The 96,726-nt window shown below is 48.8% G+C and carries 89 protein-coding genes and 1 pseudogene; 39 read left to right on the forward strand and 51 right to left on the reverse strand.

Annotated features, from left to right (window positions below; all coding sequences use genetic code 11):
• Window positions 1-397: 397 nt before the first annotated feature.
• The 4 genes from RN22_RS08585 to RN22_RS08600 all read left to right on the forward strand — a co-directional run bounded on the left by RN22_RS08585 (window position 398) and on the right by RN22_RS08600 (window position 5,410).
• Complete coding sequence (locus tag RN22_RS08585) at window positions 398-961, forward strand: GNAT family N-acetyltransferase (RefSeq protein ID WP_046303930.1); 564 nt, start codon at window positions 398-400, stop codon at window positions 959-961.
• Window positions 962-976: 15 nt separating this feature from the next.
• Window positions 977-1,744, forward strand: coding sequence for an alpha/beta fold hydrolase (locus tag RN22_RS08590; RefSeq protein WP_046303931.1), 768 nt, complete (start codon window positions 977-979; stop codon window positions 1,742-1,744).
• Window positions 1,745-1,906: 162 nt separating this feature from the next.
• On the forward strand, window positions 1,907-2,746 hold the full coding sequence (locus RN22_RS08595) for an isopenicillin N synthase family oxygenase (protein ID WP_046303932.1): 840 nt from the start codon (window positions 1,907-1,909) through the stop codon (window positions 2,744-2,746).
• A gap of 231 nt (window positions 2,747-2,977) precedes the next feature.
• A complete protein-coding gene (locus tag RN22_RS08600) occupies window positions 2,978-5,410 on the forward strand; it encodes a methyl-accepting chemotaxis protein (RefSeq protein WP_046303933.1) in 2,433 nt (810 codons plus the stop codon).
• 112 nt (window positions 5,411-5,522) lie between these two features.
• Here RN22_RS08600 and RN22_RS08605 read toward each other — a convergent pair whose 3' ends face one another.
• The 3 genes from RN22_RS08605 to RN22_RS08615 all read right to left on the reverse strand — a co-directional run bounded on the left by RN22_RS08605 (window position 5,523) and on the right by RN22_RS08615 (window position 10,207).
• Complete coding sequence (locus tag RN22_RS08605) at window positions 5,523-8,504, reverse strand: methyl-accepting chemotaxis protein (protein WP_046303934.1); 2,982 nt, start codon at window positions 8,502-8,504, stop codon at window positions 5,523-5,525.
• Window positions 8,505-8,510: 6 nt separating this feature from the next.
• The gene (locus RN22_RS08610; RefSeq protein WP_156168190.1) at window positions 8,511-9,128 is read right to left on the reverse strand and encodes a hypothetical protein; all 618 of its coding nucleotides are present in this window, start codon (window positions 9,126-9,128) and stop codon (window positions 8,511-8,513) included.
• A 188-nt stretch (window positions 9,129-9,316) separates the two neighbouring features.
• Window positions 9,317-10,207, reverse strand: a complete 891-nt coding sequence (locus RN22_RS08615; protein WP_046303935.1) for a LysR substrate-binding domain-containing protein — start codon at window positions 10,205-10,207, stop codon at window positions 9,317-9,319.
• A 116-nt stretch (window positions 10,208-10,323) separates the two neighbouring features.
• Here RN22_RS08615 and RN22_RS08620 point away from each other — a divergent pair, with 116 nt between their 5' ends.
• The gene (locus tag RN22_RS08620; protein ID WP_046303936.1) at window positions 10,324-11,235 is read left to right on the forward strand and encodes a DMT family transporter; all 912 of its coding nucleotides are present in this window, start codon (window positions 10,324-10,326) and stop codon (window positions 11,233-11,235) included.
• Between the two features lie 228 nt (window positions 11,236-11,463).
• Complete coding sequence (locus RN22_RS08625; protein ID WP_046303937.1) at window positions 11,464-12,090, forward strand: hypothetical protein; 627 nt, start codon at window positions 11,464-11,466, stop codon at window positions 12,088-12,090.
• Here RN22_RS08625 and RN22_RS08630 read toward each other — a convergent pair.
• On the reverse strand, window positions 12,087-13,007 hold the full coding sequence (locus RN22_RS08630; RefSeq protein WP_046303938.1) for a LysR family transcriptional regulator: 921 nt from the start codon (window positions 13,005-13,007) through the stop codon (window positions 12,087-12,089). The two genes, RN22_RS08625 and RN22_RS08630, sit on opposite strands and share 4 nt — an antisense overlap.
• 100 nt (window positions 13,008-13,107) lie before the next feature.
• Between RN22_RS08630 and RN22_RS08635 the strand changes: the two genes are divergently transcribed.
• The 3 genes from RN22_RS08635 (at window position 13,108) to RN22_RS08645 (ending at window position 16,876) form a co-directional block, all read left to right on the forward strand.
• Entirely contained in the window at window positions 13,108-13,827 is a 720-nt protein-coding gene (locus RN22_RS08635) for an SDR family oxidoreductase (RefSeq protein WP_002540605.1), read from the forward strand.
• Between the two features lie 589 nt (window positions 13,828-14,416).
• Window positions 14,417-16,207, forward strand: coding sequence for an amidohydrolase (locus tag RN22_RS08640; RefSeq protein ID WP_052737510.1), 1,791 nt, complete (start codon window positions 14,417-14,419; stop codon window positions 16,205-16,207).
• A gap of 54 nt (window positions 16,208-16,261) precedes the next feature.
• Window positions 16,262-16,876, forward strand: coding sequence for an RICIN domain-containing protein (locus tag RN22_RS08645; RefSeq protein WP_052737511.1), 615 nt, complete (start codon window positions 16,262-16,264; stop codon window positions 16,874-16,876).
• Between the two features lie 356 nt (window positions 16,877-17,232).
• Here the strand turns inward: RN22_RS08645 and RN22_RS08650 are convergent, their stop codons facing one another.
• The 12 genes from RN22_RS08650 to torT all read right to left on the reverse strand — a co-directional run bounded on the left by RN22_RS08650 (window position 17,233) and on the right by torT (window position 30,601).
• A complete protein-coding gene (locus RN22_RS08650) occupies window positions 17,233-19,101 on the reverse strand; it encodes a P-loop NTPase fold protein (RefSeq protein WP_046303939.1) in 1,869 nt (622 codons plus the stop codon).
• A 133-nt stretch (window positions 19,102-19,234) separates the two neighbouring features.
• Complete coding sequence (locus RN22_RS08655; protein ID WP_231590871.1) at window positions 19,235-19,489, reverse strand: hypothetical protein; 255 nt, start codon at window positions 19,487-19,489, stop codon at window positions 19,235-19,237.
• A 379-nt stretch (window positions 19,490-19,868) separates the two neighbouring features.
• On the reverse strand, window positions 19,869-21,137 hold the full coding sequence (gabT, locus tag RN22_RS08660) for a 4-aminobutyrate--2-oxoglutarate transaminase (RefSeq protein ID WP_046303940.1): 1,269 nt from the start codon (window positions 21,135-21,137) through the stop codon (window positions 19,869-19,871).
• A gap of 23 nt (window positions 21,138-21,160) precedes the next feature.
• Window positions 21,161-22,603: an NAD-dependent succinate-semialdehyde dehydrogenase gene (locus tag RN22_RS08665; RefSeq protein ID WP_046303941.1), complete on the reverse strand. Its 1,443-nt coding sequence runs from the start codon at window positions 22,601-22,603 to the stop codon at window positions 21,161-21,163.
• Window positions 22,600-23,583, reverse strand: coding sequence for a biotin-dependent carboxyltransferase family protein (locus RN22_RS08670; protein WP_046303942.1), 984 nt, complete (start codon window positions 23,581-23,583; stop codon window positions 22,600-22,602). The genes RN22_RS08665 and RN22_RS08670 overlap by 4 nt, the downstream gene beginning before the upstream one ends.
• The gene (locus tag RN22_RS08675; protein ID WP_046303943.1) at window positions 23,573-24,448 is read right to left on the reverse strand and encodes an allophanate hydrolase subunit 1; all 876 of its coding nucleotides are present in this window, start codon (window positions 24,446-24,448) and stop codon (window positions 23,573-23,575) included. Before RN22_RS08675 ends, RN22_RS08670 begins: the two co-directional genes overlap by 11 nt.
• Window positions 24,449-24,457: 9 nt before the next feature.
• Window positions 24,458-25,870: an acetyl-CoA carboxylase biotin carboxylase subunit gene (locus RN22_RS08680; protein ID WP_046303944.1), complete on the reverse strand. Its 1,413-nt coding sequence runs from the start codon at window positions 25,868-25,870 to the stop codon at window positions 24,458-24,460.
• Window positions 25,871-25,898: 28 nt separating this feature from the next.
• The gene (locus RN22_RS08685; RefSeq protein ID WP_046303945.1) at window positions 25,899-26,138 is read right to left on the reverse strand and encodes an acetyl-CoA carboxylase; all 240 of its coding nucleotides are present in this window, start codon (window positions 26,136-26,138) and stop codon (window positions 25,899-25,901) included.
• 19 nt (window positions 26,139-26,157) lie between these two features.
• A complete protein-coding gene (pxpA, locus tag RN22_RS08690; RefSeq protein WP_046304003.1) occupies window positions 26,158-26,913 on the reverse strand; it encodes a 5-oxoprolinase subunit PxpA in 756 nt (251 codons plus the stop codon).
• A 40-nt stretch (window positions 26,914-26,953) separates the two neighbouring features.
• Window positions 26,954-28,006 (reverse strand): ABC transporter permease, encoded by a 1,053-nt coding sequence (locus RN22_RS08695; protein ID WP_197076272.1) that lies wholly within the window; start codon window positions 28,004-28,006, stop codon window positions 26,954-26,956.
• Complete coding sequence (locus RN22_RS08700) at window positions 27,996-29,513, reverse strand: sugar ABC transporter ATP-binding protein (RefSeq protein ID WP_046303946.1); 1,518 nt, start codon at window positions 29,511-29,513, stop codon at window positions 27,996-27,998. The genes RN22_RS08695 and RN22_RS08700 overlap by 11 nt, the downstream gene beginning before the upstream one ends.
• On the reverse strand, window positions 29,513-30,601 hold the full coding sequence (gene torT, locus RN22_RS08705; protein ID WP_046303947.1) for a TMAO reductase system periplasmic protein TorT: 1,089 nt from the start codon (window positions 30,599-30,601) through the stop codon (window positions 29,513-29,515). Before torT ends, RN22_RS08700 begins: the two co-directional genes overlap by 1 nt.
• 299 nt (window positions 30,602-30,900) lie before the next feature.
• Between torT and RN22_RS08710 the strand changes: the two genes are divergently transcribed.
• From RN22_RS08710 to RN22_RS08810, 20 genes are all read left to right on the forward strand, one after another.
• On the forward strand, window positions 30,901-31,824 hold the full coding sequence (locus RN22_RS08710) for a LysR substrate-binding domain-containing protein (protein WP_046303948.1): 924 nt from the start codon (window positions 30,901-30,903) through the stop codon (window positions 31,822-31,824).
• 208 nt (window positions 31,825-32,032) lie between these two features.
• On the forward strand, window positions 32,033-32,713 hold the full coding sequence (locus RN22_RS08715) for a HupE/UreJ family protein (protein ID WP_231590876.1): 681 nt from the start codon (window positions 32,033-32,035) through the stop codon (window positions 32,711-32,713).
• A gap of 15 nt (window positions 32,714-32,728) precedes the next feature.
• Entirely contained in the window at window positions 32,729-33,343 is a 615-nt protein-coding gene (locus RN22_RS08720) for a hypothetical protein (RefSeq protein WP_046303950.1), read from the forward strand.
• Between the two features lie 95 nt (window positions 33,344-33,438).
• Window positions 33,439-33,798 carry a YciI family protein gene (locus RN22_RS08725; RefSeq protein WP_046303951.1) on the forward strand — a complete coding sequence of 120 codons (360 nt, stop codon included), beginning with the start codon at window positions 33,439-33,441 and terminating at the stop codon, window positions 33,796-33,798.
• 3 nt (window positions 33,799-33,801) lie between these two features.
• Window positions 33,802-35,046: an RNA polymerase sigma factor gene (locus tag RN22_RS08730; RefSeq protein WP_046303952.1), complete on the forward strand. Its 1,245-nt coding sequence runs from the start codon at window positions 33,802-33,804 to the stop codon at window positions 35,044-35,046.
• 106 nt (window positions 35,047-35,152) lie between these two features.
• Window positions 35,153-35,536 carry a DUF2541 family protein gene (locus RN22_RS08735; RefSeq protein WP_046303953.1) on the forward strand — a complete coding sequence of 128 codons (384 nt, stop codon included), beginning with the start codon at window positions 35,153-35,155 and terminating at the stop codon, window positions 35,534-35,536.
• Window positions 35,537-35,648: 112 nt separating this feature from the next.
• Window positions 35,649-35,864, forward strand: a complete 216-nt coding sequence (locus tag RN22_RS08740) for a hypothetical protein (RefSeq protein ID WP_002540677.1) — start codon at window positions 35,649-35,651, stop codon at window positions 35,862-35,864.
• A 515-nt stretch (window positions 35,865-36,379) separates the two neighbouring features.
• Window positions 36,380-36,736, forward strand: coding sequence for a hypothetical protein (locus RN22_RS08745; RefSeq protein ID WP_046303954.1), 357 nt, complete (start codon window positions 36,380-36,382; stop codon window positions 36,734-36,736).
• 26 nt (window positions 36,737-36,762) lie between these two features.
• Entirely contained in the window at window positions 36,763-37,185 is a 423-nt protein-coding gene (locus RN22_RS08750; RefSeq protein WP_046303955.1) for a GNAT family N-acetyltransferase, read from the forward strand.
• A 3-nt stretch (window positions 37,186-37,188) separates the two neighbouring features.
• Window positions 37,189-37,587, forward strand: a complete 399-nt coding sequence (gene fos, locus RN22_RS08755; RefSeq protein WP_046303956.1) for a fosfomycin resistance glutathione transferase — start codon at window positions 37,189-37,191, stop codon at window positions 37,585-37,587.
• A gap of 336 nt (window positions 37,588-37,923) precedes the next feature.
• Entirely contained in the window at window positions 37,924-38,445 is a 522-nt protein-coding gene (locus RN22_RS08760) for a transcription termination/antitermination NusG family protein (RefSeq protein ID WP_046303957.1), read from the forward strand.
• Window positions 38,446-38,604: 159 nt separating this feature from the next.
• Window positions 38,605-38,916 (forward strand): cupin domain-containing protein, encoded by a 312-nt coding sequence (locus tag RN22_RS08765; RefSeq protein ID WP_002540686.1) that lies wholly within the window; start codon window positions 38,605-38,607, stop codon window positions 38,914-38,916.
• Between the two features lie 179 nt (window positions 38,917-39,095).
• Complete coding sequence (locus tag RN22_RS08770; protein ID WP_046303958.1) at window positions 39,096-39,569, forward strand: 2TM domain-containing protein; 474 nt, start codon at window positions 39,096-39,098, stop codon at window positions 39,567-39,569.
• Window positions 39,570-39,754: 185 nt separating this feature from the next.
• The gene (locus RN22_RS08775) at window positions 39,755-40,819 is read left to right on the forward strand and encodes a LacI family DNA-binding transcriptional regulator (protein WP_046303959.1); all 1,065 of its coding nucleotides are present in this window, start codon (window positions 39,755-39,757) and stop codon (window positions 40,817-40,819) included.
• A gap of 82 nt (window positions 40,820-40,901) precedes the next feature.
• Window positions 40,902-42,260 carry an ABC transporter substrate-binding protein gene (locus tag RN22_RS08780; protein WP_046303960.1) on the forward strand — a complete coding sequence of 453 codons (1,359 nt, stop codon included), beginning with the start codon at window positions 40,902-40,904 and terminating at the stop codon, window positions 42,258-42,260.
• Between the two features lie 85 nt (window positions 42,261-42,345).
• On the forward strand, window positions 42,346-43,608 hold the full coding sequence (locus RN22_RS08785) for a carbohydrate ABC transporter permease (protein ID WP_046303961.1): 1,263 nt from the start codon (window positions 42,346-42,348) through the stop codon (window positions 43,606-43,608).
• Window positions 43,605-44,849: a carbohydrate ABC transporter permease gene (locus tag RN22_RS08790; protein ID WP_046303962.1), complete on the forward strand. Its 1,245-nt coding sequence runs from the start codon at window positions 43,605-43,607 to the stop codon at window positions 44,847-44,849. Before RN22_RS08785 ends, RN22_RS08790 begins: the two co-directional genes overlap by 4 nt.
• 74 nt (window positions 44,850-44,923) lie before the next feature.
• Window positions 44,924-46,171, forward strand: a complete 1,248-nt coding sequence (locus RN22_RS08795) for a hypothetical protein (RefSeq protein WP_046303963.1) — start codon at window positions 44,924-44,926, stop codon at window positions 46,169-46,171.
• A 1-nt stretch (window position 46,172) separates the two neighbouring features.
• On the forward strand, window positions 46,173-47,228 hold the full coding sequence (locus RN22_RS08800; RefSeq protein ID WP_046303964.1) for an ABC transporter ATP-binding protein: 1,056 nt from the start codon (window positions 46,173-46,175) through the stop codon (window positions 47,226-47,228).
• A gap of 262 nt (window positions 47,229-47,490) precedes the next feature.
• The gene (locus tag RN22_RS08810; RefSeq protein ID WP_046303966.1) at window positions 47,491-49,275 is read left to right on the forward strand and encodes a zinc-dependent metalloprotease family protein; all 1,785 of its coding nucleotides are present in this window, start codon (window positions 47,491-47,493) and stop codon (window positions 49,273-49,275) included.
• A gap of 54 nt (window positions 49,276-49,329) precedes the next feature.
• Here RN22_RS08810 and RN22_RS08815 read toward each other — a convergent pair whose 3' ends face one another.
• The 9 genes from RN22_RS08815 to murQ all read right to left on the reverse strand — a co-directional run bounded on the left by RN22_RS08815 (window position 49,330) and on the right by murQ (window position 57,910).
• The gene (locus RN22_RS08815; protein WP_046303967.1) at window positions 49,330-50,625 is read right to left on the reverse strand and encodes a hemolysin family protein; all 1,296 of its coding nucleotides are present in this window, start codon (window positions 50,623-50,625) and stop codon (window positions 49,330-49,332) included.
• Window positions 50,626-50,747: 122 nt separating this feature from the next.
• On the reverse strand, window positions 50,748-51,518 hold the full coding sequence (locus tag RN22_RS08820) for a hypothetical protein (protein ID WP_046303968.1): 771 nt from the start codon (window positions 51,516-51,518) through the stop codon (window positions 50,748-50,750).
• Window positions 51,506-52,042: an RNA polymerase sigma factor gene (locus RN22_RS08825; RefSeq protein WP_046303969.1), complete on the reverse strand. Its 537-nt coding sequence runs from the start codon at window positions 52,040-52,042 to the stop codon at window positions 51,506-51,508. The genes RN22_RS08820 and RN22_RS08825 overlap by 13 nt, the downstream gene beginning before the upstream one ends.
• Window positions 52,043-52,050: 8 nt before the next feature.
• Window positions 52,051-52,755, reverse strand: a complete 705-nt coding sequence (locus RN22_RS08830) for a hypothetical protein (protein WP_231590872.1) — start codon at window positions 52,753-52,755, stop codon at window positions 52,051-52,053.
• Between the two features lie 83 nt (window positions 52,756-52,838).
• Window positions 52,839-53,384 carry a nucleotidyltransferase family protein gene (locus RN22_RS08835; protein ID WP_046303970.1) on the reverse strand — a complete coding sequence of 182 codons (546 nt, stop codon included), beginning with the start codon at window positions 53,382-53,384 and terminating at the stop codon, window positions 52,839-52,841.
• 711 nt (window positions 53,385-54,095) lie between these two features.
• Window positions 54,096-54,326 (reverse strand): hypothetical protein, encoded by a 231-nt coding sequence (locus RN22_RS08845; RefSeq protein WP_039850304.1) that lies wholly within the window; start codon window positions 54,324-54,326, stop codon window positions 54,096-54,098.
• Window positions 54,327-54,688: 362 nt separating this feature from the next.
• Window positions 54,689-55,897: an ammonium transporter gene (locus RN22_RS08850; RefSeq protein ID WP_002540709.1), complete on the reverse strand. Its 1,209-nt coding sequence runs from the start codon at window positions 55,895-55,897 to the stop codon at window positions 54,689-54,691.
• Window positions 55,898-56,213: 316 nt separating this feature from the next.
• Complete coding sequence (locus RN22_RS08855) at window positions 56,214-56,453, reverse strand: hypothetical protein (protein ID WP_046303972.1); 240 nt, start codon at window positions 56,451-56,453, stop codon at window positions 56,214-56,216.
• A gap of 542 nt (window positions 56,454-56,995) precedes the next feature.
• Window positions 56,996-57,910: an N-acetylmuramic acid 6-phosphate etherase gene (gene murQ, locus RN22_RS08860; RefSeq protein WP_046304006.1), complete on the reverse strand. Its 915-nt coding sequence runs from the start codon at window positions 57,908-57,910 to the stop codon at window positions 56,996-56,998.
• 217 nt (window positions 57,911-58,127) lie between these two features.
• Between murQ and rlmC the strand changes: the two genes are divergently transcribed.
• The 6 genes from rlmC to RN22_RS08890 all read left to right on the forward strand — a co-directional run bounded on the left by rlmC (window position 58,128) and on the right by RN22_RS08890 (window position 65,420).
• Window positions 58,128-59,264, forward strand: a complete 1,137-nt coding sequence (gene rlmC, locus RN22_RS08865) for a 23S rRNA (uracil(747)-C(5))-methyltransferase RlmC (RefSeq protein WP_046303973.1) — start codon at window positions 58,128-58,130, stop codon at window positions 59,262-59,264.
• A gap of 496 nt (window positions 59,265-59,760) precedes the next feature.
• Complete coding sequence (locus tag RN22_RS08870) at window positions 59,761-61,620, forward strand: S8 family serine peptidase (protein WP_046303974.1); 1,860 nt, start codon at window positions 59,761-59,763, stop codon at window positions 61,618-61,620.
• Window positions 61,621-61,633: 13 nt separating this feature from the next.
• Entirely contained in the window at window positions 61,634-62,086 is a 453-nt protein-coding gene (locus tag RN22_RS08875; RefSeq protein WP_046303975.1) for a hypothetical protein, read from the forward strand.
• A gap of 156 nt (window positions 62,087-62,242) precedes the next feature.
• Window positions 62,243-63,232, forward strand: a complete 990-nt coding sequence (locus RN22_RS08880; protein WP_046303976.1) for a glutathione S-transferase family protein — start codon at window positions 62,243-62,245, stop codon at window positions 63,230-63,232.
• A gap of 11 nt (window positions 63,233-63,243) precedes the next feature.
• Window positions 63,244-64,221, forward strand: a complete 978-nt coding sequence (locus RN22_RS08885; protein ID WP_046303977.1) for a glutathione S-transferase family protein — start codon at window positions 63,244-63,246, stop codon at window positions 64,219-64,221.
• A 32-nt stretch (window positions 64,222-64,253) separates the two neighbouring features.
• Window positions 64,254-65,420 (forward strand): questin oxidase family protein, encoded by a 1,167-nt coding sequence (locus RN22_RS08890; RefSeq protein ID WP_046303978.1) that lies wholly within the window; start codon window positions 64,254-64,256, stop codon window positions 65,418-65,420.
• A 78-nt stretch (window positions 65,421-65,498) separates the two neighbouring features.
• On the opposite strand, the gene RN22_RS08895 is transcribed toward RN22_RS08890, so the two are convergent.
• From RN22_RS08895 to RN22_RS24670, 5 genes are all read right to left on the reverse strand, one after another.
• On the reverse strand, window positions 65,499-67,124 hold the full coding sequence (locus tag RN22_RS08895) for a M48 family metalloprotease (RefSeq protein WP_046303979.1): 1,626 nt from the start codon (window positions 67,122-67,124) through the stop codon (window positions 65,499-65,501).
• Window positions 67,125-67,127: 3 nt separating this feature from the next.
• The gene (locus RN22_RS08900) at window positions 67,128-67,499 is read right to left on the reverse strand and encodes a hypothetical protein (RefSeq protein WP_046303980.1); all 372 of its coding nucleotides are present in this window, start codon (window positions 67,497-67,499) and stop codon (window positions 67,128-67,130) included.
• The gene (locus tag RN22_RS08905; RefSeq protein ID WP_046303981.1) at window positions 67,496-68,923 is read right to left on the reverse strand and encodes a CHASE2 domain-containing protein; all 1,428 of its coding nucleotides are present in this window, start codon (window positions 68,921-68,923) and stop codon (window positions 67,496-67,498) included. The genes RN22_RS08900 and RN22_RS08905 overlap by 4 nt, the downstream gene beginning before the upstream one ends.
• A 245-nt stretch (window positions 68,924-69,168) precedes the next feature.
• A complete protein-coding gene (locus RN22_RS08910) occupies window positions 69,169-69,564 on the reverse strand; it encodes a DUF2750 domain-containing protein (RefSeq protein ID WP_002540717.1) in 396 nt (131 codons plus the stop codon).
• 81 nt (window positions 69,565-69,645) lie between these two features.
• Window positions 69,646-71,019, reverse strand: a complete 1,374-nt coding sequence (locus RN22_RS24670; RefSeq protein ID WP_046303982.1) for a PAS domain S-box protein — start codon at window positions 71,017-71,019, stop codon at window positions 69,646-69,648.
• A gap of 203 nt (window positions 71,020-71,222) precedes the next feature.
• On the opposite strand from RN22_RS24670, the gene RN22_RS08920 reads away from it, so the two are divergent.
• The gene (locus tag RN22_RS08920; protein ID WP_231590873.1) at window positions 71,223-71,651 is read left to right on the forward strand and encodes an ethanolamine utilization protein; all 429 of its coding nucleotides are present in this window, start codon (window positions 71,223-71,225) and stop codon (window positions 71,649-71,651) included.
• Between the two features lie 48 nt (window positions 71,652-71,699).
• A complete protein-coding gene (locus RN22_RS08925; RefSeq protein WP_002540720.1) occupies window positions 71,700-73,220 on the forward strand; it encodes a hypothetical protein in 1,521 nt (506 codons plus the stop codon).
• A gap of 52 nt (window positions 73,221-73,272) precedes the next feature.
• Here RN22_RS08925 and RN22_RS08930 read toward each other — a convergent pair whose 3' ends face one another.
• The 9 genes from RN22_RS08930 to RN22_RS08970 all read right to left on the reverse strand — a co-directional run bounded on the left by RN22_RS08930 (window position 73,273) and on the right by RN22_RS08970 (window position 82,476).
• Window positions 73,273-74,022: an ABC transporter ATP-binding protein gene (locus tag RN22_RS08930; RefSeq protein WP_046303983.1), complete on the reverse strand. Its 750-nt coding sequence runs from the start codon at window positions 74,020-74,022 to the stop codon at window positions 73,273-73,275.
• Complete coding sequence (locus tag RN22_RS08935) at window positions 74,019-74,762, reverse strand: ABC transporter permease (protein ID WP_046303984.1); 744 nt, start codon at window positions 74,760-74,762, stop codon at window positions 74,019-74,021. The genes RN22_RS08930 and RN22_RS08935 overlap by 4 nt, the downstream gene beginning before the upstream one ends.
• Window positions 74,763-74,790: 28 nt before the next feature.
• On the reverse strand, window positions 74,791-75,783 hold the full coding sequence (locus RN22_RS08940) for an ABC transporter substrate-binding protein (protein ID WP_039850307.1): 993 nt from the start codon (window positions 75,781-75,783) through the stop codon (window positions 74,791-74,793).
• Between the two features lie 252 nt (window positions 75,784-76,035).
• Entirely contained in the window at window positions 76,036-77,460 is a 1,425-nt protein-coding gene (locus RN22_RS08945; protein ID WP_046303985.1) for a gamma-aminobutyraldehyde dehydrogenase, read from the reverse strand.
• A 9-nt stretch (window positions 77,461-77,469) separates the two neighbouring features.
• On the reverse strand, window positions 77,470-78,285 hold the full coding sequence (locus tag RN22_RS08950; protein ID WP_002540725.1) for an ABC transporter permease: 816 nt from the start codon (window positions 78,283-78,285) through the stop codon (window positions 77,470-77,472).
• Window positions 78,275-79,231, reverse strand: coding sequence for an ABC transporter permease (locus RN22_RS08955; protein WP_046303986.1), 957 nt, complete (start codon window positions 79,229-79,231; stop codon window positions 78,275-78,277). The genes RN22_RS08950 and RN22_RS08955 overlap by 11 nt, the downstream gene beginning before the upstream one ends.
• Window positions 79,228-80,214: an ABC transporter ATP-binding protein gene (locus tag RN22_RS08960; RefSeq protein WP_046303987.1), complete on the reverse strand. Its 987-nt coding sequence runs from the start codon at window positions 80,212-80,214 to the stop codon at window positions 79,228-79,230. The genes RN22_RS08955 and RN22_RS08960 overlap by 4 nt, the downstream gene beginning before the upstream one ends.
• Window positions 80,215-80,253: 39 nt before the next feature.
• On the reverse strand, window positions 80,254-81,414 hold the full coding sequence (locus RN22_RS08965; RefSeq protein ID WP_046303988.1) for an ABC transporter substrate-binding protein: 1,161 nt from the start codon (window positions 81,412-81,414) through the stop codon (window positions 80,254-80,256).
• 153 nt (window positions 81,415-81,567) lie between these two features.
• On the reverse strand, window positions 81,568-82,476 hold the full coding sequence (locus RN22_RS08970) for a LysR family transcriptional regulator (RefSeq protein WP_039850308.1): 909 nt from the start codon (window positions 82,474-82,476) through the stop codon (window positions 81,568-81,570).
• Window positions 82,477-82,591: 115 nt separating this feature from the next.
• On the opposite strand from RN22_RS08970, the gene RN22_RS08975 reads away from it, so the two are divergent.
• Window positions 82,592-82,915 carry an antibiotic biosynthesis monooxygenase gene (locus RN22_RS08975; protein ID WP_046303989.1) on the forward strand — a complete coding sequence of 108 codons (324 nt, stop codon included), beginning with the start codon at window positions 82,592-82,594 and terminating at the stop codon, window positions 82,913-82,915.
• A 342-nt stretch (window positions 82,916-83,257) separates the two neighbouring features.
• Here RN22_RS08975 and RN22_RS08980 read toward each other — a convergent pair whose 3' ends face one another.
• From RN22_RS08980 to RN22_RS08990, 4 genes are all read right to left on the reverse strand, one after another.
• Entirely contained in the window at window positions 83,258-84,532 is a 1,275-nt protein-coding gene (locus tag RN22_RS08980; RefSeq protein ID WP_046303990.1) for a dicarboxylate/amino acid:cation symporter, read from the reverse strand.
• Between the two features lie 120 nt (window positions 84,533-84,652).
• Window positions 84,653-85,885, reverse strand: coding sequence for an NAD(P)/FAD-dependent oxidoreductase (locus RN22_RS08985; RefSeq protein ID WP_046303991.1), 1,233 nt, complete (start codon window positions 85,883-85,885; stop codon window positions 84,653-84,655).
• 174 nt (window positions 85,886-86,059) lie between these two features.
• Window positions 86,060-86,278, reverse strand: a complete 219-nt coding sequence (locus RN22_RS24675; RefSeq protein WP_082111386.1) for a DUF1289 domain-containing protein — start codon at window positions 86,276-86,278, stop codon at window positions 86,060-86,062.
• A gap of 13 nt (window positions 86,279-86,291) precedes the next feature.
• Entirely contained in the window at window positions 86,292-86,729 is a 438-nt protein-coding gene (locus tag RN22_RS08990; RefSeq protein ID WP_046303992.1) for a hypothetical protein, read from the reverse strand.
• A 313-nt stretch (window positions 86,730-87,042) separates the two neighbouring features.
• On the opposite strand from RN22_RS08990, the gene RN22_RS08995 reads away from it, so the two are divergent.
• Window positions 87,043-87,942, forward strand: coding sequence for a Gfo/Idh/MocA family protein (locus RN22_RS08995; RefSeq protein WP_046303993.1), 900 nt, complete (start codon window positions 87,043-87,045; stop codon window positions 87,940-87,942).
• Window positions 87,943-88,015: 73 nt separating this feature from the next.
• Here RN22_RS08995 and RN22_RS09000 read toward each other — a convergent pair whose 3' ends face one another.
• From RN22_RS09000 to RN22_RS25110, 8 genes and pseudogenes are all read right to left on the reverse strand, one after another.
• On the reverse strand, window positions 88,016-88,456 hold the full coding sequence (locus RN22_RS09000; protein WP_046303994.1) for a hypothetical protein: 441 nt from the start codon (window positions 88,454-88,456) through the stop codon (window positions 88,016-88,018).
• A 562-nt stretch (window positions 88,457-89,018) separates the two neighbouring features.
• Window positions 89,019-89,270, reverse strand: coding sequence for a hypothetical protein (locus RN22_RS09010; RefSeq protein WP_052737512.1), 252 nt, complete (start codon window positions 89,268-89,270; stop codon window positions 89,019-89,021).
• Window positions 89,271-89,333: 63 nt separating this feature from the next.
• Window positions 89,334-90,125 carry a hypothetical protein gene (locus tag RN22_RS09015; protein ID WP_046303996.1) on the reverse strand — a complete coding sequence of 264 codons (792 nt, stop codon included), beginning with the start codon at window positions 90,123-90,125 and terminating at the stop codon, window positions 89,334-89,336.
• A 267-nt stretch (window positions 90,126-90,392) separates the two neighbouring features.
• Window positions 90,393-90,803, reverse strand: a complete 411-nt coding sequence (locus RN22_RS09020; protein ID WP_046303997.1) for a hypothetical protein — start codon at window positions 90,801-90,803, stop codon at window positions 90,393-90,395.
• A 3-nt stretch (window positions 90,804-90,806) separates the two neighbouring features.
• Window positions 90,807-94,589 carry an RHS repeat-associated core domain-containing protein gene (locus RN22_RS09025; protein ID WP_231590874.1) on the reverse strand — a complete coding sequence of 1,261 codons (3,783 nt, stop codon included), beginning with the start codon at window positions 94,587-94,589 and terminating at the stop codon, window positions 90,807-90,809.
• Entirely contained in the window at window positions 94,590-95,585 is a 996-nt protein-coding gene (locus RN22_RS09030; protein ID WP_231590875.1) for a Rhs family protein, read from the reverse strand.
• Window positions 95,582-96,301, reverse strand: coding sequence for a DUF4123 domain-containing protein (locus tag RN22_RS09035; protein WP_002540741.1), 720 nt, complete (start codon window positions 96,299-96,301; stop codon window positions 95,582-95,584). Before RN22_RS09035 ends, RN22_RS09030 begins: the two co-directional genes overlap by 4 nt.
• Window positions 96,289-96,726: pseudogene (locus RN22_RS25110) on the reverse strand (type VI secretion system tip protein VgrG); the annotation flags it as partial. The pseudogene RN22_RS25110 and the gene RN22_RS09035, both read right to left, overlap by 13 nt.

Raw genomic sequence — 96,726 nt, forward strand, 5'->3', positions numbered from 1 at the left:
CCCTAAGCGTTTTATGCTTTGTTGAGGTGTATTTGCTTAGAATGACTAGGCGGCACACACCTCGCCGCGCCTAAAACGCTTATGGCGAGAACAAAATTTAACTACCAAAGGTCAACAGACCCTTGGACCTTTAATGGTGATGGTGCATTTTTTATGGATCTTTATTCATATAAACAAGCGTAGAAAAACCTGCTCACATGTCCAATTGATAGCTGGCTCAATGCATCAGATTGCCAACAAAATGAAATACGATGCGTATTTGGGGAAGGAAACACAGTTTAAAGCTGATAATAATCAATAATAACGTTTTCTGTTGGCTATCCTTTTAGGGCTGCGGTAGCTTGATAATGGAGAAAGAAAAGACTGCGTAAACGCGGCGACATGAAAAAGGAGAGACATGTTAAAGCTTGATGATATTTGCTTGCGACCCGCCCGGAATGATGAACGTGATCATTTGTGGCATTTCATATATGTGCAAAACGAGTGGAAGGCACACGATGCCCCCTATTTTCCGCTCGAGCATCAATCCCGCTTTCAATTCCGACGTCATCTGTTTAAACGCCTGAAAGAAGCGCAAACTGCCATGGTGATTGACTACAACGGAGAGGCCATTGGTTACCTTTCCTGCTATTGGGAAGATCAGTCGACCCGTTGGTTGGAAGTAGGTATTACGCTTTTCACTTCCCAATACTGGGGAAAACAACTCGGACGTAAAGCGCTGACCCTTTGGATCACCCATCTTTTTGAGCGTTATGACGTCGCCCGTATCGGCCTGACAACGTGGTCGGGTAACCCGCGCATGATGAAATGTGCCGAAGCGCTTGGCCTTCAGGAAGAAGGGCGGATAAGACGGGTTCGCTACTTTGAAGGTAAGTACTACGATTCGCTCCGTTATGGTGTGCTTCGCGAAGAGTGGCAGGCGCAAAGTAAAGGCGATGATACACTTCGCTGTGTTGGATAGCTTTACACTGTAAACATGGAATCTCATATTCACTATTTGCGCAAAGGGCAGGGGCGACCGCTCCTGCTTCTTCATGGCTTGGGTTCGAGCAGCGAAGATTGGCAGTATCAAATCGACGCATTCAGCGACCGGTTTGATGTCATTGCGCCTGACTTCCCGCTGCACGGTGCCTCACCCGGCGACATTGATACCTTCAGTTTGCCGCAGTGTGCGGTCATCATTGCTTCACTGATTGAGATGCTGGAACTTCGCGACGTGCTGGTGGTTGGGGTTTCAATGGGCGGCATGGTCGGTATTGAGTTAGCCACCCGTTTTCCTAAGCACGTTGCGGGGCTATGTGTAGTGAATGCGCTCGCGGAGTGTCGCCCGAGAAAGCTCAATGAGTGGTGGATGCTGGCTTCAAGGCGCTTTTTACTTAAGTTTGTTAGCGTCGAAACCATTGCCAAACTGATGGCAAAGCAACTCCTACCGGGAGATGGTCACGCCCAAACCCGGGATGAGGTGATCAGTCGCTGGTCGAAAAACCACAGGGAAAGCTACATTGCGGCCTTTAATGCCGTGGTGAACTGGGACGCTTTGAACAAACTTTCCAAGCTGAAATGTCCGCTGTTTATGCTGACCTCAGAGTTTGATTACACGCCCGTCGCGTCGAAAAAAGTACTCGCTTATCTCTATCCTGATGGGCAATTCGCTTGTCTTCCCAATGCCAGACATCTTGTTCCGATTGAAAAGCCGACTGAGTTCAATGAAGTGCTCAATCATTGGCTGGTTGAACGAACCTAGCGCACCTTTCTCATCCCTTTGGATTGTTCTGCTTCACTCAACTGCTAGAATTCTCGCAACGCATTTCAAAGAAAGTGCGATATATATCCAAACGACCTGAATGTTGCATCTTCAAGTTGTTTGGGTATCTACCCAAACAAAAAAGAAACCAAGAGAGTCACCATGAAATTGGAAGCAGTCGACTTCAACGCGCCAGACGCGGCTGAACGTTTTGTTGAATCCCTACGCTCAACAGGATTTGGCGTTCTGAAAAATCACCCAATCAGCCAGGATCTGGTGTCGTCAGTGTATGAAAACTGGCAAGGCTTTTTCGATAGCGAAGAGAAAATGCAATATCGATTCAAGCCAGAAACGCAGGACGGATTGTTCCCGGCAGAGGTGTCTGAGGTGGCAAAAGGCCACAAGAAAAGAGACATCAAAGAATTTTTCCATTACTACCCTTGGGGTCAGTGTCCGGATGACCTGAGAGAACAACTGCAAGGCTACTACGACGAAGCGAACGGTCTGGCGAAAATCCTGCTGGGCTGGGTAGAAGAGCACTCGCCGGAAAATGTATCTTCACTTTACTCGCAATCCCTCTCGAGCATGGTGGATGGCAGCGAGCAGACTTTGCTTCGCGTACTGCACTACCCGCCAATGAAAGGTGATGAAGACCCAGGTGCTATCCGTGCTGCCGCCCATGAAGACATCAATCTGCTGACTATCCTTCCTGCGGCCAATGAGCCAGGCCTGCAAGTATTGGGTAAAGACGGCGAGTGGTTGGATGTGCCTTGTGATTTTGGCTATCTGATTGTTAACATCGGCGACATGTTGCAAGAGGCATCTGGCGGCTACTTCCCGTCAACCACACACCGCGTGGTCAATCCAGAAGGGGCTGACATGACTAAGTCCCGCATTTCCTTGCCTTTGTTCCTGCATCCAAAGCCAGAAGTGGTGCTGTCTGACCGCTATACGGCCAACAGCTATCTGATGGAACGTCTGCGCGAGTTGGGCCTGATCTAACGCTTCAATTCCAAGCTAGATTTATATACCCAAACTCGCTGAATCCTGCATCTTCAGGTTGTTTGGGTATAAGCCGGTGACACGATTCGTGCACCGGCTTTTTTGTTGCTCCAGATCGGGCTGCTTTCTCCCAGAAACCATTAAGTTAGCTTTTTCGCTCAATTGCGTGCCTCAAGAGGAATAATGGGATTTTTCAACTAGTATTCTATGAGAGGAACAGGAGTCTCAAAAATGCAAAACTCTTTCATGTCACCACTGAAACGAGCCATAAGCAGTATTTTTGGCTTCGATGCAGAACTCGAGTCGGAGGCGAACGCCAAGATCGCCGCCTTGGATAAGTCTCTCGCCATCATCGAATTTGATACCAAAGGGAATATTCTCTCGGCCAACGAGAATTTTCTGAAAGTCATGGGTTATACCCCGGACGAAATCATCGGAAAGCATCATTCCATGTTTGTGGAAAAGGCATTTGCCAGCTCCAGTGAGTACAGGGATTTTTGGCAAAGACTGTCAAACGGTAAGTCAGTGTCCGGTGAGTTCAAGCGAATTGGCAAAAACGGTATCGATGTCTGGATTCAGGCAACTTATAACCCTGTTTATTCGCCTAAAGGAGGTGTCGTGAAAGTGGTGAAATTCGCGACCGATATTACTCAGGAAAAAAATAAGAATCTCGATACCTTGGGGCAGATTAAAGCCATTAACCGCAGTCAGGCGGTGATCGAGTTTGACCTCAAAGGCAATATCCTGCGTGCCAACGAAAACTTCCTGGGTGCCATGGGGTACACCGAAAAAGAGGTGGTGGGCAAACACCATTCCATTTTCGTGGAACCTGCGACGGCACAGTCTGGAGAATACAAAGGCTTTTGGGCAAAACTGGCCAAAGGTGAATACCAAAGTGCCGTATACAAGCGTGTTGCCAAAGGCGGTAGAGAAGTTTGGATCAGTGCTTCGTACAACCCAATTTTCGATGACAATGGCAAACCATTCAAAGTGGTGAAGTTCGCGACAGATGTGACCGAACAGAAGATGCGTAATGCTGACTTCTCAGGTCAAATCCGAGCTATTGGGAAATCGCAGGCTGTGATCGAATTTGAACTGGACGGCACCATTCGCACCGCCAACGAAAACTTCCTTAACACTGTCGGCTACACACTGGAAGAAGTGCAGGGTAAACACCACTCGATGTTTGCTCCCCCAGGATTGAAAAACTCCCGGGAGTACAAAGAATTCTGGAAATCGCTTGCGGCGGGTGAATTCTTTTCCGGGGAATTCGAGCGCGTCGGAAAAGGCGGCCGCCAAATCTGGATTCAGGCTTCTTATAACCCGATTTTTGACCTAAACGGTAAGCCATTCAAAGTCGTGAAGTATGCGTCTGACATTACCGATCAAAAACTGAAAAATGCCGATTACGAAGGCCAGATTGAAGCGATTGGCAAATCTCAGGCAGTGATTGAATTCAACATGGATGGCACCATTCGCCACGCTAACGAGAACTTCTTGGCAGCGATGGGATACTCCCTGAGCGAAGTGAAAGGGCGTCACCACTCTATGTTTGTTGACCCTGAATACAAAAACTCAGCCGAGTACAAAGCCTTCTGGGACAAACTCAACCGCGGTGAGTATGAGTCTGCCGAGTTCCAGCGCTTTGCCAAAGGCGGCAGGGAAATTTGGATTCAGGCTTCATACAACCCCATCTACGACGCCAGTGGCAAGCCATTCAAAGTGGTGAAATATGCCACAGACATTACCGCTAAAAAGCGGGCTGTGGCAAAAATCAGCGCGTGTTTGGTGTCTCTGTCGAAAGGGGATTTGAGCGTATCTATTCCTTCAAAATTGGATGAAGAGTTTGAACCTGTCAGGGAAGCACTGAATTCTACCATCGAGCGATTGAACGAGCTGGTGGTGGATATCAACCGCACGGCGACGTCTGTCAGTAACGCTGCCCGTGAAATCAAGGTGGGTACCACAGACCTGAGCGATCGCACCGAGTCACAGGCTAGTAGCCTCGAAGAAACTGCCGCCAGTATGCAGGAAATGACCTCTACGGTGCAGCAAAATGCAGATACCTCGCAAAGCGCCGTTAAGCAGGCCAGTGAAGCCACCAAAAAGGCTGAGCGTGGTGGCTCGGTGGTGGAAGATGCGGTCAACGCCATGGCTGAAATTGAAAACTCCAGTAAGCAGATTTCAGACATCATTGGCGTTATCAACGAGATTGCTTTCCAGACTAACCTGTTAGCACTGAACGCCGCGGTTGAGGCAGCACGCGCTGGTGAGCAAGGCCGTGGTTTCGCGGTGGTGGCTGGTGAGGTGCGTAACCTTGCCCAGCGAAGTGCCAAAGCCTCGGTGGAGATCAAAGACCTTATTAATGCCAGCGTCAACAAGGTCAAAGACGGTACCCAACTGGTGCGTGAGTCGGGTGAGAACTTGGTAGAAATTGTGGATGCTATTCGCAGTGTATCTTCCATGATCGACAACATGAGCACGGCAACACAAGAACAGTCTCAGGGGATCGGTGAAATTAACCGAGCGGTTACAGAAATGGATAACATGACGCAGCAAAACGCCGGGCTTGCTGAAGAAGCAACCGCGGCGAGTGAAAACATGCTGGTAGAAGCAGAAAACTTGCAGGAGCTTGTCAGGTTCTTTAAAACCCGCAGCGCCTGATCTTTCGCGGATAACTAAATAAGCCGGACTCATGTCCGGCTTATTTATTTGTTGCGTATCTTATTGACGAGCTCAGTTTGTGGAAGCTCTCTGCATCTCGTCGTCTCAACGTCTATTTGTCGTTATCGCCGTCATAGAACTCGAATTCAATGTCGTCGTCATCGTCTTCCACATCGTCTTTTGCCTTCGATGCGAACTGGAATTTTGGTTTTGAGGGTGGGCTTTGCACCTCGATATCGTCATCCAGTTCGCGATAGCTGTCATCACTGAATTCGAGGAAGCCATCATCCTCGTCGTCAAGCTCCTCTTCAAGAAGGGAAGCGTCTTGCTCTTCTGGCAGGTCAAAGAAGGCGACCATTTCCGTCATGTCTTGTGAAAGGCTCCACATGCCTTCACTGGCGGTGGTGACTTGCTCGACCAGCGCTGCGTTCTTCTGGGTGACGCTGTCCATTTTGGTGATCGAGAGATTCACTTGCTCTATGCCAACACTTTGCTCTTGGGCAGCGTCAGAGATTTCTGCCATTTTGCCGCCCATCTCTTCCACCATAGAAACGATTTCTGCCAGAGTCTTTCCTGAGTTGCTGACGTATTCTGCCCCGACTTCCACTTTCTTGTTGCTGGCTTCAATCAGCTCTTTAATCTCTTTGGCTGCGCTGGCAGAGCGTTGAGCTAAGTTTCTGACCTCACCGGCCACCACGGCAAAACCACGGCCTTGTTCACCTGCTCGTGCCGCCTCAACAGCAGCATTGAGCGCTAGCAGATTTGTCTGGAAAGCGATCTCATCAATCACGCCAATAATCTCCCCAATTTCGCTACTGGCTGTACTGATATCTTCCATGGCGTTGATAGTGCGGGTAATGGCTTGACCGCCTTCTCGGGCTTTAGCCCGTGCTTTCATGCTGACCAGTTTGGTGGAAAGTGCGTTTTCAGCGCTCTGTTTCACTGTGCTGGTCATTTCTTCCATGCTGCTCGATGTTGCCTGCAGTGAGGTTGCCTGTTCGTCTGTGCGAAGGCTCAGATCCTGATTCCCTGCCACAATTTCCCGTGATGACACAGAAACCGTCCCTGCTGTTTCACGGATACGACGGATCACATCGGTGAGCTTGTCGATGGTCTGGTTGGTGTCTTTCTTGAGTTGGCCGAGTCGACCTGTGTAGTTTTTATCCATGCGCTCTGTCAGGTTACCCTGCGCCATCGCCGCCAGTATGCGCTGCATGTCTGCCAAGGAGTCATCGATGTTTTTAGTCAGGGTGTTGAGCCCTTCAGCGAGGTTGTAGAAAAACCCCTGTTTTCCGGTCATCTCAATGCGGGCACTGAAATCGCCACGCGCTGCTGCGGAAATCACATTGTCGATTTCCCGTTCAATAGCCACTTCGCTGGTGCGGTCAGTCCATTCGATCACTGTGCCTATGCGTTCACCCTCGTCGTCAAACATCGGCTGGGCACTGATAGCCATCACTTTGGTGCCGACAAAGAATTCACTGGTGAAGGTTTCTGAGACGTTTTCCAACACTTGTCGCTGGTGGTGTGGGTCCTTGTGGAACAGGTCGATGGATTGACCGACCACCGAATCAGGGTCGAAGTCTGGAAGTTCTTGCCTGAAATCGTCCGCGGCAGTTTGCAGCATCTCTTTCGCGGCGTTATTCAGGTAGATGACCTGGTGTTCACTGTCAGACATCATGATGTTGTTCGAAACGCAATCCAGCGCTTGTCTGACTCTGGCGTTCTCTTCGGCAATGGTTCGTGCTTCCTGCTCAAAAGCCTGTTTAACAAACTCTGCCCTCTCGGCGTTTTCCAATGACGCGTTGGTGGCCTCTTTGATTGAATGCAAATCGCCTTTGTAGTCGCCGTTGATGCGAAGGCTCAAGTCGCCTTCCGCAATGCGTTCCATGACCCTGTTTATCTCGCTGAGCGCGTTTTGGGTTTCTGTCATTAGCGTATTGAATGCTTTGGCGGATTGGCACACTTCATCTGAGCCCCTGACGGGCAGACGGATGGAGTAGTCGCCTTCCCTTGAAACGGCTTTCAAGCTTCGGGTCATGTTGATGATAGGGCGCGTCACTGATCGGGTAATGGTCAGGGCGATGATTGCCCCCACGACGACGCCAATAATACCGGTAAGCTTTAAAACCTGTGTGATGGAGGCGTTCATTTCCGCCAGCTGCGCGACTTCTTTATTAAGCTGTGCCCGTTGCAGGGCATCCAGGTCTTGCACCAGTTGTTGTGAAAGTACAGAGAGGGGAGAGGCTTTGGTTCCCAGCAGATACTGCGACATGTTCCAGCGTTTGGACTCACGTAATTGATACATTTTGTCTACGTCATCGGCAAAGCGGTCACGCAGCGGTGAATAGCTGTCAAAGAGCTCCCGTTGCTCTCGGGTTAGCAGGTAGCGCTTACTTTCAATGTCATAGAAAGCGTTACTGTTCGCGGTCCAATGCTGGAAATAGGTGGCTTTGTAGTTCTGATTGCCACTGATGAGGTATGAGCGGGCGGAGGCAAAAGCGAGAGAAAGCGAGGCACTTGAGTGGGCAAAGACACCGAGCAACTTCTTTCTCTCAGGTGTAGACGGTAGAGATTGTTCCAGTTGGGCGAGTTGATTGATGTCATCAAGCATTCTCATCGCGACGGGAGAAATATCCAATTTGAACATCTTCATCGCGGGTTGCTCATCTTCGGTATGGGCAATTTGTTCTGCTTCGTCCTGAGCACTTCGGTACTGTTTCAGGCTGACTTCAAGCGCGGACAGTTTTTCGGCATAGCCCACGATATGTTGATTGTTTAACGTATTTTCTTTGAGGACAGCCATTTGCTGGTCAATGCTGTCCCAAACTTCCTGACGCTGTGTTTTCAGCTTTTCATCGCCCAGCACCAGATATCCGCGCAAAATGGCAAGAGATTTATTGATTTCCCCTACCAGACCGCTGGCAGCCAATGTGCTGGGAAATGTTGAATTGACCAGCTCATTTTCCAATACCTGCAGGTTTCGTAATCTGTCATTTGAGATGACCACTGCTGTGACAAGAATGGCCAGGATTAATCCAAAGCCAAATGCCAAGCGTTTACCTATCGTGATGCGGAATATTTTATGGTTCATCTTTGCTCACTCTGTCTGCTGCTTTTGCTCGCTAAGGAGAACAATCAGTTTGCGGTCGATAAGGTCGACCATGGCATAAACATCTGACGGTGTTTTTGGGCGCTGATAAGTCCGGTTGCTGTAGAAGTCACCAAAGCTGTTTTCGGGTTCCATGACGGAAAGGGTGGCGGCAATGGTGTCAAGGCAGGATCCGGCCAACAGAAAAACTTCAGCGGGGATGGCTTGCGCTTTTTCGCGGGTGACACGTTCAACAAGATCGATGCCGTAGTCGTCGGCGAGTTGGTCGATGCGGTTGGCTAGTTGGCTTAGGGCGACGAAGACCTGCTCGGGCGTGTAGCCCTGCACGGGAATGATTTTTCTTGGCAGTGAAGAGGCGAGCTCAGGTTTGTACCGGTAGGCATAGTGCATCACGATGGCATCAACATTTTTGACCAGCGAGAACACCTCGGTAGGGGTCAGCTCCCCGTAACGGTCCGAATAACCATAGGCCTTGGTGTCATGTGTATTCGCAAAGGCTGGGCACGCCATAAAAATCACAAGACTTAGATAGCAGGCTGTAACCCACCTGCCGAAACACGGCATCTGACAAAGCATCTGGTTCTTTAATTGCAGCACTTCTTTCATCACCACATTTGCCATTTCTGAGATTGATACGATTGAATCAATAACGTGACTTTGGTTCACATTTAAGTCTAGACCGATATGGCAAAACGTGTGCTAGCAGGCTTTCCTCTAACTGCCTGTTTATGAAAGAGTCTCCCGGGTGTTGAAGGATGAGTGAAGAGTGGGAGTTTGAAAAACAAAAAGCCGCATTAAAAAGCGGCTTCGTCGGCAGCGGCAATTTGCTGTAGCCAGCGCCCCAGTTTCAAGATTTCTGGTTGCCTTGCGCGGTGCTTTTTGTACACGAAATAGAGACTGTCTCCGGTAGGAATTTCATGCAGGGGAATGCGTACCAGCTGTTCGCGATCTATCTCGTTCATAAAGTAGTGGTTGAGCAGGGTGACGCCATGGGAATAGCGCGCCGCTTCTGTCGCGAGCAACATATGGCTGAAGGTGTGAATTTTTACGTCTCTTGGCAGTGAGTACCCTCCGACCTTACACCACTCTTTCCAGTCGTTTTCCATCAAAGATCTTACAGACAACAAAGGATATTCCCAAAGCGCATCAGGCAGGGGTTTGTCTTTGATTTGTTGCCAGATTTTGGTGCTGCACACAGGGTAAATGTATTCGGTATACAAAAGCTCGTATTCGTAGTTTTTACCGGGCGCAAAGTCGGTGATAAAGCAGTCGCCCATTTTGTCTGAGAGATCCGGGCGATGAGCGTACATCTCAAGGGAAAGATCGATTTCAGGGTGCTTGGTGCGAAAATCTGAAAGCTGGGGCATGAGCCATTTCACCGCGAGCGAGCTAAACACTGCCAGACGAAGATTGCCAGAAACCCCCTCACGAACCTGAAGACTGGCGCGGGCAATGGCCTGGAGTGGGTCGCCAATATCGTCATAGTAACGTTGCCCCACCGGGGTTAAATGCAAGTTCCGCCCCTGGCGTTCAAACAGGGATTCTCCCAGAAAATCTTCCAGTAAACGGATTTGGTGGCTGACAGCACTTTGGGTCACGTTCAGAGATTCTGCTGCGCGCGAGAAGCTGTTTAAGCGGGCAGTGGCTTCGAAATATTGAACGGCTCGGAGCGGAGGAAGTTTCATTATCTAAAAAATTCATAGAACCTGAATAATCATCATTATACGTCATGAAAAAGTGCCGCTACTATGAGGATTCTGTGAGCTATGTTGCTTTTTCTCGCTTAAAGGAGGTATTAGGTATGCGCAATATCTCAGTAGGTTTCGCCATGACGTTGTTGGTGATAGGAAACCTCAGCGCAACGTTTTCCGATGCGCTGGTCAAAACCATGGAAGGAGGGCCAGACGGTGCCATCTTCCAGTTCGCGCTGTTTCGTCAGGTATCTGCCGTGCTCATTTTGCTGCCTTTCTGTTTGACGGCACCTGTGAAGAATTTGACGTTGGGACTGAAATGGCACGCACTGCGCGCGCACATTTGGTTGCTTGGTGTGTTTTTCTCGGTGATCGCGTTGACCACAATGCCGTTGGCAACTGCGAATGCGATTTTCTATGCGGCACCCTTGATCATGCTTCCGCTTGCAGCGATCTTTCTGCGTGAGAAACTCTCGGTAGCATCGATCATTGCTGCGGTAGTGGGCTTTATTGGTGTATTGATTTTGGTGCGTCCGACCGAGTTTAGCTGGGCGGCGATGTCGGCACTGATTGTGGCGGTGACGCTGGCCATCAACAACCTGTTGATCCCGAAAATTCCGCGCGTTCAGACAGTGCCACAAACTCTGCTGCTGCATAACTTGATTGGTATTCCAGTCGCGTTTGCATTGGCACTTTATGAAGGCATGCCGTTCAGTCTGGACTTGTTCTGGCGTGCTGCTGGCTCGACCGCATTCATTCTGGTCTACGCTGCAACCTGTGTGATTGCGTATCGCGCAGCGGAAAGCAACAAGATTGCCAGCGCCGAATACAGCGGCTTGGTGTGTGCTGTTGGTGTGGGTTTGGTTTTCTTCGGTGAAGTGCCAGACATGCTGATGGTGGTGGGTACGACCCTGATTGTTGTACCTCTGCTGTGGCTGGCAGGACGTGAGAAACGAAAGTCCCGCAAAGCCAAAGCGGCTGCAATGGCAAAAGCGCCAGAAGAGATTGCTGAGCCAGCATAACTGAACGAAGAACAGAGAACCTAAAACGCTCCTCCGCTTGCAAAACCGGGGGAGCGTTTTTTATGCCCAGCCGCAAAACGAAATGCATTTTTCTTAATTTGAATACTGGAAGGTGAAATGCCGGGCAGATTGGTTGAACTGCCAGAAGACAGTCAATAAAGTGAGGTAAAACAAAAGAAAAGTGAGGGTAGGGATAACTCCTTCACACGGTTGGCAAAGGAATCTCTCATGTATAAATACGTCTTCGCAGCGTTATTGCCAGTGATCTTGGCTGGCTGCTCGTCTTCAGAAAAACCGACCTTTGATATCGCGGCTCAGCAGGAGAAAGAGCAGGACGCCGCGAAAAAAGGAGAAGTGCTACCGGAGCCGGCTTCTCTGTATTTTGTCAGTAGCAACGACTCACAAGACTACGATCCCGAGTGGGACGATACTCAAAAAACTAACCAACAGAAGCTGCTCATTGCCAACGGCGACCATGAGGTCACTCTCTTCACGGATCATCTGGAATGCAAAGACCCGATGGGGCTGAACATGGAAAGTCTGGGCACCAAGAGCATGACCATGCCGCGGGGCGAGAAAGTAACGTTGAATGTGTCATTCCACGCCAACAGTTTTGCCGCGGGTGGTGCGTCTTGTGTGAACACCTTTACCTTCAACGTGGATGAAGGGAAAAGCTACACAGTGAACCATAAATTCAGCATGGAAGACGGCCTATGCACTGTGTCGGTGTTTGACGATGAAGCCAAAGCCGCGATTGATGTGTTTGCCCGCAAAGGCCCTTACCTTTGTACCCCGGAAGATCTGAATGAAGACAACGCAGCCCAACGTATTGAGTTGAGCGCAGGCCGCTTCTAATCCTTTAATTTCGCCGGAATGTTAGCGACCAAGTAACTGATAAGCGCTTTCAATCTGGCGGGTTGGTGCCGATCTCTGTGATACAGCAAATAGAGCGGCACCTTATCCACCTTCCATTCTGTAAACACCGATTCAAGCTTTCCTTCCGTTTCATAAGACGTGCAATACAGCGCGGGCAAGCGACATATCCCATTCCCCTGAAGCGCCGCGTTCAAAAGCACATGACCGTTTTTACATTGTAAATGGCCGTGAACTTCCACATCGGTATGCTGTGCTGGGTCGTCGGATTTCACATATCGCCACTTGGTCACAGACCCAGTCAGGCAGTCATGCTGTTGCAATTCTTTTGGGTGTGATGGCCTTCCTTTGCGCGCGAAATAGTCTGGTGAAGCGTAGGTGCCTATCTTGATTTCTCCGAGCTCACGGCCAATCAGAAGGGAATCCGCCAGCGCCCCCATTCGAAGTACTAAATCAAAACGGGACTGCACCAGATCAACCCGTTCTGAGCTGAAATCAAGCTCGATACTGATCTCCGGGTTTTCGGCGCAGAAGGCGTGTATCACATCGCCAATCAAAGACTCTCCCAAAATACCGCCGACACAATTCACCGCAATATGGCCACGCATCTGATCAGCATCACTGCTGGCGAGAGTTATTGCTTCATCCAGTTGTGACAGTGCAGCCCGGCAGCGGCTAAAGAAGGTTTCTCCTGCCGCGGTTAAGCGCTGAGATCGGGTCGTACGGATGATCAGCTGTACACCCAACCTGGCTTCCAATTGGCTTAACTGGCGAGACATATGAGCGCGGGAAGCATTCAGCGATTCTGCGGCTTTAGAGAAGCTGCCAGTTTCTGCAATAGCAACAAAGGCGCGGATGTCACTCAGGCTTTCGCCGAGGATTTCTTTATTGGTGTTCATTTGGTAACACTGAGTTTTATTGTGACATATATATCAACAATGATGACTTATTTAGAATGCAGCCTCAACCAAAACAACAAGGTCTTTGAGGAAGAACATCATGAAAAAGTTGGCTGTTATAACAGGTGCAAGTTCAGGTATCGGCGAAGCGATTGCAAAACAACTGTCTGCACTGGGGCATCCACTGCTGCTGGTGGCGCGCCGTGTTGAGCGTTTAGAAGCGTTGAACCTGCCAAACACTCTTTGCCGTAAAGTCGATGTGACTGACAAAGCGGCATTTGAAGCAGCAATTAAGGAAGCCGAAGCGGAATACGGTGAGGTAGACCTGCTGGTCAACAATGCAGGTGTGATGCTGCTGGGTGATGTGGCAACACAAAATGCCGCAGAGTGGCAAACCATGTTCAACGTGAACGTGGTTGGCTTGCTGAATGGTATGCAGGCCGTGCTTGAACCGATGAAAGCGCGCAACGGCGGCACCATTGTAAACATCAGCTCAGTGGCTGGCCGCAAAACCTTCCCGAATCATGCGGCTTACTGCGGCACTAAATTTGCGGTTCACGCGATTTCTGAAAACGTGCGTGAAGAGGTGGCGGATGCCAATGTTCGTGTCATCACCATTGCTCCTGGCGCGGTAGAAACCGAGCTGCTTTCCCATACCACCAGTGATGAAATCAAAGCAGGTTACGACAGCTGGAAAGACGAAATGGGCGGCGTTCTGGCTGCAGATGATATCGCCAGCACTGTTTGCTATGCGTATTCCTTCCCACAAAACGTGTGTGTGCGTGAGATTGTGATCACCGCTACACGTCAGCAGCCTTAAGTAACAGAAATGGCTAACAGCTAAAAAAAGCCACCCTTGCGGCTGTCTCTCATACACAAATCCCTGAGCAATGCTCAGGGATTTTTTTTGGACTCATTTTGCATGCTGTGAGCAGACCGTTTAGGACAAATTATTTGAGGCGATAATGATGATGAATCCAGAGTCCGTTGGCGAAATGTCAATTTGGGCAAGCAAACCTCAACGACCCAAGACGCACGCAAAGAACCTTTGTCATCCTGCCTCTTTTATCAACCCCTTCGCCAAATCTTTGGGCGTGATGCCGGGGTTCTTAGAGTGCCTGCCCCCGCTGAGTCACGAAAGCGGACATATCTTCAAGATGACCTATTCGACGATTGTTCTTCTTTGGAGAACAAATAGTTCTTAATTTGTGTGTTGATGTGTTTTTTTGCAACCACTAAATTCAGGACAGATGATGAGGCCTCAAGGGGCCTCAACGATGAGTCGATTGATTGAATAGATCTGGAAGGATAGCTAGTCCGATACGAAATCCAGCAAAGGAGCATCGCCCCATCACCGAGACCGCTTCCATGAAACCATCTAAGAACAATAATGAGTCCAGGAGATCAGAATGAGACGGATACTCGCATTAACAGCTCTTATCGGTACCATAGCCTTAGGCAGCCACCATGCTTTCGGACAGACCCAGTTTGCGGACTTGGTCGTCAAGAACGCAAAAATCACCACGCAGAGCCATTTGCAGCATTCAGCTTCGGCGTTAGCGGTTCGCGATGGGCGTTTTGCCAAGGTCGGATCGATTGGTGACATCACCCCCCTCATCGGGCCAAAAACGCAGGTTATCGATGCCGACGGCCGCCGCATTGTGCCCGGCTTGATCGACTCGCACTCACATTTCCTACGATCCGGCCTGACCTATACACGAGAACTCAGGTGGGATGGCGTACCAACCTTGAAGCAGGCATTGGCGATGCTAAGCGAACAGGCCAAGCGAACACCAGAGGGTGAGTGGGTGCGCGTCATCGGTGGTTGGACGCCATGGCAATTTAAGGAGCAGCGACTCCCGACCGTTGCAGAGATCAACGAAGCGGCGCCGAACACACCGGTTTATATTCAGTATTTCTACAGCGTCGGACTCGTGAACCGAGTAGCGATGGCACGCCTTGGGATCAACCAGCAAAGCGAGGATCCGAAAGGTGGGCGATTTGTTCGAGACAGCTCCGGGAATCCGACAGGTTTAATGATTGCTGACCCGCATCCGGGAATTTTCTACGGCAAGATCGCAGCTCTGCCTAACGCCACGCCAGAAGTCGAAGCCAACTCAACGATGCACATGTTCTTTGAGCTGGCACGCTGGGGCATTACGGGCGTAATCGACGCGGGCGGTGGTGGATTCCGTTTTCCGGAGCACTATTCTACGGCTCAGAAGCTCGCAGCATCGGGAAAACTTCCTATTCGGGCAAGCTTCTTTCTGTTTGCGCAACGTCCGGGCAAAGAAGCCGAGGACTTTTCCAATTGGACAGATAAATACACCGCTGGTTGGAATTTTGACCCAGTCAAGCCGAACGGGTTTCAACTTGGTGGTGGCGGCGAATATATTCTTTGGGATGCAGCAGATTTCGAGAACTTCCGCTCGCCACGCCCCGATTTACCGGCAGGCATGGAGGAGCGCCTCGCTTTAGTTCTGAAAACTCTGATCAAGAAACGCTGGTTCTTTCGAATTCACGCGACCTATGATGAATCGATTTCACGTATTCTCGATGTCATCGAAGCTGTCAATAAAGAGACACCGCTAAACGGCCTACGCTGGTCCATCGAGCATGGCGAAACCATTTCGGAGAAATCAGTGCTGAGAATACGTGCGCTTGGCGGCGGTCTGGCCATTCAGAACCGAATGATCTTTCTTGGTGATGATTTTGTCTTGCGCTACGGAGCCGAAAAAGCCAAGGCAACACCACCGCTGCGTACCATACTCGACAGTGGCATTCCGGTTGGCATGGGGACTGATGCAACACGTGGTTCGACCTTCAACCCGTGGATCTCGCTCCATTATCTTGTGAGTGGCGAAACTGCCAGTGGCCGGAAGCTTTACGATGCTGAAAACCTGATGACCCGCGCCGAGGCGCTGCACGTGCACACCATAGGCAGTGCCTGGTTTTCCGGTGAGGAAGACATCAAAGGGCGCATCGCGCCGGGTCAATTGGCGGATTTTGCAATCCTGAACAAGGACTACTTCGAGGTGCCGGTCAACGAGATCAAGACGATCAAGTCGGACGCCACGGTCGTTGGCGGCAAGGTCATGTATGGGACAGGGCCGTTTAAAGCGCTGTCGCCGGAGTTGCCGCCCATTCTGCCGGAATGGTCACCGCTCAAGCATTACGGCGCATACTGGTCCGGTCGCTAAGGCTCGCGACTTAAATTTGAACAACAGAAGGGCCTCGGCCTTGAGGGCATGAAGATGACAGCGATGAAGAACACCTACAACCTTGCAGCTTGGATACTGCCACAGACACTTGCCGTCATTTTCTGCCTGGCATCGGCCCCGGCGTTCGCGGACTGGCGCAAAGGGGCGGGATACATGGAATTAGCGGATCGGCTGGACCGCTCCCAAGACGGGTATTGTTTCGACCTGCCTGGCGCGGGTGAATGGGTCGACACCTCCGCTCCGGTCAACGCCCACAACTGCAAAGTTCCCGGCTTCTATCCGGACGGCGCCGTGACTTTTGCCAGTCCGGGGCAGATCCGCTTCCCTGCATACGGCCTCTGCCTGACGGCAACCGGCCTCAATGGGCGCTCACTGCCGGGGGCTGCGCTGCTCGTCCGGCACTGCGCCGACCAAGCGGGACAATCGAATAGCTTTCTCGCAAGTGAAAGCGGATTGCAGATATTTGTTCATCGTGATGACGGGCGTATCGAGCTTGGACGGTCCGGGTTGTGCATTGCCGTCGGCAACCGCTCGGACAGTACCTACAGTTCATCTCATCGGTGGCGGCCATTGTTTCTGGCCGAGTGCAAGACTATCAATGCGGGCCGTTCTGTATGGAAACCATTCCAGCCGAAGAGCGATCGCTGAGAAAAAACGGGGACAGGCGCTTTTAGGAAATCAGAATAAAACTTGCATTTCGTAAGCTGATAAAGCAAACGATTAAGCGGCAGTTACCCACAGATTCTGTGAATAAAAAATGAGCAGAACGCGATGCCATGGACGACGCACCGCCTTTGAAACAGCACAAAGGCCGTGCGGGCGGGTAAGGTGGTCTAGCGTATAATTGGACAGAATTGGCTTAGAGCTAGTGATCTAAGCCAGTTGGTTAGTATAAGGTGAGCTTGGGTAAAAGAAGAAGTGTGCCACTACTTCTAATTCTGCCTGTCTTTTTTACTCTATCAAACAATAAAGCCCCTATCGTTCATTTCTCCCTATCAAGTGGTTCACTCACTAGGGTTGGCCGGCACATTTCTATTTTGTCTATTTTCAATGGTAGCTACAGCATTATTAAGTTCAGCTATTAGCTCTTTAAGAACACCTTTTTGTAGTCTCCCTTTCATATGTTCTCGCTTCAACGCTAATCCTTGAGCTAACTCTTTTAATACTGGTAGTTCAAGTTGGTCTTTTTCAGGATGGTTAACTATGAGATACCTTTTTTTCATAAATCCTGTGAATTCTGCTAGTTCCATTGCGGTCCATTGTGAAATAGCTTCAGTTAGTTTTGTTTGATCGATGCTATGGAAAAATGGCTGGTGTTCAATATTGCTTTGAGGGTTGCAAATTGTTTGTCGCCAATCTTTTAAGAAGCAATTTGTAATAGTTTCTTGGTATTTAGCTTTAGAGCGCTGGTCTATTTCATTAATTGCTCTTTCAAAACTATTTGTTCTGATTTCATTTGATGAGTACCCTCTCATTCCTAGGCGGGAATGGTTCACTGTGTCTAGGTCTATAGTGCCTTCTTCTAAAAGTCGTCCTTTAAGAATCTTGGCAAGTTTAGGTATATCTTCGCCCTCAAAATACCCTCGTTCATGCATAAACAAGTATGTATCACAACATATGATCCAATCTGACCAGCTCACATTGGTCATCGTAAAGAGTAGCTGTTCCAGCTGTTCTACCCCTTCCTCAAACTCTTCTTCTGAAGCAAAACTATAAAATGTGTGAGTTTTGAAAATATCTATAGGATTCGCTAGTCTAGGTAATTGGAGTTTCTCAATGAACTCATCATTACTAAGATCAGGGACGAGATTAGTTAAGCAATATTCTGCTAAGGCATCAATGCCAGATAAGCCGTTTAGTAATGAGTTCAGTTGTTCGAACAAAGCTTTTTTCCTGAGATCATCCTCGGAAAGCTTCTCAGTTTTGGCCTGATCAGCATTACGATTGGCTATTGCTTCAGCCAATTGGTGGGTACGCCATTTTTCAGCACTTTTGAGTATTGATGTAAATTCATCCATATCCAATTCATTAACGTAAATATATAGTGTCAGAAGCACGATATTTTTAGTTAGTCTTTCGGTACTTCGCTTTTTATCGATTCCTTCTATAAGGTTTAGTTTTTCCATTAGTTTGAGTATTCGGTTTACTGCTCGCTGAAGCACCCGTAAATTATTAATTTCCAAGTTATTAATTTGAGCATGCTTAATGGCTTGAAAAAAATTTTCCTGTAACTCGCCATCCATACTTCCATCGTAAATATCAACAATAATGGTAAGCAGTTCTTCAGTCGTGCGAGTTAGTTTGATTACATCACTAAATGACTTTTCAACTTTGGTTTTATCCTTAAATGCTGTTGCGTTTGCGATAGCAATAACTTTGATTTTGTTGTGCTCTGCAAATCGTAAGCAGGTCCCCATTATGTCTGCTATTAGCTTTTCATCTGCCAACCGCTCCAAGTCATCGACTACAAGAGTTATATCTTTCATGTTTTGGATTGCTTTTTGGCGAATGAATCCAGTAGTGCCTGATATGACTCCTTGAATAACTCCCGCTTCACTAACATCAGCTCCACACATTCGAGCGAGCTTGCTACTGAGGCTAGTTAAACCATTTAGATACGTTGAGCTTTCTTTTTGGTTGGATATGTAAAGAGAAACGATTTGATCTTGGAACTCCGTTACGTTTTTTATGCCGAAGGCTGAAACGTAGTGATAGTCCCCAAACTCTTGAGGAGCGGATTCAATCAATGGCCTTAGTTCATTATCAATTAAGTGAGTTTTACCGATTCCCCAAGCCCCATCAAGTAGAACAATTGGAGGGTGACTAGAGTCCTTTAGTTGCTCGAGAATTTGTCTTGTTGCTTTGCTTGTCATGGTTACTCACAGTAAGTTGGATTATATTTCGTGTACTTTTGCTAATGTAATTTATGTGTTTGAAAAGAATCGTTTTTTAGTGAATGTACTGACTAGGGCGTCATATATAAAAATCAACGATTTCTGTCTGAAATCAGTTAGCCAAAATTCTACACACCTGTAGCTGGCTATAGCCAGCCGCTTCTGCAATTTCTCTCAGGCTGAGTCCTTTCTCTCTGTAGCTTCTAACTTTCTGATGCCGTTCGATGTCGGGCTGCTTGCCTTTGTATTTACCGTTGGCTTTGGCGGTTTCTATGCCCTGGCGTTGGCGTTCTCTTCGTGTTTCGTAGTCCTTTCTGGCCATAGCGGCCATCAGTTCTATCAGCATGTTGTTAATGGAATCGAGCACGGCTTTAATTATGGGGTCGTTGTGGGTGAGGGAGTTGTTGTCAAGTGTTGTCCCCGAAGCTACCTCTCTTTACTCATCGGTTCGCAACAAGCAATCACTGTTTAAATTATCCAGTGGGAGTGCACTATAAAGTGCAAAAGACGATAGTTGACTTTGATCGCACGGAAAACTGATTGGTTATTGAGCAATCGGCTAGTAATGACCAACATTTTCAGGGGAGGGTTACAGCTAAAAGTTTAGTTTAAGTAAGGGAAAGTTTGTGTTCTGCTAGATAAGTAAAAAAACGTACGCAATTGGAAATAGAGCAAAAACATGTTAGCTATCGATGGCATTTAGCATTCTAAAAAGCCACCCTGCTGGGTGGCTTTTCTGTTTTCCGTTAGCGCAAAGAGAGCAACGCCTTCCTCATAATGTCTATCGCTTCTTCGACGATATGGTTTTCGACAGTGAGTGGCGGCAGCAATCGGATTGCGTTGCCGAACTGACCACAAGGCAGCAAGATAAGCCCCTTGCTCCGGCAGGCTTTGATAAAAGGCTGCACATGGCGGGGTTCCGGTTGTCCATCACAGACGAAATCAAACGCAATCATGGCACCTTTGTGGCGGATATGATCAATAGGCAGTTCAGGATTCAGTTCTTTTATCTCAGAAAAAGCCTGATGCAGGCGGCTTCCCACAGCCTCGGCACGGTCATTAAGGCATTTGGATTCCAATTCATCCAGCACCGCTAACGCGGCAGCGCATCCCACTGGGCTACCACCATAGGTACCACCAAGGCCGCCCGGCGTTGGGCTGTCCATGATGTCGCGTTTACCGATAATGCCAGAAAGTGGATAGCCACCTGCCAGCGCTTTTGCCACTGTGATCAAATCGGGCTGCACATCAAAATGCTCGCTCGCGAGGGTTTTCCCTGTGCGGCCAAAGCCTGTTTGCACTTCGTCGAATATCAGCACAATGCCGTGTTCATCGCAAAGGGCGCGAAGGTGTTCCATCAGCGCATTTGGCGCGGCATAAAACCCGCCTTCCCCTTGAACAGGTTCCAGCACAATGGCGGCAACGGAAGAGGGAGCAATGTCCGTCTTGAACAGTTTCTCCAGTTGTTGCAGCGAATAGGCGGTATCAATGCCCTGATAAGGAACCGGGAAGGGAATGTGGTAAATGTCATTCGGGAACGGACCGAAGCCTTCTTTATAAGGGGCAATTTTTCCGGTCATGCCCATGGTTAAAAGCGTGCGACCATGAAACCCACCATGAAAGGCGATAACACCACTTCGTTTGGTGTAATGACGGGCGATTTTTACCGCATTTTCCAATGCCTCAGCACCTGTGGTCATTAAGATGGTTTTAGCATCATCAATCGGGGCGATGGCATTTAAACGTTCGGCTAACTCAATGTAATTCTCGTAGCCTGCGACCTGAAAAGCCGTGTGGCTGAATTTCTCGATTTGCTCAGTGACTGCCTGTGTGACAGCGCGGTTATTGTGACCGGTATTAACGACTGCAATTCCCGCCGCGAAGTCGATATAACGGTTGTCTTCCACATCCCAAAATTCTGCATTTTTGGCACGTTTTACAAACAGAGGGGTAGCCGAAGCCACGCCTCTGGGGACCGCCGCATTGCGGCGATCCATCAGTGACTGGTTGTTCATTGTTGGTTCCTGATACTGGTGAGTTACAAGAGTCCGCCAAAGCAGACGTATTTGGTTTCGAGGTACTCTTCGATGCCTTGTCGCGATCCTTCCCGCCCTAAACCGGAGGCTTTCACACCGCCAAAGGGGGCGACTTCATTGGAAATCACGCCTTCGTTCACGCCGACCATGCCGTATTCCAACGCTTCGCTGACACGCAGACAGCGCTGGATATCCCGCGAATAGAAATAGGCAGCGAGGCCATATTCCGTGTCGTTGGCCATCGCAACGGCTTGCGCTTCATCTTCAAAGCGGAAAAGGGGAGCGACGGGGCCAAAGGTCTCTTCAGAAGCAATCCGCATGGCAGGGGTAACATCGGCCAATACGGTAGGTTGATAGAAGAGGCCACCCAGCGAATGGCTGGCTCCGCCGGTTAGCCGCCGTGCTCCCAAAACCAGTGCATCGCGTATGTGTGATTCGACTTTATCGAGTGCAGAGCGGTTGATGAGTGGGCCAATCTGGTTTCTGGGCTCTAGCCCTGCGCCGACTTTGAGGTTGCTGACGGCATTGGCAAACTTTTCTGCAAAGGTGTCATAGATGCCGGACTGCACCAAGATGCGGTTAGCGCACACGCAGGTTTGCCCTGCATTTCGGAACTTGGAGGCCAGAGCCCCTTCGACGGCAGCATCGATATCTGCATCATCAAAGACGATAAAGGGTGCGTTGCCGCCGAGCTCCATCGATACCCGTTTAACGGTATCGGCACATTGCTTGATCAGCGTTTTGCCAACCGCAGTTGAGCCTGTGAAGGAAAGCTTGCGAACATCCGCGCTGTCGCAGAGCACTTTACCCACCTCGGCGCCGTGGGAAGCGGTCACCACATTAATGACACCATCCGGTATACCGGCTTCCTGCGCCAATGACGCCAGCGCCAGCGCGGAAAGGGGTGTCGCTTCTGCCGGTTTGACGACGATGGTGCATCCTGCTGCAAGGGCGGGGGCGACTTTGCGGGTGATCATCGCGATGGGGAAATTCCATGGCGTGATAGCCGCGCAGACACCGACAGGTTGCTTGATGGTTTGCAATCGCCTGTCGATCGCGGTTGTCGGAATAACATCACCATAAGTGCGTTTCCCCTCTTCCGCGAACCATTGGATGAATGAAGCGCCGTAGCCAACTTCACCGATGGACTCAGCCAAAGGCTTGCCCGATTCCTGTGTAATGAGCGCTGCCAAATCCGATTGGTTTTCCATAATGAGGTTAAACCAATTCATCAGCTTTTCTGACCGCTGCTTAGCCGTGGTTGTTCGCCAGCTGCCGAATGCCTTTTGGGCTGCATCAATCGCGGCTTGGGTGTCGCTTTCACCCATCTCAGGAACATGGGCGATGATGTTGGTGTAGGCCGGGTCGAAAACGGGGTAGGTTTTCCCGCTTTCACTGTCGACCCAATCGCCACCAATGAATGCCTTATCTCGAATCAACGTCATCGTGCAGCCCCGCTCTTCTCGATATGCTGTTTGGCATATTTCAACAGCGCGTCATATTCCTTACGGGCTTTCAGCGCATCTTCCAGCGAGATTTGCACAAACTGGGTCTGTGAATTGGGCTGCATCTGTCCGATAAGATCCATGTCCACCGACACCACGGTGCCAATCATGAAGTAGCCTCCGCCTGAAACGGCGTCTCGGTGCAACACAATGGGTTCTTTCCCTGCTGGCACCTGAATTGAGCCATAGGGATAACAGCCGTCGACAATATTGGAAGGGTCGGATCCGGCGCCAAACGGCTGCTCGCGCTCGACAAACTCTAATGGCGTGCCGTTTTTGAACCGGTAGCCAATGCGGTCTGCTTCTGGCGCTACCTGCCAGGTATCGTTGAAAAACTGCTCGCCAGCCGCTTTGGTGATCCGGTGCCAGTAAAGGCCGGGAACCACCCGCAACTGATTCAACCTTGGTCTGCGTAGAAAGTCGGGTAAATAGCGTTCTTCAAACGGCGCTTCATCGCTGCCGACAGGCAGTTCGTCCCCGGCTTGTAGCAATCTGCCTTCAAATCCGCCCAGCGCCCCGAGCGTATAGGTCGAACGGCTTCCCAGCACCTCAGGCACATCAATGCCTCCAGCAATGGCGATATAAATTCGCGCGCCGCCTGTCAGATGTGAGAAGGAAAGGGTCTGACCGGCTTTCACTGCAAAGCTTGCCCAATTGACCTGCTCTTCCCCATCAAGGATGGGGGTCATATCTGCTCCTGTAACGGCCACGGTGGCGTCCTGATTGAACGTCAGTTTGGGCCCCATAAACACCGCTTCCAACACTGCCGCGTTTTCGTCGTTACCAACCAGCCAGTTGGCGCAACGACAGGCGAATCTGTCCATCGCACCTGAGACCGGAATGCCAAGATGAAAATACCCTTTGCGGCCCAAATCCTGCACAGAGGTGGCGAGCCCGGGGTGGATAACATTAATGCTCATACAGCGCCTCCTGCATTGCTGCGTTATAGCCCGCCATGTCTTTTTCAAACTCAGACAGTGAGAACCGAACCGATTTTGTGCGAGGTTGGTAGGTACCGTCTTCGACCTGTTTGACGATCTCGTGATACTCATTTTCTGAGATAGGTTTGAACTTCACGATGTCGCCCGGTTGGAAGAACACCAGAAAGTCCTTCAGGTGTGCCGCGTTTTGAGCCGGGTCGTAAATAGGGACAGGGGTGACACCGAACATCTGGTAGCCACCGGCGCCCCGCACGGAGTAAATACAGGAGAAACAGCCGCCGTAGCCGACCGTCAGCTTGGGTGTGTCGGTTCTGGGTCTGACGTATTTCGGTACCTGTATTTGCTTGTCGCGTTCAACCATTTGGAACATGAACGGCAGACCGGAAACGAACCCCACCATGGTGACAAACCAAGGAGAGCCGGAATGCGCCTCAATAAAGGCTTCAATAGAGTCATAGCCGTTGATTCTGGCTGCGTAAGAGAGATCGGTGCCTTCTGGATCCTGATGGCGATCGCGAAACCGCATCAGGGTTTCATGGGTCCAGGGGTCTTGGTAGAAAACCGGCACCTCAACGATGCGGGTATCGATTTCTGCCTTTCCTGAAGCTTGCGCTTTTTCGATGTCCTGAATCGCGGCGAGCATGGTTTCAGGCGCGCAAACGTCGGGATTGTACTTCACCTGAAATGAGGCGTTTGCCGGGCAGATTTCCTCAACACCGGGCAGGTTCGCGTCACGGATGGCCTGGGTGATCGACAAGCTTTTGAAAAAGGCAGCGAGCGACATTTCTTCGCTGACTTCGACGAAAATATGCTCGTCGCCGCCGTAAGAGTAGCGTGTTTTCATTGTCCTTCCTTAGCTTGCTTGTGGCAGCGAGCAATCCTTTTTGTTGTCAGACTGACCTTGTTCAGGCTTTGGGGCGTCGAGTGTCTCCAGCCATTGTTCAAGCCACGCTGTGTGGAAATTGCCGTTAATCACATCAGGCGCCTCACACAGCTTTTGAAACAGCGGTTGTGTGGTTTTCACCCCTTCAATCGACAGTTCGTCCAGTGCCCTTGCCATGCGGTGAATTGCGCTTTCCCTGTCCTCATCCCAGACAATCAGCTTGCCGAGTAATGAGTCGTAATAAGGGGGAATGGCGAAGCCGGAGTAGATGAGCCCGTCAAAACGCACACCGCTGCCCATTGGTGGGGTGAAAGATTTGATGACGCCGGGGAAAGGGAGGAAGCCGTTGAAGGGATCTTCCGCATTCAGGCGAATTTCAATGGCATGGCCGCGACGCTGAATGTCCTCTTGTTTGAGAGAAAGGTGCTGACCTGACGCGATCTGAATCATCTCCCGAATCAGGTCAACACCTGTGATGGCTTCGGTGATCGGGTGTTCGACCTGAATGCGGGTATTCATCTCGATGAAATAGAAAGACTCAGATTCATCATCGTAGAGAAACTCAATGGTGCCCGCGCCTTTGTAGTTGACGCTTTTTGCCAGAGAGACCGCAGACTGACACATGGCTTCACGCACCAAATCCGGCAAGACGGCGCAGGGCGCTTCTTCCCAGACTTTCTGGCGGCGTCGTTGCAGCGAGCACTCTCGCTCGAACAGGTGCACCGCATTCAGGCCATCCGCAAGAATTTGTACTTCCACATGGCGGGATTGGCGAATGAATTTTTCGAGATAAAGCGTGCCGTCACCAAACGCCGACTGTGCTTCAGCAGATGCCTGATGGTACTGGGTCAGGAACTCGCTTTCGTCTTCAATCACACGAATACCACGCCCACCACCGCCTGCTGACGCTTTGATCATCACTGGAAAACCGATGAGTTTGGCCTGCTCCAGTGCCGCTTCCGGGTTATCAGAGGGGGCACTTCCGGGTACCACGGGTACACCGGCTGCCATCGCGGTTTCACGTGCACGGGCTTTATCTGCCATCTTGGTCATGGTTTGGCCGGACGGGCCGACAAAGATGATGCCTGCCTTACGCACGTCATCTGAGAAGCTGGCATTTTCGGAGAGAAAGCCATAGCCGGGATGGATAGCATCCGCACCAGACTGCTCTGCCGCCTTAATGACTTTGTCACCGCAAAGGTAAGATTGGTTCGCCATCGGGGCACCGATACAAATGGCTTCATCAGCCAGTTTTACCGCAAGGGACTCTTTGTCCGCCTCGCTGTATACCTGCACGGTATGGATCCCCATTTCCTTGGCCGCGCGGATAATGCGCACGGCTATCTCACCGCGATTGGCGATGAGCAATTTTTCGATTGTCATACTGACTCCTTGTGTGCATTCAGAGCGCTTACTTCAGGCGGACAATAGGTTGTCCTGCGTTGACTGGGCTTTCGTTTTCAATCAAAAAGTCGTCAATCACACCGGAAGTTTCCGCTTTAATTTCATGGAAGGATTTCATCACTTCCACCAGTCCAATCACGTCACCCGGTTCGATAGCGTCTCCCGGATCTTTGTATCGGGGCTGATCGGGAGAAGCCGAGCGGTAAAAGATGCCAGGTAACGGGCAGATAATTTCTTTGTCAGACATGGTTCACTCCTTCGAACGTCTATTCTTTTTCGGCGGTGCAGACATCGCTTTGGCGGGAAAGGTGAGGCTGTAACACCTCATTGACCGCTTTGGCGATATCCACCGCATTCGGGGTATCTGAATGCACACAGATGGTTTGGGCGACAACCGGGATCTCTTGACCGTTGTTGGCCGTGACCTTGCCGTGTTCCACCGCCTTCAGAACGCGCTTGGCGGCATAGACAGGATCAGTGGCGTCGTGGGTTTGAGTGATCACCAGATGCCCATCTTGATCGTAGTCGAGGTCGGTAAAAAACTCGGGGATGAAGCCTGCACCGTGTGCGCTGTAAATGGTTTCATGGCAGGTGCCTGACAGCCCAAACACTGGCACCTGATAGTGGTGTGCGATCCGGGCAATCGTTTCAGCGATGTCCGGATCAGAGGCTGCCATGCCGTAGAGCGCGCCATGCGGTTTGAGATGGTTCAGCGGCATATCGAGCATATCGAGGAAGCCTTTCAGCGCGCCGATCTGGTACACAATCATATTGTGCAGCTCGCCTTGGCTGAGATGCATTTTACGGCGTCCAAAACCCTGCAAATCAGGTAGCGAGAAATGCGCCCCGACTTTCACGCCGTATTGCTTGGCAAGCTCTACGGTACGTTTCATGTGGTTGGGGTCTGAGGCATGAAACCCGCAGGCGACATTGGCTTCAGTGATGTAAGGCATCAGCGCTTCATCGTCACTGAGTTTGTAGATGCCAAAGCCTTCACCCATGTCGCTGTTGATGTTGATCATAGTGAGACCTTCCTTTTGAAATGTGTTGGTAAGGCGCATATCAGTGGGCTCCCAGCTTGGCGCGCAATCGAATACGAATTTGGTCGACGATGACGGCAAAAATCAGCAGCGCACCGATCACCACGGTTTGCAGGTAAGATTCCACGCGGGTTAGGTTCATGCCGTTTTGCACCAGACTGATAAACACCGCGCCCAAGACGACATGTTCCACTCGCCCGATCCCACCGCGAAGACTGACACCGGCGATGACGCAGGCTGCAATGGACTCGAGGGGCATGGCTGCGCCTATGTTGGCCTCGCCAGTGTCAAGACGGGCAGTGATCAACATCCCTGCCATGGCTGCGAAGGACGCGCAGAGCAGGTACGCCAGAATCAGCGTTTTGTGGGTGTTGATCCCTGAGAGACGGGCGGCATTGATGTTTCCTCCTACTGCATAGAAATAGCGGCCCAGACGGGTACGGTTGACGATGACCATGGCAAAAATCGTCATCAGCAAGGCAACCAGAATCGGTGTGGGTAAGCCCAAAATGTTGCCAAAGCCAAAGGTGTTGCCGAACTCCATCGGCATGCCATACACCGGCGATCCGCCTGTCATATAAAGGGCGATACCAAAACCAATGGAGGAGATGCCCAGCGTCATCACAAACGGAGAAACCTGAAAATGCGCGACGCCGATGCCATTGATAAATCCGACGACCAAGCCAACGGCAACACCGGCAGCCATCCCTACAAGAATGGCGAGATACACAGATTCCGGGAAAGCGGCATAGGTTGCTGCCATGGTGGTGGCCCCGACCACGGACGAGAGAGCGATAATGGTGCCGACGGAAAGATCAAACCCTGCGGTTAACAGCACAAACATCTGTCCGATGGAGACCATCACCAGATACGAAGACTGGCGAAGCAGGTTCAGCAGGTTGCGCGCTGTCAGGAAGTTTTCTGATGCCGATGCAAAGATAGCGACGGCGATCACCACCAGGATAGGCAGGACACCCACCTTCACAAATAACCGTGTCATCCGGTTGGCAAATTGCCCTTTGGGAGCGCCCAGATCGGCGCCTTGGGAACTGGCCTTCACTGGCTCACTGTTCATTTTCATACTCCATTGATTCAAAAAAGTGGCTGAGCGCCTTGGTTTCCGTTATCTCTGCTCCCTGAAGGTGAGCGGCGATTTGTCCTTCACGCATCACGTAGAGACGGTGGGAGAGGTGCACGACCTCGGGCAGATCGGAAGAAATGATGACGACCGCTGCCCCTTGCTCGCACAAACCGGCAATAAAGCGATAGATTTCCGCGCGTGTCCCGACATCCACCCCCACGGTGGGTTCGTCGAACACATACAGCGAGACATCGCGGGTCAGGCATTTCGCCAACAGCACTTTCTGTTGATTACCACCGCTGAACTGGCCGACATCGCGCTCGGTTTGCATCGGGTAGAGCTTGAGCCTTGTTGCAAGGCTTTGGGTTTGCTTGCGTTCGTGGGCAAGATTCAGTGCGCCATGGCGATGGGAAAGGGGATGAGAACCCAGAGAAGGCAAACTGATGTTTTCCCGGCAACTGCGGTTGAGCACCAAACCTTCGTCTTTGCGGTCACGGGAGTTATAGAAAAAGCCACGGTCCAGCATCTCGCGGATGCTAAGCCCTGTGACATTTTCACCGTTAAACACCACGCAACCGGCAGTGACCTTCTCTGCACCAAAACAGGCTCTGAGCGCCTCGGATTTGCCGCAGCCAACCAACCCGGCAAAGCCGACAATCTCCCCGGCTCTGACGTGGAAAGAAAGGTCTTCGACGAGTCGGTTGTCGGTGGTTAGGGATTGCACGTCCAACACGGTTTCAGTGGGTAAAAAGGGCACGTGCGGATAGACGTTGTCGATTTCCCTGCCCGTCATCATAGTGATGAGGTCTTGCTCTTCGACAGTATCAACCTCGCGGGTGCCGATGTATTTTCCATCCCGCAGCACGGTAATCCGGTCCGCAATCTGGCGGATCTCGCCCATACGGTGAGAGATATAGATGATGCCGACGTCTTGTGCTTTTAGCTGATCAATCAGTGAAAATAACTGCTCGGTTTCCTGATGCGTCAGGGACGCTGTTGGCTCATCAAGGATCAGTACAGACAATTCGCCACGGAGCGCTTTAGCAATTTCCACCATTTGCTTTTCAGCACGGGAAAGCTCGCTGACGGGCAGGTGTGCATCAAGATCAAACCCCATTTTCTCGAGCAGTGCCTGCGCTTCGGTGTGCAGGGTGGCATTATCGAGAAAACGTCCGGTCAATGGCTCTTCGCCCAGAAACAGGTTTTGGGCAATGGAGAGAGTGTCGACCAGAGAAAACTCCTGAAACACCGCACTGATGCCTTTTTGCCTTGCGTCGTAAACGCTTTTGAAGCGCACGGTGTCTTCGAAAAAGCGCATCTCTCCTACTGTTGGCTGGTTGGCGCCGGAGATAATGGAAATCAGCGTTGATTTCCCCGCGCCATTCTCGCCAAACAACACGTGAACTTCGCCGGGCTCAAGGGTGAAGTCCACCCCGTCGAGCGCTTTTACACCGGGATACTGTTTGTGTATCCCGTGTAGGCTGAGAATCGGTGCGTCCATCACTGCGGCTTCACTGTAAACGTCGGTTTAAAGTTCGCTGGTGCGAGGGAGCTGTTACGATCAAAGCTGTTGATGTTGGTGTCATCGATGACATAAAGCTGCGGTCCCACATGTTTGGTGTAGGGTTTGCCTTCGAGGATACGGATAGCTTGATCAATCGCGACACGACCTTGGATAACCGCTGAATCGGTTGGCGCTGCAACGATAAGGTTACGTTTGATCCCCTGATAAACGCCGGGGGTGAAGTAGTAAGAAAGGACGCCGATTTGGTCAGTGAGACCACGGGCGCGGAGCAGGCTGGTGGCGGCTTCTGCGGTCACTGCGGTACCGACAATGTAATCCAGGTCCGGATGTGCTTCGAGGGTGTCTTCCACCAGTTTGAGCTGCACTTCCTTACCGGTATCGCCGTATTTGGTTTCTACTACGTCAATGTTTGAGCCTTCTACGGCAGATTGAAAACCCTTGTTTCCGGCTTCAACCCAACCTGCGCCAGGAGGTCCCGGAAACCAGCCGACTTTCACTTTCTCTTTATCGTTCTGGTGGCGCTCCGCCAGATACTGGCCAATCTTTGCGCCCATCTCACCAAATGAGACCAGAGACTTCGCTGAGATATCTGGCGATGACATGCCGTTGACGATGTCAATAACCGGCACACCGGATTGGGCGATATTCTTCACCAGATTATTGAGACCATCGTAAGAAATGGCGCCCACTATCACGGCGTCTGCACCGGAAGCCACACAGTCTTCAATCTGTGAAAGCTGAGTATTGAGGTTGGTGTAACCGCCAGCCTCCACCAATTGCATTTCGACACCGGCGCGTTTTGCTTCATCCACAACGCCGTAGTTCACTGCGGTCCAATAGGCATCTTTGAGGTGCGGGAAGGAGACGCAGATGTCCCACGCCTTGCTGGCCTTTTCAACGGGCTGATATTGCATCACGTCGCGGGCACTGCTCATGTCAAACGGTGTAGTCCAGACATCAACCGTGTACGGGTACCAGTTTTCACTGTTTGCAGTGCTGCTTTGAGCCAGCGCCATTGCACCGACCAAGGTTAACCATGGGACAGCAGAAGGTTTGCCGTTCATGTTTCTTCTCCCTGTTACTTCAACCAATGTTTGCAATGGTCATGGCGAGAAACGCCGGATTTGACTATTGCTCGATGTGTTAATAACAGGTTAAATTTGCATCACTGGTATGTAAATTACAGAGTTTTGTCTAGTGTTATTAGAAAAACAGATAACAAAAAGTGCTGTGATATCACCTAATGAAACTGAGTTATTTTATTGATATTTAAAAGTTAAATGGATTTTTAATGTCGATTTTCAAACCTGTCGACAGGTCTGGATATCAGAAGAATGGATATAAGGCTTAAGGAAAACAGAACATGCTTCCAACCATGAAACAGATTCGCTATTTCATCGCGACGGCGGACTCCGGGCAGGTCTCTCAAGCGGCCAATGCCATGCACGTTTCCCAGTCAGCGATTACCACCGCCATCAAGCAGTTGGAAGAGATGCTTAATGTGAACCTGTTTGTGCGTCAGCCTCATGGCATGTTACTGACTTATGAAGGGAACCAGTTTTACCAACATGCTACGCACATCGTGAAGGAGCTGGAAGAAGCCATGTTGCTTTCGCACCGCTCCGCCAATCAGGTGGAAGGCACCATTACTGTGGCCATGTCCTACACGGTGGCGGGATACTTTGTACCGCCCTATCTGACAAGGTTTCAGCGCAGCTATCCCAATGTGAACCTGAAGCTGGTGGAAGCCACCCGGGGGGATATCGAAGAAGGCGTGGTGTCAGGGGAATTTGATGTTGCCTTTATGCTGACGTCCAACCTGATTAACCAGGAAGACATCAGCTTCCAAACCCTGTTGAGCTCGCAGCGTCGATTGTGGCTCAGCTCCAGTCATCCTCTGCTGGAAAACAAAATGGTGACCTTTCACGATGTGGCTCAATATCCCTACATTATGCTGACGGTCGATGAGGCAAGTAACACCGCTCTGCGCTATTGGAACCAAACGCCTTATCAGCCCAATACCATTTTCCGCACCTCTTCCGTGGAATCCGTGCGCAGTCTCGTCGCCAATGATTACGGCATCACCATTCTGTCAGACATGGTTTACCGCCCTTGGTCTTTGGAAGGGAGAAGGGTGGAAGTGCGTCCACTCGCTGATCATGTGCCACCGATGGATGTGGGTTTGGTGTGGTCCCGAAAGCGTGAGCGTAGTGATGCAGTCACTGCATTCTGTGAGTTTATGGAACTTTCAGTGACACCGGATAGTGGCTCGGTGCAGCGGTTCTGATCTTCTTTGAGTCCGCGCTGATTGCGTTTGAAAACCTCAAAACGGGATCCGGAATAATCTCAGTGTTTTGGTGTTTTCTTGAACATTTCTCGAGTAAAAACGCTAAGCTTTTCGGTTTAGATGGCATCTCGTAGAGGCAGCAAAGGACGTGTTGCTTTTTCAACGGAACAATCACGGAAGAACTATGCAAAGAAAAACGCGCTCAACCATGCTCAGCACAGTTGTGCTGTTTTTGGCTGCTATCAGCAGCTCAGAGGCGTTTGCGCACGCTGTCGCGGAAGGCGACAAAGGTTATATTCAGGAAATCACAGGCACACATATCATCGCTTTTATGTACCTTGGTGCAAAGCATATGATGACGGGTTACGACCACATCCTCTTCCTGTTAGGCGTTATCTTCTTTCTCTACAGACCAAAGCACATAGCGCTTTATGTCAGCCTGTTTGCCTTGGGGCATTCAACGACAATGCTACTGGGCGTCTATTTCAACATTGGTATCAACAGTTACATCATTGACGCCATTATTGGCCTTTCTGTGGTGTACAAATCCATGGATAACCTCGGTGCCTTCCAGCGCTGGTTTGGTGTCCAACCCAACACCAAACTTGCCACCTTGCTATTCGGCTTCTGTCACGGCTTTGGTTTGTCATCCAAAATCATTGACTACGACATATCGCCTGATGGACTGGTTCCCAACCTATTAGCTTTCAACATCGGGGTTGAACTTGGTCAACTCTTGGCTTTGGGGGTGATATTGATTCTGATGGGGTTCTGGCGTCGGCATACCCACTTCTATCGCCAGGCTTATTCCGCCAATGTTGTGATGATGAGTCTGGGTTTTATGCTGATCGGATACCAGCTAACGGGCTACGTCGTCGCGCAGCATTAAGAGAAGGAACTCAATATGTATAACTCCGATATGCCCACCCGCGCAGAATTGCCCACTTCAAAACAGCTTATCCGCTCAACGCTGATTGCGCTTGTCACCGCGATCGTCTTGCTGGTGACAGTGATTTTGCCAGCTGAGTATGGCATTGACCCAACGGGTATTGGCCGGGTGTTAGGGCTTAAAGAGATGGGTGATATCAAAACGCAGTTAGCCCAAGAGGCAGCAGCAGATAAAGCCACCAATAGCTTAATTGTCACTTCAGATATCAAGGAAGTAGAAACACCCGCTATCACCGAGTTTCAGGGCGAAAAAACCGTCTGGAAAGACCGGGTGCTGTTGGCACTCAAGCCCGGACAAGGGGCGGAAGTGAAGCTGATGATGAATCAGGGAGAGCAAGCGATATTTGAATGGAAAGCCAAAGGTGGAGCTGTGAATTTTGACGCACATGGCGATGGAAATGGCCATGCGGTCAGCTATGAAAAGGGTCGCGGGGCGATCGAAGATCAAGGTGTGCTAATGGCTGCATTCACGGGCAACCATGGCTGGTTTTTCCGCAATCGCAATGACCACACTGTGATGGTGATATTACGCACCAGCGGTGAGTATGCCGAAGTTAAGCGAACCTTTTGAGCAGCAGGTGACAAAATTTTTTCCCATACATGTCGAAAATTGCGGGTTGGGATCGTCCTTGTAGCGAGAACCATCATTAAAGAAGGAATTTGGAAATGAAATACATGCTACTGCTTTACGCTGCACCGGATAAAGAGCCTCAATACGGGACGCCGGAATTCGATGAAATGATGGCAGCGTTTGCCGCAACCAGTGAAGCCTATGAGAAAGATGGGGTGCTGGTGGGTGGCGAAGGGCTGCAAGATATCGAAACAGCGACGTCTTTACGGATAAAGTCCGGCAAGGTGGAAATTATGGATGGTCCTTTTGCGGAAACCCGTGAGCACTTAGGCGGCTATTACGTGCTGGACGTTGCGGATCTGGAGGCAGCCTTGAAATATGCCGAGATGATACCTGTTGCCCACTTTGGCACCATTGAGGTGCGGCCTTTGTTGGTCTTTGATCAAGAGAGCTGACAGATGAAGAACGCCGCCCCCAAAGCTATCGCGGTAGGTCATCTCATTGATGAGGTATTACGCCGCGATCGGGGGCGGATTTTGTCTGGGCTGATTGCCAGATTAGGAAATTTCCAATTGGGCGAAGATGCGCTGCAGGAAGCATCTATTTCTGCGCTCAAGCATTGGAGCCAAGAAGGTATTCCACGTGATCCGGTTGCGTGGCTGATGAAGGTGGGGCTGAACAAAGGGATAGATCAAATCCGTTCCACCCAACGCGAAGCTCAGAGAAAAAACGATCTCGATTTAGTCGCCCAAGACTCACAAGAACAAGCGGGTTTAGATGTTGTGGAAGTCATCCCTGACGAACGCCTGCGATTAATTTTCACTTGTTGCCATCCTGCGCTTGAGGAAAAGTCCCGCGTTGCGTTGACGCTGCGTACTGTTTGCCATTTAACGACCCGGGAGATTGCAGCATCCTTCCTCGATAACGAGCAGACAATGGGACAGCGCCTGTCCCGAGCCAAAGCGAAGATTCGATCCAAAGGCATCAGCTTTTCTGTTCCCGAAAAAGGGATATGGACGGATAGGCTGGACACGGTGCTGTCCACGATATATCTGATTTTTACCACCGGCTATGTCATAGAAGACAAAGGGCCGAGATACCTATGTGAAGAAGGCATTTTTCTGATGCGTCTTTTGCACAACCTTTGCCCGAACGATCCGGAAATCGAGGGCGCGCTTGCCTTGATGCTGCTGACCGATGCCCGGCGGATTGCAAGAATCGATGCCGAGGGGGCTTTGGTACCAGTCGAAGAGCAAAACGAAACGCTTTGGTTAACTGATGCAGTGACAGAGGCGAGAGGTATCCTTGAAGAGGCCATCGAGCGTGGGCAGTCTGGCCCTTTTCAAATCAAAGCCGCCATCACAGACTGTCACATGATGCGACCTAAACCAGACTGGCTGCAGATAGCCTTTCTCTACAGAGCGCTTTGGCACTTTGAACCTACACCTGTTGTGGCTCTGAACTGGTCCGTGGCATTGGCCGAAACTGGTCAACGTGAACTCGCCTTACAAAAGATGGATGAGCTGGCCGCCGAGCTAAAAAACTTTCAACCTTGGCACGCGGCTCGGGCCCATGTAATGGAGAAGCTTGGCGAGTTCAGCGGCGCTCATGAGGCATACCTGCAAGCGATTAAGACTGCTCCAAACGACGCTTCACGGAAACTGCTGGAACGAAAAGTACGCGCGTTGCGTCAATCGAGTTAGTCACACTCTCACCGTTGAAAAATTAACACTCCCCTGTCTTTTCATCTCCAGTTGGGCGCTACACTCCGCGTCCTTCGGCGACGGGCCGATATTGAGAGATTGAAAGATGAAAATGAAATCCTGGTTCTCTGTGGTTTGTCTGTCTATGGGCTTATTGGGTGCGAGTGCAACAGCGCAGGCAGATGACGATATTACGCTGGGTCGCACGATTGTGTTTGAAAACACTGATTACGGTGCACCGATTCCACTGCTGGTTTGTCGTCGTGTTGATGCTATTCAGGTAAAAGCTGACCGCGACATGTATTTGCGAAAGGTGGTCGCCACGTTTAAAAACGGCGACACCAAGACGTTCCGTTTTTACCGAAATATCAAAGAAGATGACACCACGGACTGGCGCGAACTGCCGTACAAACGATGTGTGAAGAAGCTGGAAGTTTTCGGTGAGTCGAAAAACTCATCGGCGGGTGTGAGAGTTTACGGTCGAACTTAGTGGTCGATCTAAAAACCGACGAGTCCCAAAAATAGTTCAAAAAATCGTCACATTCGTTTGCTAGCCTCGAATTAGGTTTAGGGAAAAACCTGAACGACGAGAGGTATGCAGTATGAAGCTGGTGAATGTACTTAGCGGCGATATCGTCAGAGAATCGGACAATTTGGAAGAGCTCAAAGCGCTTGGTGTCAGCATTGCACTGCGCGAAGGCGCCAAATCCACTCATTGGAGCTTTGAAGACGCTTCCAACCACCGTATATCAGGCAAACGGGCGCTCAGCCTGAGAGATGAAGAAGGCGCGATATATCGTATATTCCTCCCCAAATAGAATGTCAAAAGGCAGCATTGAAGCTGCCTTTTTTGTGCCTGATTGGTCGTCAAGCAAAGCCCAATAATATCCAAATATTCAAAGAGTAAGGAAAGTGAACTGGCAAGCTGAATTCTCGGCGAGATTCACAAATTACCTTTCATTTCTGGCATATGATGAAGTCATCCAAGGTCGACATGAGGAGTGTATGGAAGCTGTTGTAGGTTTGATTATCCCGACTGGTGTTGACGACTTTATTATGCGAAAAGCGGGTCTCCACGACTGACTGGGAAACCAAACAATCACAGAAACGTGAATAAAATAATCATCGCTTTTTGGTTTATTCGCTTTTACCTTTTTACCTCGTAATCAAAGGCCACCTGCAAAGGTGGCCTTTTCTCATTTTGACTCACACTTCGTAACAACAAACTGGGTGAGGCTGACGCACGGCATTCAGACTCGCGCTGCTCTTCTGGTATTATCGGGCAAATGGAAAGCGTGTGCTTTCGACAAGATGTTTTTGGGAGAATCTCTGAATGGATCTGAAAGGTCTGGAAAAATACCTGGCGCTGAACCACATCGACTTTAAAGCAGCGACTGATAACGATGGATTACTGATTAACCTTGGCTTTCTCGTTGGGCGCGTGCACGTGCGTTACGAAGAAGACACTAAGACCTTCAACTTCAATGACAAACCCCGCTGGGTTATCCAAATCGTGCTGATGGCCTTGATGCTTTATTTCCTCGCAACCAACTTCACTATTTACTCCCAGCTGCAGCTTTATACCTGTATTGCTGTTACCGTCGCGATGTTCGGTATCTTTGGTTATAAAGAATCCCGCATCAAGAAGCTGAAAGATGCGGTGAATGAAGACAACCAGTCGGCCAGTTAGCGCAGACTGAGACTCAGGGAGGAGTGATGGAGTATCAGGTCGTTGCCAATCCGACAGCGCAGGACATCATGGACGTGCGCGGCGGGCTTCGGGCGTTCAATGACCCTTTCGTCGAGCATCTGAACGAGATGCAAATGGCGGTCTTTGTTGTTGATGAAAGCGGTCAAAGGTGTGGTGGTATTGTCTCGCGCTTTTGGGGTAACTGGATGCACATCCTGTTCCTCTGGATTGATCCTGCGCTGAAAGGGGAGGGTATCGGCAAAACCCTGATGCAGAAGATGGAAGCAGAAGCGGTCGCCAAAGGGTGTAAATCTGCCATGGTCGATACCTTCAGTTTTCAGGCCAGACCATTTTACGAGTCTCTGGGTTATCAAAACCAAATGACATTGGATGCCTTTCCCGGTGATGAGCATCAGCTTCACTTCCTCACCAAAAAATTGGTGGGCTAAACCATGCTGAAAGGGTTGAATCACATCACGCTGGCGGTGTCTGATTTAGAGCGTTCACTAGCTTTTTATCGTGATGTTCTGGGTTTTCAAGGTCATGTCAGATGGGATGGTGGCGCTTACCTTTCTTTGAGTGACCTTTGGCTGTGCCTTTCTGTTGATGAACCCTGTGAGAAAAATGATTACTCACACATTGCTTTAGATATCGACGATGAAAACTTTAAAGCGTTCACCGCATCAGCGCGCAAAAAAGGTGTGAGCGAGTGGAAACAAAACCACAGCGAGGGGAAATCTCTTTACCTTCTTGATCCGGACGGGCATAAGCTCGAAATTCATGCTGGCGGCCTTCAAAGTAGACTGGATAGTCTAAAAGCAAAACCATATTCAGGGCTGACTTGGCTCTAAGTCGACCCTCGTTCATTCCAACCCTAACTTTAGCGTTTTCACTCTGATGTGTGATATTCGCCAAAGAGTCGATTTTGTTCGAAGGCGAAGCTTACGCTGGCACCCGAATTCACTTCCCTGTAGCCCGCTAAAAGGCTACTATCTTCACATCAACTCCATGCAGTCTGGCAGGCTTTTTCGAGCCTTGAGTTTTGTTGGCAACTCACAGACGTCGCGATGAATTTATCACTCTTATAATTACCTTTCGATGCATCGTGATCTCCGGCTGCCTGAAGTGTTTTTTCGCCTGAATTTTTTTGGTAGGCGACACCTTTTTCTTTTACTGGAGAGATTGAATTGCATCACTATCATTGGTATGCAGTTTATACCCATTTTAATGAGGAAAAACTCCTCCGCGATTACCTGTTAGCGCAAGGCTATGAAGTCTATTTGCCTGAACGCAGGTATTGGGAAACTGTGGGTAATAAACGGCGAATCTCTTATGAGCCTTTGTTCAAATGCCACCTTTTTGTGCGGACTACCCAAACGGGATTGCAGGAAGTGAAACAAGCGCCGGGCTTTTCACATCTGGTGCGTCACGGCCGGTATTTGGCCTCTATCCCTGAATCCCACATCATCAAGATCAAAACGATTTTGTATTACTACGAAGATGCTACTTCTGTCGCCAACAGTCAGGTGGACGGTGTAACAGTAGCTGTTGTCAGCGGCCACTTAACGGGCATGACGGGCATTCTTCCCCACGGAGAGGGAGAAAGGCCGGTTTCAATGGAAATTGACCACCTTGGCTACTCCATCAACGTCAAGGTGCCAATGGAAACGATTTTCCAAACCAAAGTACCTTCGTTGGTCTCCTTCTAAAAAAGAGCAAGCTAATAGCTTGCTCTTTTTAATTGTGACGCCAATACCTTGCTAGCGTTTTCCTTTCATAAATCCCGCTTTCTGCGCAGATTGGTATAGATTTCAGCGCTATGCTCATGACATCCAATTCGTATTGTTCAACTTATCAAGGATGTGATCATGAGAGTGATTCGAAGTGCGAAGTTCACCGCGGAGAATGCCTGGGGAGCGATGGATATCGCCAATATGAACGGTATCACCACCAGACTGCACTGGACCGACAAACCCTACAAATGGCACATCAACGAAGGCGAGGAAGTCTTTGTAGTGCTCAACGGCATGGTTGAGATGCATTTTCGTGAGGAAGGTGACGAGAAGTCAGTGATGCTTCAGGCAGGAGATATTTTCTACGCATCTGAAGGCACGGAGCACGTTGCCAAACCTTTGGGTGAAGCGCGGGTGTTGGTGATTGAAACCGATGGGAGTGTGTAACTTTTTCCTCTGAATTTCCTTCCTGACGGGTGTTTGTCGCATCGATGACGCCTCGATTTGATAAACGCTAACCTACTGTTTTAAAAGTACTGTCATGTATGTGTCGGGTGAATGACGTTCCTGACAACAAGGAAAGTTCGGTAAATTTTGAAGCGTTCACAGCGAAAAGGAAAAACAAGATGATTGTCAGGAAATTACGATTGCAGCGCGGCTGGTCGCAAGAGCAACTTTCTGAAATGAGCGGTCTTAGTGTCCGCACTATTCAGAGAATTGAACGTGGCGATAAAGCAGGTCTGGAATCGCTGAAGTCTCTGGCGGCTGTCTTTGAAATCCAAGTTTCTGACCTTCGAAAAGAACCGGAGCCCGACATGACAGAAGAAGTGAAATACACCGCCGAAGAAGAACGTGTGATTAATCAGGTGCGAGAAATTAAAGGGTTTTATTCCCACCTGACCACCTACGTGCTGGTGATAGGATTGCTGTTTGTGATCAACTTCCTTACCAGTCCAGGTTACATTTGGGCATGGTGGCCAGCGATGGGCTGGGGCATCGGTATTACTGTCCACGCTTTGAGCTCATTCGAAATCCTGAACTTCTTCGGCCCAGATTGGGAAAAGAAACAGATCGAAAAGCGTCTCGGTCGCAAGCTTTAAGCGCACTCCCCAAGATTCAAAGGCTAGCATTCTGCTGGCCTTTTGCTTTTCTGACCTTAACAACTCCGACCTCATCTTCTTGAACCCACTTGGTGCAGTTTTTCTCGCCAATGACACATTCATCATTTGCCGAAACCGGTTTCGTTAAATAGTTTTTAAATTATCAGTACGGAACAAGGTGGTTTATGACGTTCAATCCGAGAGTGTCAGCAGTCGGTCGCGGGCTTAGAGAAAAACGCCCGACGATCAATGAACTATCCAAGGCATTGGGGCTTTCCAAAGGCACGGTTTCCCGTGCACTCAATGACTATCCCGACATTTCTCCGATTACCAAACAGCGCGTTCGTGAAAAAGCCAAGGAAATGGGTTATCGGGCACTCAGTTACGCCCAAGCCATTAAAACCGGGCAGGTTTGTGCCATAGGGCTGGTACTGAACCTCGGCAGTGATAACGCCCACAGACCTTTCCTGACCAACTTTATTGATGGGATCAGTCGGGCGGTAAGCCGCCATAACTGGACCTTAACGGTAGCAACAGCCAATGGCGAAAAAGATGAGTTGCAGACGCTTCGCCGCCTGATTGATGAGCACAAAGTGGATGGATTCATCCTACCGCGAAGCAAAGCGCATGACCCGCGTATTGCCCTGTTAAAGGAAGAGGGCGTGCCCTTTGTGATTTTTGGCCGCTCGCAGGATTTGGATAACGTCAGCTTCTTCGATATCCGTGGTGAAGCCGCGATGCGTGAATCTGTGCAGATTCTGGCAAGGCGCGGTCATAAGCGCATTGCCTTTGTGAACGGTGGTGATGAATACAACTACAGCCATTTGCGGGAAGACGGTTTCCGTCAGGGCATGCAATTGTCCGGTCTGGAAGTGGATGAAAGCCTGATGCTGTGCGGGGGTATTACCAAGGCAGCAGGACAAAGACTAGGTGGGGTTTTACTTTCTCAAAGCGAACCACCCACTGCGGTTGTCTGCGCGCTTGATATTGCAGCTCTCGGGATCTATCGCGCTGCCTCAGAGCGCGGGATTGAAATAGGAAAAAACCTGGCAGTGATTGGTTATGACGGTCTGCCTGAAAGTGAATTCGCCTCGCCACCACTCACAACGTTTTCTGTCGACATGCGTTATTCAGGCGAGCAGTTGGCGACGCTGCTGCTTCGTCAAATCAATGGAGAGCGGCCGGAAGATCTCCGAAAGCTGGTGAATGCCCAATTGATAAAGCGCCTGTCCCACGGAATCAAGCAATAGTAAGGAAAGTGAGCACATACTACGCTTTGGTAAGCGGCGGGTATTAGACGACGTAATGAACGCGCACAAAAAGGAGTAAACCATGAACAATCAGCAGACTGGCAAGCGCCGTTGGCTGGCGGGTATCGTGATAACAGCGATGTTTGGCGCCTCATCGGTATATGCCGACTCCATCCGGTTCTGGACAACGGAAGAGCAGCCAGAGCGTCTGGAGCGTCAACAAGAGATGGCGAAAGACTTCGAAAAGCTGACCGGTACCAAGGTTGAAGTAATTCCGGTGACTGAGAGTGATCTTGGTACCCGTGCGACCGCGGCTTTCTCTGCCGGTGATCTACCTGACGTGATTTACCACACTTTGCAATACACACTCCCATGGTCAGAAGCTGGCATTCTGGATGCGAATGCCGCCACAGAAGTGATTGAAGAGCTGGGCGTTGATACTTTTGCACCGGGCGCACTGGAAATGGCGACGGTGGAAGATGGATATGCCGCGGTGCCTGTTGATGGCTGGACGCAAATGCTCGTTTACCGCAAAGACCTGTTTGATGCCAACAAACTGGCTGCGCCGGATTCCTATGAAAACGTGCTGAAAGCGATCGAAAAACTTCATAACCCGCCAAACATGTTCGGCTTTGTGGCGGCGACTAAGGTGGACGAAAACTTCATGAGTCAGGTGCTTGAGCATGTTTTCCTCGCCAATGGCGTGACACCAGTGAACAAAGACGGCATTCAGCAACTGGATAAGAAGAGAACCATCGAAGTGCTGGAATTCTACAAAGCGATTGCTGATGCCTCGCCAGATGGTGAGCTCTACTGGAAGCAATCCCGAGAGCTGTATTTTGGCGGCAAAGCAGCGATGATCATCTGGTCTCCATTCATTCTTGATGAGCTGGCAGGTCTGCGTGATAGCGCGCCACCAACGATTAATGACGATCCAACCAGTCGCGAATTGGCTTCAAAAACCGGTATCGTGACCCGTTTCTCTGGTCCATCTAATCCGGAAGGTGCCGCATGGGGTGATGTACGTTACTTCGGTATCACGACAGATGCAGACATCGACAATGCCATGGCTTTCGTCCGTTACTCCATGAGTGATGGTTACACCAATACGTTGTCGATTGCGCCAGAAGGCAAGTTCCCCGTTCGCAGCGGCACCGAAGATAACGCGACACTTTATACCGAAGCGTGGTCAAAACTGCCGGTTGGTGTTGACCGTAAAACGCCTCTGTCTGAGCTGTATGAAGCCGAAATGATTGATGAAATCGTTGGTGGCTTGAACAACGCGCAACGTTGGGGTGTGGCGGAAGACAAACTGGCGCTGGCATCGAAGGTTATCAATAGCCAAGTGATCAATCGACTGGTGCGCGAATACATCGACGGCACGCGTGATGCTTCTGCCACGGTCGATGCCATGAATAAAGCACTGGCTGAGCTTTACTAAGCGACGCATTCATTCCCGAACACAATCACCCAACGGGAGCGGAGAAATCCGCTCCTGACGGGGAAGTCATATCCAAGGAACTGGGATGAGCGAATCAATTAACACTGTAAAACCTGAGCCGCCCAAGGGTGTCGGACCGCTACAAAAACGGGAAACCCGGCTGGCATGGGGCCTGTTGTCGCCGACTTTGATTTCGGTCGCGTTAGTGGTTCTGCTTCCATTGCTGTCTATCTTCTGGATCAGTGCCAAGCCGATTGAATTAGCCGATTTGCGACCCGTCGAGCCGAATGTCTACGAGCGCTTCCGTGGCAAGCCCAAAGCGGCGGGAGACGAAATCAAAATCGAATATCGCCTGACGAACCGTTCAAAGGAAAAGGCGATTGAGAGCGTCACGCTACGTGATGTCCTTCCAGAAGGCCTTATCGCACAATCTGTACCTGATAACTGCACCCTGAATGGCCGAGAAATTTTCTGTGAGCTCGGAGATTGGGAGCCGGGCTACAAAGAGCGTATGCAAATCCCGGTTGTGGTCGAAGAAGCCTATATCGCCAACCCCGTGGGAATGCGTGATTATCCGGCGGAAATGGCAGGTATCAGTAGTTCAGACCTCTTTAATACCAGCTTCACGTTCGACAACTTCACCAAGGTGTTCGACAGTGATGAGTTTATCGAAGTCCTCTGGGTGACCATTTTCTACACGGTTTTCGGCACCATTGGCGCACTTGTTGTCGGTATGATGGCGGCGCTGCTGCTGAACAAAACATTCAAAGGTCAGGGCTTCATTCGTGGCTTGATGCTGTTTCCTTATGTTGCGCCCGTGATTGCTGTTGCCTTTACTTGGGTGACACTGTTTGACCCGTTTTCCGGTTCGGCCAACGCGCTTTTGATTCAAATGGGCGCGATCACTGAACCTATTAACTTCTTTGGCGAAAAGCCGTTGGCACTGCTCAGTGTGACAGTGTTTGAGATCTGGCGTTACTTCCCGCTCTCCTTCCTATTCATTCTGGCAAGGATGCAGTCGATTGATGCGGACATGTATGAAGCCGCCCGGATGGATGGCGCGTCGCCCTTCCAGCAATTCTGGTATCTCTCGATTCCCCAGTTGCTTGGCATTCTGTCGGTCCTTTTCCTGCTGCGCTTTATCTGGACCTTCAACAAGTTCGACGACATCTTCCTGCTCACCGGCGGTAATGCCGGGACGCGAACGCTAACAGTGAATGTGTATGAGCAAGCCTTTGCACTTTCGAACATTGGCGCGGGTGCAGCTGTGGCTGTGGTGATCTTCGTCTGCTTGCTGATTTTTTCGTTCTTCTTCTTCCGCTATGTCAGCCGTGAGGAGGGTTTATGATGACGGCTTCAGAAAAACGCTGGTATCGCCAGGCAGACTTGGTTGCCGCAGTCATCGGCGCTGGCTGGGGCATCAGCGCCGCCATTACCGTGACGGTGGCGCTGGCATTGATGACCGGTGCGGGTGTGGCACCTTATGTGTGGATTTCCCTTCTGGCTGGTGCAGTGTGCGCAGTGTATGTGCTTCGCATGCAACACCGTCTTGAAGGTACGTCTTTGGTGGTCAGCGCCACCACCGTCTATTTGCTGATATTCATGGTGCTGACACTTGGCACACCGTTCACTATTTCGCTGGCTGAGCATACGTCGTCGCAGGCTGTGGCATTTGTTGTCATGGCACTTTTCACCGTCTGGCCGCTCTCTCGCATGCTGGTGGAAACCCCGGAGGGATGGCTGGATCGCCATGAATTTGAAAGTGCGATCATCAACTTCATGTATTGGTTCGGCTACCTGTTTTTCATCATCATCGTGGCAGTGCCTTTCTATGTGATGGTAATGACCAGTCTGAAAAGCCAGCAAGCGCTGCTGGCCAATCCACTCGATTTCAGCCTGGATCTCGACAAAGGATTGGGTCTGTTCCGCTCTTATGTCGAACTTTTTGAGCAGTTCAATTTCGGCGAATACCTGCTGACTTCCTTCAGCGTGTCGGTCGCGACCGTGATTGTCACTTTGCTTTTCAGCGTGCCGGGAGCCTATGCCGTTGCCCGTCTCCGTTTCCGAGGTCAAGCGGCGATGTCCCGCTCGATTCTGCTGATTTATATGGTGCCGATGATCGTTCTCGCGCTGCCTATCTATATCGGATTCAGCATGTTGGGCCTTCGCAATTCCCTGTTTGGCATTCTGCTGATTTATCCGGTGACCACGATTCCTGTGGCGCTCTATATGCTGCAGGGCTACTTCCGCGGATTGCCAGCAGAAGTGGAGGAAGCGGGTCTGATGGATGGGCTGTCACGTCTCAAAGTGATTCTGAAAATCACGCTGCCACTCAGTTTGCCCGCCATGGCATCTGTATCGCTGTACGTCTTTATGATCGCGTGGAATGAATTCCTGCTTGCTTTCATGTTGCTCGACGATCCATCCAAATTCACTCTGACCCGCGGGGTCGCCATGCTCAACAGCTCGGAAATACCCCGTCAGCATTTGATGGCTGGGGCAGTGATTGCAACCGTGCCTATCATGATGATTTTCTTGGGTCTTGAGCGGTTTATGGTGAAAGGCCTGACGGCGGGATCGGTGAAATAACGATACGCCCTAAGGTGCGGGATTCGCGGTAAAGCGCCTTTCGGCCAACAGCTTAAAATTTTGGGAATTTGATTATGGAAGCTCTGGATAAACAAGCCATCGACATACTGACAGATAACGATCGAGGCGGTTACACCATACCCACGGCCGGTTTGTACCCTTATCAGTGGAACTGGGATAGCGCCTTTGCGGCATTGGGCTTTTCAACCTTCGACTTACCGCGCGCCTGGCAGGAAATTGAAACCTTACTGACTGCCCAGTGGGATAACGGCATGGTGCCGCACATTGTTTTCCACCAACCTGATGAAGGTTACTTTCCGGGGCCGGAGGTTTGGGGTGGAAAAGGGCCAGTTGCGTCGTCAGGTATCAGCCAACCGCCACTGGTGGCAACCTTTGCGCACAAGATTTATCAGCGTGATGAAGCACTCGGTCTGGAGAAACTTAAAGCCATTTATCCAGCGTTGGTCAAATGGCACCGCTGGTACATGGCCTGCCGCGCGGAATCCGGCGTGGTGGCAAGCACGCACCCTTGGGAGAGTGGCCGCGATAATGCGCCGGATTGGGATGAAGCCTCACAGGCGATTGATATCTCTCACGTCGGCGAATACAAGCGTCGTGATACGTCTCATGTGGACGCGTCGATGCGCCCGACCAAGCTGGATTACGACCGCTATTTATCGCTTTTGTACTTAGGTCGTGACTGCGGCTGGGATGAGAAGGTGATAGAGCAAACCAGTCCGTTTCGGGTCGCTGATCCGAGTCTTCACTTTACCTTGCTTCGTGGCCACCGTGATTTAGCGGAGATCGGAAGATTGTTAGGTGAGGATATCTCCGAGATTGAAGGCTGGATCGCCACGCTGGAAGCAGGCTGCAAACAAATCTGGAACAGAGAGATTAACGCATTCGACAGCGTGAATCTACGAAACGGCAAGTTCGCGGGGAGTCTGTCAAATGCTTCATTCCTTTGCTGGTACGCAGGCATTGAAAGCCCGGAAATGGTGCACCATCTCGAGCGCATCCTTGCGAATGGGCATTACATTGTGCCGAGCTATGATCCGGCAGGAGAGAAATACGACGCTATGCGTTATTGGCGCGGCCCTGTGTGGGCCATCATGAACGCGTTGATTGGCTGGGGACTGGAAGAGCAAGGACATATCACACTCGCGCGGGCAGTGCGCCAGCAAACCGCGAGTTTGATTGCAAATTATGGCTTCGCCGAATACTTCAATCCGGACAACGGAACGCCGGCAGGCGGCGGGCATTTTACTTGGACAGCAGCCGTTTGGCTTTCCTGGTCGCTGTCTGACATAGCAGGAGGCTGACATGGGCTCAATTCAACTGAACAACGTCGAAAAATGGTATGGGGAGACGCAGGTCATAAAGGGAATCGATCTCTCTGTAGAAGAGGGCGAGTTGGTGATTTTTGTTGGGCCTTCGGGTTGCGGCAAGTCTACGCTGCTTCGCATGATTGCTGGCCTTGAAGAAACCAGCCGCGGGCAGATCTTGATTGACGGCACTGACATGACAGATCAACCGCCAGCCAAACGCGGCTTGACCATGGTGTTTCAGAGCTATGCGCTTTATCCACACATGACAGTGCGCGACAACATGGGTTTTAGCCTGAAAACCCAAGGGCGTCCGCAGTCTGAAATCGACGAAAAAGTGAATTATTCAGCGCAAGTGCTCAAGCTTGAGGATTATCTCGACCGTCGTCCAAGACACCTTTCCGGCGGTCAGCGACAGCGTGTTGCGATTGGTCGCTCTATCGTCCGAGACCCAACAGCGTTCCTGTTTGATGAACCCTTGTCGAATCTGGACGCAGCGCTTCGTGTGGAAATGCGTTACGAAATCGCCAAGCTTCACCAGTCTTTGCAATCCACCATGATTTACGTGACACACGATCAGGTAGAAGCGATGACCCTTGCCGACAAAATTGTCGTCCTACAAGGCGGTGTGATTGAGCAGATTGGTAGTCCGAAAACCTTGTACGACCACCCTGCGAACCTCTTTGTCGCGCAGTTTATCGGCAGCCCTAAGATGAACATCATGCCCTGCGTGACAGAAGGGGGAGAATATGGGCTGGCAGGAGGCAAGGGCGGGGCATATTCGTACTCACGTTCTGCAACCCAGCTTGGCATCCGTCCAGAGGCCATAAATCTGGTTTCTCCGGAAGAAGGTAACTGTCAGGGCATCGTAGATGTGACTGAATACCTTGGTGCGGATATCTATGTAGTTGTTGATTGTGGTGAGCTCGGCAAAATAACCGTTCGCACCGATGGGGAAAGCGAGGTAAGAGCTGGCGACAACGTGGGTCTCCAGTTCCATACCAACAAGCTGCACTTCTTCGACGCGGAAGGATTATCTGTCGCGCAATCATGATCAAGTGTCTTCGGTTTTTCGAGTTTACTGAAGGCACACATTCTCCATTTGATGCGGTTCTTTCTTCCAGTGAACTGCAAAACACTCCCCCGGCATTTTCTCCTTGGATGCCGGGCTTTTTTTGCCACTTCAGTGGCAGAAAAGTACTGATATTCTTACTCATCTCACTTCATAAACAAATTTATCATGATTAATTGAATAACCTTTTCTCTAAGTCAGGGAAACACACTGACTGATATTGATAAAAATAAAAGGATATTTGATGAATCTTAAACATCTAAAAAGAGATATAGGGATTGTGGCGAGCCTTGGCGTGGCGCTTTTTTCTGCAACGGCATTGGCAGGAAATTATACGGCAAAGGATTTTCCCGATGGGCAATTGCCGAATAACGACAACAACATCACTTTTACGACTTACAACGGAAACTGGGTGGGCGAGATAAAATTCCCCACAGCGCCCCAGGACAAAACCATTGTGAATCTGGTTTCTAATGCGGGTTATACCTCTTCAATCAGTCATGACTCTCTGGATTTTGAAACCGTTTATCTCTACACCAATGACTCGGTGACGTTCCGCTATGATGCTGCCACCAAAGCGTGGGGTATGGACATGGATTTCCAGACGCCAAACAAGGTGGGGGATACCATCAAGAACGATGCGGGACAGCGTTTTGTTCGTTATCACATGTATAACAGTAACTGGACGCGGGCGGTGAAACTGCCTGAAAACGTTAATCAGCTTCAGGGCATAGTGATCACGTCCAACGCGTCGTGGACATCACGCATTGATGATGCGCAATTGGGAACCAAGAGTACGGCTTCTATCCGCACCAAAGACAAATACGTGTTGGTCTACAACAAGCAGTATAAAAAATGGTTCTTTAAGTCTGCACCGGAGCGCTTTATCAATGCGCGTGATATTAAAGACGGTGTGGTTCCAACCCCTTACTCACCAATGACAGTGGTGCAGTTTGCCAATGCTAACTACATCGGCAACATTTCCTTGCCCAGACAAGGAAAGGAAGGGGACACAGTGGCCATTCGCTCTCGCGCTGACTGGAATGCCACCATTATGAATACCCGTACCAATGTGGGCGCGCCTCTGACGCTCAGAAACGGTCAGGAGTATGTGTTTGTTTATCGTGGTGACCGCAATCTGTGGAGCTTGTATAAGAGTCCAGAAGTACGCCTGAATGCACGTGATGTGAAAAACGGCGAGCTCAATATCACTGCGCCTGATACGCACGTTTACTTTTCCAATGCCAATTGGGTTCGGGATTTGAAATTGCCAAACCGTGGCGAAGGCACCCGCGTTCACGTGAAAACGGATGCCGCTTGGTCGTTTGTGGTATCAGGGCAGGGTATGAGCCCAAACAGACTGTACCGTGGCGAATGGGCAACCTTTGTCGTCAATGGTAGTGGAAACTGGGAACGCGAAACCGTCACCATCGATTTACTGGCTTACTACAGCCATCGAAACGTGCAGAAAATTGGCGAAACCAAATCACGTGCTCGTTTGGTGGAAGGCTTCGTGAAAACCAATGAAGCGCTGTTGAATTCAGGGGCGAATTTCCGTTTCCGCATGGTTTCTCTTGAGAAATTCCAGACGCCGGATACCTGGCTGAGACTTGGTGATGTGCTGCGCGAAATACGCTCAAACCCAGTTGCCCAGCAACGACGTGATGCCCTGAAAGCGGACGCGATTTACTATGAGGGTACAGAAAGTGGTTGCGGCTTAGCGTATGTGAAATCCAGCCGTTTCAACATGGTGGCGTCGGGCTCGCTTAACTGTGGAACCGATGTCATGCGCCATGAACTGGGACATAACATGGGACTGAATCATGGTGTACTGACGCCGGATTTGGCACGCAATATCGCGGTTGGTTACTCTGCAGAACGCACTGTGATGGGTGGCAATGCTATCCCGTATTTTTCGACGCCAGAAAAGCTTTCTCCGAATACCAAACTGCCGCTGGGTTTTGAGAACCAGATCGACGGTGTGAAAGCGATGAATAACTTCTCGAAGCAAGTGTCGGGATACAACTAAGCTGTTTCCTTTGTATAGAAAAAGCCCTCCAACGTTTGGAGGGCTTTTTGTTGGTTAAATTTCCACGTCGGTTTCTGCTTGCTCTTGTGTCACTTTTACCTTGGCCACGCGATTGTGCTTAACCTTAAGGACCTCAAAGCGCCAGCCTTGATGGACTAGCACCTCTCCCTCTCCAGGCACCCGCTCGGCCAGCCAACTCAACATGCCATTCAGGGTTTGGAAACCTTCCGTTTCTTCGCCCTCCAAAGTCGAAACCCCAAGCCGGTCTTTCAACTCGTTCAAAGGGATCAACGCGTCCATCACCCAGCCACCTTCTTCCAGATCTTGCGCCCACAAATCCTGTGGTGAGAGCGAGAGCTCACCGGCAATCGCTTCCAGCAAATCATAGTGGGTAACCAGCCCTTGAATGTCGCCGTATTCATCAACAATGAACGCCATTTCTGCCCCTTGGCGCTGCATGTAATCGAGCAGCGTTAGTCCTTTCATCGACTCTGGGACATACATAGGGCGTTTAAGCAATTTGGCAATGACGGTGGTGTTGATGTCGCCGACATGGTTCAGCAGCAGTTTCGAAGAAACCGTGCCGATGACGTTATCCAGATTGCCACGACAGATCGGGAAAACGCTGTGCTTGGTACTTCGGATGCGCGCCAGAACTTGATCGACAGGCTGGTTGATGTCGAGATAATCGATGTCGCGGCGTGGTGTCATCAGCGAGCTGACCAGTCGATCATTGAGGTGCAGAATGTTGCGGATCATGGTCTGTTCACGTGGCTCTATCGCGCCCGATTCCGAACCTTCATTGAGGATGGCCTGAATATCATCTTCTGTCACCGCTTCTTCGCTGTCTTCGCGCACACCAAGACCTTTCAGCAATGTTTGCGTTGAGACACTCAGCGTCACCACAAACGGCCGGGTAATAATAGAAATCCAGCGGATGGGACGAGCAACCAGAACGGCGATAGTTTCAGCATGAGACTGCGCGATACGCTTTGGCACCAGCTCACCCACGACGATGGCAAAATAGGTAATGCCAAGCACCACGGAAGCGGTCGAGAGATAATCTGCCGTTTCGATGTGCATGCCAGCTGAAACGAGAAACGCTGCGAAAGGTTTGGAGAGTGTGGCTTCACCGACAATACCGCTCAAAAGCCCGATAACCGTGATACCGATTTGGATGGTGGAAAGGAAGGTGTTGGGATTTTCTTTGAGGGAAAGCGCCACTGAGGCGGCTTTTCGGGTTTCCGCCATGCGTTTCAGTCGGCTGGTTTTGGCGGCGACAAGCGCGATCTCCGACATGGCAAACAAGCCGTTAATCGCAATTAAACCAGCGAGCAGTAATACGTCCATATTGTCCTGAATCTAATGAAGAAGTCAGCTTCAGAATATGATGCATTCGTATCTGGAAATGTGATTAATCACCGTATTTTAAATGAAGAGCAGGAGGCGACGGCGCGCCCCCTGACAAGCTTTTAAATGGCGTTCCAATTACTCAGCTCAACGCAACGGCCGCGGTATAGCACTTGACTGTCCGGCGTCTCACCAATGGTGACAATCAGCTCTGAACTGTTCTGCAATTGCTTCCATTCCACAGTCGACATAAAGCGGGTGTCATTAATGTTTCTCAGCGTGTCGATGCGGGTCACTTTTCCACTTTCTTTGTCCCGCATCCACACAGTGGCCGTTTCCGGCGGTAACTCCGATTCGCGCAGGTTCCGCTGCAGACGCAGTGTCGACTTCGCATCCCCTAATCCGCGATACGCCACAATGGCAAACAGATTGTGTTCTTGTTCAGAGGACATCAAAGCAAAGTAGTTAGCAGGCTGAACAATAATCGGCCCTTTCTTTGGAGCCTCTGGAGGCATGATGCTCGGACTTATCAGCACACCCATCACCAGCGAAAAGGCCAGTGATAAAGGCATGATGACCGCATTCCACCAAGGCGCTTTCGCTGCAGTTCTGGCTACTTCACGTTGGGGGTTAACGGCGGCGTCGATATTGCGCCAAACCCGCTCAGGCGGTTGGGCAAACTCCCACTCTAAATGTGCATCGATAGAAGGGGTGATACCGGCAAAATGCTGCTGCCAGTGCTCAATGTGTTCCCACCAACTTGGGTCCTGATTCATCAAACATTCCAGACGACGCTGGGCGTTGGGTGTGAGCGTGCCGAGGACATATTCAGCGGCGAGCCTGTCTCTTAACTCCGTAGATTGGTAGCGCTTGGCAACGGTTAATTTAGGCATCGCTTCAGCTCCATCAGTCCGCGTCGAATCCAGGATTTCACTGTTCCCAGTGGAGATTTTACATGTTCGACAATTTCTTCATGGCTCATGCCGTGCTCATAGGCGAGGACGATGACACTGCGCTTTTCTGGTGTGAGAGCCTGCAGGCAGTAGCTTAGCTTCTGGTGCTCGGGATGAGCGCCGTTTTCCAGTGTTGCCAGACCTTTGTCGGCCTCTGACATGGGGTCAGAGACCGACACTTCCTTTGAGTAGCGTGCCTTTCTCAGTTCATCAATGGCGAGGTTACGCATACTCTGACATAGCCAGGCCCAAGGGTATTCAATAGGGTAACTGTGCTGTCTGAACCAGAGTTTCAGAAACCCCTCCTGCAGTAAATCTGCAGCCAATCCTTCGTCTTTGACGATGGTTACCAGCAAATGATAAAGACGTGAACCAGTAAGCGAATAGAGCGCTTCAAATGCGCTCCGATCTTTCAGTGCAATGCGGGAGAGTAGCTCACCGACTTCCTTGGTATCGAGACTCAAATATCACCTCATAGCGGCACCATGTGCCAGATGTTCTTCACGCCGTCTCCTGTCGTTTGACCCGGCGCGGTATCTTTAATCCATCGGTAAAGCGGCATACCTTTGTATGTCCACTGAACGTTCCCATCCTTGCGCTCTGTTACCCCAAAATCACCGGACAATGTCAGTGATGCCATGTTCTGCGTGTCCACCAAAGCGGGTGGCCAATAAGCGGCGCAGTTGCCATAGCAGTTGGAGATACCCTTTTCATCGTTATCAAAGGTATAGAGGGTAAAATTGTTGCCATCCACCAGATAGCGGCGGTTATCATCGTTATATAGTCGGACTGTCACATCATCGGCACGCGCTAAAGGCCAAACACCTTTGATACCTGCTCCTTCGATATCGCCTGCCTTCATGTCTTTAAACCAACGGTAAAGCGGTGCGCCCTGATAAGCCCATTGTTCACTGCCATCGTCGCGACGAATAACGCTGAATCCAGATTGACTGCCATACAACATTTCTGTCGCTGGATTGACTGGAAGGGGGGGCCACTTTGCTGCGCAGTCGCCATTACAGATGGATCTATCCTTTTTGTCTTTGCTGAAGGTGTAGAGCGAGTGTCCGTTCGGGTCGACAAAAATCTCACCTGCAGCGGTGTTGACAGTGTTGTCTGCGGCAATAGCCAGCGCTGGAAGCGCCAACAAAGTGCCGACAAGCATGTGTTTGTACATGGGATTTCCTTCTCATTGTTTTTGACATCATGAGACAGCGCTGTCAGAGAAAGAGACGGCGGGAAAGGGGGATTGGATGCAGGTTATTCGAAACTTTTTTCCACGGTTAATTTTGGCCAATATGAGAGCCAATTTTTAGACTGAATGCGCTGGTGGAAGAGGGTGATATCGCGCTTGGGATTAGGCGTGATTTTTAACGCGAAAAGAGACTCAAATCCGAAAGAGGAAACACACTCTAGTACGCCATCGTCAGTGAGCCGGACAGCCACGGCGGTTTCCTGCTCTGGCCAAAAACCCATGGCGTCCAAGATATCCTGATAAGGCTGGTCGCCATTTCTCGTGTGCATTCTAGCTTGATTGCGAACCTGCCAGTTAAGTGCTGGCATCAATGCATTTAACTTCGCTTCGTACGACAGGTAGGCACGCTCATCAGTTTCATTTTCATTGAAATAAATCACATCCACATCATTGAGCGGGGTGGCGTTCTCTTTGTGGTGCAGGCGATCCCAAACCAGATTACGGACAAAGCCCGCGGCGAGATAACCGTTGGGTAATTTGAGAGAGTGAACCACCTTGATCGCCTGCATGCGTAAGGCGTCTTCTTGAATCCAGTCAATGATGGTTTGCATAATGTTAGGGAATAGAAAATGACTAATGTGGATATATTACCACTGAAGTCGGTAAAGAATGTTAGCCATGTATACCCAAGTAACCTGAAGATGCTCGTATTCAGAGGTCATCAATGCGTTCAATTCGAGGCAAATTTCACGAGGAATAGTCATTCTATTTCCGTGGAATTTAACGAAGAAGTGGGCGCATTGAGGGCCTCCCTTCGGGCGAGTTGACTGACGTCGTGCTCTTTGTTGTCCCTTTTTGATGGAGGTGACTACACCTACAAAGGGACGTCGCGATCACAACGCCAGTCAATCTCGCTGAATCCTGCATCTTCAGGTTATTTGGGTATATAAACAGTTGGGTTCGGACAGCGTTTGAGAAGAAAGGTCAAAGAAGGGGCCATGGATTGTTTAGGTGTTTTTTCATTCTATTTTAATTGAAGATAAAAACTGTTTTGGATAAGTGGATGGCTACATCTCCAGCTCTGGATATAGGAATAGAGTGAAAAGAGACTGGAAGTTTTCTGGGAGTAAGGTTTAGAAAGCTGAAAAGCCGATCAGAATCCAGCACAGATTGAAGCATTTCTTAGAGTGAAGAAAAATAAATAGAGCCCACTAAGGGCTCCACTTTTTATGCGTTAGCAGTGAGGCTCTGCACTATTTCTATTTCAGCCTTCGAGGATACTTGCTTGCTCTAAGACATGATAGGGATAACAGAAAATGGACTTAATTAAGCCACACATCGCATATTGCATCTGTCCATGTGTTTCTTAATTGGGTACTCACTTCATTATCAAACAGTAGCCCTTCAATCGATTCGACGTCGCAGCGGTCCCGATATTTATCAAAGATTTCACGGGTTACGCATTGCGCCTCACTTCTCAGTGCATCGCTGATAGAGTCACCCACGCGCAGCTGTCCCAATACGTCTACTGCTTGCATGTATTCTAAGTCCATATTCCCTCCCCTTTCGGGAAATATTCCACTAATACCAATGTGCCAAGTGTATAACCAAAAGACAGATGTCTATTTGTTAATAATTGTTGTATTAATAGTTGGCGCATATCTAAAGTTTCGTCAACTATTTTTGTCAAATTAATATTATGGGTGTTTTTAATGTGAGACGAATTATTGATGATTTATGCGTGTAATTGCATCTCTGGATCTTTATCTTAATTATGCCGGATGAAAAGAATGGGAAAAAAGTGAAATTTGGAGGAAGGTTTGATGAACTTTGTTACCAAACGGAATCTTGTAATTATTACATTTTCATGAAAGCCCTGCAGATTAGCAGGGCTTTGGGAAAATGAATAAAACAATTAGTCTTCGGACGTCGCGCCAATTTTGTGGATAGCCAAGTCAGCACCGTTATATTCGTCTTCTTCGCTCAGGCGAATACCAGCCGCTTTTTCAACCAAAGTATAAACAATCCAACCACCAACAAATGCCACAACCACACCAGCAACGGTACCGATGATCTGAGCCATCAGGCTAACCCCACCTAATCCGCCCAATGCTTCTGAACCGAAAATGCCTGCCGCGATACCGCCCCAAACACCACAAACGCCGTGAAGTGGCCATACACCCAGCACGTCATCAATTTTGAAACGGTTTTGGATAAGGGTGAACAGCCAAACGAACAACACACCAGCCACACCGCCAGTAATCAGTGCGCCGATTGGATGCATCAAATCAGAACCCGCACATACCGCGACTAAGCCTGCTAGTGGACCGTTGTGCAGGAAGCCTGGGTCATTCTTACCTGCAATAAGGGAAGTGACGATACCACCCACCATGGCCATTAGGGTGTTCACTGCGACCAGACCGCTGATACCGTCCATGGTTTGTGCAGACATCACGTTAAAGCCGAACCAGCCAACAGTCAGGATCCATGCGCCCAGCGCAAGAAATGGGATGTTTGAAGGGGCAAACGCTATCAGCTTACCGCCACGGTAACGGCCTTTACGCACGCCAAGAATCATAATGGCAGCCAGTGCAATCCATCCACCAACAGCGTGAACCACGACTGAACCGGCGAAATCATGGAAAGGGGCGCCAAAGGTGGTTTCTAACCAATCCTGAAAACCAAAGTTGCCGTTCCAAATCAGCCCTTCGAAAAATGGATAAACAAAAGCGACGATGGCTGCTGCTGCGATCAACATAGGATAGAACTTAGCGCGCTCTGCTACACCGCCGGAAATGATGGCTGGAATCGCCGCTGCGAAAGTCATCAAGAAGAAGAATTTCACCAGCTCGTAACCGTTTCCTTCGGACAAGACACTGGCGCTACTGAAAAAGTTAACGTCGTAAGCGACCCAGTAGCCAATGAAGAAATAGGCGAGGGCTGAGAAGCCGAAGTCGGACATGATTTTCACCAAGGCGTTGACTTGGTTGCGATGACGGACGGTACCGACTTCCAGAAAGGCGAAGCCTGCATGCATTGCTAATACCATGATGGCACCGATCAGAATGAAGAGCGTGTTCGCGCTTTCTGACAGCGTTTGAATCGCGCTACTAATATTTTCCACTTTGTAATTCCTCTACTTCCTTGAGACTGCTTTCCATTGCAGGTAATTGTCCTGCTACCTAAAAGGGGGCTTCAGGTATACGCTCTTTAAGCACAAAACGTGCCTAACTGCGCTATATTGGGGCAGGGCATCACTAATTAGGTGCGAATTGTATTTAACCCAATGAAAAGTATTGTTTTATTTAATTTTCGACTTTGCGGAAGTGTGAGGGTTTGTCTTCGCTTACTGTTTTGGTTTGCACGATAATGGTGCGAAAAAGCTGGCAGGATTGCACCCACAAAGTGCAACCCTGTGATATTTGGGGGTATATCTTCAGTTATATTTCTTGCGCTTGCCAGACATCACAAACGATATCTGTCCAAGAATTACGAAGTTGGGGGGTGACTTTATGGGTGTCCAGCATCTCTCTAATAAATGAAAGCTCATCGAATGTGCAATGCTTGTGGAATATACCATTGACAACTTCACTGGCCTCACTTTTTAACGCACTGTTCAGTTCTGTTCCTACTTTTAACTGAGCGAGCACATCTACTGCTTGTTTGTATTCCATTTCCATAAACTCTCCTTTTAGATTTTTCAGTGCCTGAAATGCTGGCTGTTACCCACTGGAACGGCGTTGATATATAAAACAGTGTGTATATATAAATGGTAGGGGAATGAACGTATGTCAAATCTAAATATTTCTTATATTGATGATTTAAAAAGCTTTTAATCCTTATTGCTGGCATGGGAATTAATTGAAGTCTGAATGGTTTTATTTACACACTAAAAGTGTGTGTAAGTAAGGTTTTTAGGGATATTACAAAGAAAGATGTGGGCTTATTAGTTGTGATTAGTGCTCTATGAACCATTTTATACTTTTTGCTATGGTGAACACATATTCATACAGGTGTGTCTAAACACGTAGAAAAGGAAGTTTTTACTTAGGATAATGTGATCTTTTAGATTGTGAGCCCAATCAAATAAGAATACGGAAAAAGAGCGCCTATTCGTCTCGAATTGAGCGCATTGATGAGCACTGAATACGAGTATCTTCAGGTCGTTTGGATATCGAGGAAAGCTGTTTTAACGCTGCCGGATATTGATAACGGTAAATATCTATTGAGACATGTCAGGGCCTTGTAGCGCTTTTCGGATAAATCCGTCGTTGTTCTTCAGTCTGGACTGAGCTTCGTTGGCATCTATCCCAGCCAGAATCATCAGGATGGCCGTTTTACAGTGACGATTGCAGGTTGCAAGTGCGTTCTCTGCTTCCTCAATCGATACGCCCGTTGCTTCAACTACAATGTTGACCTGACGCTGCACCAATTTGGCGTTGGTGGCTTCAACATCCACCATCAGGTTGCCGTACACTTTGCCGCTTCGGATCATCGCGCCTGTTGTCAGCATGTTCAGCACCAGCTTTTGCGCCGTTCCTGCTTTCATTCTCGATGAGCCAGTCACAATTTCAGGTCCCACCACAGGGATGATGGCAATATCTGCTTCGTCTGCCATTGCGCAAACAGGGTTACAAACAATGGCGGCTACGGTTGCGCCGACAGATTTGGCGTAGTGCATCCCACCCAGTACATAAGGTGTGCGGCCACTGGCGGCAATCCCTACCACCACGTCTTTATCGGTCAGGTTCAAATCCACCAGATCCTGCTTGCCGAGTTCGACATTGTCTTCGGCGTTCTCAACCGCTTTTAAAATGGCTTGATGACCGCCAGCAATTAAACCCACCACAAGTTCAGGCTTGGTGCCGTAGGTGGGCGGACATTCGCTGGCGTCTAAAATACCCAAACGACCTGATGTGCCTGCACCCATATAAATCAGTCGGCCACCCTCCGCAAAGGCTTTAGTGATGGCGTCTACTGTCTTGGCGATTTGTGGGAGTTGATCTTTCACTGCGAGCGCCACCTTCTGATCTTCCTGATTGATCACTTCGAGCATTTCCAGCGTGGAAAGTTTGTCGATTTCTGCGCTTGCAGTGTTACGGCTTTCTGTGACCAGTCGGGTGAGATCTATTTTCATCAGTAGTGTGCTCATTTATCAGCGGATTTTTGTGCGACCAGTATTCCTGAAGCGCAGGGATAAACTCAAGAAAAAAGGCATTTTTCCCATGCTTGAACCGGGCTTCAATGTGTCTGGTTTCTACCATCAATATATTCGATTTTAACGAGTAATAACGTGAATGGTCATTTTCGTCAGGATGCTTAGACTCTCCCTTCTTTTTCTGCGGTAGAGCGTTATGCATTGCAAATTCTTCGATCAGCACAAGTGCCGTTCATGCGAGTTGAGGGGAGTTCCCTACACCCAGCAAGTCGCTGACAAAGACAACGCGCTGAAATCCCTGTTTGAGAACCGCTTGCCAGAGCAGTGGTTATCGCCGGTATTGAGCAAAGAAACGGGCTGCCGCAACAAAGCCAAGATGGTGGTGCTGGGTGCAGCGCATCAACCTGTGTTGGGTGCAGACGTAAAGTTGGGAGATAACCCTGAACTGGTCAGCCTGACCCATTGCCCGCTCTACACCGAAGACATGACCGCATTGCTGGATCACCTGCAGGATTGGATACGCACCTCCGGTATTCCGCCTTATAACAAAGCAAAAAAGAAAGGCGAGCTGAAATACATTCTGCTGACCCGCGCTGCACATTCCGGCGAGTTCATGCTGCGATTTGTGATGCGCAGCCGCGATGCTATGCCGCGCGTGGAAGCGAACTTAGCGAGGCTTCGTGAGGCGTTTCCGAAAATCCGTGTCGTGTCAGTCAATCTGCAGCCAGTTCACATGGCGCGCCTCGAAGGCGATGAGGAAATCTTCCTCACAGAAGATGAACACCTTATCGAGCAATTCAACGACGTACCGCTGGTAGTGCGTCCGAAAAGCTTTTTCCAGACCAATCCTGAAGTCGCCGCCAAACTCTATGCGACAGCGCGTGAGTGGGTAAGAGAACTTAAGCCAAAACGCATGTGGGATTTGTTCTGCGGCGTTGGTGGTTTTGCTTTGCATTGCGCGTCGGTGACCGAGTCTGTAACCGGTATTGAAATCGAGCCGGAAGCCATTGCGAGCGCGAAGCGTTCTGCGGCAGAAATGGGAATTACCAACCTCAGCTTTGATGCGCTTGATTCGGCGAAATTCTCGCTGCTGCAAGACAGTGCACCTGATCTGGTGCTGGTCAATCCGCCCCGTCGTGGTTTGGGTAAAGAGTTGGTGGCACAGCTTGGTGAGTTGGCACCCAAGCACATTATCTATTCCAGTTGTAATCCAGAAACACTGAAAGCCGATGTTGATGGTTGGGAGAACTACACAGTCAAACGCCTGCAATGGTTTGATATGTTCCCACACACAGAACATGCTGAAGTGATGGTGTTAATCGAAAGAAAATAAAGGGGTATATGTCCCTTTTCTTTTAAAAACTTCACTGTAAATATTATTTACTTTCCTTTTTAATTTTTCTAAATATCGTTGTCATCTGTCATCTGTCATCTGTCATCTGTCATCTGTCATCTGTCATCTGTCATCTGTCATCTCTTAATATCTCTATTGAAGGCAATAAGTGATTCCATCAGCATACAATTATGGTGTGAGTATATCTATGCAGTTTTTTCGTGGTTCTACTCAGTCCTTTAATTGGTAGACTCAGTGGGTGTCTAGTAAAATTAAGGCAGTGGCAATGATTTTTAGCACTGTAACGAAAACTGTTGGAAATCAGGATAATATGAAATTAATTATCATTTCCTAACATTTGCTTTGTTTTCTGGATATAAAAGTGCGAGTCATCTCACTGTGATGGCGTTTATTCGTTCGTTCTGATCCGATATTAATAAAAATGAGCATTGATTAAATGCTCATTTTTATCGTTTATATATTTTTGGGATTAATAATGAATAAGAAACGGATTATTGCGCTAGCAATTGGCTCTGCCATTGTTTATTCGGGTGCAGCGTCTGCGACGGACAGATATTATGAAAACCGTTGGCTGATTCCTGGAGACCCTCTGCTTGAACATCAGTGGAATCTACTCAATAACGGACAGGCAGCATTTTCTGCCACTGGCGGACGCACTGGATACGATCTGAACCTTTGGCAAACACATCTGTTTGGTATCCAAGGGCAGGGCGTTACTGTGGCTGTTGTTGATGATGGTCTTGAAATTGCCCACCCAGACCTGGCAGCGAATGTTAAGCCCGGCTCGTGGGATTTGGTGAACAAAGATAACGACCCTACACCTTGGGATCCCGATGCTTCGCACGGCACTTCAGTTGCGGGCATCATTGCAGCACTTGGGAATAACAATGAAGGGGTTCGCGGTGTTGCACCACGAGCAGGCCTGAAAGGGTATAATTACCTTGAAGAGCAGTCCCTTGAAAGTTGGTTGATAGCGCACGGCGCGGATTCACGTTCTGCAGATGCCCGTATTTTCAACCAAAGTTACGGCAGTAATGTGTTGTTCAGCCGTCCATTTGATCTGGAAAACGACCTTTCGCTTGCTACACAAGATGCCGTTTATCAAGAGCAAAGCACTACTGCGCATCAAGGGCGAGGTGCACTCTATGTGAAGTCAGCAGGTAATGGCTTTGGCCGCACATCCATCATGTTGGGAGACAACATTTACCGCATATTGCCGAAAGACTACGATACCGCAGATGCGCCAAACCAAGGGCTGCCTTGGCAAAACAGTAATCTGTCACACAACAACGCAAACTATTGGAATATGACGGTCAGCGCACTGAACGCTGATGGCCTGCTTGCTTCCTACTCCTCTGTTGGTGCCAACGTGTTCTTGACGTCGCCAGCGGGTGAATTCGGTCGTGACAAACCGGCGCACGTCACCACTGACCTGACAGGTTGTGACCGAGGCTACAACACCATTGAGAAGGCTGACAGAAATGGTCTTCATGGCGGAACAGCAGAAGATCCGAACTGTAATTACAACGGAGTGATGAACGGCACGTCCTCTGCAGCGCCGAATGCATCCGGTGCTGCAGCACTTCTGATGACGGTGCGTCCTGATCTGTCGCAACGCGATATCAGACATATTCTGGCGAAGACTGCCACCAAGGTCGATGAAACCCACGTAGATACAGTGATTAACTATGTTTCGCATACCGGTGAAAACAAAACTGTGGTGGGTCTGGAAGGCTGGTCGGCAAATGCGGCAGGTTATGAATACAGCCCGTACTACGGTTTTGGTCTGATTGATGTTGATAAAGCCATGTTTGAAGCACGCACTTATCAGGCATTGCCTCCAATGCAACTGACGGAGTGGAAATCAGAAACACTAGACGTTGTTGTACCTGATGCCAGTAACGAAGCGGTGGGCAGCGGCATCGAGATTGACGATAATCTTACTGTCGAGTCTGTGCAGGTCAAAATCGATATCGACCATGAGCGCACGAGTGATCTCTTGATTGAATTGGTATCCCCTTCGGGCACCAGTAGCGTGTTGATGTCACCAAGTAACAGCATGGTAGGCCGCTCTTTGCTTCAGGGTATCGGTCAGGAAATTGGTGAAGAGAGCCGTGGCTACCGTGATCACCTCATGTTGAGCCATAAGTTCTATGGTGAGCCTGCTGCAGGTGAATGGCGCATTCGCGTGACTGACGTGAGCAACGCATTCGACTATTGGATTTTGCGCAATCGCGAAAATGAAGCGGAAGAATATTACTTCCCTCGTTGGAACAACAGCGTTGACGGTGTGCTGAATCACTGGTCAATCCGCGTTATTGGTCATCAAGGTTAAGGGAGTGAATAAAATGAAACTTAAAGCAATTTTGCTCAGCAGTGCGCTACTTTCCGCTCTTGTTATGGCAACCGGTGAACCGGCAGACCTGGCGGTTGCAACGCCCCAAGGAGAAGCAGTCGTTATCAACGGTAAAACCTTTTACAAGGATGCACCACAAGCCTTCTCTTTGCTCCGTTTCTTCGGTTTAGAGGACGCGCCAAAAGTCTATGCTGGCGAAACGCTCACGGACGCAACAGGTTTGGTTAGCCACAAAACCAGTGGCCTGATCCTGGTGAAAGCCGACAAGACGACAGCGGAGTCACTGGCGAAAGAAAATGATCTGTCGTTGATTTCCAGTGCAGGTGGTGTCGCAGTATTGAAAGCGACATCAGGCGTGGAGCTGACTGAGTTGGTCTCCAATCTGGAAGCGCAAGGTTTGAGGGCACAGCTTGAGGTATTCAGTGAAACGAAGAAGCCTGAGTAACTGATCCCTCTCTTTTAGGGCCTCGAAAGGGGCCTTTTTTATTTTCTAATTGTTCTAAATTGAAGAACAATCATTTCACTTTACTGCTGTTTTCCCTCAACTCAATAACACCTATTGTTAGCCCATCAGCAAATTACACAGCTTGGAGGCACGGCAATGGGCTTATTGGTAGACGGTGTTTGGCGCACCGATTGGTATGACACCAGCAAAACAAACGGACGCTTTACCCGAAAAGCGCCGAGCTTTCGAAACTGGATCACGAAAGATGGTTCGGCAGGGCCAACAGTTGAAGGCGGCTTTAAAGCAGAGCCGGGTCGTTATCACCTTTATGTTTCACTGGCGTGCCCTTGGGCGCATCGCACCCTGATTTTCAGAAAGCTGAAAGGGCTGGAAACGATGATATCTATTTCGGTGGTCAATGGCTTTATGGGTGATGACGGATGGACCTTCCTGCCGGGTGATGATGTGGTCGAGGACGCGATTAACGGCGCCACCTATTTGCACCAGGTGTATACGAGCGCATTACCGGATTACACCGGCCGTGTCACGGTGCCAGTGCTTTGGGATAAGAAGACCGGAACCATCGTGAGCAATGAGTCTTCAGAAATCATTCGTATGCTCAACAGTGCGTTTGATGAAGTTGGCGCGCTTCAGGGTGATTACTACCCAGAAGCATTGCGGGAAGCCATCGATGAGATGAACGATTTTGTCTACCCGAACATTAATAACGGTGTGTATCGCGCGGGGTTTGCGACCACTCAGGAGGCTTACGATGAAGCAGTGGAAGACGTATTCAGTGCGCTGGACAAACTGGAAGCGCATCTGGCGACCAATCGCTACCTCGTGGGCGAGCAGCTTACTGAAGCAGACTGGCGCTTGTTCACCACACTTATCCGATTCGATGCTGTTTATGTCGGACACTTCAAGTGCAGCCGTCGCCGGATCAGTGAATACCCAAACCTGTCGGGCTACCTTCGTGAGCTCTACCAGTTCGGGGGTGTCGCAGAGACAGTAAATATCGACCACATCAAGGCGCACTATTACGCGAGTCATGAAACGGTCAACCCAACCCGCATTGTGCCGATTGGCCCGGCGTTGGATTTCGATGCACCGCACGGACGTGAAAACGTCGGCACTGCGCAGTAAGGAGGTTAGAGATGGGCAAGTTAATTGAAGGCCGTTGGCTCAACGATGACCAACTGCGTGAGTGGGAAGAAAAACAGTATTCAGAAGCAAACGGACGTTTCGTTCGCGGCGTCGCCAAGTTCCGTAATTGGGTCACCGCAACGGGAGATGCCGGGCCAAGTGGTGAAGCTGGTTTTAAAGCCGAAGCAGGTCGTTATCACCTGTTTGCAGCACTGAACTGCCCTTGGGCGCATCGCACTCTGATTTATCGAAAAGTCAAAGGACTGGAAAACGTGGTGGGTTTGTCTTTGGTGGCACCACTTCGCACCGAGCAAGGTTGGGTGTTCGATAACACCGAGGAACGCTTTACCGACAATTTGCTCGGGCTTGAAGCCATGCACCAGCTTTATGTGAAGTCGAATCCCGATTTTACCGGCAGAGTCACGGTGCCTGTGCTTTGGGATAAAAAGACCCAAACCATTGTGAGCAATGAATCGTCGGAAATTATCCGCATGTTCAACAGTGCGTTTAACGAGATTACCGGTGATACGCAGGACTTCTATCCGGAAGCGTTGGCTAAAGAGATTGATGAAACCAACGACTGGATTTTCAACACGGTCAACAATGGCGTGTACAAATCCGGGTTTGCCAGAACGCAGGACGCGTATGACGAGGCAGTCACTGCGTTATTTGCATCACTTGAAGAGATTGAAGCGCGTCTTGGCAAGCAAGCGTTCTTGCTGGGTGATGCCATTACCGAAGCAGACTGGCGATTGCTACCGACATTGGTCCGGTTTGATGTGGGTTACTTCACCGCCTTCAAGTGCAACCTGAAAGCACTGCGGGATTACCCAAATATCTCAGCGTATTTGAAAACACTGGTACAGCAGCCTGGTGTGAAAGACACCATAGATTTGGATATTTATCGCCGAGGCTATAACTCGAAAAGCCCACTTAGAAATCCGCACGGTATCGTGCCCGTTGCGCCATACGTGAGCTTTCTGGATTAAACCAACAGCAATCAACGCAAGGAGGATCCATTATGTTGTTCTCAACCAAAAACAAAGAAAGACGCTTCAACGCGGCAACAGAAATGTCTGCGTTGGTCAATGACGAAATGCAGCGCGACAGCGCATTCCACCCGAACCTTGGTGGCGTCACTCAAGGCGGTATGTCGAACCATTACCCAATGACGATTATGTCGCTGCAGGGATTAGGCGCGACTGATAATGAAATCAAAGCATTCCGCAGCAGCTGGCCACGTTACCGTGCACGTATTGAAGAAGATCTTCACCTGCGCGATACCGGTGTCGTGACCGAAGAGAATTGGACGGAATACCTGGGGAAAGCGGAATACCTTGCCGATTTCCAACGTCTTTTCTTCGAAGGGCAGGAAGCAGCGAACGACCAAACTGCGTATCTGATGGCCGTACTTGAAAAGCTGCAATACGCGCTGCCGATGGGTCTGTTTCACCCGGTGATCCGTTTGAGTTTTGCCATTATGCATGGCGACAAAGGGCTGATTGCAGATGCCTTAGCGTACTGGGCGATCCGCTTTGAAGACATGTACAAGCGCATGTTGCCACCGCGCATTGATATGTCAGCACAGTCTATTACTGCAGAAGCGCAATGGCTGAAAGTGCATGCTGCCAAACCTGAAATCACCCGTTTCGGTGGTAGCTTGCAAATCTGCGAGATGCTCTGCTCAGACACCGTGCTTCATGATATTTCGGTAGCAGATGAGTTCTTTATTACTGAAGAAAACATCGAGCTGAAAATGCGTGAAATTGGTGACCGGGCGATTGGTTTGTACCTGTATGAACCTGCGTTGACTACGCTTCATGCTGTTACGAGCTTTCAGGCGCTGGCAGACATCACCAAGCGTGTACTGGCAGAAGGGAATGGTTATCGTCCTTTACTGGCTGAACTATGGCAACGTTACTGGATATGGTTAACGGGTCTTTACATCGAGAAAGGTTATCCGAAAACCCTGCCGACGTTGGATGAAGATGAGCTGGCTTACGTGAATGCCATCGACTGGGCAGATATCGCCAGTGGGATCCGTAAAGTGCCGGAAGTGCATGCTATTAAGATGGTATTCAGCTGCAAATGGCTGTTTGAAGAACTGGATGCAAATCCATTATTTAAAGCTTCAGCCATCAATGTGTTGGCGGATCACACCCATGTGAAGCCAGTGAAATTAAGCTGATAAATGTGCAGATCTGCAAAAATAGAAGTGTAGATAAAAGAGCGGGCATTGCCCGCTCTTCTTTTGCGGAAACGCTAGTTAAAGCTCGACGAGATTTGTCATTGAATCAAGGAAATTGAGGACGCCTCCTGAGCTTTTTCTGTCTTGCTCAGTTCTGACTACCCCTGCGGCCTGATAGCATTGCTCGACAATATTCTGCTCCGATACTTCTTTGCATGCACTGAATGTCTGCGCTGCCAGCTTCTCATTTTCCTGGGCTTTATAGGTTTTGATGTATTCAGGATAAAAAGGCATCTCAACACCCAAAGACTTCTTCCCGGTATCTAAAACACTTTTCGCTTGCTTGGGTTTACCCACAGAACGATAGGCCTGAGCTGCCATATTGAACGTTTGGATAGAAGCATAATCCCAATGTTTGATAAGGTTTAGGTTAGCCAGTGCTTTTTGAGCGTTACCCTGCTTAAGACGAACGGTGTAGAAAGCTAGGCGTGGATATGGATGGTTTTTGGTTTGCCCTCTAACCGCTTTTTTGGCCAGCTTTTCTGCATCTTTAAGACGGCCAGCTTCGATAGCGCGGAATGCTTCGGAGGCATACCAATAATTTTCTGTAATCGCCTTACTCTTTCCTGAATTGAGGTTTTTGTTAAGCGACTTTTTATCAAGTGGTTTCTTGCGCTCCTTTCGGTATTCCCGTTTGACGTAATGGGCAAGATCGACCTCTCTTTCTTTCGGGGAATTGTGCCTCTCAGCAAAGCTTTGTAACAGACGGGTAGAGGCTTCGTTTGCAGCCATATAAAGCAATGATTCTGTGTTTAAACCCGAAATGTTTTTTCCCGCGTCAGATGCAAAACTGACAAAAGATTGGAAATCCGCCTTTTTGGCTGCAAGCTGCTGTTCATTGAACGTTTGACTACTGGCCATACGCTGCATTACCACGCTATAGGCTGAAGGGGAGTAACCTGCAGATGTCATTAAGTCGATACCAAGAAGGTCTGCCTCATCTTCGTCCAAACGACTCATCGAGGAGCTTAGAACATCCCTGCTGAGCCTGTTAATTGTCAGTCCAGCTTTGTAGATATCACCGATGGTTCCCGCTGTTTTATCTGAAGTGGCATAGTTAACTTTCAGACCTGTCGCTGTTTTAGTGGTATTCACATCCTGAAAACTGGCAGTAACCATAGCGACGTTTGCTGCTTTAGAAACCAACGCTTTTTGCTTGGCAAAGTACTCATTAGTTTCGTTGTGCTGCAACAGGATATGGGACAATTCATGGGCAATAATAAAGGCGATTTCATCTTCTGACTCCGCATCGGCAAGCACGCCAAGCGAAATCATAATGGTGTCTTTGCTTGCACTGGCTGTGTAAGAGCGGTCAGTGGTAATGGATATATAAATTGGGTGCTCAGGATCTTCTCCCCATGCTGACAGCATTTTGTTCAAAATACTGTTGAGGTATCGATGTGCATAAGGGTTACGCATTAGATCTTTATCCGAAGCCGACCTAACGCCAGCGATACTGGCATCAGGCTCCTGTTCAGCTTCTGCCTTAGCACTGTTTTTTTTTGTGGCCTCTTGCGAACTTGCATTGGTCTCTTGTTCGATAAATTTGCCTTCGAAAGATGCGTAGGTGCTGCCAGTCAATGTCGCCAGCCCACAACCGGGCAATAAGAGCAGTGTCATCGTTAAAAATAAGGCTCTGTTCATTGTTTAGCACCCCTCGCCAAGCCCATAGGTAGCAAAAACTTCCTTATCACTTTTGCGTGAGATTTTTTGGTCAGTGCAGATAACTGAAGCCAATGCTTTCTGATTCAACTCAACTTCGGTTTGATGTATCCATTTTTCTTCGTCTTTGACGACGAACTTCAACATACCTTCATTTTCATCAAAGGCGACAACGGGGATAGGGCTCTTCGTAGGGTCTGGGAGTGTTTTGGCCGGTACATCCTGACAGTTGTAGTCGTTGTCACAGATCTCTACTTCATCCATCAGAAAATCTATGATTTTTACCTCTTTCGCTTGAGCAACAGATAAGCCCAAAGGGAAACACAACAGTGAAATAACTAGAGTGAGTGCTTTCATTTTGCCTCCTTGAAAATGACATTTTGCTTTCGCTTAACCTTACGTTTGGCAAGTCGATAGCTGACTTTAGATTTTCGTAGTGCGGTTTCATTGATCTTTTGGAGCCGCTTCTTGAGCGACTCGAGCATGAAGTAAAAGAAAATGGGTATATCCAGCAGCAGAATCAAAGGGAGCGCGTACCAATTTGATACACCTATATCGAAGAGTTGGTCAGAGAACAGGATGGTTAGGAAAATGAGTGCTGCAACAAAAAAGAAGGGTTTCAGGCCAGATAGAGTGCTCGTCTTTCCTTGCTGTTGGTTTTCAAGGTGTGAGTATCGATACCAAATGACGGTAAAGAGCACGCTGATTTGAATCGTGATTTCGAATATGTCGGCGATGCTGAGATTAAACAGCCCGATGGAAGATGGGACATTCCAATAGCTTGTGCCTTTTTGGAGGAGGTTTTCTAAGGCCATTGCATGGTTATAGACACCTGGCAGCTTTCCGTGAACAGGAGATATTACGGTGTCGGTTCCACCACTAAGGTGGTAGCCAAATAATACTAGCTTGTTTTCAAGCGCTTCTCGCAATAGCGGGGATTTCGACGCGCCGGGTTGGAATAGCGAACTGGCTGAAATCGTGAGGACGGGAGGACATTTATTTCTTAGCTTTGCATCCAGCTTTTCTTCGGGTAGCACCCCTTGTACCAGTAATACCCAAAGGGTATCCAACATGCTGCTGATATTACTGTGGTTAGTGTTTGTGCATGCTTCACCTACATGACGGAACTCATTTTGTCGATTATCAAATTTATTCGACCACTGTATGACCATAGAGTTTTGAAAGGAGCTATCACTCAAATCATTTGGGCAAGGAGCGTTAACTCCTTGACAGAATACCCGGTAAAGAGCCAAAGCAGCTGAAGGTGTGACCCTGTTATGTGCCTCTACGTAAAGCGGATAGTAATGCTTCTCACCACTCCACGAAACAGAGACGAAATCTGAGACATTGTTGAGCCTTGATCTCAAGGAGGAAGGGTTTTCCAACCGGGCTGGTGAGTCGTACTCAGGGTCGCTTGCCATGAATACGGGAAAAGGACTTTTCTTGATAGTTTTTAGCCAACGCTCCAGCCGCTCGGAATGTTGATGGTGTTGGAGTATGTCGAAAAATACGGCTTTTGGCTGATGGAAGCCAGACACCTTTAAGAGAGTCGCCAGATTAGTGTAATTAACAGGGAAACGTTCGGTTTCTTCTAAAAAGGCTTCATCAATCAGCACTACAGTGACGTGGTCGGAAACCGACTCACTGAAGAAAGGTGAAAGTAAACGAAGTATATGATCTTCATAGTGCTTTTCTGCCGAAACCCTGATTCCTAGAGGGTCAACAATAAAAACTGCAACAATAAAAAATCCTGTAAACAGAGTTTTGACTATGACCGACATATAAAACGATATTTGTTGACAATAAGCAAAAAGCTTATGCCTAACTATCTAGTCTTTCATGTCTTCTGACAAAATAGTTAACTGTAATCGGACTTATTCGAGATGACTTTTTTGTCAATTACATCTAACTGATGGGGTGGTCAAATAGTGAGCTCTAGTTATTCTCAGTATAAGAGCGTTGGGTTGGTGAAAACTGGGAACAAAAAGAGCGGGCATTGCCCGCTCTTTTCATTTCAGAAGTTGGATTAACGCTTTTGCTTTTTCGCCTGGTTGGTCAGGTCAAAATCAAACTCATCTGGGAACAGCACTACACCTTCCAGATCGGTGTTTGGGAAAGCCACGATTGAAAGCTCATCGTCCAAAAGACCGTTGGTCCAGCGGCTGTGCCATTTATTGAGGCCAATTGGTTCAGGTTTGCAGTGTTCCCACTCGCCGGTTGCCCATTCTTGCGCGAATTCTTCATTTGGCCACACAGGCACACAGTCTTCGTCTTCGGTGTTGAGCATCACACAACCATGCTCATCGGTCAGGATCCAGATTTCGCGGTTTTCCACCACTTCCTTCACCAGATATTTGTAACGTTGGTCTACGTCGAATTTCAGGATTTCAGCAATGCGTTCCTGAGTCAGCGTCTTTGCCATTTTGATTTCCACCGGGCAATAAGTTAAGAGTGGCATTATCGCAAGATGCGAGTGTAAAAGCGATCATACCATAACTGGTCTTTATTCGCGGGCGACTAAGCCCGTTTCAAAGAACACAACAGTTGTGTATCGGTCCGCTTCATGGTGTAAGGATGACAAATAGATAGAGAACTGCTTTTCCCCCGACTTTTCCGAACCGGTAATATTAAATTTCGGCGTTTCGTTACTGGAGATGCAAGCCATAATTTCGCTGGTCGTTTCTTCAGAAAAAAGGGTGTTAAGGTGCCGGATATCGGAAAGCTTCTCTTCAGAATGTACTTTTGCAAACTGATTGGCTCTAATGATTTTTTTATTCTTAATTAACAAGATGCCATATTTATTTTCACTCAAAAATAAACGGGTGTAGATGTCGTCTTCTAGATGTTTTCGCTCCTCGATATCTATCTTCGTGACATCCTGATTTATTTCGAATGCGCCGAGAAAATCGTTATCGCTGTTATAAATGGGTGCGGCATAAGAAATGATTTTTTTGAAGTTGCCATCGAGAGATTTAATGGTGATGACTTTAGGGTCTATGGCCTGCTTATTCTCAATTGCCATTGAAAGTGGACGTTCAGAAGCTTTGAGTAAATGGCCGTCTTCGGTACTCCAACTTTGTGTCGTCTGGTAGTGCTCTAGTTTGGCAAAGGTGGAGCCTCCCCAAATGCGTTCGGCTTCTGGGTTGATGAGATTAATGACGCCTTTTTCATCTGTTCCCCAATACCCTACCGGGATAGATTCCAGAATACGTCTCAGCAATAGTTCTTTCTTCTCAAGTGCTTTTTCTACCTCTTTCCTTTCCGTGATTTCAGAGCATATACCAATGACTTTTGTCGGCCTGTTTGAAGCATCGAAGTATAGCTTTGCTTTTGAATTGAACCATTTAAGTATGCCTTTTGATGTGACTGAAGAGAAATCCCAGGAGTGTGGTTCATCTGCACCAAACACATGTAAGAGCTCTTCAAGGGCCATGTCAGCATAAGGGAGCATACAATTGGGAAGGTTTTTATCCTCGACACCAAAAAAATCAGCAGCATTGGAAGAGCACTCGACTGAACCTGTCAGAACATTCCATTCCCAAGTAATAATATCTGCCATTTCATGGGCTTGCCTCATGCGCGCTTCACTTTCCATGATCTGGTTCAGATACTCTCTACGCATGTCTTTGGCATTGGATTCGTTGTGCGAGATTTGCTGGACGCTTTCTACGGCTTCATCACCATATCGCAACCATATCCAATTGACTTTCAGATGGTCAGCAAGGCTTCTTAGATTGCCATATTCAATTTGTCCGCCCTTGGTCCAACGGTTCACTGAAGGAATAGAGGTTCCGATAGCCGCTGCAACTTCAGCCTGAGTTTTATTTTGTTGTTTAAGCAAGGATTTTAAACGCTCGCCGAAGTTGTCTTTTTTCATATTCGTCCTCAAGCGGCATTTAGAAGATTAGGAGAATGAAATACTAGCATGAAGTATCGGAAATTAAAGGGTAATTTCTTATTGAGTAATTTATTACTTGACGAGTAATTTTTTTGATTATATAGGTTATTGTACGGTTTAAATGGCAGTGAATTATGAAATAAAAAGCATATTAAAGTGCATGTTTAATACTGGAGAATATTATGAAAACAAGAGTAATCATGACGTTATGTCTGACTGCTGTCGCTGCAAATGTTCAAGCTCATGGAGTAAAAGTCCCGTCTGATAGCAAGAGCCTTCAAATATTCAAAGATGTGCCCTCAATGCAAATAGCGTCAATGAATGAGCCCGGCGTGAACGCCTATTTTGAAGATATTGTTGGCTCCGCTGATCCCAACGCGCCTATTGCCTGCGGTATCTTCAAAATTGAAAAGGGTAACCCTCTTGTTTACACCTACGACTATGACGACAGCAAAGTGATTCTGGATGGACACATTTATTTTTCTGATGGTAACCAGAAGGTTAAAGGAGAAGTCGGCGACGTATTGTTCTTCCCGAAAGGCTCAACAATCACTTTCTCGACGGATGATTCAGGACTGGCTTATGCCTGCGGACAAAGGAAGTTGTTCTAGAGACGATGGTAACTATCACTAGAAATAGGACTTTAGGGAGAGAAGGACATGAAGTTATCCCTAGCAAAATCAACCTTTGCTGCCGTCGCATACCTTTCTTACGGAGCCGCAGCACTGGCAGTTGAGAACTTAACAGATCTGACCCATAACGACCCGTTTTTTTACACCAGTGATCAAAATATTAAGGCGGATAATGACGTCAAAGTTTTACTTGGCATAGGGCGTCCAAACCGAACACATTCTCAGATCCCCCATCTTCCCGTATACATGGGATACATGAACACCAATTCGACCTATCGGTTTGTGAATATTGCCGAACAGGTATTTACCATGATTGGTGAGGGCAAACATGGTCTTTGGCGTGTACAGGAAAATGGGAACGTCAGGCTGTACCGGCGGCGCAACGCCGAGGGGATTCAGCCCGGAGGTGATTTATATGCGGAAGAAGCCGTTAAGAAAATAGGCAATGAATACGGCTATTATTTGGAGGATGAAAGCTGGTCTGGGTACAAATATCCTGATGAAAAACTGAGCGAAAGCGGTAATCTCAATTACATCGATGTTCCCATTACTCACCCCATCTTCAAGGGCAAATACGCCAACCATGAGCCAATCGACCTATCAAACTGGTATTGCACCATGTCTGGTAACGACTTCCCCTATGCCAAGAAAGCAATGGATTTTGCCTTTAGTCAGGAAGCAGCTAACCAAATAGGACCTCTCGGTAAAAGAGCGGGGCTTGATGTAAAGGAAAACTACCTCAACGTGCTCAGGCTCGATCATTTTCCCGATGCTAAGTCCTGGGTGAATGTTGGGCAGGAAGGAAAAGATACGTCTTTTGTTGAGTGGAAAGCGATTGATACCTCTAAAACTCATGTGGAGTACTACCTGGTTGAGCGTACTTTCTTCAACAAGCCTTACCTTTTTTTGACGGCCGTTTACGATAACCTCAATAACGCAGATCACCAGTACGTCAGGCCTGATGGTGCGTATTACGCGTCTTTAACTGATGCAGGCAAGCTAAAAACTGAAGTGACCATGGCGCCAAGGTTTAACTTGCTTGGCGGGAGTGAAGGAGAAGCCATTGGTTTGCCAATCTATGGTGTTCACCATCCTAACCGGGCTGTATTTGGTGGGGGTGGGGCATGTCCCCTTAAAGGTGGAGATTGGGGACGTTACCCTGATACGGCTGGTGGTGCGGGTTGGCCCACGCAATATGAGGAAGTGACGCCGCTCTGTGATGCTGTGCTTCTCGACATCAAGTTTTACACCAATCTTGATGGGCGTTCATGGAACGACCCGAACAAATATCTGGCCAATGCAGGATTTGGGACAGAAACCGTGACCTATAAGATGCAGCCCGGTGAATACGGTGTATTTACGGACGACTATCACACCTCGAAAGGCATTAAAAACCCTGACAGTCAGCATGTGCCGGAGAAGTTAGAACTCACCTATCCGGCGGTCTCAGAGCCAGTTGGCTACAATGAGCCCCCTGCGGGAAATGTGATGCTGGGAATGATCCCCAGTGAACAGAGTACTTGTCGGCCAGTACTCGCCAAAAAATGAGCAACACCATTTTGCGAAGGTATGAGCGGGTATGCAGTTGATGCCCGCTTTTTTATGCCCCAGCGTCCAGCACTCCTGTAAGTATGTGGGGATGCATTGAGAACATGTTTGCAACAATATCATCAATGCGTTTTCTGCCGTTGTCTCGGCCAAGCCAGCGTTCACTGGGCTGGTCGATTTCCATTCTATGAATGACTGTCGTCGGAGGTCTGCTCAAAAACCAGATTTCATCTGCCAGCGAAATCGCTTCACGAAGGTCGTGGGTGACAAACACCATAGTCGATTGTTGGCGCTGCCATAGCGCAATAAGTTGTTGCCTCAGTTGATCGGCTGTCGGGGCGTCAAGCGAGGTAAAAGGCTCGTCTAGCAGCAGTAGTTCTGGGTGATAAACGAATGCTCGGGCAATACTGACTCGACGCTGCATGCCACCTGAAAGCTGAGCAGGATAGCTATCCAACTTATCAAGAATACCCATGGCACTGAGAGTTTCCTGAATGGCGGGATTGTTCTTCCCAGCTATCAGTTCAAGGTTTTCCTTGGCAGTGAGCCAAGGCATCAACCTCGGCGATTGGAAAATGTAACCCACCCTCGGTTTTTCTTCGGATACATTAGAAAAGCCGATCTCTCCTTTCTGTGAGCTTTCCAACCCTGCAATCATGTTGAGTAAGGTGGATTTACCACAACCTGAAGGGCCAACAATCGCGGTGATTTTCCCAGGTTTTATTTGACCACGCAGTGAGCCCAGCACTGGCGTTTCAGAACCATAGTTTTTTTCTTCGATATTGAGCGTAATGGATATCATGCCCGCCCCCTTGAGACGACTTTGTCGAGCGGGCGGAAAATCAATGCTTCGAGCAGGAATATCACGGTTACAAACGCAAAGGTATAGGCAAGAATCCCGGCAATATCGAAAAACTGGAACATGGTGTGAAGCTTGAATCCAACACCATTGCTGCGACCTAACAGCTCTACAACCAGCACGATTTTCCAGATCAGTGAAAGTCCGGTACGTGCGGAAGCCATGATGTATGGATGAAGCTGGGGTAGGAAGACGTTAAGAAAGCGCTTAGTTGGGGGAAGGCGGAACACCTTGGCAACATCCATCAAGTCATTATCAATCACCCGCGCCCCTTCGCGGATCATCGCAACAACGGTGGGGATCTTGTTCAGCGCTACGGCAGTAACGGCCGCGGTTTCCACCAGACCAATGCTCAGGTAGCAAAGCAAGATTGTCACAAGAGCAGGGATATTGAGGGCAAGAATCAATAAGGGATCTGATAGCTCATTGAGCCTTGGAAAGCGACCCATCATGATGCCAAATATCACCCCGAGCACCATGGAAATAATGAAACTCAGAAATACGCGCCAAAGCGTGATGCCAAGATGAGAAAGCATCTGCTCATTGAGTAGCTCAAAAACAAACGCGTTGTAGACCTGAACAGGCGTTGGGTATTCGGCGCTGTTAACCAGCGCCGCTGACCACTGCCAGAACACCAGCAGTAGAATCGGAAGGAGATAGCGTTGGTAGCCTGGTAAGCGCACTCGTCAGCAAATCCTCTTTGATATTTGGCTATGGTTGTAGCCAAAAGGTGCCGTCACTCAGTGAGGTTGATTCACCCACGAGTTTTGGCCCACCCTCTTTAGCGAGAATATCGAAGATCTGAGCTGCCGCTCTCAGCTGCTCGTCGCCGAAAGTCCCTGAGAACCCTCTGCGATAAGCAGCTTTCAACGCATTGAAAACGTCGTCATTCTCCGCTTTAGTGAGCGGTCGTATAACATCCCATTCTTGATCCGAAGCGCGTAGCAATGCTCTCGCTTCTGCGGATGTTTTCAAAAACGCTGAAACAAGAGATGGGTTCGCATTCGCCCACTTTTCATCGAACACCCAGCCAAGCATAGGCACTTGAGTGTTGATCCCTAAGCCTTCAACGATTTCATCAAGGCTAATAACGGGCTGGAATCCAGCCGCTTTGAGCCTTGCGCCGTAATGCCAGAAGTTGATACCGACTGGGACTTTGTTTTGCATCAGAAGTTTGTTTAACAGCGGGGGCGCGACAAACTGTTGTTCAGTCAGTTCGCTGATGGCTTTGTCTTCTTTGGCTTCGCAATAGGCTTGGTAAAGAAGCCAGGTTTTGTCGACAGAACCACCCGCTATCCCGAGTGTTTCTCCGCTGATATCACAGGGAGAAGAAAGGGTTAAATTCGAAGCGGCATACACGCCACCTGCGGTGGCAGATGTCGGAGAAAGCGTATAGGTTTTGCCTGCCGCTCGTTGTCTACTGACCCAAACCCAGTCGGAGAATATGACATCGACGGCGTCACCTTGTAAGGCCACGGAAGACGCGTTTTTCGAAGCCAGCGGCGTAATATCTAAAACAAAGCCAGCTTTCTCGTCCAGTTTGTGGCGTTTAATAACGTCCATTTCCCAGTTAATGGTACCGAACTTTAGAACCCCGACTTTAACCACTGGGAATTCGTTCGCGAGCGCTGAGAAAGATGTTGCTATCAGGACGGTGGCGGAGAACAGACTACGTATTAACGCAGCGGAGAACATTCTAACCATGACGGTTAACCTCTTGATTCCGGTGGCAACAGATTTAAAACTAAGCAGTTAAGTGTTTATGCACAATGCTACTTTGTGACGAAAAAACACAATTGCTGTGTTGGAACAGTTGTAGGCATGTTGTTTTTGTTCAATGTGAGCGAGGCACTTGTGCCTCGCTCCAAAGGTCAACATACCCCAAGAAAAAAGACCATTGACCGAATAGGACCTGAGAGGAGGAGATTATCAATGGGTTTCGCGAAAAGGGTTAACTTAATGTGCAATCATCACATGCCTTATGGCGGTGTAATCATCCAATGCATACATCGACATATCTTTGCCATAACCCGAGCGTTTCATGCCGCCATGGGGCATTTCATTGGTCAACATAAAATGGGTGTTTATCCAGGTGCAGCCATATTGAAGCCTTGCTGCCGTTGCCATGGCTTTACTGACATCGCGGGTCCAGATAGAAGAAGCTAAGCCGTAATCTGAGTCATTCGCCCAGGCTACGGCATCTTCAACATCTGAAAAACGTGTCACCGAGACCACAGGTCCAAAGACTTCCTTTCGGACTATTTCATCACTTTGTAGCGCACCGGCGATGACAGTGGGTTCATAGTAAAAGCCATTCCCCGGTAGAGTTTTCCCACCTGTCACAACGTCAATATGTTTTTGGTTGGAAGCGCGCTCCACAAAGCTGGCGACGCGCTCTCGCTGGCGATGTGAGATAAGCGGACCAATATCGTTTGTCTCGTCATCATCATTGTTGTACTGGATGGTGCTGACGGCAGCGCTGAGATCCGCTACTAATTTCTCGTAAACGCTGTCACCGACATAAATACGGCAGGCGGCCGTGCAGTCCTGTCCTGCGTTGTAGTAACCAAAGTCTTTGAGTCCGGCAACCACGAGATCAATGTCCGCATCGTCAAATACAATAACAGGCGCTTTGCCGCCCAGTTCTAAATGTGTCCGTTTTACAGACTTACTCGCTGCTTCCATCACCTTCTTGCCGGTCGCAATATCACCGGTGATTGAAATCATATCAACGTCAGGGTGATTGATAAGTGCATTCCCAACAGTTTCACCGCGGCCAAGCACCACATTGACGACACCTTCAGGTAGCTCGCTGGCGAGAATATTAACAAGATGCAGGGCGGTGAGTGGTGTTTGTTCTGAAGGTTTGAACACAACGGTATTACCACCACCAATGGCGGGTGCCAGCTTCCAAGCGGCCATCATCAGTGGGTAATTCCACGGTGCAATTGAGGCGACAACACCGACAGGATCACGGCGTAACATCGAGGTGAACCCTTCCAGATACTCTCCGGCCGCCGTGGTGGTTGTGCACCTTACTGCGCCTGCAAAGTAGCGGAAGCAGTCAACGATAGCAGGAATTTCATCATTGAGAACCGCACCATAAGGTTTCCCGCAATTGAGCGATTCAAGTCGCGCAAACTCTTCAGCAGAGGCTTCGATGCGGTCGGCAATTTTCAGCAAGCATGCCGATCGCTCCGCAGGCGTTGTGCGCGACCAGTGCGTAAAGGCTTTTCGGGCCCAAAAGACCGCGCGGTCAATTTGATCTCTGGAGGCTTCCGGCAGCTCAATGATGGTTTCCCCATTTCTTGGGTTCAGTATGGTTTCTTTCGCATCCTGGCCAGCTTCTATGCTTTTACCAATCAACATGTTTGTGTCCATGAATCCTCCTCACTTTCCTTGTCCGCCAATGTGGCTGCCTTCACGCGTCACGTAATAGGCGATAAGAATTGGTAGAAATGTCACCAGAACGACGACCATAGCAACAACGTTGGTGACGGGTCTTTGCCTTGGTCGCACAAGCTCTTCCAACATCCAGATGGGCAGTGTGGCTTGCTGTCCTGCAGTAAATGTGGTGACGATAACTTCGTCAAATGAAAGGGCGAATGCCAACATGCCACCTGCCAATAATGCGGTGGCGATATTGGGCAAAATCACGTATCTGAAGGTCTGGAAGCTGTTTGCACCCAAATCCATAGAAGCTTCAATTAATGCGCCTGAGGTCCGGCGAAAACGCGCTACCGCGTTGTTGTAAACCACAACAATACAAAAGGTGGCGTGGCCCAATACGATCGTCCAATAGGAAAACGGAATGTCAGCCAGATTGAACGCTGAGCGAAGGGCAATCCCCGTAATAATGCCTGGCAGTGCGATAGGCAAAATCACCAACAGGGAAATGGTTTCGCGCCCAAAGAAGCGAGATCGCGAAACTGCTGCCGCACAGAGTGTTCCCAACACCATGGCGATGATGGTTGCCAAGCTGGCGACCTTTAGCGAAAGGGTCAGCGCCTCCCAAACATCAGGGCGGTTCCAGGTCACCTCAAACCAGCGCAGCGTGAAACCTGGTGGCGGCCACTGGTAGCTCTTTTCTTCAGTCGTAAACGCGTAGACAAATATCAACAGAATAGGCAGGTGCAAAAAGGCCAGCCCACCGAAAGCGGCGACTTTCAACAACCAAGGTGCTTTGGGGGAAGAATTAGAGTGCATTGAAAGCCCCCATGCGCTTCGCGCCCATTAGATAGAAACCCATGATCACGATTGGGACCACCGAAAAGGCTGCGGCAAGAGGAATATTTCCGGCAGTGCCTTGGTGAGAGTAAACGGCTTGCCCGATAAACAGGCGGGATGAACCGATGATCTGAGGGATGATGTAATCCCCCAGTGTCAGTGAAAACGTAAAGATCGAGCCCGCGACCATACCTGGGAGCGCCAAAGGGAGCAGCACATGGCGGAACGTCTGAAGTGGCTTTGCGCCCAGATCTGAGCTGGCTTCCAGCATACTCGACGGCACGCGTTCAAGCGAAGCTTGCAAGGGCAAGATCATGAAGGGTAACCAGACATAGAGGAAGACCAAAAAGGTTCCTGTATAACTCACAGACAGCGAGTTACCGCCAATGATGGGTATTGAAAGGTAGGCGTTAAGCAACGCATCAAGGTGCAGTTGGGTAAGCAGCCAGTTAAGAATGCCTTCTTTGGCGAGGATGAGTTTCCATGCATACACCTTGACCAAATAGCTCGACCAAAGTGGGAGCATCACCCCGAGATAGAAGAGGGCCTTCCATTTCCCATGCGCGTAGCGGGCAGCAAAGTAAGCAACGGGAAAAGCAATGATCGCAGCGCCAAGTGTTACAAATGCCGCCATAGATACGGTACGGACAATAATGTCGAGGTTGGCGGCGCTGAAAAGTTCGCCGTAGGTTTTCAGTGTAAATTCGTACTGAATCAGTCCGGTGAACTCATCGATGGAAAAGAAACTTTGGATGAGAAGTGCAAACAAACTGCCCAGATAGACGACGCCCAGCCAAAGTACTGGGGGGCCAAGAAGAATCGCGAGCAAAACGCTTGGCTTTCTCCAAAGTAAATCCGAGAAGCTGACCAAGAACCCTTTTGAAGCTGCACGGGATGTTGTGGCAGTGGAGGCTTGATGATTCATTTGGCCTCCATCAAGTGCAGGTCGGTGGGCTGCCAGTTCACGCGAACCTGCATACCTTCTTCTGGCAGCGCCGACGAAGACGGCGCGAGCAACGAGAGGGCGTAACCTTCAACATTCAGGCTTATCTTTGTCATCACCCCTAAGAAGCTTCTTCCTGTGACCGTGGCGCGTAGGCCTCCTTCATTCACGAGGTTAACGGCTTCTGGCCGCAGGCTTGCCCATCGTGATTGTCCGCTCAGACGTTCAACAAATTGCGGTGGCAAAATATTGGATGAACCCACGAAGTCGGCGACAAACCTTGACGCGGGATGACGATAGATGCCTTCCGGTGAGTCTACCTGCATGGCACGCCCTTCTGAGAAAACCGCAATCCTGTCAGCCATGGAAAGTGCTTCACTTTGGTCATGGGTAACAAGCACAAAGGTAATGCCCAATTGACGTTGCAGCGATTTCAACTCTTCCTGCATTTGCTCCCTGAGCTTGAGATCAAGCGCACCGAGAGGTTCATCAAGAAGCAGTACACGGGGCTTGTTGACCAGTGCACGTGCCAGGGCGACGCGCTGACGTTGCCCACCGGAAAGTGCAGCCGGGCGTCGGTCTGAAAAACCATGAAGCTTAACCATCTCCAGCGCACTTTCAGCTTCCCGGTAGCGTTTGCTTTTTCCAACGCCAGCGATCATCAATCCATAAGCCACGTTATCGATAACGTTGAGGTGAGGAAAGAGCGCATAGTCCTGAAACACGGTATTTATCTGTCGCTGGTAGGGCGGAATGCCTGACACACTTTCACCGAATAGCCTGATATCTCCAAAGGAGGGCTGTTCGAAGCCTGCAATAAGGCGAAGACTGGTGGTTTTCCCTGAGCCTGAAGGACCAAGTAAGGCAAAGAATTCACCTTCTTCGATAGACAGGGTTAGATCATCAACAGCCTTAACATCGCCGTAGCAACGTGAAACCGATTGGAAACTCACAGCATCGGACATCGTTACCTCCTTGTGTCCGGGGAATCCTTGAAGGTGGCCTTAACGGCCACCTATCACACCAATGTAATCAGATACCCAACGGTAGTAGGGCACGCACTGACCTTGGCTCTTACACTTGGAGACAGGGGTTTGCCAGAACTTAATGCGGTCAAACTCTTCCATTCCGTTGAGTTTGCAACCTGCGGCAGTTTGCATGCCGCGGCCATCTGTACACGCTGCGGGTACACTGGGGTTTGCGCCAAACCATACTGAGAGATCGCTTTGAAGGTTCGAAGCAAGGGTATGTTCCATCCAAAGGTATGCACAGTTAGGATTGTCAGCGTCAGCGTGCATCATGGTGGTATCCGCCCAACCTGTGGCTCCCTCAACTGGGATGGTTGATGAAATAGGCTGTTTGTCTGCAGCGAGCAGATTGACCTGGAATGGCCAAGAGCCTGAGGCCACCATGCCTTCATTCTTAAAGTCGTCAATCTGGATGAAGGCATCATGCCAGTAGCGGGAAACTAATTTTCTTTGCTGTCTGAGTAAATCAAGCGCCGCGTTGTATTGTTCCTGATTGAGCTCGTAAGGGCTGGTGATGCCAAGCTCAGGTTTATGATGCATCAGATAGTTGGCGGCATCTGCGATGTGTATTGGTCCATCGTAGGCTTGAACACGTCCCTTGTTGGTGTTCCCATCTGGCAGTGTGACTTCCTCGAAAACCACATCCCAACTGGCTGGCGCTTCCTTGAAAACGTCCTTGTTGTACATCAATACGTTGGGTCCCCACATGTAGGGAGTCCCGTAATGTGTGCCATCAACGGTATGCCAAGGCGCGTTTTGCAATCGCTTGTCGACTGTCTTCCAGCTTGGGATCAGGTCAATATTGACGGGTTGCACGCGCTTACCCGCAATCAACCGCAAAGAGGCGTCGCCAGAGGCAGTGACCAAATCAAATCCACCTTCGTTCATTAAGGCGACCATTTCGTCTGATGTGTTGGCAGTTTTGACGTTTACCTTACAGCCTGTGGCTTTTTCAAACCCCGTGACCCAATCAAAATCAGGGGATGTCTCACCGCGCTCAATATAGCCCGGCCAGGCGACAATGTTTACCTGACCTTCGGGTTTACCGATCTTGGTGAGTGCATCTGCTGTCGCAGCGCTCGAGGCGGCGAAAATGAAAGTGGAAGCGATAAGTGCGGTAATCCTTGTCTGATTCATTTCCTTTCTCTCCCTGTGTACTTCTCAAAAAACGAAAGTCGGAATCAACCTTTAGAAGCTTTGTTTTTTGAGCACACATTTACAAATGGGATATCCAGAAGAGAGGTATAGGAAAATCCGATACCAGAAGTAACTACAGGAAAAATAGATTTTTTATCGTGAGCGCTGTTTGTGATGAGACTGGGCGACGTTGATAAAACCTTGAACGTGAGGTTGGAGTTTTGAGCCTTTTCGCCACACCACACCAATTCGGATAACAGGGAGCGAGCCCGATATGTCTCGTGATTCAATGCGATCACCATCCAGCGACCAAGGCCGGTAAACCATATCCGGCAATAAAGTGACCCCTGCGCCAGTAGCGACCATATTACGGACGGCTTCAACGGAGCGCGTGCGGAATACGATGTCTGGGCGCGTATTTAATGCGCTCAACAATTTGTGTGTGGTGGCTTCGATTTCCTCGATATTGAGCATGACCAAGGGTTCATCCGAAATATCGTCGAGTGAGATAGAGTCGCTGGTGGTTAATCTGTGCCCAATCGGCAGCCAGAGCCGATATGGAGAAACATCCAAAGTTTCTGCTTCGAGTGCCATTAGGTCTTGATCTTCATCAAGTAGGATCACAGCAGCATCAAGTTCTCCCCCAATCAAAAGATGCTCGAGATATTCACTGTTGTCTTCGATAACGGCGATTTTTACGTAAGGATAAGCACGTTTATAACGTGAAAGAATATCAGCTAATACATAGCCTGAAACCAGCGCCGTCACGCCAATGTTAAGTTCCCCTTTGGAAGTAGAGCTCTCTGGAGAAAGAGATAAGCGTGCATCGGAGACTTGCCCAAGGATTGTTTTGGCATGCCGCAGGAAGTGATGACCATTCCGGGTGATATTCAGGCCCCTTGGATGGCGTTCAAACAAAAGCACCCCAAGATCAGCCTCAAGATCTTTTATCGCGTCCGTTATTGCGGACTGGGAGATAGAAAGTAGCTGGGCGGCATGGGACATACTGCCTTGCTCTGCAGTAGCGACGAAGTACTGCAATTGTCGCAATGTAAAAGCCAAAAGTGATCAATCCATTGAAATGACTCTTCTGATTGTAGAGCATTGAAGCTTGCTTGAAGCTACCCCGAAGACTGGGATACTTTCTACAGGCAATTGAGCGAAGGAGAAAATGACTATGTCTGACATTGCGAAAACCCCAGAGCCACCCTACTACGCAGTGATTTTTACGAACCACCGTACAGACATTGATGAAGGCTATGGAGAAATGGCAGAGAGAATGGTTGAACTCGCGTCGCAACAACCGGGTTTTCTTGGTGTTGAGTCAGCCAGAGATGGCTTGGGTATTACGGTATCGTATTGGAAGGATCTCGAATCGATTAAGCAATGGAAAGCGAATGCGGAGCATGTTGAAGCGCAGAAGATGGGACACAAAAAATGGTATCGGGCCTTTACAACGCGAATTGCCAAGGTTGAGAAGGAGTACAGTCTGTCAGACTAAAAATGTTAGTCAAATACGACTGTTATGGTCGAATGTACAAGATAGATAAATTTTTAACTTGGTTTTCTCAAAAAAGAACCGCTGAGTTAAAAGTAAAGACGTACGTTGACCTTATGTATCTTATCCACAAATACTGTGAATAAAAAAACACCAGTAGCAAATAATAAACAAGTGAGTGTTAAATGCACATGTTTGCGTAAGGCCTATTTCGGCTGTTTGAAGGTGTTTATTGTATTGGGCTGTAAAAAGTTTGTTTGGCCATCGGCATGTCCGGATTAAGAAAAATACATGATGAATAATCATTCAGATTCATATCTATGATGGGCATACCGATGGCAGTTATCAAATGGCGTGATGGGTTAGCTGATGACTTGCCCCTTCCTCCTGTTGCCACTTATCGATCACTACCGCAGCAATCAGATCTCCTTCAACGTTAACAGCGGTTCTGAAGGTATCCAGTGGGCGTTCAATCAGCAATAGTATGGCAATCGCTTCAAGGGGAATACCCGCCGCCAGCAGTACCATCTGCATACCAGACATAGAACCTGAAGGCATTCCTGGCGCGCCAATGGAAGAAACCATGGCCATGATGAAGATCATCACCAATCCTGAGGTTGTCAGATCGACACCAAAGAGCTGAGCAAGAAAAATCGCAGCTACCCCTTCAAACAGTGCTGTGCCATCCATGTTCATGACAGAGCCAAGAGGTAAAACCATACTGCTGGTCGTTTGAGATACCCCAAGTTCCTGCTCTGCAGTCTGCATCGAAAGGGGCAGGGTTGCAGAGCTAGAGGAAGTCGCGAATGCCATGGCCATTGGGGCAGACAATGCTTTAAAGAGACGCTTGAAACTTATCCCAGTGATGAATTTTGCAATACCCGGCAACACTATGGCGCCGTGGATCAGGGTGAGCGTAAACACCAATACGGCAAACAGGGCCAATTGCTTGAACAGCAGACTACTGCCGGAGACAGAAAATTCAAAAACGATGGAAAAAACGGCCAATGGAGCCAGCTTGATGATACCGCTGACGATTTTATTTACGCCTTTGTTTAATCCATTGATCACCTCAAATAACGAATGTTTCTCAGGTAGTGTCGATACTAAGGCCAGACCGAGCATGAATGAGAACAAGACAATCGCGAGAAGGTTACCTTCGGACAGGGCTTGTATTGGGTTGACAAGTGCCATCGAGAATAGTTTTTCTGCAATCGCCCCACTATTGGCGGCTTCAGCGCTAATCAATTTGACCTCTTCGCCCACTGGCACAATCGATGTCAGTGGTTCCCATGGTGGGAGCAGTAACGACGCACCCAGCCCGAGGCTGATAGCAATGAAAGAGGTAAAGCTATAAAACAGTATCGTGGTTCGGCCTATCTTTTTTAACCGCATTGTTGAGCCAATACTGGTGATACCTTGCAGCAGTGATAGCATCACAACAATGCCTACCACCATTTTGAGCAAACCCAGATAAGTGGTTTTACCCAGTGCGATCAATTGATACCAGTCTTGCTGAGCGACCTGATCGTCAATGGAGAAGAGGCGGGTTATGGCCCAAGCTGAGAAAGCGGCAAACGCTAGCTGTAAAGGGAGAGACTGACGAAGTTTAGTCCACATTGTTGTTATTCCGAAAATTCTCAGCACATTGGAAAACTGAGCTGAAAAAGCAAGCGATAAGGCACTGAGAAGTGTTTTGCACTTCTCAGTGATAATGGTAAGTGACAGCGTCACTAAGTCTTAGGAGATATTGTGCTTGTAGAAAGGATTCAGTGATGCCTTTACACGCTTTAGGAGCACCAGTGCCGTGACGCGACCCCAACCAAATAGAATTTTCTGGTGAAGACGAAATATTGTGTCATACAGGTTGCGTACAAAGCGGCCACGAACGATCAATTTGTTGTTCATCAGGCTGCCTACTGCATAGTCATGGCCAACCGCGATAACCATTCCGCCATCATTGAAAATAAATGGTTTCATCGCTTTACCTTTAAGCATACGGATAAGCTGGCGAGCTAAATGATCTGCAGCCTGATTTGCTGCTTGTGCTCTTGGTGGTACAAAGCTGCCGTCAGGCTGCGGGCATTCAGCGCTGTCACCGATAACAAAGATATTCTCATCCATCGAGGTACGCAGCGTTTGGTCAACTTTCAACTGGTTCAGGCGGTTTGTTTCCAATCCATCAAGTGTCGCAAGCCATGGTGCACACTTAATGCCTGCCGCCCATAATTGAAGGCTGGCAGTCAGAACTTCACCATTATCAGTAATGAGTTTCCCTTCTTCTGCGCGCGCTATACGCGTGTTTGTTTTAACGTTCACTCCGCTTTTAGTGAGTGCGTGCTGCACTTTCTGGGACATGCACTCAGGGCCAGCAGGCAATACCCGATCAGAGGCTTCAATAAGGGTAATTTTAAGCTCGGCATTTCTGCGGTATCGTTTCAGCTGATTACTGACTTTTGCAAGCTCGGCGGCCAATTCGACGCCTGTTGCACCTGCACCCACGATAGAGATTTGACGCGACTCATCGGCTTTCAGCAAAGGATTAATGTGATCCCATGCGCGCTGGGCTTGTTCTGCAGAGTCTAAAAACAGGCAGTGTTCGCTGACGCCTGCCGTTTTGAAGTCGTTACTTACTGCGCCAACCGCAATCACCAGATAGTCGTAATCGAGCGTCGATATCTGGCCATTGGCATCACGAATTTCAATCTGCTTGTCAGCGCGGCTAAGTGCAGACATTGAAGCTTGGACATATTGATAGCGATTGCAGAAGCTATGTTGGAGGTAGCTAACAGCATCCAATTCTTGGTCGAAGGTTCCGGCCGCGATTTCATGCAGACGAGGCTTCCAGTAATGGTGACTGGCAGGCTCAACCAAAATAACCTCATGTTCACGGCGACGCGCAAACTGTTTACCCAAACGAGTGACTAACTCCAGGCCTGCTGCACCACCACCTACTACAACGATTTTTGACATCGTTCTCTCCCAATACCAACACTCAGAGTGTTGTTGAATACGGTATGCCAGCCTTGTCATCAGGTTTCATAGGCTAGCGGAATGGGGCGCATTATATTGATGATGTGAAAATTGATAATCCAACACATTCGAAATTGATTATTACCCATAGGTAATAATTGCACTGGATCGGATTCAGGTTATTTGGGTATAGGAGAGCAGCACCAAGATGCGATCGTTAACCACTAACTTAGACATCCTTTTCTTCAGTACCTTTTGAAGGGAGTTCCTGTCATAGGGTTTCATGCCTTTCCAGTTTTGGCATTCTTCGCGTGTGCGGCCGCACCCCAAACACCACCCTTTGGGGCCAGAAAAATCGCACACATCAATACAGGGACTTTGATTCCGCTTCATCGTGCTCCGTCCTTCAAAGCTCACTTAATGTCTGCTCAATACCGTCTTCAAGTTGCCGGAGACGGTTAAACTCTTCATACAGCTTTTGTTCGAGGTTTTTAAAGTTGAGAGGCAGGTTGCGCTGACAAATATGATAACCGCTTCCTATGGTTTGATAGCCTTTCCAGCCCTTGATTTTCTCCCCTTCAAGTTCCAGAAATTTGCGGACAAATTCAGATTGTGAAGGGCAGTCTTCTTCTGCATGCATACAGATAGGAAACTCTTTCTGCTTTAACTGCGGCGCTTCAATATAGGTTTCAAAGTGGATGCCGCCTTGAGCCTCATTGTGCCAACTTTCCTTATAAATCTGCATGTACACGCCGCGGTTATATATTTCCCAACCATCATCAAACCATGACGACTGCCGGAGCATTTTCTCGAGATTCCGGAAAATAGGTTTAATGTCTTTCATTCATATGCCTTGAAATACAGACCCAACACGAGCATCTAACATGCTTTTCTGCGGTCTGGATTAGCATCCTAGCCAAACTTAGTTGTTATGTTATAACGTAACCTATCAATGGCGCCAAATAGGTGTCAATAGGCGAGGAACAGCAAAAGCAGTGAGAACGAAACAGAGAAGGTGAATATCGAAAATGTCTCTTTAGTGTGACACGTCTGGAGTCTAAATTGGTACAGAAATGATACCCTCCAAGCCAGCTTTTGCAGCTTGCGATTGGCTCTGAATCAGCAAGCAATCTGCTTCAACAATGAAAGGGAAATGAATGAGAATTGCCGTAATAGGGTTGGGTGATATTGCTACTAAAGCCTACCTTCCTTTGCTCACCCGTATGCCAAATCTCGAGCTTATCTTTTGTACCCGCAACCCAGAAAAACTGGCAGCAGTCGCTGGCGAATATCGCGTTGCGGAAACCTGCCGTGATTATCGCGAGTTGCTTAAGATGAATATCGATGGCGTGATGATCCACACCAGCAGCGAGACGCATGCTGCTATTGCCACGTTTTTTATGGAACAAGGTATTCCCGTTTTCGTTGATAAACCTGCCACGCTGAATTTTGCCTACTACCAAAAGCTTCATGATTTGTCAGAGCAAAAATCTGTTCCCTTGTTTGTTGGTTTTAACCGTCGCTACATTCCACTTTGGAACACGCTGGTGGGCCGAGCTGATCTTCGAACGCTTACATGGCACAAACATCGACTCAATCTGACAGGCAAAGCACAGGACTTCATTTTCGATGACATGATCCACGTGATTGACTCGCTCAATATCCATGGAAACATTGACCAGCAAGACATTCAGGTGGTGTGCCAGAAAGCGGGCGATGAAATCGCCATGATCAACCTCTCCTGGGAAGAAAATGGCACTCTGTTCAATGGCCAAATGAACCGCCAGTTTGGCAAAACCTGCGAGTCAGTGTCGTTGGCCTTTGAAAACGAAGCTTATCAATTTAACGGCTTCCTGAAAGGCGAGAAATTCGAAAACGGCGTCACCCAAACTGTTGAACTGGCAGATTGGACAGATACTCTCGAAACCAAGGGCTTTAAAGCTATGCTGGAAGACTGGGTGAGTGTGGTGGCATCAGGCCGAATGGATGAGAAAGCTCAGCAACGAAACCTGTCGACCCATGCGTTTTGTGAGTGGTTGTTGGGGGAGGTTAGTTAGAACATTAGAACGTATTCGCAACACACCAAGAGTTAGCTTGGGAGAGGGCATATAGAACCTTCTCCCTGTAGTCTTACCAAATCTCATTGATAGCAGCTTGAGAGTATTTAGTCTTTACGACTTGATAGTAGTGATTATTAGAATAATCTAAAGAAACTAAGCTTAGGTATCTCTCAGCTGAAATCCTGCAGCTTCTCCCGATTTCAAAGAAATCTGGTACGGGCTCCTTGTCATCAATCATGCATTGATAGAAAGCGCATATATTTGACTCGAAGTGCTCAAAGTCTTCAGAGCCAACTCCAAGTGAATTAATAAAGAGTTCAAAGCCATGTTCAAACTCTTGAAGGCTAATGTCATTGTTTTTGATTCTTCTAAAAAACACGCTCATACTTCGATAATACATATGTACTCCCCAGTCTGGCTGCCTAAAGAAAAATCCGTCCTCGCCTTTGAAAAAAGCAACAGGATCTTTTGCAAACATGCGTATAAAGTCCTGGTCATCGTACCTTTCCATGGCTAGCTTGTCCTTCTACCTTATATGTGTAACTTTTCTAATTATTCTTGAATCATTTTCGTTGATATAAAGAATCTCTATACTTTTTGCTGTGTAAAAATGCTCCCAGAAACCGGGGTCAACACCTTCTATTTCTCCATTTCTAAAATCAGAGTACAAATGATACTCATTATATCTATCATCAATGAAAATATAATCACAATCGTCAGCGGGATTAACTCTTGAAAACTTTATTTTAGTCATTCTCGATACTCGATTCGCTTTCTTGGTGCTTCAATTGATTCGACACCGTTGTTGATGTTTTTCCCTTCCGCTCCAATCGGAGCATCGCCATTTTCCATTTAGTCCAAGCTAGCCCATCCGTATTCTATTTTTTGCCTATCCCTTTGTAGACACCTCGATGGACAGTATTAGAAAAGCGACTTTATCAGCTATCCCTGACTTTCTTAATGGTTCGGTATTCCATAAATTTTTTAATGAAAAAAGCTGTCAGCATCATCTAGAATATCTAGCATGGCTGAGGTTGATATCCTGTTAGATTCATTGAATGCACCTTCCCAATCTACATCGCTGTCAATTTCAACAATGAAGAGTTCATATTGAGTTTTTCAAAAAAAGATATGATCTTTCTAATTTTATCAGCTATCTCATTGTGGTCATTCAAGAAAAGCTCTCCACTAAAAAACGCTCCATTGTTGCCATTATTTAGGCTAGCTTTTACTGTGGATAGAGACATGCCGAGTAATTTGTATAGAAACTTCGCTGCTTCTAAACTGTCAATAGAATTAGCGACAGATATCGAGACTTTTGACATTGAAATTCCTCTGATATCTTTGGTTTTAAGGGTGGGTAGGTTTCTACCCACCTATTTTAAGAGTCAAGAACCGCACCTAGACAGCCAATAGTGTGTAGGTAGACCTTCCGAGCCATTCTCTGCGTATGTATGGGTAAACTCAATAAGTACATCTGCCCTATGAACATAAAAATAACTACCTCTTACCATGATCTCTGAGTTATCAATGATCACCGACTCGTTAAATATTTCATCATCAAAAGATATTTGACCTTGATAAGATTCTTTACCTTCTTCGTACTTTCTTATACCAGTTGCCAGATCGAAAGTAGAAAACTCAGTCTGACAATTCTCTTTTGGTCCATACGTCCATTTATCTTTACCCACTAGTTTCCAAAATTCATTGTCAGATAGGCGGGTGCTGCGAAATATTGGTGTGGTTTCTTGGCCTCTGCGATCTTCAATCAGTAAATAACCAGAGTCTTGATCTACTAACTGAACAGTATCTTTTCTACCACGTTTATACTCCAGATATATAAGACCTTCATCTGATGATAGGTTCACAGTTTGAATACCCGAAGCGAGCTTCCAACTTGATGGGTAGCTGAAATCTAATCGAACACTGCCTAACCAAAGCGCGTCGTATGCTTTAAAGTCTCCTGGCGATACCCACATGTCATCAGTTAAGAAGTCTGTTTCCATGTCGGCAAACATAACCGTCCCGATCTTCTCGATTTTTGATTCATTCTTCTTGTTGTCAGCGATGAAACTCTTAATAGCTTCACGTAGTGCTTTCGATTGTTGTTCTTCACTCTCGGTGGCATTCACTGAGAAACAAAGCACTGCCAATGATAAAAATGCAGACTTTCCTATCATATTCATTCCTTTGATAATTTATTTACCTTTACTGAAAATCCTAATTTCATATGGATTTTCGATGTCCATTCTTCCACCTGAACTATCAATTATGATGTTTCGACATGAACATTCATCATAATGCTTTGGTTGAGAGTGGATGGTATCGCCACATATCATGCATTCGTAATAAACATTTTTTCCTGTTTGATATCCCAATATTTGGTTGGGAATGAGACCAACATGATTATTTCTCCGCATGTATAGTAGTTCTATAATATTTGATAACTACCTTTGACCTCGGATGCTTTCTCTTCTCTTTTCTTTTTGTTCTTTTAAGTCTCCAATTAGTGGCAACTCAGAAAGATCGATACTATCGAAGATATTTACTACGATTGGATCTTTTTCATTTTCGTTGAACTCGTATGCTAGCTCTCCAAAGGAGCTTTCAGAAGTTAACCCGCCGGGAAAAACATTCCTCTTTGAACCAAAGCATAAAAGGAATATATTATTATGTTTATACGATTCTCGTATTTCAGCTAACGCATAGAAGAAGCTGGGTCCAGCAGCCTTACCACTAACAGAGTTGCTATCTGTATAATGAATGGTCGCAATATTATCAATTAAAGAGCAAGATAGCTCCACATTACCAACAATTTTCTCATGGTTAGATAGCTTTATTGTTCTAGAAAATTCCACGGATTACTCCTTGTAATTAGGGTTTTTAATAAATCCACCTGTAGGACTGTTATTTCCGTCAATTGGGGTACAGCCTTTTATATAACATGCTTGAATGCCACCAGGGAAAGCTACTTCATGTTCATGAGCAAAAGGGTTTTTGGGATATGCTTCATTTACATCAATACCATGACCAGGATCATCAATAAGGTATATATATCCTGACTTTCCAGTCTGTGTATTTACCTCCGATGCCCCTGAAGGATATTTTGATGTCCCCACGTATTGACTGGGTTCATTGAAGTCCACGTAGTCCTCTATGGGTACATTGGCTTCCGGCCTCCATGGCTGAAATCCATCATTGAATATAGTTGATGGATCCCTGCCATCTCTACGGTATAACTCTCTTCTTCCTCCTAACGGAGGACCATTACATTGACACGTAACGTCAATATTCGCCAGCCCCAATGGATCCACCCACCCTGTCGGATTGGGTACATACTGATAGTTGTTTAATCCGCCCGCCAAACCGATGGGGTCTGCTGTAACAAACCGTCCAGTATTTGGGCTGTAGTAACGGTGTCGATTGTAGTGAAGGCCTGTCTCCTCATCGAAATATTGCCCCTGAAAACGTAGTGGGCTGGATATCTCTTCAACGTGTTTTCTCAACACATTGCCGTAAGCGCGGTACTGCACCGACCAGACTGACCTTCCCTGATTGTTGGTAATATCAGTTGGCGTGCCGATTTGGTCTAGGTGGTAGTGGTAAGCCTCACAATCTGTGCCTTCACCTGACAGCATTGCCAACGGTTTGAAGGTGCCGGGCTCATAGATGTATGTCTGGTAATGGTCTTTGCTGGTTTCGGCAATCAGGGTTTCGCCTTGCCAGACAAACTCGGTAGTTTTTACATTGCCAAGCTTGTTTGTCACACGTTTTTCGATGCGTCGTCCAAACGCATCATACTTGTAGGTGGCGAACGAACCGTCTGGCAATGTGGCTTTGGTTAAGCGGTGTTGGCAGTCGTACTCGTACTGCGTGACTAGGCTTTGCTCTTTGCCGCGTTTTTCAACAATTAGTCGGCCAAATTCGTCGTATTCATAGTGACTGTCGCCGTGGAATTTGAGTTGATTACCTTCAACATCGAATGGCTTAGTGCCTGCCTTAGCGCCGATGACTTGATCAAGCAGGTTACCTGCTGGGTCATGGGCGAACGATTCTTCCACCACGCCCCGTGTTTTCTTGAGTCGTGAAAGCGGGTCGTAGTCGTAATAAACTGTACCGAATCGGCTGTCGGCCATCTCGCTCAGGTTGCCATCAGCACCATAGAGATATTGACGGGATTGTGTCTGTCGCCCGTTTTGGTGCTGGGTATGGGCAGTCAGTCGCCCCTGTTCGTCATGCTGAAAGCGGCTGAGAATGTCGCCTTGTTTACGGGCGGTTTCCAAACCATTTTGATAGTGGTGACGGGTCAGTTGCTCATCGTTGAGCATGATACGGCCCAGCACACCGCCAGCAGAGCGTTCAAAGCTGAGCTTATTGGCATCAGGCAATTGCCAGTGGGAGAGATGTCCGACACTGTCATACTCGAAGAAGTTCGATGCCCAGCTTTGGTGTTCCTCGGTGAGCCTGCCAAGTAAATCATATTGCCAGGCAAGGGGAGTCTCCCCATCGTCAACACCAATCAACTGTCCGTAAGCGTCGTAGTTGTACGCGACCTCTTGTCCATCAGGCAGGGTTTTCTTAGTTAGCCTGCCCATGGCGTCGCGCTCAAAAACGGTTTCTAGTTCTGTGCCTTGAGTACCGGTCTCTGTTTTCTTTAGCAGTTTACCGTTGAGGTCATATTCATAGGCAAAGCGACGGCCATCAAAGGTCGTTTCACTGCGAACGAGACCGTTGGCGAAATAATCGATGTGATAGGTTTCGTTGCGCTCATTGATGATGGCGGTAACGAAGTTTTTGGCGTTTTCGTACTGGTAACGGAGGGTAGAGCCGTCAGGTTGGATGACCTGGCTGACAAGGTCGGTGTTCGGGTGATAGTCGTACTGGGTTTCCAGACCGTTTTCATCAATAACACGGGTTGCCTTGCCGTAAGCATTGTATTCAAAGTGCTTAGTTTGTCCGGAAGGAAGCTTCACCTTGCTCAGTCTGTCAGCATTGTCCCACTCGTATTGAGTGACAGCGCCAATGGCCGACTTTCCAACAATGATGCGACCGAAAATATCGTAGCGATAGGAAGCTTGAGAACCATCGGGATAGGTTTCGCCAATCAGCATCCCCAGTCGGTTCCAAGCCAATTTATGCTTGCTGCCGTCCGGGTAGGCGATTTCGGTTAACTGACCTTGTCCGTTGTATTGGTAGAAGGTGTCTTGGCCAAGTGGATCCCGTTTTTCGGTGATGTCTCCTTGCGCGTTGTATTTGTAGCGCCAGTTGCGCTTGCCTTGAATGACCCGGCGAAGGTTGCCTCGCCAGTATTGGTATTCAATCACCTCACCATCAGGTAGAACGGTCAGTACGCGTTGTTGGAAGTCGTTGTAGACGTGACGGGTTTCATTACCAAGCGGGTCGACAGTGAGGACTAAATCGCCATTTTCATTGAATTCATTTTTTGTAACGGCGCCATCGGGATCTGTCTGCGCTATCAGCTTGGCATTTTCATCATGTTGGTAAGCGGCAGTGCTGCCATCTGAATAGGTGATTTCGACTGCATTGGACGCGTCATCCCACTCGAATTTGGTGTCGTAACCAGTATTGCTCCAGTGATGGACACAACGAACTTCTTTTCCTTCACCTTCCCACTGCCAGCCGAACTCAACACCACCTGCCATTTTACGCAGCGAGATGACGTTGGACGGGTTATATTGATAATGCTCGCCTTCGCCAGCGGTGTTTAAGGCGTTAACGAGTTGCTGATTTTCGTTGTAGTGATAGGTGAAACTGGTGCGCTCTGTTATCCACTCCTTCTTTGAGCCGTCTGTTTTCAGCGTGCGGAACTCAATCGCAGAAATAAGGCCGTTTTGATACACAAACCAAAGCGCAATACCCTGTTCGTTGATAACTGCTTGAGGTCGTTGATAGCCATCGTATTCGATCGTTAAGCGGTTATTGTATTTGTCTGATAAACCCGTTAGCTGAGCAGTATTCCCTTTGCGGGTGAAGTGATGAAAGGGTTGCCCGGCTTGCGCCAAGACATATTCATTCCCTTTTTCTCCCAGAAATACTGCTGCACCTGCGAGGTCGTTATAGATTTCAGGTCGCGACTCCGTAGGCTCTGGAAGTTGGGTGCGTTTGCCTTCGGCATCTTTCCAGAACAATTTGCCCGCTTCGAAGATCAGAGACTGGCTGAGAGGGTGACTCCAGCCATATCCCAAACCCGAATTGAGCTCACAACTTGATGTTTTGTAGGTTCGGGTAAAAGTGTAAGGCAACGCACCGGGAAGCGTGACATCGCTAAGTTGAAGGGTTTCCTCACCCGTTACCATGGATACGGGACAGCCTTCGGACACATCCTTACCAGCACCTTGTGTTGCGTCGCCTTTCTCGGTGGTGCTTTTGTTGTTATCGATATCCCGAGGTTTTTCAGAAGTGATATGCGAACTTTGGGTCGCAGAGCGTTTCTCCGAAGTCGCGCCGTCTAGGTTTTTCCCCTCGACACTCTGGGTGGCTTTAGCCCTGGCGTTGAGCTTTCCATTGCCATGCTGGGTGACCTTTTTTAGTGTGTCGATGTTATCCACTGCGTCCACTTTGGTGATATCAACGACTTCTTTGATTTTCTTCACGGCCTTGACGGCGCGTCCTTTCCTGCTCATTTACGCACCTACCATGGTTGCGGTACCCGCAACATCTCTGAGTCGATTGATATTTCTTAAAACTGCGCCGCCGGGGATAACAATACTGAGGACAACCTCAACCAGAATGGAGGCGAGAGATACAGACACCAAAGTGAGGATCTGGAGTGGGCTAAGAATTTTGAACCAAGAGATGACTGCGTTGAGACACAAGAAGCAGCGCGCTTCATCTTTTATCAGCGTCAGCATTCTTTCGGCTTCTTCTTTGGCTGAGGCCAGTTTTTCAGCAATCAACTCTGGATTTTCTAAATATTTGGAGAGTTTTTTAGCTAGCTCCGTGGGGTTGGCGAGTAGCTTGAATAAATCAGCAATTTCATCCCAGGCATCAACGACAGCATCCAGCATATTATCGAGAAACTTCCCCACTTCGTCCCAGACATCAATAGGATCGTTAAGATAGATTTGCCATTCGCTACGCTGCGTCTTCCATTCTTTATCCAACCAAGCAGTGAGCTTGTTGATTGTTGGGTCATAGGAATCGAGCATGGTTTTGATGTCACTTTCGCTCACCTCGGGATAAAAGGTGATGTGGACAGGTTTACCCCGATATTTTGGGTCTAGCGTGACCTCAGCGGTGCCGTCGCTACCGATTGTGCCGGAAACTGCTGGACCATCAGGTTCGTATGAATCGATAAATATCCCATCATCGAATTTGACTGGCTGTACCTTAAATGGCGTGCCTGTGATGGGAACAAAGGCTTCGGCTTCAAAGCAATGAACAAGAGTGATCTTTCCATCAAGTGGGCAGGTGATGATATCGGCTTCTATTTCAGAATCGTCTGTATCTGCAGACTGCTCGTTATTATTGACGATAACCTTTTGTTCCATATCCAGCGCCCACCCATAAAACCAGTTCTCTGAGTGTTTGCGGTATTCATCAATCGAGGTCTCGAAATCCGATTTAATCTTGCTGAACATGTTATCGACGTCAGCCATCGTCATTACGTTACTGCTCACCGATACACCTCTTTATCCAATGCATTTTTGATGTAACTGTTTAACGTGCCGAATTCTTCCTTGTAGCGCTCAACCAAGCGCTTGACCTTGGCTTCAATGGTTCTTTCTGGAAAAGAGAAGTAGATATCGGCGTGATTTTCCCGGAGCCATTTAATGCTGTTGGCGATGAGGACGGATTTATCTTCTTCGCTGAGCTTTTTAACAACAGCTTCAGGCACTTCCCACCAAGGAAAGGGTTTCTCAACGACTGAAGATGCAGGGGTAGAATTGGTCACTGTGCGTTGTTTTGAAACCCATTGCTGACAAGGACCCATCACTTGGTTGCGCTGTTCTTCATCACAGAAGCGCGCTAGATCGATACTGAATCTTGGGTCATAGAAACGGAAAAAGGCATGGTTACCAGAGGGCATCCATACCAGTGTCAGACTGCGAAAATGTTGGAATATGTCCGGCAAGTGGAGAGTGCTCGCAACGAGAATGCCCCAGTCCTCGTTCGCTTCCTGTTCAGTCCAAGTAATGAAATCAGGCAGGTGCGAAACGTCAGCGATATAAGGCATCACTTCATGCCATTCTGCGTAGGGAGTTCCGCTCCAAAGTGGTTTGGCGTCATTACCGCCAAAGCGATAGAAATCTGCCAACGCTTTGTCATCGCAGGTTCCGTTGAATATGGCATACCAATGGAGAGGAGCCTCTGTCTCTTGGGCTAGATCTCGCATTCGCCATCCTTACATTTTTCACATTCTTCGCAGAATGGCGCTGCGGACTTCATGGTGGCGATTTGTGCCGGTGTCAGCATCGGGAGTGGATTTTCTGGCTTAGGAGGCAGTTGCCCTGGCAATGTGGGTGCTGCACCGCCGTATCCACTTCCGCTTCCTGCTGCGCCGCCTGCATTCAGATCCACTACGGGACCTGAAATATGTACCCCTGAAGTATCAACAGTGACGAAACAGCCCCCCGCTTTTAGCGTGATCTGGCTACCTGCTTCAATCACCAGCTTGGCACCGGACTTTTGGTGTATTTCATTGCCCGTATCGACAAGTTGCCCTGTGCCTTGCTTGATGTGGATCTTGTTGTCACTGATGACTGTTTTGTCACCTTTCACATGCTCTTTGGATTGCCCATCGACCGTCAGGTGGTCATC

It is taken from the genome of Grimontia sp. AD028, from assembly GCF_000973155.1.
Lineage (GTDB): Bacteria > Pseudomonadota > Gammaproteobacteria > Enterobacterales > Vibrionaceae > Enterovibrio > Enterovibrio indicus.

Coding starts and splice junctions, on each gene's coding strand:
- RN22_RS08640 (WP_052737510.1), top strand. CDS start 14,417: ATGAGACGGATACTCGCATTAACAGCTCTTATCGGTACCATAGCCTTA.
- RN22_RS08875 (WP_046303975.1), top strand. CDS start 61,634: ATGAAACTTAAAGCAATTTTGCTCAGCAGTGCGCTACTTTCCGCTCTT.
- RN22_RS08735 (WP_046303953.1), top strand. CDS start 35,153: ATGAAAATGAAATCCTGGTTCTCTGTGGTTTGTCTGTCTATGGGCTTA.
- RN22_RS08890 (WP_046303978.1), top strand. CDS start 64,254: ATGTTGTTCTCAACCAAAAACAAAGAAAGACGCTTCAACGCGGCAACA.
- RN22_RS08945 (WP_046303985.1), bottom strand. CDS start 77,460: ATGGACACAAACATGTTGATTGGTAAAAGCATAGAAGCTGGCCAGGAT.
- RN22_RS08715 (WP_231590876.1), top strand. CDS start 32,033: ATGCTCAGCACAGTTGTGCTGTTTTTGGCTGCTATCAGCAGCTCAGAG.
- RN22_RS08940 (WP_039850307.1), bottom strand. CDS start 75,783: ATGGTTAGAATGTTCTCCGCTGCGTTAATACGTAGTCTGTTCTCCGCC.
- RN22_RS08765 (WP_002540686.1), top strand. CDS start 38,605: ATGAGAGTGATTCGAAGTGCGAAGTTCACCGCGGAGAATGCCTGGGGA.
- RN22_RS08990 (WP_046303992.1), bottom strand. CDS start 86,729: ATGAAAGACATTAAACCTATTTTCCGGAATCTCGAGAAAATGCTCCGG.
- RN22_RS08680 (WP_046303944.1), bottom strand. CDS start 25,870: ATGACAATCGAAAAATTGCTCATCGCCAATCGCGGTGAGATAGCCGTG.
- RN22_RS08870 (WP_046303974.1), top strand. CDS start 59,761: ATGAATAAGAAACGGATTATTGCGCTAGCAATTGGCTCTGCCATTGTT.
- RN22_RS08610 (WP_156168190.1), bottom strand. CDS start 9,128: ATGAAAGAAGTGCTGCAATTAAAGAACCAGATGCTTTGTCAGATGCCG.
- RN22_RS09035 (WP_002540741.1), bottom strand. CDS start 96,301: ATGCGAGATCTAGCCCAAGAGACAGAGGCTCCTCTCCATTGGTATGCC.
- RN22_RS08685 (WP_046303945.1), bottom strand. CDS start 26,138: ATGTCTGACAAAGAAATTATCTGCCCGTTACCTGGCATCTTTTACCGC.
- RN22_RS08950 (WP_002540725.1), bottom strand. CDS start 78,285: ATGCACTCTAATTCTTCCCCCAAAGCACCTTGGTTGTTGAAAGTCGCC.
- RN22_RS08730 (WP_046303952.1), top strand. CDS start 33,802: ATGAAGAACGCCGCCCCCAAAGCTATCGCGGTAGGTCATCTCATTGAT.
- RN22_RS08930 (WP_046303983.1), bottom strand. CDS start 74,022: ATGATATCCATTACGCTCAATATCGAAGAAAAAAACTATGGTTCTGAA.
- RN22_RS24675 (WP_082111386.1), bottom strand. CDS start 86,278: ATGAAGCGGAATCAAAGTCCCTGTATTGATGTGTGCGATTTTTCTGGC.
- RN22_RS08700 (WP_046303946.1), bottom strand. CDS start 29,513: ATGGACGCACCGATTCTCAGCCTACACGGGATACACAAACAGTATCCC.
- RN22_RS08835 (WP_046303970.1), bottom strand. CDS start 53,384: ATGCAAACCATCATTGACTGGATTCAAGAAGACGCCTTACGCATGCAG.
- RN22_RS08965 (WP_046303988.1), bottom strand. CDS start 81,414: ATGAATCAGACAAGGATTACCGCACTTATCGCTTCCACTTTCATTTTC.
- RN22_RS08795 (WP_046303963.1), top strand. CDS start 44,924: ATGGAAGCTCTGGATAAACAAGCCATCGACATACTGACAGATAACGAT.
- RN22_RS08595 (WP_046303932.1), top strand. CDS start 1,907: ATGAAATTGGAAGCAGTCGACTTCAACGCGCCAGACGCGGCTGAACGT.
- RN22_RS08790 (WP_046303962.1), top strand. CDS start 43,605: ATGATGACGGCTTCAGAAAAACGCTGGTATCGCCAGGCAGACTTGGTT.
- RN22_RS08920 (WP_231590873.1), top strand. CDS start 71,223: ATGAAAACAAGAGTAATCATGACGTTATGTCTGACTGCTGTCGCTGCA.
- RN22_RS08820 (WP_046303968.1), bottom strand. CDS start 51,518: ATGCCTAAATTAACCGTTGCCAAGCGCTACCAATCTACGGAGTTAAGA.
- fos (WP_046303956.1), top strand. CDS start 37,189: ATGCTGAAAGGGTTGAATCACATCACGCTGGCGGTGTCTGATTTAGAG.
- RN22_RS08750 (WP_046303955.1), top strand. CDS start 36,763: ATGGAGTATCAGGTCGTTGCCAATCCGACAGCGCAGGACATCATGGAC.
- RN22_RS08810 (WP_046303966.1), top strand. CDS start 47,491: ATGAATCTTAAACATCTAAAAAGAGATATAGGGATTGTGGCGAGCCTT.
- RN22_RS08900 (WP_046303980.1), bottom strand. CDS start 67,499: ATGAAAGCACTCACTCTAGTTATTTCACTGTTGTGTTTCCCTTTGGGC.
- RN22_RS08910 (WP_002540717.1), bottom strand. CDS start 69,564: ATGGCAAAGACGCTGACTCAGGAACGCATTGCTGAAATCCTGAAATTC.
- RN22_RS08600 (WP_046303933.1), top strand. CDS start 2,978: ATGCAAAACTCTTTCATGTCACCACTGAAACGAGCCATAAGCAGTATT.
- RN22_RS08775 (WP_046303959.1), top strand. CDS start 39,755: ATGACGTTCAATCCGAGAGTGTCAGCAGTCGGTCGCGGGCTTAGAGAA.
- RN22_RS08880 (WP_046303976.1), top strand. CDS start 62,243: ATGGGCTTATTGGTAGACGGTGTTTGGCGCACCGATTGGTATGACACC.
- gabT (WP_046303940.1), bottom strand. CDS start 21,137: ATGAACAACCAGTCACTGATGGATCGCCGCAATGCGGCGGTCCCCAGA.
- RN22_RS08630 (WP_046303938.1), bottom strand. CDS start 13,007: ATGAACACCAATAAAGAAATCCTCGGCGAAAGCCTGAGTGACATCCGC.
- RN22_RS08925 (WP_002540720.1), top strand. CDS start 71,700: ATGAAGTTATCCCTAGCAAAATCAACCTTTGCTGCCGTCGCATACCTT.
- RN22_RS08620 (WP_046303936.1), top strand. CDS start 10,324: ATGCGCAATATCTCAGTAGGTTTCGCCATGACGTTGTTGGTGATAGGA.
- RN22_RS08800 (WP_046303964.1), top strand. CDS start 46,173: ATGGGCTCAATTCAACTGAACAACGTCGAAAAATGGTATGGGGAGACG.
- RN22_RS08895 (WP_046303979.1), bottom strand. CDS start 67,124: ATGAACAGAGCCTTATTTTTAACGATGACACTGCTCTTATTGCCCGGT.
- RN22_RS08720 (WP_046303950.1), top strand. CDS start 32,729: ATGTATAACTCCGATATGCCCACCCGCGCAGAATTGCCCACTTCAAAA.
- RN22_RS08625 (WP_046303937.1), top strand. CDS start 11,464: ATGTATAAATACGTCTTCGCAGCGTTATTGCCAGTGATCTTGGCTGGC.
- RN22_RS24670 (WP_046303982.1), bottom strand. CDS start 71,019: ATGAAAAAAGACAACTTCGGCGAGCGTTTAAAATCCTTGCTTAAACAA.
- RN22_RS08980 (WP_046303990.1), bottom strand. CDS start 84,532: ATGTGGACTAAACTTCGTCAGTCTCTCCCTTTACAGCTAGCGTTTGCC.
- RN22_RS09010 (WP_052737512.1), bottom strand. CDS start 89,270: ATGTCAAAAGTCTCGATATCTGTCGCTAATTCTATTGACAGTTTAGAA.
- RN22_RS08830 (WP_231590872.1), bottom strand. CDS start 52,755: ATGTACAAACACATGCTTGTCGGCACTTTGTTGGCGCTTCCAGCGCTG.
- RN22_RS08975 (WP_046303989.1), top strand. CDS start 82,592: ATGTCTGACATTGCGAAAACCCCAGAGCCACCCTACTACGCAGTGATT.
- RN22_RS09000 (WP_046303994.1), bottom strand. CDS start 88,456: ATGGAAAGGTACGATGACCAGGACTTTATACGCATGTTTGCAAAAGAT.
- torT (WP_046303947.1), bottom strand. CDS start 30,601: ATGAACGGCAAACCTTCTGCTGTCCCATGGTTAACCTTGGTCGGTGCA.
- RN22_RS08710 (WP_046303948.1), top strand. CDS start 30,901: ATGCTTCCAACCATGAAACAGATTCGCTATTTCATCGCGACGGCGGAC.
- RN22_RS08995 (WP_046303993.1), top strand. CDS start 87,043: ATGAGAATTGCCGTAATAGGGTTGGGTGATATTGCTACTAAAGCCTAC.
- RN22_RS08695 (WP_197076272.1), bottom strand. CDS start 28,006: ATGAACAGTGAGCCAGTGAAGGCCAGTTCCCAAGGCGCCGATCTGGGC.
- RN22_RS08770 (WP_046303958.1), top strand. CDS start 39,096: ATGATTGTCAGGAAATTACGATTGCAGCGCGGCTGGTCGCAAGAGCAA.
- RN22_RS08955 (WP_046303986.1), bottom strand. CDS start 79,231: ATGAATCATCAAGCCTCCACTGCCACAACATCCCGTGCAGCTTCAAAA.
- RN22_RS08855 (WP_046303972.1), bottom strand. CDS start 56,453: ATGGAAATGGAATACAAACAAGCAGTAGATGTGCTCGCTCAGTTAAAA.
- RN22_RS08985 (WP_046303991.1), bottom strand. CDS start 85,885: ATGTCAAAAATCGTTGTAGTAGGTGGTGGTGCAGCAGGCCTGGAGTTA.
- RN22_RS08815 (WP_046303967.1), bottom strand. CDS start 50,625: ATGGACGTATTACTGCTCGCTGGTTTAATTGCGATTAACGGCTTGTTT.
- murQ (WP_046304006.1), bottom strand. CDS start 57,910: ATGAAAATAGATCTCACCCGACTGGTCACAGAAAGCCGTAACACTGCA.
- RN22_RS08670 (WP_046303942.1), bottom strand. CDS start 23,583: ATGAGCATTAATGTTATCCACCCCGGGCTCGCCACCTCTGTGCAGGAT.
- RN22_RS08605 (WP_046303934.1), bottom strand. CDS start 8,504: ATGAACCATAAAATATTCCGCATCACGATAGGTAAACGCTTGGCATTT.
- RN22_RS08635 (WP_002540605.1), top strand. CDS start 13,108: ATGAAAAAGTTGGCTGTTATAACAGGTGCAAGTTCAGGTATCGGCGAA.
- RN22_RS08590 (WP_046303931.1), top strand. CDS start 977: ATGGAATCTCATATTCACTATTTGCGCAAAGGGCAGGGGCGACCGCTC.
- RN22_RS08740 (WP_002540677.1), top strand. CDS start 35,649: ATGAAGCTGGTGAATGTACTTAGCGGCGATATCGTCAGAGAATCGGAC.
- RN22_RS08845 (WP_039850304.1), bottom strand. CDS start 54,326: ATGGACTTAGAATACATGCAAGCAGTAGACGTATTGGGACAGCTGCGC.
- RN22_RS08645 (WP_052737511.1), top strand. CDS start 16,262: ATGACAGCGATGAAGAACACCTACAACCTTGCAGCTTGGATACTGCCA.
- RN22_RS08885 (WP_046303977.1), top strand. CDS start 63,244: ATGGGCAAGTTAATTGAAGGCCGTTGGCTCAACGATGACCAACTGCGT.
- RN22_RS08785 (WP_046303961.1), top strand. CDS start 42,346: ATGAGCGAATCAATTAACACTGTAAAACCTGAGCCGCCCAAGGGTGTC.
- RN22_RS09025 (WP_231590874.1), bottom strand. CDS start 94,589: ATGAGCAGGAAAGGACGCGCCGTCAAGGCCGTGAAGAAAATCAAAGAA.
- RN22_RS08905 (WP_046303981.1), bottom strand. CDS start 68,923: ATGTCGGTCATAGTCAAAACTCTGTTTACAGGATTTTTTATTGTTGCA.
- RN22_RS08675 (WP_046303943.1), bottom strand. CDS start 24,448: ATGAAAACACGCTACTCTTACGGCGGCGACGAGCATATTTTCGTCGAA.
- pxpA (WP_046304003.1), bottom strand. CDS start 26,913: ATGATCAACATCAACAGCGACATGGGTGAAGGCTTTGGCATCTACAAA.
- RN22_RS09015 (WP_046303996.1), bottom strand. CDS start 90,125: ATGATAGGAAAGTCTGCATTTTTATCATTGGCAGTGCTTTGTTTCTCA.
- RN22_RS08960 (WP_046303987.1), bottom strand. CDS start 80,214: ATGTCCGATGCTGTGAGTTTCCAATCGGTTTCACGTTGCTACGGCGAT.
- RN22_RS08650 (WP_046303939.1), bottom strand. CDS start 19,101: ATGACAAGCAAAGCAACAAGACAAATTCTCGAGCAACTAAAGGACTCT.
- RN22_RS08615 (WP_046303935.1), bottom strand. CDS start 10,207: ATGAAACTTCCTCCGCTCCGAGCCGTTCAATATTTCGAAGCCACTGCC.
- RN22_RS08780 (WP_046303960.1), top strand. CDS start 40,902: ATGAACAATCAGCAGACTGGCAAGCGCCGTTGGCTGGCGGGTATCGTG.
- RN22_RS08665 (WP_046303941.1), bottom strand. CDS start 22,603: ATGACGTTGATTCGAGATAAGGCATTCATTGGTGGCGATTGGGTCGAC.
- RN22_RS08585 (WP_046303930.1), top strand. CDS start 398: ATGTTAAAGCTTGATGATATTTGCTTGCGACCCGCCCGGAATGATGAA.
- RN22_RS08745 (WP_046303954.1), top strand. CDS start 36,380: ATGGATCTGAAAGGTCTGGAAAAATACCTGGCGCTGAACCACATCGAC.
- RN22_RS08725 (WP_046303951.1), top strand. CDS start 33,439: ATGAAATACATGCTACTGCTTTACGCTGCACCGGATAAAGAGCCTCAA.
- rlmC (WP_046303973.1), top strand. CDS start 58,128: ATGCATTGCAAATTCTTCGATCAGCACAAGTGCCGTTCATGCGAGTTG.